The organism is Aureimonas frigidaquae, assembly GCF_001463905.1.
Classification (GTDB): Bacteria; Pseudomonadota; Alphaproteobacteria; order Rhizobiales; family Rhizobiaceae; genus Aureimonas; species Aureimonas frigidaquae.
The window spans coordinates 1-112,036 of the sequence record NZ_BBWR01000006.1 but is presented as its reverse complement, the minus strand read 5'-3'; the positions used below and the strand labels follow the sequence as shown (position 1 = coordinate 112,036).

General features: G+C 67.5%; 111 protein-coding genes and 2 pseudogenes (1 of these 113 cut by a window edge). 29 read left to right on the top strand and 84 right to left on the bottom strand.

Annotated elements, in window-relative coordinates; all coding sequences use genetic code 11:
* Positions 1-301, bottom strand: partial view of a D-alanyl-D-alanine carboxypeptidase family protein gene (locus tag AUL30_RS07025; RefSeq protein WP_244490730.1) — the 5' portion only. It extends 878 nt beyond the left edge of the window; 301 of the gene's 1,179 nt are visible here — the first part of the coding sequence; the start codon lies at positions 299-301; its stop codon lies off the left edge, out of view.
* A 202-nt stretch (positions 302-503) separates the two neighbouring features.
* On the opposite strand from AUL30_RS07025, the gene AUL30_RS07020 reads away from it, so the two are divergent.
* Entirely contained in the window at positions 504-773 is a 270-nt protein-coding gene (locus tag AUL30_RS07020; RefSeq protein WP_062227155.1) for a hypothetical protein, read from the top strand.
* Between the two features lie 75 nt (positions 774-848).
* On the opposite strand, the gene glgB is transcribed toward AUL30_RS07020, so the two are convergent.
* From glgB to uraH, 13 genes are all read right to left on the bottom strand, one after another.
* A complete protein-coding gene (glgB, locus tag AUL30_RS07015; protein ID WP_157069970.1) occupies positions 849-3,077 on the bottom strand; it encodes a 1,4-alpha-glucan branching protein GlgB in 2,229 nt (742 codons plus the stop codon).
* A complete protein-coding gene (gene treS / locus AUL30_RS07010; RefSeq protein WP_062227154.1) occupies positions 3,078-6,401 on the bottom strand; it encodes a maltose alpha-D-glucosyltransferase in 3,324 nt (1,107 codons plus the stop codon).
* Between the two features lie 63 nt (positions 6,402-6,464).
* Entirely contained in the window at positions 6,465-8,498 is a 2,034-nt protein-coding gene (locus AUL30_RS07005; RefSeq protein ID WP_083507728.1) for an alpha-1,4-glucan--maltose-1-phosphate maltosyltransferase, read from the bottom strand.
* A 113-nt stretch (positions 8,499-8,611) separates the two neighbouring features.
* Positions 8,612-9,988, bottom strand: coding sequence for a guanine deaminase (gene guaD / locus AUL30_RS07000; protein ID WP_062227153.1), 1,377 nt, complete (start codon positions 9,986-9,988; stop codon positions 8,612-8,614).
* Complete coding sequence (locus AUL30_RS06995; protein WP_062227212.1) at positions 9,985-11,238, bottom strand: urate hydroxylase PuuD; 1,254 nt, start codon at positions 11,236-11,238, stop codon at positions 9,985-9,987. Before AUL30_RS06995 ends, guaD begins: the two co-directional genes overlap by 4 nt.
* 179 nt (positions 11,239-11,417) lie before the next feature.
* Positions 11,418-12,470, bottom strand: a complete 1,053-nt coding sequence (locus AUL30_RS06990) for a BMP family ABC transporter substrate-binding protein (protein WP_062227211.1) — start codon at positions 12,468-12,470, stop codon at positions 11,418-11,420.
* A gap of 58 nt (positions 12,471-12,528) precedes the next feature.
* Positions 12,529-13,455, bottom strand: a complete 927-nt coding sequence (locus AUL30_RS06985; protein WP_062227152.1) for an ABC transporter permease — start codon at positions 13,453-13,455, stop codon at positions 12,529-12,531.
* Positions 13,452-14,558: an ABC transporter permease gene (locus AUL30_RS06980; protein WP_157069969.1), complete on the bottom strand. Its 1,107-nt coding sequence runs from the start codon at positions 14,556-14,558 to the stop codon at positions 13,452-13,454. Before AUL30_RS06980 ends, AUL30_RS06985 begins: the two co-directional genes overlap by 4 nt.
* Positions 14,548-16,098: an ABC transporter ATP-binding protein gene (locus AUL30_RS06975; protein WP_062227151.1), complete on the bottom strand. Its 1,551-nt coding sequence runs from the start codon at positions 16,096-16,098 to the stop codon at positions 14,548-14,550. Before AUL30_RS06975 ends, AUL30_RS06980 begins: the two co-directional genes overlap by 11 nt.
* Positions 16,099-16,147: 49 nt before the next feature.
* Complete coding sequence (gene xdhC, locus AUL30_RS06970; RefSeq protein ID WP_306302731.1) at positions 16,148-16,999, bottom strand: xanthine dehydrogenase accessory protein XdhC; 852 nt, start codon at positions 16,997-16,999, stop codon at positions 16,148-16,150.
* On the bottom strand, positions 16,996-19,392 hold the full coding sequence (gene xdhB, locus AUL30_RS06965) for a xanthine dehydrogenase molybdopterin binding subunit (protein WP_157069967.1): 2,397 nt from the start codon (positions 19,390-19,392) through the stop codon (positions 16,996-16,998). Before xdhB ends, xdhC begins: the two co-directional genes overlap by 4 nt.
* Positions 19,392-20,831, bottom strand: a complete 1,440-nt coding sequence (gene xdhA / locus AUL30_RS06960) for a xanthine dehydrogenase small subunit (RefSeq protein WP_062227149.1) — start codon at positions 20,829-20,831, stop codon at positions 19,392-19,394. The genes xdhB and xdhA overlap by 1 nt, the downstream gene beginning before the upstream one ends.
* A gap of 3 nt (positions 20,832-20,834) precedes the next feature.
* Entirely contained in the window at positions 20,835-21,206 is a 372-nt protein-coding gene (uraH, locus tag AUL30_RS06955; protein ID WP_062227148.1) for a hydroxyisourate hydrolase, read from the bottom strand.
* Positions 21,207-21,323: 117 nt separating this feature from the next.
* On the opposite strand from uraH, the gene puuE reads away from it, so the two are divergent.
* The gene (gene puuE, locus AUL30_RS06950) at positions 21,324-22,751 is read left to right on the top strand and encodes an allantoinase PuuE (RefSeq protein WP_062227147.1); all 1,428 of its coding nucleotides are present in this window, start codon (positions 21,324-21,326) and stop codon (positions 22,749-22,751) included.
* Positions 22,752-22,755: 4 nt separating this feature from the next.
* Here the strand turns inward: puuE and ureG are convergent, their stop codons facing one another.
* The 5 genes from ureG to ureC are packed head-to-tail and all read right to left on the bottom strand — an operon-like array spanning position 22,756 to position 26,628.
* On the bottom strand, positions 22,756-23,373 hold the full coding sequence (gene ureG, locus AUL30_RS06945) for an urease accessory protein UreG (protein WP_192843030.1): 618 nt from the start codon (positions 23,371-23,373) through the stop codon (positions 22,756-22,758).
* Positions 23,374-23,405: 32 nt separating this feature from the next.
* Positions 23,406-24,062: an urease accessory protein UreF gene (locus tag AUL30_RS06940; RefSeq protein WP_062227145.1), complete on the bottom strand. Its 657-nt coding sequence runs from the start codon at positions 24,060-24,062 to the stop codon at positions 23,406-23,408.
* Positions 24,055-24,504, bottom strand: a complete 450-nt coding sequence (locus AUL30_RS06935; RefSeq protein WP_062227144.1) for an urease accessory protein UreE — start codon at positions 24,502-24,504, stop codon at positions 24,055-24,057. Before AUL30_RS06935 ends, AUL30_RS06940 begins: the two co-directional genes overlap by 8 nt.
* A gap of 7 nt (positions 24,505-24,511) precedes the next feature.
* On the bottom strand, positions 24,512-24,862 hold the full coding sequence (locus tag AUL30_RS06930) for an MliC family protein (protein ID WP_062227143.1): 351 nt from the start codon (positions 24,860-24,862) through the stop codon (positions 24,512-24,514).
* Between the two features lie 53 nt (positions 24,863-24,915).
* Positions 24,916-26,628 carry an urease subunit alpha gene (ureC, locus tag AUL30_RS06925; RefSeq protein ID WP_062227142.1) on the bottom strand — a complete coding sequence of 571 codons (1,713 nt, stop codon included), beginning with the start codon at positions 26,626-26,628 and terminating at the stop codon, positions 24,916-24,918.
* A gap of 119 nt (positions 26,629-26,747) precedes the next feature.
* On the opposite strand from ureC, the gene AUL30_RS06920 reads away from it, so the two are divergent.
* The gene (locus tag AUL30_RS06920) at positions 26,748-27,173 is read left to right on the top strand and encodes a hypothetical protein (protein WP_062227141.1); all 426 of its coding nucleotides are present in this window, start codon (positions 26,748-26,750) and stop codon (positions 27,171-27,173) included.
* A 127-nt stretch (positions 27,174-27,300) separates the two neighbouring features.
* Positions 27,301-27,750 (top strand): hypothetical protein, encoded by a 450-nt coding sequence (locus AUL30_RS06915; RefSeq protein ID WP_062227140.1) that lies wholly within the window; start codon positions 27,301-27,303, stop codon positions 27,748-27,750.
* Positions 27,751-27,754: 4 nt separating this feature from the next.
* Here AUL30_RS06915 and AUL30_RS06910 read toward each other — a convergent pair whose 3' ends face one another.
* Positions 27,755-28,069 carry an urease subunit beta gene (locus tag AUL30_RS06910; protein WP_062227139.1) on the bottom strand — a complete coding sequence of 105 codons (315 nt, stop codon included), beginning with the start codon at positions 28,067-28,069 and terminating at the stop codon, positions 27,755-27,757.
* 167 nt (positions 28,070-28,236) lie between these two features.
* Between AUL30_RS06910 and AUL30_RS06905 the strand changes: the two genes are divergently transcribed.
* Entirely contained in the window at positions 28,237-28,431 is a 195-nt protein-coding gene (locus AUL30_RS06905) for a hypothetical protein (RefSeq protein ID WP_062227138.1), read from the top strand.
* An 8-nt stretch (positions 28,432-28,439) separates the two neighbouring features.
* On the opposite strand, the gene AUL30_RS06900 is transcribed toward AUL30_RS06905, so the two are convergent.
* The 7 genes from AUL30_RS06900 to AUL30_RS06870 form a co-directional block, all read right to left on the bottom strand.
* Complete coding sequence (locus AUL30_RS06900; protein ID WP_062227137.1) at positions 28,440-28,742, bottom strand: urease subunit gamma; 303 nt, start codon at positions 28,740-28,742, stop codon at positions 28,440-28,442.
* 28 nt (positions 28,743-28,770) lie between these two features.
* Entirely contained in the window at positions 28,771-29,562 is a 792-nt protein-coding gene (locus AUL30_RS06895; RefSeq protein ID WP_202814480.1) for an urease accessory protein UreD, read from the bottom strand.
* A 48-nt stretch (positions 29,563-29,610) separates the two neighbouring features.
* Positions 29,611-30,429 (bottom strand): formylmethanofuran dehydrogenase subunit C, encoded by an 819-nt coding sequence (locus AUL30_RS06890; protein ID WP_062227135.1) that lies wholly within the window; start codon positions 30,427-30,429, stop codon positions 29,611-29,613.
* Positions 30,426-31,334, bottom strand: a complete 909-nt coding sequence (fhcD, locus tag AUL30_RS06885; RefSeq protein WP_062227134.1) for a formylmethanofuran--tetrahydromethanopterin N-formyltransferase — start codon at positions 31,332-31,334, stop codon at positions 30,426-30,428. The genes AUL30_RS06890 and fhcD overlap by 4 nt, the downstream gene beginning before the upstream one ends.
* Entirely contained in the window at positions 31,331-32,950 is a 1,620-nt protein-coding gene (locus tag AUL30_RS06880; protein WP_062227133.1) for a formylmethanofuran dehydrogenase subunit A, read from the bottom strand. Before AUL30_RS06880 ends, fhcD begins: the two co-directional genes overlap by 4 nt.
* A complete protein-coding gene (locus AUL30_RS06875; RefSeq protein WP_062227132.1) occupies positions 32,947-34,035 on the bottom strand; it encodes a molybdopterin-binding domain-containing protein in 1,089 nt (362 codons plus the stop codon). Before AUL30_RS06875 ends, AUL30_RS06880 begins: the two co-directional genes overlap by 4 nt.
* 107 nt (positions 34,036-34,142) lie before the next feature.
* Entirely contained in the window at positions 34,143-34,517 is a 375-nt protein-coding gene (locus AUL30_RS06870; RefSeq protein ID WP_062227131.1) for a 4a-hydroxytetrahydrobiopterin dehydratase, read from the bottom strand.
* A gap of 73 nt (positions 34,518-34,590) precedes the next feature.
* On the opposite strand from AUL30_RS06870, the gene AUL30_RS06865 reads away from it, so the two are divergent.
* The 7 genes from AUL30_RS06865 to fae all read left to right on the top strand — a co-directional run bounded on the left by AUL30_RS06865 (position 34,591) and on the right by fae (position 41,130).
* Positions 34,591-35,571 carry a beta-ribofuranosylaminobenzene 5'-phosphate synthase family protein gene (locus AUL30_RS06865; RefSeq protein ID WP_244490729.1) on the top strand — a complete coding sequence of 327 codons (981 nt, stop codon included), beginning with the start codon at positions 34,591-34,593 and terminating at the stop codon, positions 35,569-35,571.
* Between the two features lie 44 nt (positions 35,572-35,615).
* Positions 35,616-36,509 carry an NAD(P)-dependent methylenetetrahydromethanopterin dehydrogenase gene (locus AUL30_RS06860; protein ID WP_062227130.1) on the top strand — a complete coding sequence of 298 codons (894 nt, stop codon included), beginning with the start codon at positions 35,616-35,618 and terminating at the stop codon, positions 36,507-36,509.
* Between the two features lie 5 nt (positions 36,510-36,514).
* The gene (locus tag AUL30_RS06855) at positions 36,515-37,660 is read left to right on the top strand and encodes an ATP-grasp domain-containing protein (protein ID WP_083507725.1); all 1,146 of its coding nucleotides are present in this window, start codon (positions 36,515-36,517) and stop codon (positions 37,658-37,660) included.
* Complete coding sequence (gene mch / locus AUL30_RS06850) at positions 37,657-38,625, top strand: methenyltetrahydromethanopterin cyclohydrolase (RefSeq protein WP_062227128.1); 969 nt, start codon at positions 37,657-37,659, stop codon at positions 38,623-38,625. Before AUL30_RS06855 ends, mch begins: the two co-directional genes overlap by 4 nt.
* Positions 38,626-38,631: 6 nt before the next feature.
* Positions 38,632-39,528, top strand: a complete 897-nt coding sequence (locus AUL30_RS06845) for an ATP-grasp domain-containing protein (protein ID WP_062227127.1) — start codon at positions 38,632-38,634, stop codon at positions 39,526-39,528.
* 4 nt (positions 39,529-39,532) lie between these two features.
* On the top strand, positions 39,533-40,390 hold the full coding sequence (locus tag AUL30_RS06840; protein WP_062227207.1) for a triphosphoribosyl-dephospho-CoA synthase: 858 nt from the start codon (positions 39,533-39,535) through the stop codon (positions 40,388-40,390).
* Between the two features lie 230 nt (positions 40,391-40,620).
* Entirely contained in the window at positions 40,621-41,130 is a 510-nt protein-coding gene (fae, locus tag AUL30_RS06835) for a formaldehyde-activating enzyme (RefSeq protein WP_062227126.1), read from the top strand.
* 136 nt (positions 41,131-41,266) lie between these two features.
* Here fae and AUL30_RS06830 read toward each other — a convergent pair whose 3' ends face one another.
* The 9 genes from AUL30_RS06830 to AUL30_RS06790 form a co-directional block, all read right to left on the bottom strand.
* The gene (locus AUL30_RS06830) at positions 41,267-42,703 is read right to left on the bottom strand and encodes an MFS transporter (RefSeq protein ID WP_062227125.1); all 1,437 of its coding nucleotides are present in this window, start codon (positions 42,701-42,703) and stop codon (positions 41,267-41,269) included.
* A gap of 22 nt (positions 42,704-42,725) precedes the next feature.
* A complete protein-coding gene (locus AUL30_RS06825) occupies positions 42,726-43,757 on the bottom strand; it encodes an aliphatic sulfonate ABC transporter substrate-binding protein (protein ID WP_062227124.1) in 1,032 nt (343 codons plus the stop codon).
* Positions 43,758-43,800: 43 nt separating this feature from the next.
* The gene (locus tag AUL30_RS06820) at positions 43,801-44,655 is read right to left on the bottom strand and encodes an ABC transporter permease (RefSeq protein WP_083507724.1); all 855 of its coding nucleotides are present in this window, start codon (positions 44,653-44,655) and stop codon (positions 43,801-43,803) included.
* Between the two features lie 10 nt (positions 44,656-44,665).
* Positions 44,666-45,502, bottom strand: coding sequence for an ABC transporter ATP-binding protein (locus AUL30_RS06815; protein ID WP_062227123.1), 837 nt, complete (start codon positions 45,500-45,502; stop codon positions 44,666-44,668).
* Between the two features lie 23 nt (positions 45,503-45,525).
* Positions 45,526-45,855, bottom strand: a complete 330-nt coding sequence (locus AUL30_RS06810) for a 4Fe-4S dicluster domain-containing protein (protein ID WP_062227122.1) — start codon at positions 45,853-45,855, stop codon at positions 45,526-45,528.
* On the bottom strand, positions 45,852-47,525 hold the full coding sequence (locus AUL30_RS06805; RefSeq protein WP_083507743.1) for an FAD-binding protein: 1,674 nt from the start codon (positions 47,523-47,525) through the stop codon (positions 45,852-45,854). The genes AUL30_RS06810 and AUL30_RS06805 overlap by 4 nt, the downstream gene beginning before the upstream one ends.
* 11 nt (positions 47,526-47,536) lie before the next feature.
* On the bottom strand, positions 47,537-48,124 hold the full coding sequence (locus tag AUL30_RS06800; protein ID WP_062227121.1) for a thioredoxin family protein: 588 nt from the start codon (positions 48,122-48,124) through the stop codon (positions 47,537-47,539).
* Between the two features lie 160 nt (positions 48,125-48,284).
* A complete protein-coding gene (locus AUL30_RS06795; RefSeq protein ID WP_062227120.1) occupies positions 48,285-49,034 on the bottom strand; it encodes a hypothetical protein in 750 nt (249 codons plus the stop codon).
* Between the two features lie 306 nt (positions 49,035-49,340).
* The gene (locus tag AUL30_RS06790; protein WP_062227119.1) at positions 49,341-50,000 is read right to left on the bottom strand and encodes a HisA/HisF-related TIM barrel protein; all 660 of its coding nucleotides are present in this window, start codon (positions 49,998-50,000) and stop codon (positions 49,341-49,343) included.
* Between the two features lie 63 nt (positions 50,001-50,063).
* Between AUL30_RS06790 and AUL30_RS06785 the strand changes: the two genes are divergently transcribed.
* The gene (locus AUL30_RS06785; RefSeq protein WP_062227118.1) at positions 50,064-51,092 is read left to right on the top strand and encodes a hydantoinase/oxoprolinase family protein; all 1,029 of its coding nucleotides are present in this window, start codon (positions 50,064-50,066) and stop codon (positions 51,090-51,092) included.
* Here AUL30_RS06785 and AUL30_RS06780 read toward each other — a convergent pair.
* The 4 genes from AUL30_RS06780 to AUL30_RS06765 form a co-directional block, all read right to left on the bottom strand.
* Positions 51,077-51,643 (bottom strand): DUF447 domain-containing protein, encoded by a 567-nt coding sequence (locus AUL30_RS06780; RefSeq protein WP_062227117.1) that lies wholly within the window; start codon positions 51,641-51,643, stop codon positions 51,077-51,079. The genes AUL30_RS06785 and AUL30_RS06780 overlap by 16 nt on opposite strands.
* Positions 51,640-53,127 carry a DUF6513 domain-containing protein gene (locus tag AUL30_RS06775; RefSeq protein WP_062227116.1) on the bottom strand — a complete coding sequence of 496 codons (1,488 nt, stop codon included), beginning with the start codon at positions 53,125-53,127 and terminating at the stop codon, positions 51,640-51,642. The genes AUL30_RS06780 and AUL30_RS06775 overlap by 4 nt, the downstream gene beginning before the upstream one ends.
* Positions 53,128-53,129: 2 nt before the next feature.
* On the bottom strand, positions 53,130-53,783 hold the full coding sequence (locus AUL30_RS06770) for an amino acid kinase family protein (protein ID WP_244490728.1): 654 nt from the start codon (positions 53,781-53,783) through the stop codon (positions 53,130-53,132).
* Between the two features lie 144 nt (positions 53,784-53,927).
* Positions 53,928-54,998 (bottom strand): (5-formylfuran-3-yl)methyl phosphate synthase, encoded by a 1,071-nt coding sequence (locus tag AUL30_RS06765; RefSeq protein WP_062227205.1) that lies wholly within the window; start codon positions 54,996-54,998, stop codon positions 53,928-53,930.
* A 151-nt stretch (positions 54,999-55,149) separates the two neighbouring features.
* Here AUL30_RS06765 and AUL30_RS06760 point away from each other — a divergent pair, with 151 nt between their 5' ends.
* The 8 genes from AUL30_RS06760 to AUL30_RS06725 all read left to right on the top strand — a co-directional run bounded on the left by AUL30_RS06760 (position 55,150) and on the right by AUL30_RS06725 (position 62,583).
* Positions 55,150-56,355, top strand: a complete 1,206-nt coding sequence (locus AUL30_RS06760; protein ID WP_062227114.1) for an ABC transporter substrate-binding protein — start codon at positions 55,150-55,152, stop codon at positions 56,353-56,355.
* A gap of 43 nt (positions 56,356-56,398) precedes the next feature.
* Entirely contained in the window at positions 56,399-57,784 is a 1,386-nt protein-coding gene (locus tag AUL30_RS06755) for a sensor histidine kinase (RefSeq protein WP_157069964.1), read from the top strand.
* Positions 57,781-58,407: a response regulator transcription factor gene (locus AUL30_RS06750; protein ID WP_062227112.1), complete on the top strand. Its 627-nt coding sequence runs from the start codon at positions 57,781-57,783 to the stop codon at positions 58,405-58,407. The genes AUL30_RS06755 and AUL30_RS06750 overlap by 4 nt, the downstream gene beginning before the upstream one ends.
* A gap of 133 nt (positions 58,408-58,540) precedes the next feature.
* The gene (locus AUL30_RS06745) at positions 58,541-59,515 is read left to right on the top strand and encodes a PQQ-dependent catabolism-associated beta-propeller protein (RefSeq protein WP_062227111.1); all 975 of its coding nucleotides are present in this window, start codon (positions 58,541-58,543) and stop codon (positions 59,513-59,515) included.
* Positions 59,516-59,545: 30 nt separating this feature from the next.
* Positions 59,546-60,163, top strand: a complete 618-nt coding sequence (locus AUL30_RS06740) for a cupredoxin domain-containing protein (RefSeq protein WP_062227110.1) — start codon at positions 59,546-59,548, stop codon at positions 60,161-60,163.
* 23 nt (positions 60,164-60,186) lie between these two features.
* Entirely contained in the window at positions 60,187-60,951 is a 765-nt protein-coding gene (locus tag AUL30_RS06735) for an ABC transporter ATP-binding protein (RefSeq protein WP_062227109.1), read from the top strand.
* A complete protein-coding gene (locus AUL30_RS06730) occupies positions 60,948-61,817 on the top strand; it encodes an ABC transporter permease (protein ID WP_083507723.1) in 870 nt (289 codons plus the stop codon). Before AUL30_RS06735 ends, AUL30_RS06730 begins: the two co-directional genes overlap by 4 nt.
* A gap of 13 nt (positions 61,818-61,830) precedes the next feature.
* Entirely contained in the window at positions 61,831-62,583 is a 753-nt protein-coding gene (locus tag AUL30_RS06725) for a hypothetical protein (protein WP_062227108.1), read from the top strand.
* Here the strand turns inward: AUL30_RS06725 and AUL30_RS06720 are convergent.
* Complete coding sequence (locus AUL30_RS06720) at positions 62,571-62,936, bottom strand: winged helix-turn-helix transcriptional regulator (RefSeq protein ID WP_062227107.1); 366 nt, start codon at positions 62,934-62,936, stop codon at positions 62,571-62,573. The two genes, AUL30_RS06725 and AUL30_RS06720, sit on opposite strands and share 13 nt — an antisense overlap.
* A gap of 127 nt (positions 62,937-63,063) precedes the next feature.
* Here AUL30_RS06720 and AUL30_RS06715 point away from each other — a divergent pair.
* A pseudogene (locus AUL30_RS06715) lies at positions 63,064-63,693 on the top strand (NAD(P)-dependent oxidoreductase); the annotation flags it as partial.
* On the opposite strand, the gene AUL30_RS06710 reads toward AUL30_RS06715, so the two are convergent.
* The 4 genes from AUL30_RS06710 to AUL30_RS06695 all read right to left on the bottom strand — a co-directional run bounded on the left by AUL30_RS06710 (position 63,687) and on the right by AUL30_RS06695 (position 67,649).
* Complete coding sequence (locus AUL30_RS06710) at positions 63,687-64,244, bottom strand: PQQ-dependent catabolism-associated CXXCW motif protein (RefSeq protein WP_062227106.1); 558 nt, start codon at positions 64,242-64,244, stop codon at positions 63,687-63,689. The pseudogene AUL30_RS06715 and the gene AUL30_RS06710 sit on opposite strands and share 7 nt — an antisense overlap.
* A 4-nt stretch (positions 64,245-64,248) precedes the next feature.
* A complete protein-coding gene (locus tag AUL30_RS06705) occupies positions 64,249-65,097 on the bottom strand; it encodes a substrate-binding domain-containing protein (RefSeq protein ID WP_062227105.1) in 849 nt (282 codons plus the stop codon).
* Positions 65,082-65,717: a c-type cytochrome, methanol metabolism-related gene (locus tag AUL30_RS06700; protein WP_083507741.1), complete on the bottom strand. Its 636-nt coding sequence runs from the start codon at positions 65,715-65,717 to the stop codon at positions 65,082-65,084. Before AUL30_RS06700 ends, AUL30_RS06705 begins: the two co-directional genes overlap by 16 nt.
* 87 nt (positions 65,718-65,804) lie before the next feature.
* On the bottom strand, positions 65,805-67,649 hold the full coding sequence (locus AUL30_RS06695; protein ID WP_062227201.1) for a methanol/ethanol family PQQ-dependent dehydrogenase: 1,845 nt from the start codon (positions 67,647-67,649) through the stop codon (positions 65,805-65,807).
* Positions 67,650-68,257: 608 nt separating this feature from the next.
* Here AUL30_RS06695 and AUL30_RS06690 point away from each other — a divergent pair.
* Positions 68,258-69,172 carry a quinoprotein relay system zinc metallohydrolase 2 gene (locus tag AUL30_RS06690; protein WP_062227104.1) on the top strand — a complete coding sequence of 305 codons (915 nt, stop codon included), beginning with the start codon at positions 68,258-68,260 and terminating at the stop codon, positions 69,170-69,172.
* Between the two features lie 66 nt (positions 69,173-69,238).
* Positions 69,239-70,030 carry a quinoprotein dehydrogenase-associated SoxYZ-like carrier gene (locus tag AUL30_RS06685; protein ID WP_062227103.1) on the top strand — a complete coding sequence of 264 codons (792 nt, stop codon included), beginning with the start codon at positions 69,239-69,241 and terminating at the stop codon, positions 70,028-70,030.
* A 13-nt stretch (positions 70,031-70,043) separates the two neighbouring features.
* Here the strand turns inward: AUL30_RS06685 and AUL30_RS06680 are convergent, their stop codons facing one another.
* The 13 genes from AUL30_RS06680 to ftsE all read right to left on the bottom strand — a co-directional run bounded on the left by AUL30_RS06680 (position 70,044) and on the right by ftsE (position 80,669).
* A complete protein-coding gene (locus AUL30_RS06680) occupies positions 70,044-70,394 on the bottom strand; it encodes a hypothetical protein (RefSeq protein WP_062227102.1) in 351 nt (116 codons plus the stop codon).
* Positions 70,391-71,374, bottom strand: a complete 984-nt coding sequence (locus AUL30_RS06675; RefSeq protein ID WP_062227101.1) for a YVTN family beta-propeller repeat protein — start codon at positions 71,372-71,374, stop codon at positions 70,391-70,393. Before AUL30_RS06675 ends, AUL30_RS06680 begins: the two co-directional genes overlap by 4 nt.
* A 3-nt stretch (positions 71,375-71,377) precedes the next feature.
* Positions 71,378-71,914, bottom strand: coding sequence for an SRPBCC family protein (locus AUL30_RS06670; RefSeq protein ID WP_244490727.1), 537 nt, complete (start codon positions 71,912-71,914; stop codon positions 71,378-71,380).
* Positions 71,915-72,050: 136 nt separating this feature from the next.
* Complete coding sequence (locus tag AUL30_RS06665) at positions 72,051-72,293, bottom strand: Lrp/AsnC ligand binding domain-containing protein (RefSeq protein ID WP_062227099.1); 243 nt, start codon at positions 72,291-72,293, stop codon at positions 72,051-72,053.
* A 42-nt stretch (positions 72,294-72,335) separates the two neighbouring features.
* Positions 72,336-73,157, bottom strand: coding sequence for a ferredoxin--NADP reductase (locus tag AUL30_RS06660; protein WP_062227098.1), 822 nt, complete (start codon positions 73,155-73,157; stop codon positions 72,336-72,338).
* Between the two features lie 114 nt (positions 73,158-73,271).
* The gene (pncB, locus tag AUL30_RS06655; RefSeq protein ID WP_062227097.1) at positions 73,272-74,576 is read right to left on the bottom strand and encodes a nicotinate phosphoribosyltransferase; all 1,305 of its coding nucleotides are present in this window, start codon (positions 74,574-74,576) and stop codon (positions 73,272-73,274) included.
* A 79-nt stretch (positions 74,577-74,655) separates the two neighbouring features.
* A complete protein-coding gene (locus AUL30_RS06650; RefSeq protein WP_062227096.1) occupies positions 74,656-75,507 on the bottom strand; it encodes a sulfite exporter TauE/SafE family protein in 852 nt (283 codons plus the stop codon).
* 70 nt (positions 75,508-75,577) lie between these two features.
* Complete coding sequence (locus AUL30_RS06645; RefSeq protein ID WP_062227095.1) at positions 75,578-76,330, bottom strand: sulfite exporter TauE/SafE family protein; 753 nt, start codon at positions 76,328-76,330, stop codon at positions 75,578-75,580.
* A gap of 110 nt (positions 76,331-76,440) precedes the next feature.
* The gene (locus AUL30_RS06640) at positions 76,441-77,238 is read right to left on the bottom strand and encodes a SapC family protein (RefSeq protein ID WP_062227094.1); all 798 of its coding nucleotides are present in this window, start codon (positions 77,236-77,238) and stop codon (positions 76,441-76,443) included.
* A 107-nt stretch (positions 77,239-77,345) separates the two neighbouring features.
* On the bottom strand, positions 77,346-78,146 hold the full coding sequence (locus tag AUL30_RS06635; protein ID WP_062227093.1) for a lysophospholipid acyltransferase family protein: 801 nt from the start codon (positions 78,144-78,146) through the stop codon (positions 77,346-77,348).
* 107 nt (positions 78,147-78,253) lie between these two features.
* Positions 78,254-78,937, bottom strand: coding sequence for a YdcF family protein (locus AUL30_RS06630; protein ID WP_062227092.1), 684 nt, complete (start codon positions 78,935-78,937; stop codon positions 78,254-78,256).
* A 78-nt stretch (positions 78,938-79,015) separates the two neighbouring features.
* The gene (locus AUL30_RS06625; protein ID WP_083507721.1) at positions 79,016-80,017 is read right to left on the bottom strand and encodes a cell division protein FtsX; all 1,002 of its coding nucleotides are present in this window, start codon (positions 80,015-80,017) and stop codon (positions 79,016-79,018) included.
* The gene (gene ftsE, locus AUL30_RS06620) at positions 80,010-80,669 is read right to left on the bottom strand and encodes a cell division ATP-binding protein FtsE (protein WP_062227091.1); all 660 of its coding nucleotides are present in this window, start codon (positions 80,667-80,669) and stop codon (positions 80,010-80,012) included. Before ftsE ends, AUL30_RS06625 begins: the two co-directional genes overlap by 8 nt.
* Positions 80,670-80,814: 145 nt before the next feature.
* Between ftsE and AUL30_RS06615 the strand changes: the two genes are divergently transcribed.
* The 4 genes from AUL30_RS06615 to AUL30_RS06600 all read left to right on the top strand — a co-directional run bounded on the left by AUL30_RS06615 (position 80,815) and on the right by AUL30_RS06600 (position 82,639).
* Positions 80,815-81,024: a hypothetical protein gene (locus AUL30_RS06615; RefSeq protein WP_062227090.1), complete on the top strand. Its 210-nt coding sequence runs from the start codon at positions 80,815-80,817 to the stop codon at positions 81,022-81,024.
* A 111-nt stretch (positions 81,025-81,135) separates the two neighbouring features.
* Positions 81,136-81,672 (top strand): hypoxanthine phosphoribosyltransferase, encoded by a 537-nt coding sequence (hpt, locus tag AUL30_RS06610; protein WP_062227199.1) that lies wholly within the window; start codon positions 81,136-81,138, stop codon positions 81,670-81,672.
* 9 nt (positions 81,673-81,681) lie between these two features.
* The gene (locus AUL30_RS06605) at positions 81,682-82,059 is read left to right on the top strand and encodes an energy transducer TonB (RefSeq protein ID WP_062227089.1); all 378 of its coding nucleotides are present in this window, start codon (positions 81,682-81,684) and stop codon (positions 82,057-82,059) included.
* Positions 82,060-82,231: 172 nt separating this feature from the next.
* Positions 82,232-82,639, top strand: coding sequence for a response regulator (locus AUL30_RS06600; protein ID WP_062227088.1), 408 nt, complete (start codon positions 82,232-82,234; stop codon positions 82,637-82,639).
* A gap of 13 nt (positions 82,640-82,652) precedes the next feature.
* Here AUL30_RS06600 and AUL30_RS06595 read toward each other — a convergent pair whose 3' ends face one another.
* The 4 genes from AUL30_RS06595 to argH form a co-directional block, all read right to left on the bottom strand.
* Positions 82,653-85,241: a TIGR02302 family protein gene (locus tag AUL30_RS06595; RefSeq protein WP_062227087.1), complete on the bottom strand. Its 2,589-nt coding sequence runs from the start codon at positions 85,239-85,241 to the stop codon at positions 82,653-82,655.
* Between the two features lie 146 nt (positions 85,242-85,387).
* Positions 85,388-86,653 carry a diaminopimelate decarboxylase gene (gene lysA / locus AUL30_RS06590; RefSeq protein ID WP_062227086.1) on the bottom strand — a complete coding sequence of 422 codons (1,266 nt, stop codon included), beginning with the start codon at positions 86,651-86,653 and terminating at the stop codon, positions 85,388-85,390.
* 10 nt (positions 86,654-86,663) lie between these two features.
* Positions 86,664-86,918: a hypothetical protein gene (locus AUL30_RS06585; RefSeq protein ID WP_157069959.1), complete on the bottom strand. Its 255-nt coding sequence runs from the start codon at positions 86,916-86,918 to the stop codon at positions 86,664-86,666.
* 38 nt (positions 86,919-86,956) lie between these two features.
* Positions 86,957-88,357, bottom strand: a complete 1,401-nt coding sequence (gene argH / locus AUL30_RS06580; RefSeq protein WP_062227084.1) for an argininosuccinate lyase — start codon at positions 88,355-88,357, stop codon at positions 86,957-86,959.
* A 41-nt stretch (positions 88,358-88,398) separates the two neighbouring features.
* Here argH and tlpA point away from each other — a divergent pair, with 41 nt between their 5' ends.
* Positions 88,399-89,076 (top strand): thiol:disulfide interchange protein TlpA, encoded by a 678-nt coding sequence (tlpA, locus tag AUL30_RS06575; protein ID WP_062227083.1) that lies wholly within the window; start codon positions 88,399-88,401, stop codon positions 89,074-89,076.
* Positions 89,077-89,155: 79 nt separating this feature from the next.
* Here the strand turns inward: tlpA and pnp are convergent, their stop codons facing one another.
* From pnp to AUL30_RS06470, 22 genes and pseudogenes are all read right to left on the bottom strand, one after another.
* Positions 89,156-91,291, bottom strand: a complete 2,136-nt coding sequence (pnp, locus tag AUL30_RS06570) for a polyribonucleotide nucleotidyltransferase (protein WP_062227082.1) — start codon at positions 91,289-91,291, stop codon at positions 89,156-89,158.
* A 191-nt stretch (positions 91,292-91,482) separates the two neighbouring features.
* On the bottom strand, positions 91,483-91,752 hold the full coding sequence (gene rpsO, locus AUL30_RS06565; protein WP_062227081.1) for a 30S ribosomal protein S15: 270 nt from the start codon (positions 91,750-91,752) through the stop codon (positions 91,483-91,485).
* A gap of 166 nt (positions 91,753-91,918) precedes the next feature.
* A complete protein-coding gene (gene truB, locus AUL30_RS06560; RefSeq protein ID WP_062227080.1) occupies positions 91,919-92,899 on the bottom strand; it encodes a tRNA pseudouridine(55) synthase TruB in 981 nt (326 codons plus the stop codon).
* The gene (gene rbfA / locus AUL30_RS06555; RefSeq protein WP_062227079.1) at positions 92,899-93,351 is read right to left on the bottom strand and encodes a 30S ribosome-binding factor RbfA; all 453 of its coding nucleotides are present in this window, start codon (positions 93,349-93,351) and stop codon (positions 92,899-92,901) included. The genes truB and rbfA overlap by 1 nt, the downstream gene beginning before the upstream one ends.
* 293 nt (positions 93,352-93,644) lie before the next feature.
* The gene (infB, locus tag AUL30_RS06550; protein ID WP_407638270.1) at positions 93,645-95,978 is read right to left on the bottom strand and encodes a translation initiation factor IF-2; all 2,334 of its coding nucleotides are present in this window, start codon (positions 95,976-95,978) and stop codon (positions 93,645-93,647) included.
* A gap of 657 nt (positions 95,979-96,635) precedes the next feature.
* Positions 96,636-96,803: pseudogene (locus AUL30_RS20230) on the bottom strand (translation initiation factor IF-2 associated domain-containing protein); the annotation flags it as partial.
* Positions 96,804-97,544, bottom strand: coding sequence for an RNA-binding protein (locus AUL30_RS06545; protein WP_062227077.1), 741 nt, complete (start codon positions 97,542-97,544; stop codon positions 96,804-96,806).
* Positions 97,545-97,612: 68 nt separating this feature from the next.
* Entirely contained in the window at positions 97,613-99,199 is a 1,587-nt protein-coding gene (nusA, locus tag AUL30_RS06540; RefSeq protein WP_062227076.1) for a transcription termination factor NusA, read from the bottom strand.
* Positions 99,200-99,341: 142 nt separating this feature from the next.
* A complete protein-coding gene (gene rimP / locus AUL30_RS06535) occupies positions 99,342-100,019 on the bottom strand; it encodes a ribosome maturation factor RimP (protein WP_083507738.1) in 678 nt (225 codons plus the stop codon).
* 173 nt (positions 100,020-100,192) lie between these two features.
* Positions 100,193-100,906, bottom strand: a complete 714-nt coding sequence (trmB, locus tag AUL30_RS06530; protein ID WP_062227075.1) for a tRNA (guanine(46)-N(7))-methyltransferase TrmB — start codon at positions 100,904-100,906, stop codon at positions 100,193-100,195.
* On the bottom strand, positions 100,906-102,123 hold the full coding sequence (metK, locus tag AUL30_RS06525) for a methionine adenosyltransferase (protein WP_062227074.1): 1,218 nt from the start codon (positions 102,121-102,123) through the stop codon (positions 100,906-100,908). Before metK ends, trmB begins: the two co-directional genes overlap by 1 nt.
* A 195-nt stretch (positions 102,124-102,318) precedes the next feature.
* Positions 102,319-102,789: a helix-turn-helix domain-containing protein gene (locus AUL30_RS06520; RefSeq protein ID WP_192843026.1), complete on the bottom strand. Its 471-nt coding sequence runs from the start codon at positions 102,787-102,789 to the stop codon at positions 102,319-102,321.
* Between the two features lie 127 nt (positions 102,790-102,916).
* Positions 102,917-104,488: an apolipoprotein N-acyltransferase gene (gene lnt / locus AUL30_RS06515; protein ID WP_062227072.1), complete on the bottom strand. Its 1,572-nt coding sequence runs from the start codon at positions 104,486-104,488 to the stop codon at positions 102,917-102,919.
* On the bottom strand, positions 104,485-105,516 hold the full coding sequence (locus AUL30_RS06510) for a CBS domain-containing protein (RefSeq protein ID WP_083507720.1): 1,032 nt from the start codon (positions 105,514-105,516) through the stop codon (positions 104,485-104,487). The genes lnt and AUL30_RS06510 overlap by 4 nt, the downstream gene beginning before the upstream one ends.
* 27 nt (positions 105,517-105,543) lie before the next feature.
* Entirely contained in the window at positions 105,544-106,089 is a 546-nt protein-coding gene (gene ybeY, locus AUL30_RS06505) for an rRNA maturation RNase YbeY (RefSeq protein ID WP_083507719.1), read from the bottom strand.
* Entirely contained in the window at positions 106,086-107,129 is a 1,044-nt protein-coding gene (locus AUL30_RS06500) for a PhoH family protein (RefSeq protein WP_062227071.1), read from the bottom strand. The genes ybeY and AUL30_RS06500 overlap by 4 nt, the downstream gene beginning before the upstream one ends.
* A complete protein-coding gene (gene miaB, locus AUL30_RS06495) occupies positions 107,126-108,550 on the bottom strand; it encodes a tRNA (N6-isopentenyl adenosine(37)-C2)-methylthiotransferase MiaB (protein WP_062227070.1) in 1,425 nt (474 codons plus the stop codon). Before miaB ends, AUL30_RS06500 begins: the two co-directional genes overlap by 4 nt.
* Before the next feature lie 139 nt (positions 108,551-108,689).
* On the bottom strand, positions 108,690-109,478 hold the full coding sequence (locus tag AUL30_RS06490) for a lysophospholipid acyltransferase family protein (RefSeq protein WP_062227069.1): 789 nt from the start codon (positions 109,476-109,478) through the stop codon (positions 108,690-108,692).
* A gap of 7 nt (positions 109,479-109,485) precedes the next feature.
* Entirely contained in the window at positions 109,486-110,013 is a 528-nt protein-coding gene (locus tag AUL30_RS06485; RefSeq protein ID WP_083507718.1) for a GNAT family N-acetyltransferase, read from the bottom strand.
* 51 nt (positions 110,014-110,064) lie between these two features.
* Positions 110,065-110,799: a tRNA (adenosine(37)-N6)-threonylcarbamoyltransferase complex dimerization subunit type 1 TsaB gene (tsaB, locus tag AUL30_RS06480; protein ID WP_062227068.1), complete on the bottom strand. Its 735-nt coding sequence runs from the start codon at positions 110,797-110,799 to the stop codon at positions 110,065-110,067.
* A gap of 35 nt (positions 110,800-110,834) precedes the next feature.
* Positions 110,835-111,419, bottom strand: coding sequence for a NifU family protein (locus AUL30_RS06475; protein WP_062227067.1), 585 nt, complete (start codon positions 111,417-111,419; stop codon positions 110,835-110,837).
* A gap of 73 nt (positions 111,420-111,492) precedes the next feature.
* A complete protein-coding gene (locus tag AUL30_RS06470; RefSeq protein WP_062227066.1) occupies positions 111,493-111,984 on the bottom strand; it encodes a universal stress protein in 492 nt (163 codons plus the stop codon).
* Positions 111,985-112,036: the final 52 nt, after the last annotated feature.

The following is a 112,036-nucleotide window of genomic DNA, read 5'->3' as shown; positions in this document are numbered from 1 at the left end:
CGGCTGGATAGCCCATCTTGCCCGGCGCCTGCGCCGCCGCCAGCCGCGACACGACCACCGGCGTGTCCAGCGAGGCACGCCCTGCGGCGATGTCGCGCAGGGCCAGGTAGGCCGTCATGAGCTTGGTCGTCGAGGCCGGGTACCAGCGCTGGCTGGCATTGTCCTGCGACAGAACCTTGCCCGTCGCCACGTCGACGCTGATCGATGGACCGGCCGCCACGTCGGCCGGCGCCAGCCCGAGAACCAGAAAGACGGCCAAGCCAGCCGTGGGGGCCCTGAGGCCGAAGAATGGCATCCTCATCCCAATCCCTTCCATCGGGAGATCGCGCATCCGCCCGCGGGCGATCCCCGGCAGCGCCGGAAGGGGATCGAGGCGGTCATGCACTCGCGGTACCACCTTGCCTGAGGCTTGTCGACCATCCGTCGGTTTTCCCCGCCCCTGTCATAGACATCTCATCCTCCCGGCTTACATTCGCCGGGCATCAGGTGGGGAAGTTTCGAGAATGTCGTATATGCATGCACGCGCGGTCGATCCGGAGCTCCGGAACCTGATCACGGAAGCCCTGGATGCCGGCCTTTTGAAGCCGCAATCGGAAGATGCGAGGATCGCCACCGTCGTTGCGGAGAAGGGTCAGCGCCAGCTGACCGCGCAGGAGCGCTCCGTCTGGGAGGGCCGGGTGCTGCCCATCCTCTCCAAGCCCATCGCCCAGCAGATCGCCATCGGCGCCATTCAGCGGCGCGCAGGCCGCCTGGGGCCCAGCTGGCGGGGCTGATCGCCCGTCGCCAGGGCGGAAAGTTTGCTTGACGACAAGGGGCCCGGCAGTGCGACTGCCGGGCCCCTGTCTCATTTATCGGGTCTCGTCCGGCACGAAGACCATGGTCGCCAGGGGCGGTATGGACAGTTCGAGCGAGAAGGGCCGCCCGTTCGTACCGATATCCTTGGCCGTGCGGCCGCCCAGATTGCCGACATTGGATCCGCCATACAGATCCGCATCCGTGTTCAACGCCTCGCGCCAGTGGCCGCCGCGCGGCACGCCGACGCGGTAGGCGTGATGCACATTGGGCGTGAAGTTGCAGACGACGAGAACCGGCCCGCCATGCTTGTCCTTGCGCAGGAAGGTCAGGATGCTCTGGTCCGCATTCGAGGTGTCGACCCATTCGAACCCGTCCGGATCGCAATCGAGCTCGTAGAGTGCCGGCACCGAGCGGTAGAGATGGTTGAGGTCCCGCACCAGGCGCTGCACACCCTCATGTTCGCGATACTGGAGGAGATGCCAGTCGAGCGACTGGTCGTGGTTCCATTCCGCGCTCTGCGCAAACTCGCCGCCCATGAAGATCAGCTTCTTGCCGGGATGCGTCCACATGAAGCCGAAATAGGCCCGCAGATTGGCGAAGCGCTGCCACTGGTCCCCCGGCATCTTGCCCAGGAGCGAGCCCTTGCCATAGACAACCTCGTCGTGGCTGAGCGGCAGGATGAAGTTTTCCGAATAGGCATAGACCATGCCGAAGGTCATCAGGTGCTGGTGGTAGCACCGATGGATCGGGTCCTTCTCCATGTAGTCCAGCGTGTCGTGCATCCACCCCATGTTCCACTTGAAGTGAAAGCCGAGGCCGCCGGCATAGGTGGGGCGCGAAACATCCGGGAAGGCGGTCGATTCCTCCGCATGGGTGGACGCCGCGGGGTAGCTCTCGCCCACCCGCTCGTTGGTTTCCTTCAGGAAGGCGATGGCTTCGAGGTTCTCGCGGCCGCCGTGGATGTTGGGCTCCCACTCGCCGTGATTGCGCGAATAGTCGAGGTACAGCATGGAGGCCACGGCATCGACGCGCAGGGCATCGACGTGGAAGCGGTCCAGCCAGTAGAGCCCGTTGGCGACGAGGAAGTTCTTCACCTCCGTCCGCCCGTAATCGTAGATGAGCGTGTTCCAGTCCTTGTGGAAGCCGCGCCGCGGGTCCGGATGCTCGTAGAGCGCCGTCCCGTCGAACCGGCCGAGCCCGTGGACATCGGTCGGGAAATGGCCGGGCACCCAATCCAGGATGACGCCGATGCCCGCATTGTGGAGCGCATCGACCAGCCGGGCAAAGCCGGCCGGGTCGCCGTGGCGCGCCGTCGGTGCAAAAAGCCCGATCGGCTGATAGCCCCAGGACCCATAGAACGGATGCTCGGATACGGGCAGAAACTCGACATGGGTAAAGCCCATGTCACGCACATAGGGGACCAGCTCCCCCGCCAGGTCGTCATAGCTCAGGAAACTGTCGCCGTCGCCCCGACGCCAGCTCCCCAAATGCACCTCATAGACGGACACCGGCTTGTCGCGAGCCTGCCAGTCGTTGCCCTGCATGCGGAATGCATCATCGGTCCAATCATGCGCGACGAGGCCGGAGACGACCGACGCCGTAGAAGGCGCTGATTCCTGAAGGAACCCGACCGGATCGGCCTTGAGCGGCAGGACTTCGCCATGCGGGCCGACGAGTTCGTATTTGTAGACCTCTCCCGGCCCGATGCCGGGCACGAACATCTCGAAAATGCCGGTTTCGTGCCGGCGGCGCATGACATGCCGGCGCCCGTCCCAGGCATTGAAATTGCCGACGACCGAGACGCGCCGGGCATTGGGCGCCCAGACGGCTAAGCGCGTACCCTCGACCCCATCCATGACATCCGGATGGGCGCCGAGCTTCTCGTACAGGCGGTAATGCCGCCCCTCGGCCAGGAGGTAGGCGTCGAAATCGGTTAGGATGGGCCCGAACCGATAGGGGTCTTCTTCCTCCCAGGTGACGGAACCATGGCTGAACCGCAAGCGGTAACGCTCCAGCGTTCCCGGAACGAGGCCCGTGAACAGCCCGTCCGACCCTTGCGCCTCCAACTCGATGGTCGCATCGCCGGAGACGGCCGCCGCGGTCTGCGCGCCCGGGCGGAACACACGCAGCACCTTGTGGCTCCCGCCTCCGTGCAGCCCGAGCACCGAAAAGAGATCGCCGTGATGACCATGAGTGATCGCCGATGCGGCGCCCTCGTCGAGGCGGTGTTCGGGGCCAGGCTGCCCGGCCGCGCCCATCGCCTTGTTTTCACCGATGCCCATTCAGATGACCTGTCTTTGCTTGAGAAGAGAAACGATGCCCCGCAAGGGGATGGGCAGCCATGCGGGACGCGAGGCCAACTCGTATCCCAATTCGTAGAATGCCTTCTGGAGAAGGAAGAGGTCCAGCAGCTTACGGTTCCCACCATCATCCAGATCGATGCCGCTGGCCTGCGACCAGGCGGCCAGGAAGGACGCGCTGACCTGGTCACGCCAGGTTTCCGCCGTTTCGCGGATACGGTCCATGGTGGCCTCGTCTGCCGGGCCTGTCCGGTCCCGCGCCGCGAAGGCCGCGTAATCGTAGGAGCGCAGCATGCCGGCCACGTCGCGCAAGGGCGATGACTTGGCGCGGCGCTCTTCGAGCGGGCGGCCTGGTTCCCCTTCGAAGTCCAGGATGACCACGTCATTGCGCGCCACCAGAACCTGGCCGAGGTGGAAATCGCCGTGGATGCGCGTGAGATCGCCACTGACGGCCTCGGTGCCGAAATCGGCGAACCAGCGGCGGACCGCCTCGCGCCCCTCGATCAAGGCTGCGGCATCTTCCTCCACCCCGTCGAGCCCGTTGGCCGACCGGTGCGCCGCCAGGAGATCGAGCACGCGTTCGGCTTCGGCACCGGCACGGTGCGCGGCTTCGCTTACCCAGGCCGTGGTTATGGGCTCGGGATCGAAGGCGGGATCGCCGGTCCGGGTCGCCAGTGCAGCGTGCATTTCACCGGTGCGCCGACCGATCGCCTCGCCCGGGTCGAACTGCAGCGCGAACATGGTATCGGCGGCCTCGTCCTGCGCATCGGCGGCCTGCGCTTCGCCATAGGCCGTATCGCGCAGGTGCCGTGCCAGGGTCTCGGTCACGCGGCTCCAGGCATCGCCCTGGTTTTCCACGCGCTCGAACAAGGCGGCGATGGCGGCGCGCGTACCGTCCGGCCGCTCCACCTCGGCACTCGCCAGAAGCGCCGGAGCCGCCGTGAAGCCCGTCTTTTCGGTCAGGAAGCGCGTCACCTCCAGCTCCGGCTGGATGCCGTCGCGCAGCAGGCGATAGAGTTTCAGGATCGCCGCCGTGCCCATCGAGACGGAGGAGTTGGATTGCTCCCCGGTCAAGGGGACGACATCGCCCGCCTCCACGGCCGCCGCCGCAGCCAGTTCATCGGGACGGGCCGCGCTCACATCCACATGCACGGTCCAGTCGCCGAACTGCAGGTCCCTGGCGCCGGCCAGCGCGCGTGTCAGGTCCACGCAGAAGGACGCGTCACGCGCGGCGTCGACGACCGAGCCCATCTGCGCGCCCTGTCGAATCCGGGCCAGCGTATAGGGCAGATTGGCGCCGTCATGGCCCATGTTCCCCTCGCCCCAGCGGGCAGCCAAAGGCAGGAAATAGGCCTCTTCCTTCCCCTCGCGCGTGGTGACACGCGCTTCCGCCAGAAGGTGGCGGCGGTTGTGCGGGTCCGGCTGGCCCATCATCTCGAAGCGCACGCTCCTCGGCATATCCGTCTTGCCGGCATACCAGCGCTGGCGGCTGATAAAGGCCGGCAGGACGGACTCGATCTCGCGGCGGTTGCGCCCGGGAATGGTGTCCTTCAACTCGCCCGTGATGACGAGCGTCGAGAATTCCGGCAGGGGCTGGGCGTCGACACTGGCCCGGATGCCATCCTGCGTCCCCAGCGCGAACCAGAAGAAGCCGTAGCTCGGCAGCGACAGGATATAGGGCGCCTCGGTGATCGGCGGAAAGGCGGACAGGCCGAGCATCTCCACCGGCACCGACCCGGCATAGGCCGACAGATCGAGCTGCACCGCCTGGGCCTGGCTCGACAGATTGGCGACGCAAAGGATCCGGTCATCGCCCGACTGGCGGATATAGGCCAGGATCTTGCGGTTGGACGGATACAGGAATTCGATCCCGCCGCGGCCGAAAGCTTCCCGCGTGGCGCGCACCTGGATGAGCCGGCGCATCCAGGACAGCATGCTGGCCGGATTGGCCGACTGGGCTTCCACATTGACGGCCTGGAAGCCGTAGACGGGGTCCTGGATCAGCGGCAGATACAGCCGCTGCGGATCGGCGCGGCTGAAGCCGCCATTGCGGTCGGCCGACCATTGCATCGGCGTGCGCACGCCGTCCCGGTCGCCCAGATAATAGTTGTCGCCCATGCCGATCTCGTCGCCGTAATAGACGGTGGGCGTGCCCGGCATGGACATGAGCAGCGCGTTCAGAAGCTCGACCTTGCGGCGGTCATTGCCCATCAGGGGCGCCAGGCGCCGCCGGATGCCCAGATTGATGCGGGCGCGCTTGTCGGATGCGTAGGTGGACCAGAGGTAATCGCGCTCTTCTTCCGTGACCATTTCGAGCGTCAGCTCGTCGTGATTGCGCAGGAAGATAGCCCACTGGCAGTTTTCCGGAATATCGGGCGTCTGCCGGAGGATATCGGTGATGGGGTGCCGGTCCTCCTGCGCCAGCGCCATGTACATGCGCGGCATCAGCGGGAAGTGGAACGCCATGTGGCATTCGTCGCCATCGCCGAAATAGGGGCGCGTGTCCTCCGGCCACTGGTTGGCTTCGGCCAGGAGCATGCGATCGGGGTAATGGGCATCGAGATCGGCCCGGATCTTCTTCAGGACGACGTGGGTTTCCGGCAGGTTCTCGTTGTTGGTTCCTTCGCGCTCCACCAGGTAGGGGATCGCGTCCAGCCGCAGCCCGTCGACACCCTTGTCGAGCCAGAAGCGCATGACGGACAGGACTTCCTCCAGCACCTTCGGATTGTCGAAGTTGAGGTCCGGCTGGTGGGAATAGAAGCGGTGCCAGAAGTACTGGCCCGCCACCGGATCGTAGGTCCAGTTCGAGCTTTCCGTATCCAGGAAGATGATGCGCGTCAGGTCGTAGCCCTTGTCATCATCGGCCCAGACGTAGAAGTCACGCTCCGGGCTGCCCTTGGGCGCATTGCGCGCAGCCTGGAACCAGGGGTGCTGGTCGCTGGTATGGTTGATCACCAGTTCGGTGATCACCCGCAGGCCGCGCTTGTGCGCCTCTTCCACCAGGAGTTCGAAATCCTCCATCGTGCCGTAGCTCGGATGGACGGAATGGTAGTCGGCGATGTCGTAGCCGTCGTCACGCAGCGGCGAGGGATAGAATGGCAGGAGCCAGAGGCAGGTGACGCCGAGTTCCTTGATGTAGTCCAGCTTGGACATCAGGCCGGCGAAATCGCCGATCCCGTCGCCGTTGGAATCCATGAAGGTCTTGACGTGCAACTGGTAGATGATCGCATCCTTGTACCAGTCATTGGCTTCCGGGTTCGGCGCAGCGCTCTCCACCGCCGGCAGGACCGATACATGCTCGTTCATCTTGAATTCCCCGATGCGTGTTCACGTAGGCGGATAAGGACTGGGCAGGCAGGCGAGTTCCGATCAGACGGAAATACGCAGCGCGTAATAGGGGCGCTCCGCGGGCGATATCCACCAGTGCTGGACCTTCCCCTGCCAGACGAACTGGCGGCCGTCCCACAGGTCCTCGACCTTCACCGAGCCGTTGTCCGGCAGGCCGAACTCCCATAGCGGGACTTCGAAATGGCCGCCCTGCGGATTGACCGGGTCCAGGCTCACCATGAAGATGAGGAAGGAGGACAGGTCGGCGCTGCGCTTGCCGAAATACAGGACGTTGTCGTTCCAGAAATTATAGAAGACGAGGTTGCGGAAATCCCGCATCGCCGGCTCCGTGTTGCGGATCCGGTTGAAGAAGGCGATGTCCTCGCGGATATTTCCGGGCGCCTTCCAGTCGAAGGCGCGGATCTCGTATTTTTCGGAGTTCAGATATTCTTCCTTGCCCGGCACCGGCTCGGCTTCGCACAGTTCGAAGCCCGAATAGACGCCGTAATTGCCGGCCAGGGCCGCCGCGAGCGCCAGCCGGATGCGGAAGCCGGGCCGCCCGCTCGTCTGCAAGTAGACGGGATTGATATCGGGCGTGTTTACGAAGAAATTCGGCCGCATGTACTGCGCGCAGTCATCCTGCGTCAGCTCGGTCAGATAGGTTTCGAGTTCCCACTTCTCGTTGCGCCAGGTGAAGTAGGAATAGGATTGGTTATAGCCGACCTTGGCCAGGCGCTTCATCAGCTTGGGCCGCGTAAAGGCTTCCGCCAGGAAGATGATCCCCGGATCGACGGCGCGCGTCTCGGCGATCAGCCATTCCCAGAAGGGGAAGGGCTTGGTATGCGGATTGTCGACGCGGAAGATCCGCACGCCCTTGTCGAGCCAGAACAGGACCGTATCGCGCAGCTCGTACCAAAGGCTCGGTATGGCCCCTTCCCGGTAGAAGTCCACATTGACGATGTCCTGGTACTTCTTGGGCGGGTTCTCGGCATATTTGATCGTACCGTCGGGCCGCCAGTCGAACCAGTCGGGGTGCTCGCGGATCCAGGGGTGGTCGGGCGAGCACTGGATGGCGAAGTCGAGGGCGATCTCCAGCCCGTGCTCCCTGGCCGCTGCCAGCAGCCGCGCGAAATCGTCGAAGCTTCCCAGTTCCGGGTGGATGGCACGGTGTCCGCCCTCGGGCGAGCCGATCGCATAGGGCGATCCAGGCTCACCGGGCTGCGCCGTCAGCGCGTTGTTGCGGCCCTTGCGATTGGTCAGCCCGATCGGGTGAATGGGCGGGAAGTAGAGGACGTCGAACCCCATCTCCTGGATGTCCGGCAGCCGCGCCACGACATCGTCGAAGGTGCCGTGCCGCGTGGAATCGCCGCTCTGCGAGCGCGGCATCAGCTCGTACCAGGCCGAAAATCCGGCGCGCTCGCGGTCGACCCAGACGGGAATCTCGATCTCGTAGGTCGACAGTTCGTCGCGCGGGCCGGTCCGCTCCAGAAGGCTCACCGCCTCTGCGTCTTCCAGGAGCGCGTAGCGCGCATCCAGCCCGGCGGACGGCAGGGCGTCGAAGCGCGCCATCAGGGCCTTCAGCGCCGCGGCATCCTGCGCGGTGCCGCGCCGGCCGGCCACCGCGCGGTCCAGAAGCGCGCGACCCTCCAGAAGTTCCAGCGTGATATCCTGCCCGGCATCGCGCTTCTTGCGCGTGTCGCGCGCCCAGGTGCCGAAGGCGTCGCGCCAGCCGATGACGGTGTAGCGCCACGGGCCGGGTTGGTCGAAGGCGATGGTCGCCGCCCAACGGTCGTTCTCCACGAAGGTCAGCGGCGTTTCGCGCCACTCGGCCTCTCCCGCCGGGCGAAAGAGGATCGCCGCGCCGATCGTTTCATGCCCGTCGCAGAAGACGTCCGCCTCCACATGGATGGGCTCGCCCTCCAGCCGCTTGAGGGCGAAGCGGCCCGCATCGACGGCCGGCGTGACATCCTCGATGGCAACACGGTTGCGTGCCAGGCTGCGCAGACCATCGGTCGCGGGTGGCATTTCCTCCCGCTTCAGGCTGCGCGGCTTTTTGGCTGGCGCTTTGGCATCCATGCGTTCGATTCCTTCCGCAACGACGCCGCCCTTCGACGGGCGACTGCATTATGAGTAGGAATCGACCTCCGGAAGTCCAGTTCCGCAGCTGCGAAAAAGAACGTGCCCGCCCCCTATTGCTGTGCGGCATCCTGCCCCGGCGGCGGCGGCGGCACACCGCCGTCCTGACGGCGCGGCAGGGCGCCCCGCTCGCGCATGTAGAGCGCCCGGCCCGCCACATAGGTGGAGACGACGGCGCGGTCGTCGCCCATCATCATCAGGGCGAAGAGCTCGTCGGCAAGGCTGTCCGCGCGCTCCATGCGCCGGCGCATGGCCGGCGTGGCGCGGCTGTCCAGAACGACGAGGTCCGCCTCCAGCCCCGGGGCGATGCGGCCGATCCTGTCGTCCAGCGCCATGGCCTGCGCATTGCCGGCCGTCATCCAGAAAAAGGCCTCGGCCGCATTCATGCGCTCGCCGCGCAGGGCCAGGACCTTGTAGCCTTCGGCCGCCGTCACCAGCATGGAATAGGATGTGCCGCCGCCGATATCGGTGGCGATGGCGGTGTGGATGCCGGCCGCCTGCAACCCGCTCCGGTCGAACAGGCCGGAACCCAGGAACAGGTTCGATGTCGGGCAGAAGACCGCAGTTCCGCCAAGCTGTGCCAAGGCGTCCCGCTCCCGCGGCTCCAGATGGATGCAGTGCCCGAACAGCGCCCCGCGCCGGACCAGGCCATAGGTTTCGTAGACGTCGAGATAGTCCCGCGCCGAGGGGAACAGCTCCTTCACGAAAGCGATTTCCGCGAGGTTCTCCGACAGATGCGTCTGGATGGGCAGGTCGGGATAGGCGCTTGCCAAAGCGCCGGCAACTTCGAGCTGCTGCGGCGTGGAAGTCGGCGCGAAACGCGGGGTGATGGCGCAGGACAGCCGCCCGAGCCCATGGAAGCGCTGGATCAGCGCCAGCGTTTCGTCATAGGCGCGCTCGGGCGTGTCGGTCAGCGATGCCGGCGCATTGCGATCCATCATGACCTTGCCGGCCGTCAGCCGCATGCCGCGCCGCGCCGCTTCCGAAAACAGGCTTTCGGCCGATTGCGGATGGGAGGTGCAATAGGCTGCCGCGCATGTCGTCCCGTTGGCCAGGAGCGTGTCCAGAAGGAAATGCGAGGCCGCGTCGCAGACGGCAGGGTCCGCGTAGCGGCTTTCCTCCGGGAAGGTGTAGCGGGTCAGCCATTCCAGGAGTTCGGTGCCGTAGGAGCCGATCACCTGGGTCTGCGGCATGTGGAGATGCGGGTCGATGAAGCCCGCCATGATGAGATGCGGCCGGTGGTCCGTCAGGGGGATTCGCGGATCGAGCCCGGCCATGAGCGCCTGCGCGTCGCCGACGGCATCGATCAGGCCGTCGCGCACCACGACGATACCGTCCTCGTGATACTGAAGGGCGCCGGCATCGGCGCCGAAGGTGACGATGCGGCCGCGCAGCGCCGCCGACCCGCCGTCGGGCAGCTTGATCGTCATGGCTTGTAGCTCCCGCTTCCGGACTCGATCCAGCGGGCCAGCGCAACGCGCTCGGCGGGCTCCAGCCCCGTCACGTTGCCCGGCGGCATGGCGTGGCTGCGCACGGATTGCCGGTCGATCAGCCGGGCATTGACGATGATGTCGTCTGCCGTTTCCAGATAGACGAGTTTGGGCGCATGGTTCAGCCCCGGCCAGAGCGGCGCGCGCGCATGGCACATGGAGCAGCGGGACTGGATGATGGCTTCCGCTTTCTCGAAATAGCGGGAGGTCCCGAGCGCCCGGGCGGGATCGCCCAGGAGGCGCGCATCCTGCGACGCCTCTGCCGCCTGCGCCTCGGCGCGCCAGCCGGGCGCGCCCGACAGTGTGATGATGATGGCGAAGATCAGCGCTGCCAGGCCCCAGCACCACCAGAGCTTGCGGTGCGTGCGGTGCATCGTGTTGAAGAAGTGCCGGATCACCGCGCCCATCAGCAGCACCAGCCCTGCGATCGCCCAGTTGTACTGCGTGGCGAAGGCGAGCGGATAATGGTTGGACAGCATCAGGAAGATGACCGGCAGGGTCAGGTAGTTGTTGTGGAGCGACCGCTGCTTGGCCGCCTTGCCCAGCGCCGGATCCGGCGTGCGCCCTGCCTTCAGGTCGGCAACGACGATCTTCTGGTTGGGAATGATCAGGAAGAAGACATTGGCCGTCATGATGGTGGCGATCAAGGCGCCGGTGTGCAGCATCGCCCCACGCCCGGAAAAGAGCTGGGAGAAGACGAAGCTCGCCGCCACCACATAGACGAAGAGCACAGCGAGCAGCGCCGTATCGTTCTTGCGCAGGGGCGACTTGCAGATGCCGTCATAGACGAGCCAGCCGAGTGCCAGCCCCGCCATGCCGATGAGGCTGGCGCCCCAGACGGGCAGGTCGGCGCGCGTCGCATCGATGAGATAGAGGTCCGCCCCGACATAATAGACAAGGAACAGGAGCGCGAAGCCGGACAGCCAGGTGGCGTAGCTCTCCCATTTGAACCAGGTCAGGTCGTCCGGCATGTGCGCGGGGGCGACCATGTATTTCTGGATATGGTAGAAGCCGCCGCCATGCACCTGCCAGGCCTCTCCGCCGACGCCGGCGGGCGGCGCTCCGTGCGGCTGGCGCAGGCCAAGGTCCAGCGCGATGAAATAGAAGGATGAGCCGATCCAGGCGATGGCGGTGACGACGTGCAGCCAGCGCACCCCGAAGGAGAGCCATTCGGCGAAATAGGTCCACATAAGGTTGCCTCGGCGCACCGCCCCCTTGTCGCGCTGCGCCATGGTGTTCTTGCAGACATGCCCTTTACGCGGGGACCCGGAGGTCCCCCGATGCCGGCCGCCGTTCAGGAGACGGCGGGGGCGGCAGGCGGCAGCGGCGCCGGACGCTCACGCGCCCGGCGCCGGAACGGGTAGATCGGTTAGTTGCGCACGCCCTCGACGTACCAGTCCATCTTGAGAAGGTCGGCATCGGGGATGACTTCGCCCGCGGCCACCTTGTCGGCGCCGGCCTGGTCCTTGATCGGGCCGGTGAAGACGTTGTAGGTCCCCGCCACCGTATCATCCACGATCTTCTGCGCGGCGGCCTTCACATCGGCGGGCATGCGGTCGTTGAAGGGCGACATGGTCACCTCCCCCTCCTTCATGCCGAGCCACACGTCCTGCGTTTCCCAGGTGTCGTTGAGGACGGCCTCGACCCGCTGCACGTAGTAGGGGCCCCAATTGTCGACGATGGCGGTCATGTGGGCATTCGGCGCGAAGCTCTGCATGTCCCAGGCCTGGCCGAAGGCGATGGCGCCGCGCTTCTCGGCTTCCTGCAGCGGCCCGGGCGAGTCCGTGTGCTGCGTGATGACATCGGCGCCCTGGTCGAGCAGCGCACTGGCTGCCTGGGCTTCCTTGGCCGGATCGTACCAGGAATTGACCCAGACGACCTGCGTCTCGAAGTTCGGGTTCACCTTGCGCGCCGCCTGGGTGAAGGCGTTGATGCCCATCACCACTTCCGGGATCGGGAAGGAGGCGACGTAGCCGGCCTTGCCCGTCTTGGACATCATGCCGGCAATGGTGCCGAGCACGGCGCGGCCTTCGTAGAACTTGGCATTATAGGCGGCCATGTTCGGCGCGGTCTGGTAGCCGGTCGCATGTTCGAACTTCACGTCCGGGAACTGCTTGGCCACTTTGAGCGTCGGGTTCATGAAGCCGAAGGATGTGGCGAAGATGATGTCGTTGCCATCCTGCGCGAGCTGGCGCAGGACGCGCTCGGCATCCGGCCCTTCGGCGACATTCTCGACGAAGGTCGTCTCGACCTTGTCGCCGAGCTTCTCCTCCAGATACTTGCGGCCCTGGTCGTGGGCGAAGGAATAGCCGAAATCACCGACGGGGCCGACATAAACGAAGGCCGCCTTGACCGGGCCATCGTGCTGGGCGGCGGCGGGGCCGACGGCCGCCACCGAGATCAGGGCAGCGGCGCCGATCATCAGGCGACGGCGTGTGGTGGAGAACATGGGCGGGGCTCCTTTAGCGATTGGGCATGGTTCAGGCGGTGGGACGGAACGGCTTGCCAAGGCAGGCCGGAGCGGCATTCTTGGCGCTCGCCTTGCGCGCCGAGATGAGGGCCAGGACCAGGATGGTCGCCAGATAGGGAAGGCTCGTCAGGAATTCGGGCGCCAGGCCGGACCAGCCGGCCGCCTTGGCCTGGAGCTCCAGAGTGATGACCGCGCCGAACAGATAGGCGCCCACCAGAAGCCGGCCGGGCCGCCATGAGGCGAAGACGACCAGCGCGATGGCGATCCAGCCCCGGCCGGAGGTCAGCCGCTCCGCCCACATGGGCGTCAGGACGAGCGAGAAATAGGATCCGCCGAGCCCGGCCATGGCGCCGCCAAACAGGACGGCGAGATAGCGGATCTTCAGGACGGGATAGCCGATCGAATGGGCCGAACTGTCGGATTCACCCACCGCGCGCAGGACGAGCCCTGCCCTCGAGTGCCGCAGGAACCACCAGACGCCCAGCGTGATGAGGAGCGAGGCGTAGACGAGTGGCGAATAGCCGAACAGCACGCGCCAGATCGGATCGGCGGACAAGGCGTCCGGAAAGATGCTGCCGAGTGTCGGCGTGGTCATGCCGACATAGTTGGCGCCGACCAGGGCCGAGACGCCCGTGCCGAAGATGGTCAGCGCCAGGCCTGTCGCCACCTGGTTGGCGGCGAGCGTCAGCGTGAGGAAGCCGAAGATCAGCGCGCTCGCAGCCGCCGCACCCATGGCCGCAATGGCGCCCAGCGCCGGCACCCCCGTCGTGACAGAGACAATGAAGGCGGTGACGGCGCCGATGAGCATCATGCCTTCGACGCCGAGATTGAGGACGCCGGCCTTCTCCACCACCAGTTCACCCAGCGCGGCCAGGAGGATCGGCGTTGCGGCGGCCACCACGGCCACGACGATGGCGACGATGAATTCGGGCGTCATCCGTCCGCTCCCTGCCGTAGCCTACGGCCCCGGCCGGCGCCCTTGGGCGCGGCGAAGGTCAGCCGGTAGCGAATGAAGATATCGGAGGCCAGCAGGAAGAAGAGCAGCATGGCCTGGAACACGCCGACGCCGGCCGCCGGAAGGCCGATCCCCGTCTGCGCGCTTTCCCCGCCCACATAGGTCAGCGCCAGGACGAGCGCCGCGGCGACGATGCCGAGCGGGTGAAGGCGGCCGAGAAAGGCCACGATGATGGCCGTGAAGCCGTAGCCCGTCGGAAAGGACGGGACCATCTGGCCGAACGGGCCGGAGGCTTCCAGCACGCCGGCAAGGCCCGCGAGCCCGCCGCCCGCCAGAAGGCCGATCCAGACGATACGCCCCTGGCTGAAGCCGCCATAGCGCGCCGCATCCGGGGCAAGGCCCGCCACGCGGACCTCGAAGCCCGCCACGGTCCGGGCCATCACGAACCAGACCGTCAGCGCGACCGCCAGCGCCAGCGGAATGCCCAGATGGATCAGCGTGCCCGACAGGACCGTCGGCAGCGTCTGGTCCGACGTGAACATGGCCGTCTGCGGGAAGTTGAAGCCCATCGGGTCCTTCCACGGACCGCGCATCAAGTAATAGAGGAGCTGGATCGCCGCGTAGTTCAGCATCAGGCTGGACAGGATCTCGCTGACCCCGAGCCGCACCTTCAGAAGCGCGGGAATGGCGGCATAGAGCGCGCCGCCGGCAATGCCGGCCAGGATCATCGCAGGAAGGATCCAGGCGCCCTGCATGTCCATCGTCGCCAGGGCGACGCCGGTTCCGGCAAGGCCGCCGAGCACGTACTGACCTTCCGCCCCGATGTTCCAGACATTGGCGCGAAAGCCGATGGACAGGCCCACGGCAATCAGCGCCAGGGGCGCCGCCTTTACCAGTATGTCCTGCCAGCGATAGGGGTTGAAGAGCGGCGTGACGAAGATTTCGCGCACGGCGCCGATCCCGTCATAGCCGAGCAGCGTGAACAGGAACGCTCCCGCCGCCAGCGTGGCGGCGACGGCGATGACGGGGGACAGAAAGAGAAGCGGCCGGGACGGCTGCAGGCGCGGCTTGAACTCAAGCGCCATGGACAGCGGCCTCCGTCCCATGGGCTTCACCCGCGCCATCGCCATGGACCCCGCCCATCAGCATGCCGATTTCCTCCACGGTGATATCCCCGACGGGACGCGGTTCCGACAGGCGGCCGAGATTGATCACGGCGATGCGGTCGGAAATCTCCAGGAGCTCGTCCAGATCCTGGCTGATGACGATGACCGAGGCGCCCCGCGCCGCAAGATCGACCATGGCCTGGCGGATGAAGGAGGCCGCCCCGGCATCCACCCCCCAGGTCGGCTGCGACACGACGAGCACGGCCGGCTCCTGCATGATTTCGCGGCCCATGATGAACTTCTGCAGATTGCCGCCCGACAGGCTGCCGGCGGCCGCCGCCGGCCCCGTCGCCCGGACCGAAAAGGCCCGGATCACCTCTGCGGCATAGGCGGCCGCCGCCCCGGTGCGCAGAATGCCGCGCGCGGTCAGGCCGCGCCGCCGACGCGCCGACAGAATGGCGTTTTCGGCAAGGCTCATGGCCGGCACGGCGGCATGGCCGTTGCGCTCTTCCGGCACGCTCACAAGGCCGACCGAGCGGCGCGCCGACACGCCGAGCGGCGCAAGATCCGCGCCATCGAGCGCGATGCGGCCGGACAGGCCGTCCCGCCGCTCGCCGGACAAGGCGGAGACGAGTTCGTTCTGCCCGTTGCCGGCCACGCCGGCAATGCCGAGGATCTCGCCCGAGCGGACGGAGAAGCCGATGGACTTCAGCGTCGTGCCGAAGGGCGGATCGCCCGGCAGGGACAGGCCGTCGACATGCAGGCGCACCGCGCCCTGGCCGTCGAACGGGCGGGTCTCCACATCGCGCAGGCTGGCGCCGATCATCATCTCGGCCATGCTGCGGGCCGTTTCCCGGCGGGGATCGGTCGTCGCCACGACGGCCCCGCCGCGCAGCACGGTCGCGCTGTCGCAGAGGGTTCGGATCTCGTCCAGCTTGTGCGAAATATAGAGGATCGAGCAGCCCTCGGCGCGCAGCTTGCGCAAGGTGGCGAAGAGAACCTCGATTTCCTGCGGGGTCAGGACCGATGTCGGCTCGTCCATGATCAGGATGCGCGGATTGCCGAGAAGGGCACGCACGATCTCGATCCTTTGCCGCTCGCCCACCGACAGGGTGTGGACGTGGCGGTGCGGATCGAGCGTCAGGCCGTAGCTGTCCATCACCGCTTCGATCCGGCTTTCCAGCTCGCGGCGCGGTGGTGGCTCGTCCATGCCGAGCGCGATGTTTTCCAGCACGGTCATGGCCTCGAACAGGCAGAAATGCTGGAACACCATGCCGATGCCGAGCGCCCGCGCCTCCCGAGGGGAGCCGATCGTGACGGCGTTCCCGTCGATCTCGATGGTGCCTTCGTCGGCCTTCTGGACGCCGTAGATGATCTTGACCAGGGTCGACTTGCCGGCCCCGTTCTCTCCCAGAAGAGCGTGGATGCGGCCTGGCTCCACCGCAAATGACACATCGGCATTGGCGATGACGCCGGGGTAGCGTTTCGTCACATGCTTGAGTTCGAGCCTTGGCGGCATGGGACTCCCGTCAACGATTCTGCGGTACGGCCGGTGGCCGTCCGGGAAGTTATGCACCTGCCATGGGCATGTGCAAAGCCTGTGCATCGGTTTTTCCACCCCCGGACCCGAGGATGTGAATGCAGAGTTCGGCCGCCACCATGGCGGCGATAACCGCCGGTCGCTTGTCGTGCACCGCAGTGCCACCGATCGGCATATGCAAACGGCTTGCAGCCCCGGCGAGACCCTCGTCGGCAAGGTGCCGGTGGAAGCGCTCCCGCTTCGTCGCCGAGCCGATCATGCCCACATAAGGGCTGTCCGTTCGCCGCAGCGCCGCCGCGCCGATCAAAAAATCCAGGGCATGGTCATGCGTGACGATGACGAAGGCCGTGCCGCGCTGCGCAGCAGTGACCTCGGCCTCCGGCAGCGCAGCCACCACGCGCTCGACGCCGGCCGGCAGGGCCGCCACCAGATGCGGCCGCGTGTCGACGACCCGCACGCGGAACGGCAGGGGCGCGAGCGCCGCAGCGAGCGCCTGCCCCGTATGGCCCGCACCGAAGACGAGGACACAGGGTGCGGCGGCCGCGGCCTCCACCTCGGACGCCGCAACGGTTTCGGCCAGTGCCGCGTGCGCGCGCTCCAGGGAGAGTTCCACCCGTCCGCCGCAGCATTGGCCGATCGAGGGTCCGAGCGGAATATCGAGCCGTCCGGAGGAAGCGCCATCGTGCAGCATGCGCCGCGCCTCCAGGATGGCTTCCATCTCCAGCGCGCCGCCGCCGATCGTCCCCTCCGCGCCATCGGCCGACACGAGCATCATGGCGCCCACCTCGCGCGGGGTGGAGCCGTGCACCGCGGCAACCCGGACGAGGATCGCCTGCGTCCCGGCGTTCAGGCAGGCCGTCAGGACCTGTGACATCCTCATGCGCGGCTCCGGACGGCGTCGACCGCCCGCAGGATGCGCTCGGGTGTTGCCGGCGCGTCGAGATCGGGGAAGACGCGGCCATCGCCGGCGGCCAGGACCGCATCGGCCAGCGCGGACAGGACCGACAGCGCCAGCATGAAGGGCGGCTCGCCGACGGCCTTGGACCGGTGGATCGTGTTCTCGCGGTTTTCACCCTTGGACCAGAGGTTCACCGTCATGCGGTCCGGCCGGTCGTTGGCGGTGGGGATCTTGTAGGTGGATGGCGCATGGGTGCGCAGCCGCCCCTTGGCATCCCACCACAGCTCTTCCGTCGTCAGCCAGCCCATGCCCTGGATGAAGCCGCCCTCGATCTGCCCGAGGTCGAGGGCCGGGTTCAGCGAGCGGCCGACATCGTGCAGGATATCCACCGCCAGGACGCGGTTCTCCCCCGTCAGCGTATCGATCACCACCTCCGACACCGCCGCGCCGTAGGCGAAATAATAGAAGGGCCGGCCGCTGGCGGTTTCACGGTCGTAATGAATATCGGGCGTGGCGTAGAAGCCCGTGGCGGACAGGGGGATGCGCGCCAGATACGCCTCTCCCACCAGATCCTCGAAGCTGACGCTCTGCGTGCCGATCCGCACCTGGCCGCCGGCAAAGACCACGGCCTCCGGGGCCACGGCATAGCGTGATGCGGCGAACCCGGTCAGGCGGTCGCGGATCGTGCGCGCCGCCGCCTGCGCGGCCATGCCGTTGAGGTCCGAGCCCGACGAGGCCGCCGTGGCGGATGTGTTGGGCACCTTGCCCGTCGTCGTGGCGGTGATGCGCACCCGCTCCAGATCGATCTGGAAGGTCTCGGCGACGATCTGCGCCACCTTGGTGTGCAGGCCTTGGCCCATCTCCGTCCCGCCGTGATTGAGCTGGATGGAGCCGTCCTTGTACAGGTGCACCAGCGCGCCGGCCTGGTTCAAGTGCGTGGTGGTGAAGGAGATGCCGAACTTGACCGGCGTCAGCGCCAGTCCCTTCTTCAGGACGGTGTTCGAACGGTTGAAGGCGCGGACGGCCTCCCGCCGCGCGCGATAGCCGGACGTCGCCTCCAGTTCCTCGACAATTTCGCCGATGACGCTGTCGGTCACCGGCATGTGGTAGGGCGTCGGCAGGGCGGCATCGGCCGGATAGAAATTGGCCTTGCGCACATCGAGCGGGTCGATGCCGAGGCGGTGGGCGATCCGGTCCAGGGCGCGCTCGATGGCGATCATGCCCTGCGGGCCGCCGAAACCCCGGAAGGCGGTGTTGGAGGCGGTGTGTGTCTTCAGCCGGCGCGAATGAATGTGCGCTGCCGGCAGGTGGTAGGCGTTGTCGGCGTGGAACATGGCCCGGTCGGCAATGGCGCCGGACAGATCGCGGCTGTAGCCGCAGCGTACGAAATGCTCGAAGCGCGCGGCCAGGAGCCGGCCATCGCCGTCATGGCCGATATCGTAGAAGCTGCGCATCTCGTGGCGCTTGCCGGTCATCTCCATGTCGTCGTCGCGGTCGGCCCGGCACTTGACCGGCCGCCGCGTCGCCACGGCGGCCAGGGCCGCCAGGCTGGCGAAGAGGGCCGGCTGGCTTTCCTTGCCGCCGAAACCGCCGCCCATGCGCCGGACCTCCACCGTCACCGCATGGTCGGCGACGCCCAGGGCCTTGGCCACATTGTGCTGGACCTCACTCGGGTGCTGCGTGGACGAATGGACGAGCACGTCGCCATTGTCGGCCGGGATCGCATAGGCGATCTGCCCTTCGAGGTAGAAATGGTCCTGGCCGCCCGTCTCGACACGTCCGGACACGCGCATGGGGGCCGCCGCCAGGGCGGCGTCGGCATTGCCCAGGCGCATTTCGTGGAAGGGAAGCAGATCCTCGCCCACCGTCTGCGCCAGCGCCAGCGCCTCATCGATCGTGTTGGCGGCGGGCAGGTCCTCATAGGTGATGTCGGCCAGCATGGCGGCCGCACGCGCCGCGCCGGGCGTCTCAGCCACCACGGCAAAGACCGGCTGGCCGACGAAGGATACGATGTCCTCGGACAGGATGGGGTCGTCGCCGAAGACCGGCGAATAATCGTTCTTGCCGGGGATATCGGCTGCCGTCAGCACCAGCGCCACGCCCGCATGCGCGCGGACGCGCGTCAGGTCCATCGCGGTGATGCGCGCATGGGCGCGGCTCGACATGGCGATATAGAGGTGCAGCGTTCCCGGCAGTTCCGGCAGGTCGTCGATATAGGCCGCACGGCCGCTGACATGCAGAACACCGCTGTCGTGCGGAACGGCAGCCCCGACCCCGCCGCGCAGCCGGTGCGGGGCACCGGCCGGCAGTTCGTTCAGATCGGCCAGTGGGACCGTGCCGGCTTCGCCCCGGTCCTGGATGCGCGTTTCGTCCATCAGGCGACCTCCCCGATGGTGGCCGGCATGCCGGAAAGCTCCAGGCGGAAGCGTTCGATCAGGTTGCCGGCGACGGTCAGGCGGTACTGTGCGCTGGCCCGCATGTCGGTCAGCGGCGTGAAATCCTGCGACAGCGCGGCCTGAGCGGCGGCGACAGTCGTCGCGTCGAAGGGGCGGCCGATCAGCGCGGCCTCGGCGGCGCGGGCGCGCGCCGGGGTGCCGGCCATGCCGCCATAGGCGAGCCGCGCCTCCGTCACCGTTCCATCGCCGGCCAGCCGCAGGCGGAAGGCCGCAAGCACGGCCGATATGTCGGAATCGCTGCGCTTGGAGACCTTGTAGCAGCCGAAGCGCTCGTCGGAGGAGAGTTCCGGCACCTCGACGGCGGCCACGAACTCACCCGCCGCGCGGTCCTGCCGCCCATAGGCCAGGAAGAAATCCTCCAGGGGAAGGCTGCGGGCATCGTCGCCGCGCCGCAGATGCAACCGCGCGTCGAGCGCGATCAGGGCTGGCGGCAGGTCGCCGATGGGCGAGCCGTTGGCGATGTTGCCGCCGACCGTTCCGGCATTGCGCACCTGTGCCCCGGCAAAACGGCGCATCATGGCGCCGAGCGAAGGATGAATCCGCGCCAGGGCCTCCAGCGCCGCCCGGTGCGTCACCGCCGCCCCGAAATAGAACCGGCCGCCCGCTTCCTCGACCATCGATAGGTCGGCCACGCGTGACACGTCGATGAGGACGGGCAGATCGCGATGCTGCTTGGTCACCCACAGGCCGACATCCGTGGCCCCGGCCACCAGCACCGCGTCGGGATGGCTGGCATAGAGATCGGCGAGGTCGTCCACATTGTCCGGCGAAAACCAGACGGCATCGCCGTGCCGGTACTCGAAGGTGCCGCCCCCCCGCAGCGCGGACAGTTGCGCGGCCTGCGCCCTGTCGGCCTCCGCCGTATCGGGGAGCGGCAGGGCGCCGAGCGCCACGCCGGCATCGACGATGGGGCCGTAGCCGGTGCAGCGGCAGAGATTGCCGGAGATCGTATCCTTGACGGACTGGCGGTCGGTAAGCGCCCCGTTCAGCCAGCCGGAATAGAGCTGCATGACGAAGCCGGGCGTACAGAAGCCGCATTGGCTGGCATGGCGCTCCACCATGGCGGCCTGGAGCGGATGCAGCCCGTCCCGCCCCAGATGCTCCACCGTCTCGACCGCGCGGCCATGCAGCGCCGGCACGAAAAGGATGCACGCATTCATGGCGCGCCGCGTCAGGCCGCCCTGCCCGTCGGGCTCGCTCACCAGGACGGTGCAGGCACCGCAATCGCCTTCGGCGCAGCCCTCCTTGGTGCCGGTCAGGCGCGCACCATAGCGCAGGAAGGACAGGGCCGTCGTGGTGGGGGCAATTCCCTCCGCCGATGTTTCCACGCCGTTCAGGAGAAAGCGAACCGGCGCCATGGCTCAGCTCCCCCGATAGGTCGAGTAGCCATAGGGCGACAGGAGCAGCGGCACATGGTAGTGGCGCGCCTCCGCCATGCCGAAGCGCACCGGCACCGCGTCCAGGAAGCGGGGTTGCCCGCCCGGCAGGCCGAGAGCGTCGAAATAATCGCCGGCCTGAAAGACGAGTTCGTAAGAGCCCGGCGCGAAAGCGTCGCCGTCCAGGAGCGCGCCATCCACACGGCCATCCGCATTGGTGACGACACTGGCGAGAAGCTCCCGCCCGCCATCGGTCAGGCGATACAGGGTGATGGTCAGCCCCGCTGCGGGAATGCCACGCGCCGTATCGAGCACGTGCGTCGTCAGCCGGCCGGAGCCGGCGCCTGCGTCAGCCATGAATGCCTATCCGATTGTTCTTGACCATTCGGTCAATCACTCTGCACCCTGCCACAGCCACTCGTCCAGAGAAGATTACAACCGCTCCAGATTGTCCGCAGCACGAAGGCTTCCAGCATGACAAACGCACGATACCCCCGCGACATGCGCGGCTATGGCCGCACGACGCCCGACCCACGCTGGCCCGGCGGGGCCAGCCTCTGCGTGCAGTTCGTCATCAATTACGAAGAGGGCGGAGAGAACGCCATCCTGCATGGCGATAAGGCGTCCGAGGCCTTCCTGTCGGAAATCGTCGGCGCCCAGCCCTGGCCCGGCCAGCGGCACATGAACATGGAATCCATCTATGAATATGGCGCGCGGGCCGGCTTCTGGCGGCTCTGGCGCATGTTCACCGAACGCGAAATGACCGCCACCGTCTACGGGGTCGCCACGGCGCTCGAACGCGCGCCCGAACAGGTCGCCGCCATGCAGGAGGCAGGCTGGGAGATCGCATCGCACGGGCTGAAGTGGATCGACTACCGCGACCATGCGCTGGAGGACGAGCGCGAAGACATGGAGGAAGCCATCGCGCTGCACACCGCCGTCACCGGTGCGCGGCCGCGCGGCTGGTATACGGGCCGGTCCTCCGTCCACACGATCGAACTGACGGCCGAACAGGGGCTCGACTATTCCTCCGACGTCTATGCCGACGATCTGCCCTACTGGCAGGACACGCGCTCGGGCCCGCTCCTGATGATCCCCTATACGCTCGATTCGAACGATATGCGCTTTGCGACGCCGCAGGGCTTCAATGCTGGTGACCAGTTCTTTTCCTACCTGAAGGACTCCTTCGACACGCTGCGCGCCGAGGGCCTTGCCGGCGCGCCGAAGATGCTGAGCATCGGCCTGCATTGCCGGCTGATCGGCCGGCCGGGCCGTGCCGCGGCGCTGGCCCGCTTCCTGGATTATGTGCGCCAGCACGACGATGTCTGGGTGGCGCGGCGCATCGACATTGCCGATCACTGGCGGCGCAACTTCCCCTACCGCCCCGGCCTGCGGCCGAGCCGGCTCGAGCGCCCCGTCTTCCTGTCGATCTTCGGCGGGGTCTTCGAGCATTCGCCCTTCGTGGCCGAGCGGGCCTATGACCGCGGGCTGCACGATGTCCACGATACGGCCGCAGGCCTGTCCGCCGCCATGAACACCGCCTTTCGCCGGGCGAGCGACGATGAGCGCCTGTCCGTCCTGATGGCGCATCCCGACCTTGCCGGCCGCCTGGCGCTGGCCGGGGACCTGACCGCCGATTCGGCGAGCGAACAGGCCTCGGCCGGGCTCGATCGCTTGAGCCCGGACGAGCTCGCCCGATTTACGGAGCTCAACGAGCGCTACCGTGCACGCTTCGGCATTCCCTTCATCATCGCGGTGCGCGGCAAGGACCGCCACGCCATCCTGGCGGCGTTCGAAAAGCGGCTCGGCCATGACCGGGAGACGGAGATCGCCACCGCCTGCGCAGAGGTGGAGAAGATCGCCCGGCTGCGCATCGAGGCCCTGATGTCGGCGGGCCAATAGAGCGTCAGGCGGCGCGCAATCCGCCGGATTCGACCAGGAAGTCGAGAATATCCCGGACGCCGGTCCCGCGCGACAGATCGGCAAAGACGGTCGGGCGGCCGGCCCGGCCGGCGGCCGCGTCGCGTTCCATGCGCGCCAGATCGGCGCCGACATGGGGCGCCAGGTCCGTCTTGTTGATCACCAGAAGGTCGGAGCGGGTGATGGCCGGGCCGCCTTTCCTGGGAATATCGTCGCCCTGGCAGACCGAGATGACATAGATCGACAAGTCGACGAGGTCGGGCGAGAAGGTGGCGGCCAGATTGTCGCCGCCCGATTCCACCAGCACCAGTTCCAGGTCCGGGTGGCGTTCGGTCAGCGTGCGGATGGCGGCCAGGTTGATGGACGCATCCTCGCGGATGGCCGTATGGGGGCAGCCGCCCGTTTCCACCCCAACGATGCGGTCCGCCGACAGCGCCTGGCGCCGCACCAGGGCCTCGGCATCCTCCACCGTGTAAATATCGTTGGTCACCACGGCGATGGAATGCGTCTGGCGCAGCGCCTGGCACAGGCGCTCGCACAGCGTCGTCTTGCCCGAGCCGACCGGCCCGCCAATGCCGATACGCAAGGGGCCATTGGTCGGCACGGGACGGGATGAACTGATGGTTTGGGCAAGGGTCATGAGCGGAACAGCCGTGGCGAGAGGGTTTCGTGACGCATGGCGCAGATATCGGACAGGATCGCCGCCGATCCCAGATCGGCAAGCGTCGCAAGACTTGCCCGTTGGGCGGTGTCGTCGATCTCCGGCTCGAGCGCGGCCAGGATGCGCACCATATCGCCCTGCCCCAGCGGCACCAGGCGGACGGCGGCGCTCATCAGGCTCGACGCGAAGGCATGGGCATAGGCGACAAGGGCCGGCTCCAGCGCCACGCCGCAACGCGCCGCCACATGGCCCACCGCCACCGGATAGGCCAGCTGCGCATGGCCCGTATCCGCCCATGGGCGCACGGCTTCCAGAAAGGCCGTGCCGAGGGCGAGGCTCTCCTGCCGCCGCTCCGAAGCGGCGCCGAGCGCCAGCGCGAGATCCGACAGATCCTCCACCGCGACGGCGCCGTCGCAGCGCCACCCTTGCGCAAAGAGGAGGAGATCGTTCCAGCCGCTGCCATGCGCCAGCAGGAAGCCGGCCCAGTCGCGCATGGTTTCGGCATCCCGGATGCGGCCGTCGGCGATGGCCGATTCCACCCCATGCGACCAGGCGAAGGCGCCGACGGGAAAGGCGGGGGAAAGCCATGTCAGGAGGCGCAGCAGCGACGCGCCGCCGACCGTGTCAGTCATGGCTGTGGCCGTGCTGCGCGTAGGCGCCGGCCGCCGGATCGAAGGCGTCCTCGATCTCCTCCACGCTGCCGCCCAAGCCCTTGACCATATCGGCGATCACATGATCGCGCCGGATCAGGATCCGGTCCGCCTCGATGGCGGCGGGCAGGTGCCGGTTGCCCAGATGCCAGGCCAGCGTCAAGAGATGGCGCGCATCGTGCCCGCGCACGGCATAGAGCGCTTCCGGCTTGGCCCGAACTTCGATCAACCGGCCATCGGCCAGGACGATGGCGTCCCCCGCCCGTAGGAGGCGGGCCTGCGACAGGTTGAGCAGGAAGGCGATCCCGCCATCGCTGACCATCGCCATGCGGCGCCGGTGGCGCTGGCTTTCGTCGAGCGTGATGCAATCGGCGAACGGGCCCGGGGATGCCTCCCGCAGGATGACGGATTCTGCTTCGATCACGCGCGCATCAGGCCTTCTTTTCCTGGCAGGTCACGGGTTTGGCACCCTCCCCCGCCGTCTCGTCGGTGAATGTCACCGCGTTCTGCGCGTCCCACCAGATATACTGGCGCGCCGCGTACCGGGCGCCGGATCCCGACAGGACATTGACGAAGACGAGCGTCTCGCCCTCGATCTCGATCAGGGCCAGGCTGTTGGACTGCCCCACGTTGATGTATTCGGCGGTGCGTTCCGCGCCATCGCTGCAACTGTAGGTCACGCTCTGCCGCTCCACGCTTCCCGGAAGGTCGAGTTCCAGCGTGTCGGCCAGCGCAGCGCCGGCCAGACCGACGATGGAAGCGGTGACGATCATACGCAGCATGGCTGTGCCTCACGATGGCAGGGTTCGGAACCCAAGGTTAAACCGCAAAACCATCAATAGAGGAAGTATCGCTGCGCCATGGGCACCACATCCGCCGGCGGGCAGGTCAGGAGCTCGCCATCGGCCCGGACCTCGTAACTTTCCGGGTCGACCTCGATCTGCGGGCAGGCATCGTTGAGTTTCATGGATGCCTTGGAGATGCCTCCGCGCGTATTGTGGACCGGCAGGAACAGGCGCTCACAGCCCAGGCGCTCGCGCAGCCCGTCGTCCAGCGCCGCCTGCGATACGAAATGCACCGCGCTGGCGCCGACCGCCTTGCCGAAGGCGCCGAACATGGGGCGGTAATGGACCGGCTGCGGCGTCGGGATGGAGGCGTTCGGATCCCCCATCGGCGCGGCGACGATGGTGCCGCCGAGCAGCACCATGTCCGGCTTGACGCCGAAGAAGGCCGGGTTCCACAGGACGAGGTCGGCGCGCTTGCCCACCTCGACAGATCCAATCTCCCGCGAGAGGCCCTGCGCGATGGCAGGGTTGATCGTATATTTGGCGACATAGCGCCGGGCGCGGAAATTGTCGTTGTCGCCTGCCTCTTCCGCCAACCGGCCGCGCTGGCGCTTCATCTTGTCGGCCGTCTGCCAGGTCCGGATGACGACCTCACCCACGCGGCCCATGGCCTGGCTGTCGGAGGCGATGATGGAGAAGGCGCCCAGATCGTGGAGGATATCCTCGGCGGCGATCGTCTCCTTGCGGATGCGGCTTTCCGCGAACGCGATGTCCTCGGGGATGGATGGGTCCAGGTGGTGGCACACCATCAGCATGTCGAGGTGCTCTTCCAGCGTGTTGCGCGTATAGGGGCGCGTCGGATTGGTGGAACCCGGCAGCACGTTGGGCAGGCCGCAGACACGGATGATGTCGGGCGCATGGCCGCCACCGGCACCCTCCGTATGGAAAGCGTGGATGGTCCGCCCCTTGAAGGCGCCGACGGTCTGTTCCACGAAGCCGCTTTCGTTCAGCGTGTCGGTGTGGATCATCACCTGGACATCGAAGGCATCGGCAACCCCGAGGCAGCAGTCGATCGCGGCCGGGGTCGTGCCCCAGTCCTCATGGAGTTTCAGCGCGCCGGCGCCGCCGCGCACCATCTCTTCCAGGGCGGCGGGGCGCGAGGCATTGCCCTTGCCGGCCAGGACGAAGTTCATCGGAAAGGCATCGAGCGCCTGCAGCATGCGGGCCATGTGCCAGGGGCCCGGCGTGCAGGTGGTGGCCAGCGTGCCGTGGGCGGGGCCGGTGCCGCCGCCGATCATGCAGGTCACGCCCGAATAGAGCGCCTCCTCGATCTGCTGCGGGGCGATGAAATGGATGTGGCTGTCCACCCCGCCCGCCGTCAGGATGCGGCCTTCGCCGGCAATGGCCTCAGTGCCGGGGCCGACGATGATGGTCACCCCATCCTGCGTATCGGGGTTGCCCGCCTTGCCGATGCCGACGATACGCCCGTCCAGAAGGCCGATATCGGCCTTGTAGATGCCCGTATGGTCGAGCACGAGCGCATTGGTGATGACCGTATCGACAGCGCCTTCTGCGCGTGAGGCCTGGCTTTGACCCATGCCGTCGCGGATCACTTTTCCGCCGCCGAACTTCACCTCCTCGCCATAGATGGTATGGTCGGCCTCCACCTCGATGATGAGCTCGGTATCGGCGAGCCGCACTTTGTCTCCGACCGTCGGGCCATACATGGACGCATAGGTGGACCGATCGATCGTTGCGGGCATGTCGCTCTCCAAAGGGTCGGCGGACGGCGGCGAATCCCAGCCACCGCCCGGTTGTGCCTCAGTTTTAAGCGGAAGCGGCAAGTGTACGCAATCCGCGCAATTCAAGGAAAGGAAAGGCCATGCGCCTCCTGGCCATGCTGACGGTCCTGGCGGCCGCCGCTGCCGCACCATTGCCCGCCGCCGCCCAGCCCTACGAGCCCGGCCCGATCGGCGGCGTGCCCTCGGCCGGCGTCAATCCGCGCATTGGCGGCGTGCCGCGTGTGCCGCGCCGCGTGGATATACCGGCGGCCCGCGTCTACGGCGATACGGTGGAAGAGCGTGCCTATGGCCGGCAGTACGATGATTCCTACCTGCGACCGAAAATCGTCGCGCCGCATGCGGCGCCCTCCATCGAACTGCGGGCGACGGAAGGCCGGTCGGACCTGAACACGATCAACTCCGGGGCCTTTTCCCGCTCCGATCCCGGGACGCTCAGCGGCAGCGGCGTCACCCGGCCACATTTGCGCTCGCGGCAGATCCCCGGCCGCGCCCGGATCGTCGACTGATCGTCTGGAGGCCAGGAGGCGAGAATCCGCTATCCTTGATTGCGGTGCGCGCTATCATAGGGCGAATATCTTCTGTCGGTGCGGACGCTCTCGATCCACCGCCGGCCGGCAACCCGAAAGGTGCGACGTGACGATCAAGATTCTGACACCCCTTCTCCTGGCCGTCCTTCTGGCCGGGCCGGCTGCGGCGCAGGGCATTGGCGGCGGCTCGGGCGGCGGCGGCGGCATCGGCGGCGGCGGTTCCGGTGGTTCCGGACCCAGCCTCGGCGGCGCCGGCGTATCGATCGATTCGAGCTCCGGCGGCGTCGGCGCCGGGCCCGATCCCGCCGCGAGCGCGGGATCGTCCAGCATCGATTCGATCAATGTGGACGATGCCGCCCGCACCGGAGATTTCGGCGCGGCCACGACGCTCGGCGGATCGATGGGCACCGGCTCGGACGATTTCCAGTCGGCGGCGGGCTCCGGTCCGGCGGAGCTCTACAACATTCCGCGGCCGCGCGTCGGCGTCCAGCTCGAACAGATCCGCTCCGCGCTGTCGGCGCAGCCCAGCGCGACCGTCAAGCCCGACGGTTCCTGACGGGTCAGGGGCGCTTCAGCGCCCCCATCACCGCTCCGTTGAAGCCGTAGACGGTGCGCGTGCCGCCCAGCGGCACCAGCGTCACCTCGCGGCCCTGCCCCGGCTCGAAGCGCACGGCCGTGCCCGCGGCGATATCCAGGCGCATGCCGTAGGCAGCCTCCCGGTCGAAGGCGAGCGCCGGGTTCGTCTCGGCAAAATGGTAGTGCGATCCGACCTGAACCGGCCGGTCGCCGCGGTTGTCGACACGCAGCGTCACCGTGGGCCGGCCGCTGTTCAGCTCGATCTCGCCGGGCTGAACGATCACTTCGCCTGGAATCATCAGAAGGGTCCGTCCTGTCGATGGAATGGAGGACAGGATGCGTCGGGGCGCGCCGCCTGTCAAAGCCTGGGCGCCCACCGTCACGCAACCAAAGCCTTCATCGTTTGTTAACCCCGCCATACGGGAGCCGGGCCGGCAGGGCGCGCGTCCCATCGGGAAACAGGGCCATGAAAGCAGCCATCGCCATATTGGGGGGACTTGCCCTCATCGCCACCACCACGGGCGCCGCGGGGCTCGGGGATGCCGAATCGGCGCGCATCGTGACGATCGGCGAGCGCACCGGGCCCGCCTTCTACAGCGCCATCGAAGGGCGCTATCTTTTCCTCGAAGACCCCACGCCGGACATGGCGCAGCTTCCTTAAGCGCAGCGTCAGCGGATCGGCTCGTGGACGGTGACGAGCTTGGTGCCGTCCGGGAAGGTCGCCTCCACCTGAATGTCGTGGATCATCTCGGCAATACCGTCCATGACCTGCGCGCGCGATATGACGGTGGCCCCGGCCTCCATCAGCTCCGCCACGCTGCGGCCGTCCCGCGCCCCTTCGACCACGAAATCGGTGATCAGCGCGATCGCTTCGGGATGGTTGAGCTTCACGCCGCGCTCCAGACGGCGGCGGGCCACCATGGCCGCCATGGAGATCAGAAGCTTGTCCTTTTCACGGGGGGTCAGGTTCATGCGGGCAACCTCGGTTCGAATCGACGTTTCAGAGCGACCATAGGCGGGGGAGCGGCCTCTTCGCCAGTGCCTGCAGCAGCGGCGGCAGCATCGCGCGCAGCGCAAAACCGTCCTCGGCCAGGATCCGCACCACCAGAAGCCCCTCGATCAGGCTCGCCCCGGCACTGTCCGGCAGGGTTGCGCGCAGCCGTGCCAGATGCGCCGGCCCGTCGGGACCCTGCACCAGAATGCTGGCCATGGCACGGGCGCCATCCAGCGCAGCGGCCCGCGCCCCGATCCGATCCACCGCGCCGGACAGGACAAGGTCGTCCGCATAGACGAGCCGCCCGTCCCGCCGCAGGCGCCACCGGTCGGCAAGGTGCCCGCTGCGGACCGTCTCGCCCATGGCCGTCCGCCCCAGGACGATGCTTTCGCAGGCAAGGAAGCGGCTATCGGCGGCAAGATCGACGGTGAAGCTGCGCTCCAGCCCGGCCGCATCGTAGAGGATCGTCTCCTGCGGCAGCCAGGACAGGCTGGCCCCTTGTGCGACCTGCAGCCGGTTGTCGACGCGCGCAGAGCCGCCATGCGCGCGGTAGACGCGTTCGGCAGCCTGCGTGGTCACGGTCAGCTCGGCGCCAGCCTCCACATCGACCTCAATCGTGACGGCATCGCCCCCCGCCATGCCGCCCGCCGTGTTGACGAAGACGGCCTGCGCATCCGCCAGCCGCGGGAAGCGCAGCTTGGCCGACCCTTCCTGAAACAGATGGGCGATGCGGCTGCGGCCGCCATCCTGGCGCATCGTCAGGCGAACGGCGCCCCGCGCCCGCTGAAGCTGCGTCATCGCATCCATCGCTTCACGTCCCCGGCTATCCCGCCAAGGCTTATGGCATCATCGCGCCAGCGGCACCAGAACTTCACCGAGGCCGAGGCTCGCCATATCGCCGAGGAACCGGCGCATGCGCCGCGGCAGAGGCGGCACGCCGGGAACCAGCCGTTCCATGAGCGCCAGGAAGGTGAATTCGCAGGCGCCATTGTCCACGAAGCTGGCCGGCAGGCCTTCTTCCGATCCGGCGGGCAGGAGGATCGTCCCGCGCCGCATGAGCTGGCCGAGGCCGGGCCCGTGCCGGCCCAGCACGATCAGGCTGCCGGCGATCATCCGCGCGCCAGCCTGCGGGCCGGCGTTCCCGCCTATGCGGATCGTGCCGCGCCGCATCCGGTCACCGGCCCGCTCCGCCGCATCGCCGTCGACGAGGATTTCGCCGCCGCGCATGCCGATCATCTCACCCGCCAGCGGGCCGCCCAGGAAGGCTCCGGCATGGCCGGCAATGGCGATGCGCCCGCCGCTCATGCATGAGCCGGCATGCGGCCCGGCATTGCCGGCAATCGTCAGGACGCCGTTCTGCATGGCGCGGCCGGCCCGGTGCCCAACATGGCCCTCGACCCGTATTTCGCCGCCATCCAGCCCTTCGCCGATGCCGTCGAAGCGATCCGATCCTTCCGCGATGACAAGGCAACCGGCGTCGCCCGGCCGGATGGCGAAGACGTCTGCGACGACGAGCCCCCGCCCCTCTGGTTCCTGCCCCGCCGACGACAGCGGCAGGCTTGCGATCTCGCGCTCGGACAGGCCCGCCAGCACTGTCGGACGCAGGGCCGACAGATCGAGCCGGCCGTCAAATCCCGGCCGCGGGGTCAGGACGAGCGCGCTCACAGGACAAGCTCCATCAGGTGGAAGTGGTGCGGGCCGAGCTTGCCGCCGTAGTTCCCGGCCGAAACGCGGATCGCCCCTCGCTCGGGCCCGAGCGCGATGATGGCCTCAAGTCCCGCGCGCATGGCATCGGCGACGATGCCGGCGGTGAGCCCGTCGATCACGATTTCCAGGACCGAGCCGACATCGGGTGTCAGCTGCGTCTGGACGGCGCCCTTGAGCGTCGGGCAATAGGCATCGTTGGTGGAGGCCATGAGGCCCTTGTACTTGCCGCCGATCTTGGAGCCGGACCGCACGATGCCCCCTGGAAAGGGCATGATGCAGCCCTCCACGGCGGCGATGGCGTCGCGCGCGGCCTCTGCCGCGGCAAGGGCGCGCTCGGCGTCGTGCGCCAGGATCAGAAGGTTGCCGCCGCCCACGGCCTCCTTGGTCAGGCCGGTCGTATCCTCGCAGAGGAACTCGCCCTCCATCACCGGCATGCGCCAGAAGCGCCGCGTGCCGATGCGCTTGGAAACCTGCCAGCCATCTGCAAAATAGCGGATCGCATCGCCGAGCGGCAGGCGCACCTCCCCGTCCAGCCCGGCATAACAGGCCGAGGACGGGCTCGTCAGGATGCATTGGCCGAGCCGGGTGACGAGCTGCTTCTGCAGCCCCTTCGTATCCATGGCGAAGATCAGGATGCGCACGCCCGGCCGCCCGTCCGGCGTCTCGTCCGGACCGAGCAGGCGGTCGATCGCGCTTTCGCAGCCGCAGGCGATGACCGAGGTCGCAAAGCCGGTGAAGGAGCGGGCAGCCTCCAGCACCCAGCGTTCGGAGGCGGCCGTCACGACGATGCCGGTTCCGCGCATCGGAAAGGCCTCGGCAAAGGTCGCCTCGATGGCGACGCCGTTCAGAATGCGTTCGCTCATCGGACGACCTCCAGGACGTCCCCACCCAGCGCACCGTCCGACACCTCGAAATAGCGCAACGGCAGGCCATAGCGCTGATCATAGAAGCGTTCCAGCCGCCGGAGCATGGCCGGATCGCGCGGCGTCTCGAGCCGCAGCGTGCGCCCGCGCGGGGTTGCCACAACCTGCCCGTCCCGCACCACCGGCAGCCCGTCCTTCAGGACAAGCCGTGCCTGCGCGAACATGGCGGCCCGGTCGTCTTGCGGACGGTACACTGCGATATCGGCCCGCGCCCCGGCGCGCAGATGCCCGCGATCGCGAAGGCCAAGCAGGCGCGCCGGCGCGGCGCGCGTCATGATGGCGACCTCTTCCAGCGTGTATTCCCGCGTCATGTCCTTCAACGCCGTCCGCGCCCGCACCCCCTTGGGCAGGCGTTCCAGCCATTGGCACCGCAGGTCGTGGCTCATCAGAAGGGCGAAGAGGTCCGGATAGGCGGTGAAGGGCGCGCCGTTCGGATGATCGGTGGTGAAGAAGCAGCGCCACGGATCCTCGATCATGAGGAACAGTTCCAGCCCGATGGCCCATTGCATGGCATTGTAGAAATCGGCCGCGCGATAATGCATCGGGACCGCGCCGCCGCCATTGGCATCCCCGTCCAGGATGACGGACTTGCGGGGCCGGGCGAGGTCGCGGCCGGCGAACTGGCGCAACTCGTCCGACGAGATGGTGACCGTCTGGCCGAACATGACCTGGCCGATATCCACGCTGAGCTCGGGGCGCGCATTGACGATCTCGGCCAGTTGCCGCGCTGCCGAGGAAAAGCCCCGGCGCCCATCCGTGCCATAGCCGTAGAACTGGATGTGGGCCAAGTGCATCGGCAGGCCTTCGGCCGCTTCCATCGTGGCAGCTGCTGCCGCGGCGCCGTCGCCCGGCATGCCGAGATTGTTGCAGTGGACATGCAGCGGATGGGCGATGCCGAGCCGGTCGACGCTGCCCTGCAGCGCTTTGACGATCTGCCGCGAGGTGACGCCGTAATCGGGCACGACATCGTCGAGCCCGAAGCGGCGCATGTTGGATTTGAAGGCGGCGGAGCCGCCGGCATTGATGCATTTGACGCCGAGCGCCCCGGCGGCGGAAACCTGCCAGGCCAGGTAATCGTCCAGCTCGGCCGCGCTCGCGCCGTCGCGCAGCAACGACATAAGGAAATCGTCATTGCCAAGGACCACCAGCCCGGCGCGGTCGATGATGGGGATATCCGCCATTTCCAGATGGGCGTGCAGGGACGAGGACGGGCCCATGGCCGGCTCCACGACCAGCGTGAAGCCCATCTGCGCATAGAGCGTTCCGGTCTGCCAGGTGGTCCAGCCGAGCGTGGCCAGGGGCGTCTGCGCGGGGCGCGGCTGGTGCGCCCGGTGATATTCCGGCAGGAGCAGCCGCGCCGTGTTGACGAGGCCGCCGGCAATATGGGCGTGGATGTCGATGGCGCCCGCCATCACGATGCAGCCCGTGCAGTCGATCCGCTCGATCGGCCCTTCCGCCGCATCGACGATACGTCCATCCGCCACCAGGATATCGCCCGTCCGCTCGCCCCCGGACAGGGGATCGACGATCCGGCCTCCGACGAGCGCGAGCGTCATGCCGCAGCCCTTTGCCGGAGCTGACGCACCGCGTCGGATATTTGCATCAGGATGCCGGGGGCCGGCACCTCGGCCACCGCGAAGCGCCCCGGCTCGGCCGGCACGAAGCTGCCGATGGCCGGGCCGTAATCCACTGCGTCCGGCGGCGCGCCACCGCCGATGACGATCCCCGCCATGCCGGGCTGCGGCGCGGGATCGATGACGATATCGCAGCCGGGGTGGCTGACCTCCGGTTGCGTGTGGACCGACAGCGCCGCATCGCATTCCCCCGCCGCCAGAAGGCGGCTCGCATCGTAGAGGATGGGGTCATGCGCCCACCCACTGCCGCTGGCGCGAACCCGCAGCGGGAAGCCGGTGACGAAGTTGGATAGCATGGCAGCGCCATAGCCCGTCGGGTCGGCATGGGTGGGCATTGCGGTGTAGCGCGTGTGGAGGTTCAGCCGGTCGACCAGTTCGGCCGCCATACGGTGCCCGAGCGTATCCGTCGCCCGGACGGACCAGGCGATGCAACCGAACCCCGCGCCCTCCAGGAACTCCACAAGCGCGGCCATCTGCGCCTTGGGAAAGGGTCCCTCGCGGTGCGGGCGGCCGGCCAGCGCGCATGCCACAAGGCCGAGCACCTCCGTCAGCCGCTCCTGCGGGCAGGCATAGGGCGTGATGGCGATGCCGGCCGGCCAGTCCGACGCGTTGGCCGGCGGGCCGATCCAGGCGATGGCACGCGGCTGCCCTGCGCCGGGGCCGAGATCGGGCTCCGGCACGAGCACCATGTCGAGAAGGCCCGGCCAGGCGGAAAGGGCGTCGGCGCCCACCAGGAGCAGCCGGTCGGCGCGCCGCCGCACTTCCGCCGGCAGGCCCATGACCAGGCCGCCCTCGCGCAGAGCTTCGATGATGGGAAAGAAGGCGGCGGACTGCGCATGGTCGATGACGGCGCCGCAACGTTGCGCCAGTGTGTGTGCGGCGCGGATCGTGGCCATATCGGCGCAAAGCCCGGTGACGAGCGGCATCCGAGCCGCGGCAAGACGGCCCGCAGCGGCCCCGATCGCCTCCGTCAGCTCAACCGCGACTCCATCGATATATGCTGCCAACCGCCACTTCGCTTTCTCTCGCCCACACCCGAATGTGTAAGCGAGACCCCCGGCGAATTGAAGCGGTTTCCATGCTGCAGCGCGGCCGAGGCCCGGCCGATGCTGCGCTAGCGCTCGTATTTGATATAGGCGAAGCGGCTGTCGTCCGGCGTGCCGGTGAGGGCCCCGCCCTCGCGGCCGGGCTGCCATGTGACCACCTCCTCGATCTTGCGGGCGAGTGCAAAATCCTTGTCGGTGATCCCCTTGGCGGAATGCGTCTTCAACCGCACCTCCACGAAGGCATAGGAGGCGGTCAGGTCGGGATGGTGGAAGGCGGCTTCGGCAAGGTGCCCTACCGTGTTGATGACCATCAGCGTGCCCTTCCAGGAATGGGTCCTGTAGGTGCGGCGGATCCAGCCATCTTCCAGCCGCCACTGCGGCAGGTCCTTTTGCAGCGTGTCCCGGATACGGTCGTCGTCATACGTGCTTTCCGCGGCGGCCATGGCTCAACCTCCCCTTTTCGCCTTGCATGTTTTGACTCATAATGCGGGCGGGCACGCGTTGGCAGGGGGATTCGTGAAAACGGACGTCGTCCGCGTCTTGGCTCCGGCGCGCCTGCATCTTGGCTTTCTGGACATGAACGGCAGCCTCGGCCGCCGCTTCGGCGGCATCGGGCTCGGCATCAGTGCGCCGCAGACGCGCCTGACGCTGCGCCATGCCGCCGGCGCCGAACACCGGATTTCAGGCCCGGAATCCGAGCGTGCCGGCCGCCATCTGGCAGCCATGGCGCAGCATCTGAATGTGCCGGGCGCCGTCCGCATGAGCGTGGACAGCGCCATTCCCCCCCATGCGGGCCTTGGCTCGGGAACGCAGCTCGCCCTGGCGGTGGCCGCAGGCCTGCGCCACCTGCATGGCCTGCCGCTCGATCCGGAAGGGGATGCCGCGCGGCTCGGACGGGGCCTGCGCTCGGGGCTCGGCGCCGGGCTGTTCCGACGCGGCGGCCTGATGGTGGATGGCGGCAAGGGGGATGGCTCCACGACGCCGCCGCCGATCGTCTCCAGCCTGGTCTTTCCGAAGGACTGGCGGGTCATCCTCGTCCTGGACAGGCTGGATCACGGGCTGCATGGCGCTGCCGAACTGGATGCGTTCCACGCGCTGCCACCCTTTCCGGACGCCGACGCGGCGCAGATCTGCCGCCTGACGCTCATGCAGCTCCTGCCCGGGGCGGCAGAGGGCGACTTTGCCGCCTTCTGCCACGCGCAACGCTGGATACAAAGGCTGGTCGGCGCGCATTTCGCGCCCGCCCAGGGCGGTATCTTCACCAGCCGCCGCGTGGGAGACGCCATCCGGCGGCTGGAGGCGCTGGGCGCCGGAGGCAGCGGCCAGAGTTCCTGGGGGCCCACCGGCTTTGCCTTTGCGGCCGATCCGGATGCGGCCCTTCACATGTGCCGGCGGCTGGAGGAAGAGGGCCTGCCCGACGGGCTGGAAGTGCGGTGCGTCGCGGCCCGCAGCTCGGGCGCGAGCGTGGAGACGGTCCAGGATATGGCGCAGGCGTGAACGCCGCCGCCGCTCTCGGACCTGCTTAAGGGAGAAACGATGCGATGAGCCAGAAGACCATCCTGCACATGCTGACGCCGCACAAACATGTCAGCCCCTTCGACGTGAACATGGCGGCCGATGCCGGCTTCGACGTGATCGTGCCCTATGACGCAGTCACGCTGGGCGAGGTCTCCGACCTCGTGCAGGATGCCATCTTCTCGCGGCCACCCAAATGGGGCGCGTCGACCGGCATCTTCATCGGCGGGAACGATGCGGTGCTGGCGCTCGACATGGTCGATGCGGCCCGCAAGGCGCTGGTGCCGCCCTTCGGCGTGCACATCTTCGCCGATCCGTCGGGCTCCTTCACGACGGGCGCCGCCATGGTCGCCCTGGTCGAACGCCAGTTGCGGGCCACCGGCCGCACCCTTCAGGACACGCCCATCGCCATCTTCGGGGCGACGGGCGTGGTGGCCTATTGTGCCGCGGTCATCGCCGCGCTCGAAGGCGCGCGCGTGACGCTGGTCGGCCATGACGGCCCCGAGCGGGTCGGCCGCCGCTCGGCGGAGATGCAGGCGCGCTTCGACGTGAGCGTCGAGGCGGCGGACGGAGCCACGCCGGCCGGCACGGCGCGTGTCCTTGCCGATACGCAGGTCGTCCTGTCCGCCGCACGTGCGGGCTTGCGCGTCCTGACGCGCGAGGCTCTGGCCACCGCGCCGTCCCTGCTGGTGGCGGCGGATGTCAATGCGGTGCCACCGAGCGGCATCGAAGGCGTCGATGCCGGCGCCGACGGCGTGCCGATCGACGGAATGAAAGCCGTTGGTGTGGGCGCGCTGGCGATCGGCAACGTCAAGTACCGGACACAGGCCGGCCTGTTCCGCCGGATGCTGTCGAGCGACACGCCGCTCGTCCTGGACTTCCGCGACGCCTTTGCCTTCGCGCGCGGCCTGGTCGCCTGAGCGTCATGGCATCGCCAGCCCCCCGCCCGGCCTTGCTCGTCGCCGCCTTCTCGGCCCGGCAGATCGCCCGGTCGGCGGCCGCGGCGGGCTTCGACGTCCTGGCGGTCGACTTCTTCAACGACAGCGACCTTGCCCGCCACTGCGTGGCGAGCCGGCTGTTGACGGGCCCCTATCCCGACGGCTTCTCCGGCGCGGCGCTCCTGGACCTTCTGTCGGAACTGGCAGAGGGGCGCCAGCCGGTCGGCTTCGTCTATGGCGCGGGCTTCGAGGACCGGCCGCAGCTCATCGCGGCGATCGGCGAGCGCTGGCCCATCCTGGGCAACGATGCCGCGACGGTCCGGCGGCTGAAGGATCCGATGCGCTTTGCCGCCGATTGCGCCGCGGCAGGCGTGGCGCACCCGCAGACGCGCCGCCACCGGCCGGGGCAGCCGGACGGCTGGCTCGCCAAACGCATCGGCGGCGCCGGCGGAAGCCATGTCGTGGCGGCCGACCGGGCCGACGTGCAGGACGATGGCCTCTATTTCCAGCAGCATGTGCCAGGGGAGCGGGTCTCGCTCGGCTTCATCGGCCAGCGCAGCCGCATCGACAGCCTTGGCCTGACGCGCCAGTGGACGCGCCCCGTCGCAGCCTCTCCCTTTCGCTATGGCGGCGCGGTCGGCCCCCTGTCCCTGCCGCGGCTCGAGGCGGAGCTGGCGGATGCCGTCACGCGGCTGGCGCGGCGTGTTCCGCTCATCGGCATCGGCAGCGCCGACTTCGTCCTGGCGGAGGAAGGCGTCGTCCTCCTCGAAATCAATCCCCGTCCGGGCGCCACGCTCGATGTCCACGACCTGCCGGGCGATCCGCTCCTGCAGCGGCACCTGGCGGCGGCCGGCCTGCCCCTCCGCGTGCCGGACGGACCGCCGCGCCGCCCGGCCCTGCGGGCCAGCGGGCTGGCCTGGGCAAACCTGCCTTTGGCAGTGCCCGATCCCTTCGCATGGCCGCCCTATGCCGCGGACCTGCCACGGGCCGGCGCGCGGATCGCGGCGGGCGAGCCCGTCTGCACCATCACCGTCACCGACTGTGCCGATGGATCCACCGAGGCCATGGTGTGCGCCTGTTTCGACGCACGGGAAGCCGCTATCATCGCCTCTCTCGAAAGGACCGCCGCATGACGACATCGCATATTTCCGTCAATCGCGGCGCCGCGCCGCTGATCGACAGGCTGGTGGAACGGGCCGATGCCCTGCGGATCGGCGTTGCCCACGGCAGCGCCGGCGAGCGGCTGATCGATTGCGGGGCCCGTATAGAGGGTAGTCTGGAAGCCGGGCGCCTCCTGTCGGAGATTTGCCTCGCAGGTCTCGGCTCGGTGCAGATCGGCGCATCGAGCGGTCTGGCCCGCTACCCCTTCGGCGTGGAGGTGCGGACCTCGCAGCCGGTCCTTGCCTGTCTGGCGAGCCAGTATGCGGGCTGGCAATTGTCGCATGGCGAGGGTTCGGACGCCTATTTCGCCATGGGCTCGGGCCCGGCGCGGGCCCTGGCCGGGCGCGAAGCCATCTTCGAGGACATTTCCTATCACGACGAAGGCGAAGCCGCCGCGCTGGTGCTCGAAACGGGAAGCCCGCCGCCCCCCGCGCTGATCCGGCGCATCGGCGCGGAGTGCGGCGTGGAGCCCGGCAACCTCACCGTTCTCTATGCGCCCACGCAAAGCCTTGCCGGAACGGTGCAGATCGTCGCCAGGGTCGTGGAGGTGGCGCTGCACAAGGCCCATGAGATGGGCTTCGAGCTGACCGATATCGTGGAAGGGATCGGCACCGCGCCGCTTCCCGCGCCGCATCCCGATTTCATCACCGCCATGGGCCGTACGAACGACGCCGTCATCTATGGCGGCCGCGTGCTCCTGCATGTACGGGGCAGCGCGGCTGCCGCCGCCGAGCTGGCCGCGAACCTGCCCAGCAGCACCTGCAAGGATTACGGCCGGCCTTTCGCCGAAATCTTCCGCGCCTACAAGGGCGATTTCTACCAGATCGATCCCACCCTCTTTTCGCCGGCCGAAGTCTGCGTCGTGGCGCTGGAAACCGGCGCGGTGTTTCGCGGTGGCGGCATCGATCCGACGCTCATCGACGCGTCCTTCGGCTGAACGCGCATGCGCATTGCCATCGTGTCCGCCGCGGCCGACCGCCATGCCCGCCAGCTTGCCGCCGCCTTCGGGCAGCGCAACGTGGATACGGTGGCGATGCGCCTGTCCGATATCCTTTTCGACACAGGCGCGCGCCACGGCCTGATCCTGCCGCAGTTCGGCGAGGAGCTTCCCGACGCCGTCTGCCTGCGCACCATGGACGGCGGCACCTTCGAGGGCGTCACCCGGCGGCTCGCCGTGCTGCATGCGCTGCGGGCGATGGGCGTCCTTGTGTCCAATGACGCGCGCGCCGTGGAAATCTGCACGGACAAGTCCGCCACGAGCTTCCGCCTGGCCGCCGCCGGCATTCCAACGCCGCGCAGCCATGCCGTCGAAACGCGACATGCCGCGGCCGCCATTCTGCGGGCCGCGCCCTGCCCCCTGGTACTCAAGCCGCTCTTCGGCGCGCAGGGCAAGGGCATTCGCCTGATCCGGCACGTCGAGGACCTGCCGGAGGCGGAGGATGTCGGCGGCGTCTACTACCTGCAGGAACTGGTCGACACCCGCCGCGACGGGGCCTGGCAGGATTACCGGCTCATGGTCTCGCGCGGGCGGGTCGTGGCGGCCATGATGCGCCGGTCCGCCAGCTCCTTCATCACCAATATCAAGCAGGGCGCCGCCGCCCTTCCCACGGGCCGGGACGCGGTGCTGGAGCAACTCGCCGTGGCGGCGGCGCAGGCAGTCGGGGCGGATTTCTGCGGCATCGACCTGATCCGCGCGGCAGACGGGACGCCCTTTGTGATCGAGGTCAACTCCATGCCGGCCTGGACCGGGCTGGAAGAGGCGACCGGGCTGGACATCGCCGCCATCCGTGCCGGTGACCTCCTGGCGCAGCTCGATCGGCCGATCCGCCGGGCCGGGTGAGCACATGGCCGGACCCGACCTGGCGGAACTTTACCGACGCGCCTGCCTGGCGGAGCTCAGTGCCGTCAAGCCGGGCAATGTCCACCATCACGCACCCGGTCACGGCATGGCGGCGGAGGATTTCGTAATTAGCGCCCGGCTGACCGCGCCCATCGTTACCGCGCGCGGGGTGCCGGCCGGCCGCCGTATTCTCGACGCGGTGGCGGCGACGCGCCGGGCCGTCGGGCAGAACACCAATCTCGGCATCCTCCTCCTGACGGTGCCGCTGGCGCTGGCGGCGGAGGATATGTCCGGCGGCCTGCAGGCGGCGCTGGCGCGGACCCTCGATGCCCTGACGATGCAGGATGCGCGCGACACCTTCGCTGCCATCGCGCTGGCCGAGCCCGGTGGACTGGGAGAGGCCGGGACGGCGGATGTGCGCAATGCACCGGCGATCGGGCTGGTGGAAGCCATGCGGCTTGCGGCGGACCGGGACCGTATCGCGGCCCAATATGCCACCGCCTACCGCGATGTCTTCGCCATCGGCGTCGAGCAGGCGTACGGGCCCTCCCTGCCGGCGGCGGCCGAGCGGATCTACCTGACCTTCGCGACAAGGTTTGCGGACAGTCATGTGGCGCGCAAGTTCGGGGCACCGGCCGCGCACGCCGTGATGCAGCGTTTCGTCCGCCTGACGGCCGACCTGCCGGCGGATGCGAAAGAGCGCCACCATGCTCTTCTGGCCTTCGATGCCGAGCTGAAGGCGCAAGGCATCAACCCCGGAACCACGGCGGATCTGACGGTCGCCGCGCTGTTTGCTGCGCTGATCCAGGAAAAACATCGCGGCATCCGCGATTCCGCGCGTCGGCCGCACAGTAAGGATTGACTGGCACCGCGCCCGGGGTCAGTCTCGCTGCAACTGCCTGGCTAACCGGTCCCCCGCGGGACGTTGAGAACAAGGGCAGTGAGGGCCGGGCCGGAGGAGGGTCGGGTTTGCGGGGGAATTTCGTCATGTCCGATGGGACACACTTTCCGCGACCGCATTCAAAGCTCAACCGGTGGTTCCGGCGCGAGGCCGGACGGGCTGTATCCGCACAATAGGGAGATGAACGGATCATGGCGAAGATCAACAAGGTTCTGGTCGGCGAGTCGCTGGTCGGAGAGGGCAACGAGGTCGCGCATATCGACCTCATCATGGGGCCGCGCGGCTCGGCGGCCGAATCCGCCTTCTGCAACGCGCTGGTCAACAACAAGGACGGGTTCACGAGCCTTCTGGCGGTGATCGCGCCGAACCTGGCGACCAAGCCCAATACGGTGATGTTCAATAAGGTCACCATCAAGGGCGCCAAGCAGGCGGTGCAGATGTTCGGCCCGGCCCAGACCGCCGTCGCACGGGCGGTCGCCGATGCGGTCGAGCAGGGCATCATCCCGGCCGACGAGGCCGACGACATCTTCATCTGCGTCGGCGTCTTCATCCACTGGGAAGCCGAGGACGACGCCAAGATCCGTGATTACAACTACCGCGCCACGCTGGAATCCATCGAGCGGGCGGTCAACGGCAAGCCGACGGCGGCCGAAGTGGTCGCGCAGAAGGGATCGGCGCACCATCCCTTTGCCGGTGCCTAGACACGAGACCATCCCGAGGACGACAAACCGGCGATGAAAGCAGGCCTTCTTCGGCGATTGGCAGGCATATTCGGTTTCCAGTAAGCACGATCAAGACGGGCGGGCGCCGCAAGGCCCCGCCCGTCTTGCTGACCGCTCATGGGCGCGATGGCGCCGGGGGTGGCTGCAGCAGGGCGGCGGCCGCATCCGCCGGCAGGGCGCGGAAGCGCAGGGCCGTGGCAGCGGCGATCAGCGCCATGACGCAGAAGGCCACGCGATAGGGCAGAAGCCGCCCCGCCTCGTCCACTCCGGCCAGCCCCGCCAGATCCACCATGCGTATGACGAGCGCCGACACGGCGATGGCGACGAGCTGTGCCCCCTGCTGCGACATGGCGCTCAGCGTCGTGGCCGGGCCACGCGCCGCACCGTCCACATCCGCGAAGGCGATGGTGTTGAGCGCGGTGAACTGCATCGAGCGCACCAGCCCCGCCGCGAAGAGGATGAGCGTCAAGGCGAGGGGCGGCGTGCGGCTGTCGACCAGCGCGATGGCGAGAAGGCTTGCCGAGGCCATGAGCCCCGTCGCGATCAGGAGACGGCGGAAGCCGATCCGCGCCAGTGTCCAGCTTGTCGCCGGCTTCATGGCGAGGTTCCCCAGGAAATAGGCCATGACGAAGGAGCCGGCGGCCAGCGGATCGAGGCCCAGGCCGACCTGCAGGATCAGCGGCAGAAGAAACGGCGTGGCGTTGATGGCCATGCGCGCGAACGTGCCCGCCCCGAGCGACGACAGGGCGAAGGTCGGAATGGATGTGACGGCAAGATCGATGAGCGGATGGCGGGCGCGCCGCAGGTGGCGAATGCTCAGCCACGCGGCCAGGCCACCGGCCGCCAGGAGCGCCAGGCCACAGACGGGCCTTGCCTGCGCCACCTGCTCCAGGCCGATCAGCAGGAGCGACAGGGCCGCTGCCGACAGGAGGAACCCGACCATGTCGAAGGGGCGCCGCGCGCGCGTTCCGCGATCCCGGATGAAGGCCAGCGACAGGACGAGGCCCAGCGCCCCAAGCGGAAGGTTGATGAGGAAGTTCCACTGCCAGCCGGCATGGAGGGTTATCCAGCCGCCGAGGATGGGCCCGGCAATGGGAGCGATCAGCGCCGGCCAGGTGATCAGCGCAATGGCCTGGAGGAGCCGGTGCCTGGGTGTATTGGCAAGCACGATCTGCCGCCCGACCGGCGTCATGAGCGCACCGCCGATCCCTTGAACCATGCGGGCCGCAGCGAAGGCGGGCAAACTTTCCGCCAGCGCGCAGGCGGCGGACGCCAGGCTGAACAGGGCGATGGCGGCCAGGAAGACCCGCCGTGCCCCGTAGCGTTCCGCCAGCCATCCGGCAGGCGGGATGCCGATGGCCATAGCCAGGAGATAGGCCGTAAAGCCGATGTTCAGATCGACGACCGATGTGCCGAAATGTGCCGCCATGGCGGGCAGCGAGGTGGCGATGACGGTGGCATCCAGCATCTGCATGAAGAAGGCGACCGCAACAATGCCCGCAACGAGGCGGGGCCGCGCCGGCGGCGCGGCCCCTTCGCTTTCGAATGTCATGGGAGGCTGGCTTCGAAAGCGGTCAGTTGGTGGCGGCCAGGGACTGGCGCGCCGCACGCTCGAAACGGGTGTCCACCCATCTATCGTAATCGACCGAGCCCTTCAGCAGCCCCGCCTTCGCCATGAAGGCTTCCTCGCCCTTCAGGGCCGCGATGGCTTCGGGCGTGATCTCGGGATCCTGGTAGAACCTGCCGTCCGCATAGGTGGCGCGGGCCGCCTGGGGGCTGTTGCCGGTTTCCTTGACGAAGATGTCGATCGTCTCGTCGCGATGGGCATCCGCCCAGCGCGCGGCCGCGATATCCACCGCCAGGATGCGCTCGACGATCTTCGGGTAGCGCCGGGCGAAATCGCCGTTCACGCTGATCAGATGCGGGACGGCCCATTCCGGGCGGCCGGATACGCCCGCATCGAAGAGGACCCGCGCCTGCCCCGCTTCGACCAGCTTGGTGGCCGATCCGGTGCTTTCGACGATGGCATCGATATCGCCCCGCACCAGCGCGGGGCCGGAATTCTCGATGCCGATATTGAGGCTCTCCACCGCGTCCAGCGAGACGCCCTCCGCCTCCAGCGCCTTGGCGAAGGTGGAATGCCGCACCGTGCCGGACAGGTAGGCCACGCGCTTGCCCTTCAGATCGGCAAGGGTCTTGATGTCGGAATCCGGCCGCACGAGGACGAGCGTCTCGTTGGACGGGACCCAGCTCGACAGGCCGATGAGCTTGACGTCCGCCCCGCTTGCGCCCAGCCGGAGCGAGGGGTTGTTGCCGATATAGGTCAGATCGATCGCGCCGGAGCCGAGCGCCACCGACGCGGCCGAGCCGCCGTCGAAGGTGGTGAGCTCGACCGGGATGCCATCGGCCGCAAACTCCTTCTCCAGGAGCTTCTGGTTGCGGAACAGGATGAACTTCAGATGCCCCGGCGCGGTCGAGCCGATGCGAATGACCTCGGGCTTCTCTTCCTGGGCAAGGGACGGGGTGCCGATGACGGCGGCGCCGAGGACGATAACGGCGGCTGTCAAACGGGCGAAGTCGCGGCGGGACAGGCGGTTGCGGAGCATGGGCAGGACCTTTCGTGTTCTGTTGGAAGAGGATCGGGGGGCGTCAGGCGGGCATGTCGCCATCGGCGCTGCGCCAGCGCGTGGCGCGGGCCTCCATGGCGACGAGGGCGTAGTTCAGCGCCAGGCCGACCGCCGTCAGCGTCAGGATGCCGGCATACATGCGGTCGGTTTCCAGCATCAGCGATGAATGCTGGATCAGGAAGCCGATGCCGGACTGGGCGGCCAGCATCTCGGCGGCGATGACGGAGAAGAGCGACGTCTTCACGCCGAGCCGCGCTCCGGCGACGATGGAGGGAACGGCGGAGGGAAGGATCACTTTGACGAAGAGGTCCCAGTCCGACGTTCCCATCGAGCGGGCCGCCTTCAGAAGCAGCGGATCGACGGATTTGACGCCGACGATCGTATTGATGAGCAGGAAGAAGAAGGCCGCATAGAAGGTGATGGCGATCTTGGACGCCTCGCCGATCCCCAGGACCAGGATGAAAACGGGCATCAGCGCGAATTGCGAGGTGTTGCGCAATGTCTGGACCAGAAGATCGCTCATGCGCTCGAAGGGCGGATAGCGGCCCATCAGAAGGCCGAGCGGAACCGCACTCGCAACGGCCAGGAGAAAGCCCAGCGCCGCGCGCTGCAGGCTGATGCCGATATGTTCGGCGATGGTCCCGCTGGCCAGCATCTCGCCCAGGGCCGCAAGAACGCGGCTTAGCGGCGGAAAGAAGAGCGCGTTGATCCAACCGGCACGCGGCGCGATTTCCCACAGAAGGGCAAGGGCGAGCAGCGCCGGCAGGCCGATGCCAAGGCGCAGGAGCCGCCGCCGAAGCCGGACCGTGCTTCCCGAGGCCTGCGCAGTTGGCCCCACGGTGCGGCCCTGCGGGAGTTTGGCGGAAACATAGGTCATGGGTCTCTCCTCAATGGGCGTAGGCGGAGGCCAGGGACCAGTCGCCCTGCGCCTTGCGCACCTCGTCCCGCAGCGCTTCCCACACGCGGGCGCGATAGGCGTTGAAGTCCGGCGTGTTGCGCAGATCGTTCGGGCGCGGGCGCGGCAGATCGACCGGGATGATCTCCTTCACGCTGGCCGGACGGGCCGTCATCACGACGATCCGGTCGGCCAGGAAGATCGCCTCGTCGATCGAATGGGTGACGAAGACGACCGTGGTTCCGATCGTTTCCCAGATGCGCAGCAGTTCCGATTGCAGGATGTCACGCGTCTGGGCGTCGAGCGCGGCGAAGGGCTCGTCCATCAGGAGCACTTCCGGATCGCCCGACAGGGCGCGGGCGATGGCGACGCGCTGCTGCATCCCGCCCGACAGCTGCGAGGGGAACCGGTCCTCGAAGCCGCGCAGCCCGAACAGGTCCAGGAAGTAGCGCGCCTTTTCGCGACGCTCGCGGGCGGGAACGTTGCGCACCTCGAGCGCATATTCGACGTTGCCGAGCGCGGTGCGCCAGGGAAAGAGCGCATATTGCTGGAAGACGTAAGCCGTCTTCGGGTGCGGCCGGGTCACGGTCTGGCCGTCGATCTCGGTGGTGCCGGAGGTGGGTTCCGTCAGCCCGGCAATTACGTCCAGAAGCACGGATTTGCCGCTGCCGGACGGCCCGACGAGCGTGACGAACTCACCCCGCCGAACAGTCAGGTCCACCCCGGACAGGACCGGCACGCGGTCGGTCCGGCGGCCATCGGACAGGACGCTCTGTCCGGCCTTCAGCTGGAAGGTCTTGCGAAGGTGGCGGACGGCGATCCGTTCCATGATGCGGGTCCTTCAGGCTTTGGTCAGCCCTGCGCGCTGCGCAGGCGGTGGGTCGGGTCGTCACGCGTGCCGTCGGCGCGTCCGCGCCGCCAGCCCAATGCACGGGCATAGCTTCCGAACAGCCCCGCCGCCTCGATGGCCGCGGCGTCCACCGCGACCGGGCCATGGGCGTGCTCGGCCACGTAGAGGGCGTCGGTGGGGCAGTAGATTTCGCACAGGAAGCAGGTCTGGCAGGCATCCTGCCGCGCGATGACGGGCAGGCCCGTCTCGTCGCGGTCGAAGACGAAGGCGGGGCAGACGCGCTCGCAGATGTCGCAGCGGATACAGCGCTCTTCGGAGACGAGCTCGATCATGAGGCGATCCCTTCCAGCCGGTCGGACGGCTCGGCGGCGTCGAAGGCCGCAACGACGTGCCCCTGCCCCGACACGACGATGCGCCGCTGCAGCGCTTCGTCCTCCTGCGGAAAGTCCGCCCGGCGGTGCGCGCCCCGCGTTTCGGTGCGCAATTGCGCCGCCGCCAGGACACAGCGTGCCGCATGGGTGACGGCCACCGTCTCCCGCGCGATGAGCCTGTCGGCCGGTGCGGGGGCAAGATGCCGGGCAAGTTCCTCCCAGACGCCGGCCGTGACGGCTTCGCCCTCGGCCAGCGTTTGCGCCGAGCGCCGGTAATTGCGCTCCAGAGGGACGATCTGGCCCCGCACCCGGGCGACGCAGGCGGCAAGATCCACCGGCTGCGCAGGCCCCTTCGGGCGCAGGCCGGCCTGGCCGAGCGGCGAAAGCCGGCCCTGCGCCGGGCGGCGCCGCGCCGCGCCGACGGCAGCTCCCCGGCCGGCCCACCAGCCGCTCGCCATGGCCCAGGACGCGTTGACCGCGCCGCCACCGGACACGCCGCCGGTGACATTCTCGCGCGAGGCGGCATCGCCCGCAGCAAAGAGGCCGGGCACGCCGACCGAACAGTCGGAGGTGGTCAGGCGTATGCCGCCCGTTCCACGAATGGTGCCCTCGTACTTCATCTCCACGGGGAAGAGATCGCGGAACGGGTCGATCTGCATGCGTTCATAGGGCACGAAGCAATTGGGCTGGCCCCGGCGCAGCGCCTCTGCAATCTGCGGCTCCGCAAGGTCGAGCCGCGCCAGAACGGGGCCTTCGATCAGCGCCTCCACGATGGTCCGCTCGGCGCTGCCGATCCCGTTGGTCACCCTCGTGCCATCCCGGTCCAGGAGCGGCGCGCCGTCCGCGCGGTAGAAGCTCGCCCAGCGGAAGGGCAGGCCCTTGTTGAGGGAAGAGCCGCGCGGCGCCAGCGTGTACTTGCCGCTGAACTCCATGCCGGACAGGGCCGCCCCGGCTTCCGATGCGAAGAGATAGCCATCCCCCGTCAGCCCGGTGCCGCCGAGGATACGCTCGAAGAAGGCGCAGCCGCCCGTGGCCAGGACGGTGCCGCCGGCCTCCACCCGGAAGGCCGCGCCGGTCCGGCGGTTAAAGCCCGCCGCGCCGGCAACGGCCGCGCCGTCGGCCAGAAGCTCCAGCACAGGGTGATGATCCAGCATCTGCACGCCGGCAGCCTTCACCCGGGCGCGCATGAAGCGCATGTAGTCCGGCCCGCGCAGATTGGCGACATAGAGATTGCCGCCATCATCGCTCGGGAACGGGTAGCCCCATTCCACCAGCCGCGACAGGTTCTCGAAGCACTGGTCGACGCAGCGCAGCATCCACCGCCGGTCGCCAAGGCCGGCCGTGCGCTTCCAACGGGCATCGACGGCAGGGCCGCGCCCGTCCCCCGGCGGGACGCACCATGTACCCGTGTTGGACGGGGCGGTAGCGCCGCTGGTGCCGAAATAGCCCTTGTCGGCCAGTATGACTTTGGCGCCCGTCTCTGCCGCGGACAGCGCCGCCCAGGCGGCCGCCGGCCCTCCCCCGACCACGAGAACGTCGCAGGCGAACGCTGCCTCATCGCCGCCGGCGTCACGCCGGGGCGCGGGGGCGGGCCGGCGCGGTCGTCCCTTCGTCTGGTCGATGGTCGGCATGGAGCTGTCCTTCAGGCGGCGTCGGACACGGAGGCCGGCGTGGACCCCGGCGCCCATTTGATGTTGCAGCCGATGGAGGGGCGCTGCTCCCCCGGCACCGGCCGGAGACTCAGCACCGCATCCGCCGCGGCGCGCAAATCCGCGCCCGTGACGGGGCGGTCGCTGCCCGGCCGGGCATCGTCGAACTGGCCGTGATAGGCCAGGCGCCGATCCTTGTCGTACAGGAAGAACTCCGGCGTGCAGGCAGCATTGAACGCCCGCGCGACCTCCTGCGTCGTGTCCTTCACATAGGCGAAGGCGTAACCCTGTTCCCGGCTTTCCGCGGCCACCCGCTCGAGCGATTCCTCGGGATGGGCGACCGGATCGTTGGCGTTGATTGCCAGGACGGCCAGGCCCTTTTGCGCATAGTCGCGCGCGAAGGCGGCGAACTCCTCCCGGATCAGAAGAACGAAGGGACAGCGGTTCGAAATGAAGGCGACCAGAAGCGCCGGCGTGCCGTCATAATCGGCCAGCCGGACGGTGCGTCCGTCCGGTGCCGACAGGACGAAGTCGGGCGCCGGGCTGCCGAGGGCGATCGCGCTGGATTCGGTTTTGGGCATGCGGATCCTCCAATCTGAGACACCCGCAATTAGTCTACAAAATCCATGTATTAAAAAGGCAATTTATTCCGTTGGCGCCCGAGGGTTGAGCCGTTCGTGCTCTTTTGCATATGTCGGCCAGAAGGCACCCCTCTGGTTCGGCCACCGGCCCTCGCCCGGATCATACTCCCGGGCGTGCATGTCCCGCGGCAGTTCCCACCTCCGCCATGCCTATCCGAACGGGGCAGCACGCCCAGATCGCGGGGAACGTCGCAGTGTCCCGCGCGAGCTGCGCAGTGTCCTTGCAAAACCAGCCAAGAACCTCAAGCGTGCGTTCGTAGTGAGCTTCGACAGGACCACGGACGATGTTCTTGTGATGCGCAACATTGTTTCGGAACGTGCGAACGAAATCGACCCCGGCATGCAGTCGATCGACGGTCATGGATCGAGGCATCGACGCGCTCATCGTATGAAACTGCGCCAGCCATAGGTCGGAGTGAAAAGACTTCGTGAAAAGCTTCACCCAAAAGCCGAAAGTGAGGTCACTCGTGATTTGATCCGCAACACTGTGGGACTGCTTCAAGGCCTCGGCCCTGGTGACCAACACGCGGAGTTCGGCAGCAAGTGGCGTCTTTCCCAGCCGACGCTCCAGCGTCAAGCTTTGGTACCAGCCTTTGCCATACCTGGATCTCAAACGGCGGACTGCGAAATTCCTGATTGCGACTTCCGTCTGATGCAACGTGGGAAGCAATGCACCAGCCACCGCCGTATTCCACGCATACAGCCGGATTGCCAGCCGTATGTCGCCGTTTGCCTGTTGCATATACCAGGACAACCGTGGAGGGGAAATCGTAGCGCCAACCCGCTGGCACACGGCATCGGCCATATGCACCCGGTCTTGAATCCTGGCATCGCAGGCCATATAAGTCATGCATGCGCTGTGGGAATTAGTCCCTGCCCGGCTTTCGCCGGTTACACCCCCCGCAGACACCGAAGCAAGGGTCGGGCCTCCGGGTGCCGGCCCTTCTTGTTTCCGATCATTCTCCACGTCGAATTCCACCTCATGTCGCAGGATAGGATAACGCTGCGGAGCCTTCCGGCCGTCTCAGCCTTCGGGTTTGCAATGGCCGTCGGCCGCTGCATACGTCCGGTGAGACCGGCAGCGCTCCCGGACCATTGCAATCTCGTTTGGCTGATAGCACGTCGGTGACGGCCCCGTAGCTGCCTGCGACGCGCTTCAAGGCCCACGCAGACGCCCGGCATGCAGTGCGCTGGCGACGAGGGCGCCGTGGCATCCTGCCTCGTGCAGGGCGGCGAGGTCCTCCCGGTTGCGCACGCCGCCGGCCGCGAAGACGCGCCTGCCGCCGGCCCGCCGGACGATATCGGCGATGCGTGCCATGTCGGGCCCCGCATCGGAGCCGACGGCGGCCAGCGTCATGACGATGATGTCGAAGGGCCAGGTATCGGCATGGTTCAGGAGTTCGGCGGGCCCGCGAAAACACGCGCCGGCAAAGTCGAGAGACAGGATGCTGTCCGGGGGCCAGGCGGAGGGGACGGACTGAAGGCTTTCCGACCCGAAGACCGGCCGCAGGCCCGGCGGCAGGGACCGGGCGGCGGCCGGATCGGCGAAGCCGCCATCCACCCAGAGCTGCACAGCCGGCACTCCATCGCGGATCGCCGTCAGTGCGCCGATCTGCAGCGGCTTGCCCTCTATGGCGTCGAGATCGGCCACATAGAGGGTTCCTGCGTCGGCTTCGCGCAGCAATGCCCGCGCCAGGCCGGCAGCGTCTTCGGCGCTGCCGAGGGGTGAAGCGATCGGGCGGTAGCTGTCGCGCCGTCCGCCCCTGCCATGCACGACGACGCCCCCCATCAGGTCCAGGACCGGTAGAATCTGCATGCAGGGCCTTTCGAATGCGGTGTATGAGGGTGGATCATCTCTACAGAAAGCGGCGTGGCGGCAATGGCAAGACGTTTGGGCTGGGATGTCGGCGGAGCGCATCTGAAGGCGGCGCTGTTCGATGGCGGCCGGATCGTCGGGGTGTGGCAGCAGCCCTCCCCCCTGTGGCAGGGGCTGGGCCATCTCGATACGGCACTGGACGCGATCCTGGCCCTGGCGGGCGACGTGCCCGAGCATCGCCTGACCATGACGGGCGAGCTGGCGGATATTTTCGACAGCCGCGCCGATGGCGTTGCCCGCTTGGCCGCCCGGCTGGCGGAGCGGCTGGGCCCGACTTTGCGCATCTATGCCGGGCCGGCCGGCTTCGTCGGTGCGGAGGCGGCGGCGCGGCACTTTGCCATGGTGGGGTCGGCCAACTGGCATGCCAGCGCCGCATTGGCGGCGCAGGCTCTGCCCGAAGCGGTGCTTGTCGACATGGGATCGACGACGACCGACATCGTCCCCGTTGGGGGCGGGCAGGTCCGCAACCATGGCTACACGGACAGCGAGCGCATGGCCGCCGGCGAACTTGTCTATCAGGGTTTCACGCGCACGAGCCTGATGGCTGTGGCGAACCGCGTCCCGTTTGATGGGCGGACCGTTCCCCTGATGGCGGAACACTTCGCGACCATGGCCGACGCGCAGCGCCTTGCCGGGCAGTTGGACGAGGGCGACGACCAGATGCCCACGGCGGACGGGCGCGGCAAGACACCGGCGGCCTCACGCGCGCGCCTTGCGCGCATGCTCGGCCTGGATGCGCAGGATGCCGACGATGCGCAATGGCGCGGCGTGGCGCAGGCCTTCGTCGAGGCGCAGTTGCGCCACCTGCACGATGCCGCGCTGCAGGTCCTGTCCCGCCAGCCGGTCGGGCCGGATGCGCCCCTGGTGCTGGCCGGGATCGGCCGGCCGCTGCTGGCCCGCCTGGCCGACCGGCTGGGCCGCGGCATTGTCGATTTCGGCGATCTGACGGAAGTCCCCTCCCCGCTGCGCGCGGCGGCCAGCCGCGCAGCGCCGGCTGTCGCGCTGGCCGCGCTGGATCAGCCCCCGGCGTGATCGGCCACCCGTGCCATCAGCCAGTCCCAGGCCAGGCGCTCGCGCGGGCCGGCCGTCTTGTCCACCGCAATGGAGAGATAGGCGATCTCGGCCGCGATCTTGTCGGGCGGCAGCATGTGCAGGCGGCTGACCAGGATGGCGAGTTCGAGCACCGCCGCCCTGGCGCGGTTCATACCCTCGAAGGGCGCATGCTGGCCGGATGCGGCGACACGGCAGTGGAAGCGCGGACGGATCTCGTCATCCTCCAGCGCGTCGACCACGAGCACGTCATGCGCAAGCGCGCCCGCTAGCCGCGGGACGGGGTATCCGCCGACGGGCAGGAGCGGCCAGTCGCGCCGGCCGGTGAGGCAGCCGGCGAAGATCAGAACATCATCGGTATAGTTGGCGACGGCAATGCCCGTCTGCCGCAGATTGGTGAGCGTCGTCGACGGGTGGAAGGGGGCAATGGTCCAGCCCGCGCCAGCCTCCTCGCCGCGGGCGATGATGCCGAGCGGCGCGATGTGCGGATCGCCTGTCGCGCAGACCGTCGTCAGAATGCATTCGCGTATCACGCGCCGTCTCCGTCGGGGCTGGCCGCGTCATCTTCGGTCCCGGCGGGGTCGGGCGGCCCGGCCTTTCCGGCCTTCAGTGTGTGGCCGGCCTTCAGCGTGTGGCCGGCCTCGGCCAGCCGTGTCCGGTCCTCGTGCACGGCTGGCGTAGCGACGCCGAAGACGAGCGGTTCGTCCTGCGCGAAGCGCTTGCCAAGCCGCCAGGCGATCTCCGCGCGCTGAAGCTCCGCGCCGAGGTAAAAGGCATGGGCCGGATCCTGCCCCACATCGATCTGCGGGTAGAAGGCGAAGGCGTCCTGCCGCACAATGTGCTGCCCGCGCGTGTAAAGATGAATGCCGTCCTCGGCCGTTTCGATCCGGTAATTGCGGTCCCGCACGGCCGCCGCCTGCTGCGCGATCTCGCCGGGGCTCGATGCGAAAGGCCGCATGTCGTGAAGCTGCGACAGGCCTGAGGCGTAGCCGCGCGGCAGGGCGTTGTCACGCCGGGCCGCATACATGACGCGCCGCGCAAGATCGTGCTCCTCTACCGTGCGGCGCGTATGCGGGCTCACATGCACGGTCAGGAGGTTGCGGATGGAAAGCTCCGAGGCCACGCCCAGAAGGATCGCGGTGATGCCGGAGGTGTCCGCCTCGGTCAGTTCGGTCAGATTGCCGGTCCCCATCATCATCTCGACCTGCGGCATGGCCTCGCGCAGCGCGTGGTAGCGGGCGAGCGAGGCCGACAGGCCGAAATGGATGGGGTCGAGGACCGGATCGGCAATGACGGCCAGGCCGCGCTGCTCGGCGAGCGTCACGGCCCGCACCAGCGAGGCGAGGTCACGCGGCTCGGCCGGCACCAGGATTGGCACCGCATTGCCGGCATCGGCAATGTCCAGCGTCCGCTCAGTCAGGCTGAGCAGGAAATCGGCGCCCGCGCGGTTGGCCCGGGTAAGCTCGTCACGGTCCGCGCTGTCGACGCTCACGGCATGGCCGGCCGACTTCAGGGCGGTGATCGACTGTTCCAGATGGGGAAAGGGCGTGTCGGGAAGGCAGCCGAGATCGATGACGTCCGCTCCGGCGGCAGACAGGTGGGCCGCCCGCGCCAGCAGGGCGTCGATACTGAGGGCCGAAGCGTCGACGATCTCGGCGAAGATGCGCATGTCGTGGCGGGACAGATCGCTCATCCGCCGATCCCGGCCCAGGAACTGCGGCAGATCGGCCACCTCGTCCGGTCCGCGCAGAAAGGGTACGCCGAAATGGGCGGACAGGCGGGCGAGATCGGCGCGGCAGCGCCCCGGAACGATGATGCGGTCAACGCCCGAGGGCGGGGGCAGCCGGCGCAGGATGATGTCGCCGGTCATCAGCGCGGCGACCTTGACGCCGATATCGTGAATCGAAAAGGCGAAGTCCGTTCGGCCAAGCCCCGCCAGGACGCTTTCCAGACGCGGCAGGGCCAGATGGCCGGTCAGGAAGAGGATATGCTCGCCGGCGAAGGGGCTGGCCCCCATGCTCACTCCGCCGCTTCGATCGCCATGCCGCCGTGAAGACGCGATCCGCGCGCGATGGCACGCCCCGGCACGGCGCCCGCCGCCAGCCGCTTGCCGGCCATCGACAGGTCCGCCGGGCCGGCGACATGGACCGCGGTTTCCGGGTGCAGCAGCTTGACGAAGGATTCATCCACCACGCCGGCGGCCGAAATGGCCTCGAGCGTCGAGCCTTCCGGCATGTCGAGCTGCTTGATCAGGCACAGCGAGCAGCCGGAGAACTGGCCGGCCAGCCACGCGGCCAGACTGTCGGAGGTCACGCTCCAGTTGCGCGGGATCTCACCGGCGCGGAGCGCCAGCTTGGCTGGCATCCAGACGGGAATATTGCCGGCCTCGATTTCCCGCAGGATGGCCTCCCGCGTGGCGACGGCGACGAGCCGCTCCCCAAGGCTGACCAGCGCCCGCCCGAACTGCTCCATGGCCAGGATGGCCATGTGATGGGCCGCGTCGTTGTCGAAGCCGATCACCGGCTGAAAGCGCCGCACCACGGCCGCGAAGGGGCCGCCGCCGGGAACGAGGACGAGCGGCCGGCTCGATTTCTCAATATTGCCAACCCACACTTTCAGGTCGGGCGAGGAAATCGAGCTGCCGCCCACTTTGACGATGAGCAGGTCCTTCAATTCATCGGCTCCTTCAGACATTTCGCATGATGCGGCGCCGGCCTTCCGGGCGGTGACCGCGGCGGTGCGACAGGGCGCACCCACCTGATATTCGCCACTCTTTCGCCTTTTTCCGGGTGAGGGCAAGGTGCCGGGGGCATCAATTCAATGCTGCACCGCAGCATGCCCAGTTCGCCCGCGGCGGATTTCCACTCCGGCGGCGGCTGGGCCGAGGTCCAGCTTTTCCACCCGAACGACCACATCCACCACGCGCGTCTCGCGCAGGAGCCGGGCCGCCAGTTCCTCAGCCAGGGTTTCGACGAGAACCGTATGTCCCCGTGCCACGACCGACCGCACTGCATCCATCATAATGTCGTAGGACAGGACGGCGGCCATATCCTCCGGGACATGGCCCGGCGGCAGAATCCCGGCATCGATGGAGAAGCTGACCCGCTGGCGCCGCCCGCGTTCGAACCCGTAGGCGCCGATCTCCATCTCCTGCACGAAATCGCGGATATAGACGCGGTCGAGCGGCTTGCCGTCCGCCGCCTGGGACACGGCCGCCGGCTGTATCAGCGCGGCGATCCGGGAAACGCGCTCCGGCACGAGCCGCGCATCGCGGCCGCCATCGGTCAGCGCGCCGCGAAAGCCGAGATAGTCGGGCCTCGCGCCAAGAAGCCGCGGCACGTCGGGCGCCTCCAGGGCGCCGGCCAGCCCGCTCATCAGGCCGCGCTGCCGGGCCTGTTCCACGAAATCCTCCAGCGCCACCGGCGACAGGTGGTCGAGGAGCCGCCGCCCGTCCTTGCGCCGCGTATCCAGCATGACGCCCCGGAACCCGGAGGCTGCCAGGAGATCGAGGAACGCAGGATCGGGCGCGTGGTCCTCGGCGAACAGGACGGCGATCCGCGCGACAGACGCCGCATCGCGGGCCAGGGCATCGCAGACGCGCTGCCAGGCCCCTTCATCGGCGGGAAAGAAGCCGATCTTGACGTAATCGGCATCCCGGCGCGCCAGAACCGCGGGGAGGATATGATCAGGCTCCATCGGCAGGTCGCCCGTCACCGCCGATACGGGGGCCCTGCCCCCCACAGCCTCCCGCACCGCCTGCAGCACCTGCGGGGACGCCGCCCCCAGCGCGCCGGATACCGGGTCCTTGACGTCGATCATGTCGGCACCGCCTTCGAGCGCGCCGACGGCCTCCGCCGCGTCCCGAACGCTCGCCAGAAATTTCGTCACGACGGCCTGATCCTTCTGCCCGGGTGCCCGGCCCATTGCTACAGGCGGCCGGGCAAGCTGCGCAAGCCGTGCGCGGACGGGAAAAAATCACCTTGTCGAAGCGGCTGGTTTGCATGTTCCCTTGCCCCTCCCGCACCCGGAGGAACAGCCCATGGCCAGCGCGCTGTCGAAAGCCTTCATGGCCCTTGCGCTTACGGCTCTTGCCGGCAGCGCCTCTGCCCAGCAGACGGCGCCCGAGCCGGCGGTCATCCGCATCGGCCTGTTGCGCAGCTACGAGCCAGTGCTGGCGCTGTCGGCGCTCGACATCCCGCCGGAGACGATCGGCGTTGCCGGGGCCGAACTCGCCATCGCAGACAACAACACGACCGGGCAGTTCATGGGCCAAACCTTCGAGCTGACCGTATCGACGCAGGCGCCGGGCGACGATATCGGCCCGGCCATGCAGGCGCTGCTCGATGCCGGGGTCCACTTCGTCGTCACCGACCTGTCGGCCGAGGATACGCTGAAGGTCGCGGATCTGGCCGGCGGCGGCGCGACCATCCTGAATGCCGGCGCGACCGACGACAGCCTGCGGGAGGAGAATTGCCGCCCGAACCTTCTGCACACCGCGCCGAGCCGCTCCATGCTGACCGACGCGCTGGCGCAGTATCTGATGTGGAAACAGTGGCGCAACTGGGTACTGGTGTCCGGTGAGCACCCGAACGACAAGCTCTTCGCCCAGGCCCTTCGGGACTCGGCCCTCAAGTTCGGCGGCGAGATCCTCGAAGAACGCGTCTTCGAAGACAAGGGCGGCGCGCGGGCGACCGATTCCGGGCAGGCGCAGGTCCAACGGCAGATCCCCGTCTTCATGCAGGGCCTGCCGGACCACGATGTCGTGCTGGTGGCCGACGAGAGCGAGGTTTTTGGAAGCTACATTCCCTGGCGGACATGGCTGCCCCGGCCGGTGGCCGGGACGGCGGGCCTCGTGGCCGCCTCGTGGCACCCGGCCAGCGAACAATGGGGCGGCGCGCAGATCCAGAACCGGTTCGAAAAGATGGCCGGCCGGCGTATGCTGCCCAAGGACATGCAGGTTTGGACGGCGATCCGCATCATCGGCGAGGCCGCCTCGCGGACGGCATCGGCCGAACCGGGCGCGATCCTGTCCTTCATCAAGGGACCGGACTTTTCCATCGCGGCCTTCAAGGGGCAGAGGCTGACCTTCCGGGATTGGAACTGGCAGTTGCGCCAGCCCATCCTGCTCGGCGAAGGGCGGTCTGTCGTCTCGGCCTCCCCACAGGAGGGGTTCCTGCACCAGAACAGCGAGCTCGACACGCTGGGCGTCGACCGTCCGGAAACACGGTGCCACGGCGCACCGTGACAATCAGCCGTCGAGGGTTCACTCTGGCCTCTCACAAAGGAGCGTGCCGTACCCCGACCGGGCGCGGCACGATCGGGGGGACGCCGGCGTGTCGCTGCAGGCCAGACTGATTGCCGCCATACTCTGCGCGCTCATCGCCATACTGGCGCTGGGCGGCGCGGCCACGGTCCTGCACGTGCGCGAGCGGATCGAGACGGAAATGCGCTCGGCCCATATCGTGGCGGAGCATCGCATCGCGCGGCAGATCGCCGAGCTGCCGGCCGCGCTGGATCCGCAGGAGAAATTCCGCGCGTTGATCCGCACCTTCGACAGCGACCGCCATGCCCGGCTGGCGCTTCTGGGCGGCGATGGACGCACCGTCCAGGCATCGCATCTGAACCAGCCGCGGGACCCTGCGCCGGCCTGGTTCGCGCAACTCTTCGCACCACCGGCGCAGGTGAGCGTGGTGCCGCTTGCGCTGTCCGGCCCCGTTTCCGCCCTGGAACTGACGATCGATCCGACCAGCCACACGCGCGATGTCTGGACCGATCTTGGCCTCGGGCTCACCATCCTGGCCCTGTTCGTCTGCCTGTCGCTGCTTCTCGTCTACGCCATTGCGCGCAGCGCACTGGGCCCGCTTACGGCGGTCCGGGCCAGCCTGCACGACATCGGCGCCGGGCGTTACGACACGCAGATCGCCCCCTCCGGCCCACCGGAGATCCAGGCGCTGGCCGCCAGCTGCAACGACATGGCCGCGCGCCTGAGCGCCATGGCGGCGGAGAACCGGCGGCTCGGCGCCCTTATCGATCGCATGCAGGAAGAGGAACGCGCCGAGCTTGCGCGCGACCTGCATGACGAGGTGGGGCCCTTCCTCTTTGCGATCGACGTGGACGCCGCCGGCATCGAGGCGGCGAGCGGCGGGGAGATTGCCGAGCGGGCCGGGGCCATCCGCAAGGCGACCGCCCATGCCCGCCAGGCAGTGCGCCGCATCCTCGCCAATCTGCGGCCGGGGCTCCTGCCCGGGCTCGGCCTGCGGGAGACGCTCGAGCAACTCTGCCGCGAATTCGCCGCACGCCGCCCCGAAATCTCCTTCGAGCTGGAGATCGACGCCGATACATTCGGGGAAGAGTCGGATGCCACGCTCCTGCTCGTCATCCGCGAAGCCATGCTGAACGCGCTGCGCCATGGCCATCCGCGCCGGATCGCACTGGCCGTATCGGCGGAGGCCGGTGCGGTGCGGTTCCGCGTCGGGGATGATGGCGGCGGCCCTGTCGGTGAGCGCCGGCAAGGCTACGGAATTTCCGGCATGATCGAGCGCGTGGAGGCTGCCGGCGGCACGATCGCCATTGCCGCGACGGCGCAGCCGGCGGGGCTCGTCGTTTCGGGCGCGCTGCCGCTGGCGGCGGCCCGTGCAATGCCGGGGCCAGGACGGGAGGCGCAGGCCGCATGAAGGTTCTGATCATCGACGATCATATGGTGGTGCGTGACGGGGTGCGGCGGCTGATCGCGCCGCTCGAACCCCAGGCCATTGCGGAGGCGGAAACGCCGCGCGATGCGCTGGATGCGTTTCGGCGCCTGCGGCCGGACATCGTGATCCTGGATATCAACCTGCGCGGCGGGAGCGGGCTGGAAGTGCTCCGGCGGCTGCATGCCAACGATGCCTCGGCCCGCGTGGTTGTCTTCTCCATGTATTCCGACCTCGTCTATGCGACGTCGGCCCAGCGCGAAGGCGCGCTCGGCTACGTGTCCAAGAGCGCGCCCTCGGACGAACTTCTGACCGCCATCCGCAAGGCGCTGCGCGGCGAGCCCTATGTGGACAGCGTCACGGCATCCCTGCAGGAAAGCGCCGCCGTGAACCTGGCGGCGCGCCTGTCGACCCGCGAATTGGAGATCCTCCACATGATGGGGGAGGGCCAGAGCCTGACCGATATCGCGGCCGGGCTGGGCGTCGCCTACAAGACCATCGCCAACACCTCGACGCGCATCAAGGAGAAGCTCGGCCTGGAACGCACCTCGGACCTGATCCGCTTTGCCGTGGAGACGAGGGGCGGCCGGCTGCTGGGCGGAGTCTGACCCCTTGATAAGGGGAACTATTCCCATGGGTGGCCGGCGGGTCTGTCCCTAAGCTTGCAGACAAGGCGCATCGGGGCCGCATCCTTCCCTTCGACGGAACGGGCCGCCGACCGGCCGCGCCAGGGGAGGAGCGATGAGGAAGACCCTTCTTGCCGCACTGGCCACCGCGCTGACGCTTGGCGCCAGCCCGGCCTTCGCCTACCGCATCTATGTCTCGAACGAGCGCGGCAACGACGTGACCGTGCTCGACTCCGCCGATTTCGAGGTGATCGAGACGATCAAGGTCGGCCAGCGGCCACGCGGCATCGTCGTATCGCCGGACGGCGCGCGGCTTTACGTCTGCGCGAGCGACGACGATACGATCGAGGTCATCGACACCCGCACGCACGAGATCATCGGCACGCTGCCGTCGGGCCCCGATCCGGAGCTGATGGTCGTCTCGCCCGATGGCACGCGCATGTATGTGGCCAACGAGGACGACAATCTCGTCACGGTGATCGACCTGACCACCGGCAGCCGCGTCGTGGAGATCCCCGTCGGTGTGGAGCCCGAGGGCATGGGTGTCTCGCCCGATGGCAAGATCATCGTCAACACGTCCGAAACCACCAATATGGCCCACTTCATCGACCGAGACAGCGAGCAGATCGTGGCCAACGTGCTGGTGGATTCCCGGCCCCGCTTCGCCGAGTTCAAAGCCGACAATTCCGAGGTCTGGGTCTCGGCCGAGATCGGCGGCACCGTCAGCGTGATCGACGCCGCCACGCGGGAGATCAAGCACAAGATCAGCTTCGAAATTCCCGGCATCAGTCCCGAGCTGATCCAGCCGGTCGGCGTGCGGCTGACGGCGGACGGCTCGAAAGCCTATGTCGCGCTTGGGCCTGCCAACCGTGTGGCCGTCGTGAACGCCACCACCTACGAGGTGGAGGACTACCTGCTCGTCGGACAGCGCGTTTGGCAGCTCGCCTTTTCGCCGGACGGAGCGCATCTCTTTTCCACGAACGGAATCTCGAACGATATTTCGATCATCGATACGGCCCGCGACGAAGTGATCAAGTCGGTGCAGGTCGGGGAGCAACCGTGGGGCGTCGCCGTCGCCGCGCCGGACTGACACGACATGCTGGGAGGCTAAGCTCGGACTATGAGATTACAGGGACGTTTGCTCACCATCGCCATGCTCGCCTGCATGCCGCCGCTGACCGCCTTCGCGCAGGACACGGGTGGGGCGGCGCAGACGCAGGCCGCACCCGACGACGACGATGATGATGATGACGACGATGGCGGCGAGCCCGCCGCCGCCGCACCCGCCACGGCTCCGGCCGCGACGGGGGGCAATGCCGGCAACGCGCAGATGCCGGCCAGCGCGATGTCGGCGGAAGCCTTGGGGCTGCCGCCCCTGTCGCGCTCCAGCCAGGACGTGCCGGAACTTATCCTCGGCAGCGCCGACGGCGATTTCACGGTGAACGAGAAAGACTTCGTGATGCGCGTCGGCCAGGCCTATCGCTGGCGCATCAGCTCGGAGGGCAACCTCGAATACAAGTTGCGGGCCCCCGACTTCTTCCGCAATGTGTGGTTCAACCAGATCGTCATCAGCGATCTGGAGGTCCACATGGCAGGCCCGCCCGCCTGGCTGGAATACGATGCCAAGGGCACGATCCAGATCCAGTTCAACACGGTGCGGCCCGGTAATTTCGAATGGTGGGTCGAGGGACTGGACGGCAGCCAGGGCATGAAGGGAACCATCACGGTGGTGCCTTAAGGGCCTCTGGTCCGCGGGAGGCGATGATGGGGCCAGCGCCTGCGCTGGACATTGACGGCGTCGGCCACCGATACGGGCCACGGCGCGCGCTGGACGACGTGTCCTTCATCGTCCCGCGGGGCAGCTTCACGGCGCTTCTCGGCCCGAACGGCGCCGGCAAGAGCACGCTCTTCTCCCTCGTCACGCGGCTGTTCCATCCGCGCCAGGGAACGATCCGCATCCTTGGCCATGATGTGGCGCGGGCGCCGGGCCGGGCCCTTTCCGGGCTCGGCGTCGTCTTCCAGGGGCGCACGCTGGATCTCGACCTGTCGATCCGCCAGAACCTGCGATACCATGCGGCCCTGCACGGCCTGTCCGACCGGGATGCCGCAAGACGGGCCGAAGAGATCCTGGCCGGCTCGCAACTGGCCGAGCGCATGGGCGACAAGGCCCGGACCCTGTCCGGCGGCCAGCTCCGGCGGGTGGAAATCGTGCGGGCCTTCATGCACCGGCCGCGCCTGATCCTCCTGGACGAGCCGACGGTCGGCCTCGACATCGCCTCCCGCGCGGAGATCATCTCGACCGTCCGGCGCCTCGTGCGTGAGGAAGGGGTCAGCGTCCTGTGGGCGACCCATCTGATCGACGAGATCGAGGAGACCGACCGCGTCGTCGTCCTGCATCGCGGGCAGGTCCGTGCAGAGGGCCATATCCGCGACGTGGTCGAAGCCGAGGACGCATACACGCTGGGTGAAGCCTATGCCCGGCTGACGGCGACGTCCGGCCTGCCGGCCGAGGACGCCGCCGAATGACGCCGCACATTCCCGATGTGACTGAGACGGCGGCGGTAGAGCGGAGCGGGCTGCGCCCCATCCATTACTGGCGCTGCTTCTGCGGCATCGTCCTGCGCGAGGCGCTGCGCTTCCTGCACCAGCGCGAACGCTTCGTCTCCGCCCTGGTGCGGCCGCTCCTCTGGCTCTTCATCTTCGCGGCCGGCTTCCGGCAGGTGCTGGGCGTGTCGATCATCCCGCCCTACAAGACCTATGTCCTCTACGAGGTCTTCATCACGCCCGGCCTTGTGGGGATGATCCTCCTGTTCAACGGGATGCAGTCGTCCCTGTCCATGGTCTACGACCGTGAGACGGGCTCCATGAAGACCCTCCTCGTCAGCCCCATGCCCCGCTGGTTCCTGCTTGTGTCCAAGCTGACCGCCGGCGTGCTCGTCGCCGTTCTGCAGGCCTATGTCTTCCTGGCCATCGCCTGGTTCTGGCGCGTGCGGCCGCCGGAATTCGGCTACCTTGCCGCCCTGCCGGCCATCGTCCTGGCGGGGCTCATGCTGGGTGCGCTCGGCATGCTCCTGTCGTCGCTGATCCGCCAGCTCGAAAACTTCGCCGGCGTGATGAACTTCGTCATCTTCCCGATGTATTTCGCCTCGTCCGCGCTCTATCCGCTGTGGCGTGTGCGGGAATCCTCGCCGCTCCTGTACCACATCTGCCAGTTCAACCCCTTCACCCACGCCGTGGAGCTGATCCGCTTCGCGCTGTACGGCCAGTTCAACGCGCCGGCCTTCCTGATCGTCGCCGCCTGCACGGCTGGCTTCCTTGGCCTGGCGATCCTGGCCTACGATCCGATGCGCGGCATGATCGCACGCAAGGGCGAAGCCCGTCCGGCCCCGTGAGAGGACATCCGACATGCGTTGTTTCCGCCCTGCTGCCCTCCTGTCCGCTGTCTGCGTTGGCGTTGCCACGGCCACCCTGGCGCAGGCTCCGGCCCCGCGTGCCATTCCGGACGGTTTCGTCCTGCCCGGACCGCCGCCCACGGGCACGGCACCTGCGGCCAAACCACCGGCAAGCCCGCCATCCAACCCGGCCCTGGCCGCGCCCGAGCAGCATGGCAGCGGCGACTGGCCCTGCATGCAGCGGCGCGTCGATCGGATGGACGCCGCCCAGATCTGGCCCGGCCTGCCCGAAACGGGGGAAACGGCGGGCGCCGATGCGGGGTCCCATCAGCTCGTGCGGGACATCACCCAGCGGCGCGTGCCCCTGGCGGAGGCGCAGGAGCGGCTGCGAACCTATCTCGACACCGTTCCGCGCGCGGCGCGTGCGGAACGGGCAGCGGCCCTGTTCCAGGACCTTCTGCGTGTGCTGAACCACGAACGGGCCGATGTCATCAACGGCATCTCGCGCTATGCGGGCAAGCAGAAGGCGCTGGCCCGGCAGATCCGGGCAGAGACGGCCCGCTTCGACACGCTGATGCGCCAGGCGACGCCCGATCCGCAGGAGGTGGCGCAGGAGCAGGAAGCGCTCCTGTGGCAGACGCGCCTGTTCGACGAACGGCGGCAATCGCTCACCTATGTCTGCGAAGTCCCCGTCCTGATCGAGCAGCGCATGTTCGCGCTCGGCCGGGTCCTGCGCGATGCGGCGGGCGCCGTTCAGGCGCCGTAGCGGCCGCGTGCATCGAGGATCGCGGGGTGATGCCTGTCGGCCCAGGCAACGAGCGCACGCATGGGCTCCATGAAGGAACGGCCGAGCGGCGTCAGCGCATAATCCACGCGCGGGGGCACTTGCGGAAAGACGGTGCGGGTGACGTAGCCGTCTTCCTCCAGCCGGCGCAGGGTGCGCGACAGCATCTGCCGCGAGATATCGCCGATCTGCCGCATCAACTCGTTGAAGCGGCGAGGCCCATCCTCGAGCGACAGGAGGATCAGGAAACTCCACTGGTCGCCGATCCGGTCGAGAACCCCGCGAACAGGGCAGACCGCCGTCAAATCCGTATCGTGTCCCAGTGCACTGTCCATTGCCGAACGCCCTCCTGGCGACGCCATGAGTCACATCGCGCTGACCAGGTGCCAGCCGTGTGACGTCTTGCGGGCGTAATAGGACATGGCTAGCTAGGTCTGCAAGTAAGACCAAGTCGCAAAAGAAGACCAGAAGGAGTTTATGATGGCCAAGGTTGCCTTGATCGGCGCATCCGGCAATGCCGGAACGCGCATCCTGAAGGAACTGTCCGATCGTGGGCACAGCGTCACGGCGATCGCCCGCAATCCCGACCGCATTGCCGCCTTGCCGCAGGTGGTGGCCAGGGCCGGCGATCTCTACGACGTTGAAACTCTGGCGCGGCTTCTGGAAGGGCATGATGCGGTGATTAGCGCCGTGCATTTTTCGGCCAGCGATCCGCAGGCGCTTCTGTCGGCGGTGCGGGCGTCGGGCGTGAAGCGCTACCTTGTCGTGGGCGGCGCGGGCAGCCTGGAGGTGGCGCCGGGGCAGCGCCTGATCGATCAGCCCGATTTTCCAGGTGCCTACAAGGCAGAAGCGCAGGCCGGCGCCGCGTTCCTGGACCTTTTGCGCGGCGCGGACGACCTCGAATGGACCTTCCTGTCGCCCTCCGCCATGTTCGTGCCGGGCGAGCGCACCGGCAGCTTCCGGCTCGGCCGTGACGAACTCCTGACCCATGCGGGCGGATCCAGCATCTCGTTCGAAGATTACGCCATTGCGCTGGTCGACGAGATCGAGCGGCCGGCGCATATCCGCCAGCGTTTCACCGTCGGCTACTGAGTGTCCGCCGGCGCAAGGTGCAGGGGCTCGTGCCGCTCCAGCGGCAGCCCGTCCTCTGCCCAGCCGTCCGTTCCGTCCGGGTACCAGGCGACGGACCCATAGCCGAGCGCCAGGGCCCGGCGGGCGGCGTTCCAGCTCATCCAGCAATCGCGCTGGCAGTAGAAGACGAGCGGGTGCTGCCGGTCGCCCTTGGTCAGCCTTGCCAGCGCCTGGCGGAAATAGGCTTCCGTCTCCGGCGCGAGATCCCCGTAGCCCGTATCCACCAGCCAGGCGGAGCCCGGGATCGCATCCCGGCGCGCCGGATGCCAGAGCGTACCCTGCGGCAGGTTGGCAGGCTTCGGCGCCCGGGGCAGGACATCTATGAAGATGGCCGCTTCGTCACGCCACAGGGCGGTCGCATCCTCCGTAGACAGGACCGTGGCGCCCGACAGGGTGGCCGGCGTCGGCGCCCGATAGTCCGAGCGACGGTAATCCTCCGGCTCGCTCACCTGCGCACGGGCGGCGAAGACGAGCGACAGGACCGTCAGAAGGGTGGATGCGGAGCGTCGCATCGGGTCAGCCGCCTTCCGGTGTGGCGATGGGCTGGTTGTGCTCGTCCAGCAGGGGAATGCCATAGGACAGGAGGATCTTGTCGATGGCGTCCTGGTTCTGCGCGATGACGCGGTTCAAGGTGCGCTTCCATTCCTGGTCGGACGGCCGGACGCCCATGGTGATGCGGAACACTGTGGCAGGTCCGCGCGGCTCCTTCAGAAGCGGCACGACGGCGTAGCCATCGCCCGATTTGCGCGCATAGTAGCCGGCGAGCGGCCCCCACAACACGGCCGCGTCGATCGTGCCGTTTTCCAGGTCGGCCATCATGTCGACGGCCGAGTTGTCGATCCGCGTATCGACCATGAGCTGGTAGCCCTTGGCCTTGTCCATCAGCCCGGCCCGCGCAAGAAAGGTTGCCGGCGGCGTGCCGGCCACGACGCCGATCCGCTTGTCCTTGAGCCGCGCGTCTTCCAGCGTGTCCACCCCGTCCAGTCCCTTGCCGGTCGGATAGACCAGCGAATAGGCCGTCCGGTAATAGGCATTGGTGTTCTGAACCAGCTCGTCCCCTTGCGGATAGGACAGGATGACATCGCATCGATGCATGCCGAGGGTCATCCGCACGAAGCCGGTGGCCTGCGGAAAATAGGTATAGCTGACCGATTTGCGCCCGAGCTTCTGCGCCAGGAAGGTGGCGAGTTCGTTCTCGAAGCCCTCGCCCGCCTCGTTGCTGTAGGGCAAGGAGTTGGGATCGGCGCAGACGCGCAGCACGTCGGGATCGACCAGTTCGATGGCGCCGCCGAAATCCCGGTCCTGTGCCAGGGCGACCGTGACGGGCGCCATCAGCGCGGCCAGAAGGATCAGAAGCCGAGGCATTCGTTTTCCGCCGTACGTGCCTCTTCGTTGATGGGCGGCCGCTTGGGCTCGCCCTTGGCCACGACGCCGTCGGCCCGTGCGCGCAGATAGACGTAGATGGCGTCCAGATAGCACATCACGTTCTTGTCTTCGCCCCAGGCGGGCATGACCGAATTGCCGCTGGAGTTCCAGACATTCTGCTGGCCGCCCACGACGATGCCGGTGAATGCGTAGTAATCGATGCGCTTGAGGGAATCGAGAAGGTTGGGGGCGAAGGACGAGCCCTGGCCATCCGGCCCGTGGCACTGCATGCAGTTGGCCGTGTATTTCTTGTAGCCGCGCCAGGTGTAGAAATCGACCGTCCCGTCATCGGAGAAATGCCAGGTCGGAACATCGGCCGTATCGACCCATTTTCCGGCGTCTCCCTCGCTCGCCTCCGTGCCGTTGGCCGTCGTGTCGGCGGAGGGATGGGCGGACAGTTTGGGCGCTCCTGCCGCGCCGGCATCGGCTGGAGCGCTTCCCGCGGCCGGATCGCTGGGCGATGGCGCCGCAGGCGGGGTCGTCGTGGTGCCGCCCTGGGCATAGGCCAGGCTGGTGGTGATCAGGAAGGCACCGGCAAGCGCCGCAATCGTTCTGGTCATCGGCATTACCCTATGCATCACGCTACGATACGGAAGGAGCCGGGCCCACCACACGCGGTGATGGGCCCGGCTTGTGTCTCCAAGGGATCAGTTGGCCGTGCTGCCCTCGGTCGCCGAGGATGCGGTCTGGTCGGGCACGGTAAAGACCGTGAGCTGCCCGCCGAGCGCCGTATAGCGCGACAGGGAGGCATAGCCGCCCACGGCGCCGAGGCCGTCATTGGAGTCGGTCAGGCCCGCCGCCAGGCCGATGCCGGCCCAGCCGCCGATGCCCGACAGGATGGCGATGTATTGCTGACCGTCCCGCTCATAGGTCGTGACGTTGCCGATGATGCCCGAAGGGGTCTTGAAGGAGTAGAGCTCCTTGCCCGTATCGGCATCCACCGCCTTCAGGTAGCCTTCGAGCGTGCCGTAGAAGACGACGCCGCCGGCTGTCGCCAGCGCCCCGGACCAGACCGAGAACTTCTCGGGGATGGTCCACTTGATCTCGCCCGTGCCGGCATCCCAGGCGATGAAGTTGCCCATGCCGCCATGGCTGTTGGGCGCCGGATACATGGACAGCGTGGCGCCGACATAGGGCTGGCCCGCCGTATAGGCCACGCGGAACGGTTCGTAATCCATGCAGACATGGTTGGTCGGCACGTAGAAGAGGCCGGTATCGGGCGAGTAGGAGGCCGGTTGCTGATCCTTGGTGCCGAGCGCGGCCGGGCAGATGCCGGTCGTGTTCACGTCCTCGCCGTTGGCGGCGGTGGAATATTGCTCCACGACCTGCGGACGCCCGTACTGGTCGGAATTCTTGTCCATCACCACTTCCGTGGCCCAGTTGACGACGGGGTCGTACTTCTTGGCCACGAGGAGTTCGCCGGTCTCCCGGTCGAGCGTATAGGCAAAGCCGTTGCGGTCGAAGTGGACGAGCGCCTTGCGCTGCTGGCCGCCGACATCGATATCGGCGAGGATCATTTCGTTGACGCCGTCGAAGTCCCATTCGTCATGCGGGGTCATCTGATAGACCCATTTGGCCATGCCGGTATCGGCATCCCGCGCGAAGATGGTCATGGACCATTTATTGTCGCCCGGCCGCTGCGAGGGGTTCCAGGTCGAGGGATTGCCTGAGCCGTAATAGACGAGGTTCGTCTCCGGATCGTAGGAGAACCAACCCCAGGTCGTTCCGCCGCCGATCTTCCACTGCTCGCCTTCCCAGGTCTTCAGGGAGGAATCCTTGCCGACCGGCTTGCCGAGCTCCGTCGTCTTTTCCGGATCGAAGAGCATTTCCGCGTCCGGACCGGTGGAATAGGCGCGCCAGGCTTGCGAGCCGTCCTTCAGATTGTAGGCGGTGAGCGATCCGCGTACGCCGAACTCGCCGCCCGAAATGCCGATATAGACCTTGTCCCTGACGATGAGCGGAGCGGCCGTGCCCGTCTCGCCCTTGGAAGCATCGCCGTTCTTCACGGACCAGACCTGCTCGCCGCTTTCCGCATTGAGCGCTACGACCGACGTATCGGCCTGGTGCAGGATGATCAGGGCCGGGCGGTCGCCTTCGGCCGGCGCATAGGCGACGCCGCGATTGACCGTGTCGCAGCACATGACGGGAATGACGTTCGCATCCTGGCGCGGCTCGTATTTCCACTTGATGGCGCCGTCTTCCGCAAGGTCCAGCGCATAGACGATGTTGGGGAACGGCGTATGCACATACATCGTATCGCCGATGACGAGCGGCCCGCCCTCATGGCCACGCAGAACGCCGGTCGAGAAGGACCAGGCGACCTGCATATCGCCCACATTGTCCTTGTTGATGTTCTTGATCGGCGAGTAGCGCTGGTTGGCGTAGTCGCCCGATTGCATGACCCAGTTCTTGGGATCCTTCCCAAGCTCGGCCAGCGCATCGTTCGCCAGGGCCCCGCCGTTCGTAAGAAGCAGGATAGGGGCGAGCAGCATCGTCGAGGCGGCGGCCGCCTTCGTCATGGATTTCAGCACGGTTTCCTCCCAAGGCGAGCGTCAGCAAACCGGCGCGGCGACAAGCCGCACAGATCAACGCCACTGTTTATGGGGACGGTTTCCGGCAGCGTGTCACGACCGCCGTTAGGGGTCCTGGTGGGCACCGTTGATGTTCGCCCTACCGAGGCCTTCGAGATCTGTCGACGCTCCCAACATCGACAGCCTTGAAGCCGGAAACCAAGGGAGAAGCTAGGACGGCAGGTCTGGATATGCAAGTATAAAACCGAACTCAATATTGTGCACTGCATTAATACATGATTTTGCGTCGCATATATCAGTTCAATTTCCTGGCTAATCAAGTGGAACCGATCCACAACAAAGTTCAGGAACGGCCGAAAGCCAGTTTAAAATTGGATAATGTGCCGCAGGGAGGAATTTCAGAATTGTATTTATTAAGATACTCTCTAGGGAAGGCGGTCATCTTCGGGGCAAGGTTCATGCAACAGGGCCGCAAGCACGCTCTGGTTCTCATGCGCAACTCGGCCGTGTGCCCCGCTTCTGTTTGGAACGGTTATCGGTTTACGATAGGGAAAACTTCCCGACGTGCGGTGCTGCAAGGGCTCGGCGCCCTTGCTCTCTTGCTGGCCGGCCCCGCACGAGCGGCGCAGGACAGCCTCGCCTTCCGTCAGGTCGCGCCCGGCACCTATGTTCATGTCGGCCATGTTGCAGTGCCAGATGCGCATTTGGGCGGAGATACGTCCAATATCGGCTTCGTGGTCGGGTCCAGGAGTGTGGCCGTGATTGATTCGGGCGGCGCACCGCGCATGGGCCGAATGATCGTGGAGGCGGTCCGCGCCGTCACCGACAAGCCCATCGCCTACCTGATCCTGACCCATATGCACCCGGACCACAGCGCGGGCGCGCAGAGCCTTCGGGAGGCAGGCGCGCAGATCGTCGCGCATGGCCGCTACGATGCCGCGATCGCCGCGCGCAGCACTTTCTACGCCGAACTGGAAACGCGGCGGCAGGGCGGCGCGCCGTCGGACTTCGTGTTCTTCGCGGCGGACATCGCCGTCAGCGACACGCTGACGCTCGATCTCGGTGGGCGACGGCTCCTTCTGAAGGCCTGGCCGACCGCCCATACAGACAATGATCTGACCGTGCTGGACGAGGCAGCCTCCCTCCTTTTGGCGGGAGACCTTCTGTTCAGCCGCCATGTTCCGACGCTCGATGGCAGCCTGCGGGGCTGGCTGGCCCTCCTGCCCGAACTTGCCAGGATTCCGGCGCGCCAGGTCGTGCCCGGACACGGACCGGCGCCCCTTCCCTGGCCGGACGCGCTTGCCGACGAACGGCGCTACCTGGAACGACTGGCTGCCGACATCCGCGCCGCCATCGCGGCCGGACGCGGCCTGTCCACCGTGCAGGACACGGCGGCCGAAAGCGAGCGCGGGCGCTGGGAGCTCTTCGATCACTATCGCGGGCAGAACGCCACGGCGGCCTACACGGAACTGGAATGGGAATGACCCCTTCCCAAAGGCGCCGTCCGGCATCACATTGCCCCTGGGCACCGTTCTCTCGGAGGAACGGTCATGAACTGCCTTCACGCCACGGCACGGATTGCCGTACTTACCATCGGAATCGCCGCATCGCCCCTGGCCCGCGCTGAGGAGCCGGCCGGAAGCTGGCCGGAGCTGCGCGACACGCTCTATGGAAGCAAGCCCATCGCCGAGAGTGACGGCGTCGTGGCGCTCGACGCGCCGCCGCGCGCGCCCGACCCTGCCACTGTACCGGTGACTCTGCACCTCGACCCGGCGCGCGACATCCGCAGGCTGACGCTCATCGTGGACGAAAACCCCGCGCCCGTGGCCGCCACCTTCGAGATCGGAGACGGCGCCCGGATCGAATCCATCGAAACGCGGATCCGCGTCAACGCCTACAGCAATGTGCGCATCGTCGCCGAGACGGCCGATGGGCAGTTGCACCAGGCGGTGCGTTACGTAAAGGCCTCAGGCGGCTGCGCCGCGCCGGCGGCGCGCGATCCGGCAGAGTCGGCCCGAACCTTGGGCGAAATGCGCCTGCGCAGACTGATCGACGCGGCCGACGGACCTTCCCGCGAGGCGCAGCTCATGATCCGCCATCCGAACAATTCCGGGCTGCAGCGCGACCAGATCACGCATCTCTACATACCCGCCCACTTCGTCTCGGACCTGCGCATCCTCCTGGATGGGAAGCCGTTCCTGTCCATGAGCGGCGGCATCAGCATCTCGGAAGATCCGAACTTCCGTTTCCGCTACGCGGGCGCCGACGGAACCTTCACCGTCACCGCGGACGATACGGATGGCCGGACTTTCGCGCGCAGCTTCACGCCGGGGGCAAGCTGACCCGCGCGGCGGATCAGAAGCAGCGGATCTCGGCCTCCGCCTGCGCGCGGCGCAGATCGGCAATGGCGGCCTTGGCGGGGGCGGAGGTGCGGAAGATGACACCCTTCTCTCCCGTCACCTGCCCCATGGACAGGTAGGTGCTGGCTTCGACATAGCGGGCATAGGGCACGACGGACGCCACCACGTCGAAGGAGCAGGCGCATTGCCGCAGCGCCGCCTGGGTTTGCCCGTTGCTCTGCATGCAGGCAAAGACATAATCGGCGATGGCCTCTGTCGGATAATCGTTGACCACCGCAGCCGAGGGGCCCGCCCCCAGCATGGCGCACAAGGCGGCTCCGGCGATGATGCGGCGTCGATCGATCATGGTTTCCTCCCATCCTCCGGCAGGTGCGCGACGAAGGCGCCGAAGGCGCGCGGCCCGTCGCCCACCGTCACATCCGCCTCGACCGCCAGCGTTTCGACATCGATCTTCATGACGCTGTTGTCGAACCAGTTCGCCACGAAGACATGGCCTTTGTCGGCCGAAACGGCCAGGCCTTCCGGATATTCCCCGACGCCGATTTCAGCCAGCCGCTCCAGGCTTGCGGCGTCCAGCACGCTGACCGTGCCGCCATGCTGGTCGGACACGAAAAGCCGGCCCCCGGCCGCCACGACGGCATAGGGCCTGTCGCCCACGGCGGCCCGGCCGCGCACCGTACGGTCCGCAACACGGATCACCGTCACGTCGTTGGAGGCGACATTGGCCACGTAAAGCTCCGATCCGTCATCGGAAAAGCTCAGGCCGAACGGGCGCTGACCCACGGCGATCACGCCCAGGCGCTCCAGTGATGCCGTGTCGAACAGGGAGACGCTGTCGGAATCCCTGTCGGCCGTCACCACCAGCGCCCCGTCCGGCGAAACGGCGACGCCGGAGGGCGAAAGACCTGTCTTCAGGCGATGGGTCACGGCCATTGCGTCCGGGTCTACCACGGAAAGCGTATGCGCATACCAGTCCGCGACATAGACCGGCGTGCCGGACGGATGCACGGCGATCCCGAGCGGGCCGCCGCCGAGCTTGATGCGTCCGGAGACCGCATGCGACCCGGTGTCGATGACCGTCAACTCGCCCGATTCGGGGCTGGTGACATAGGCGCGCCGGCCGTCGGGCGGCACCGCCACGCCGGCCGGACGGCCGCCGATCGGTATGCGCTCCAACTCCCGCATGATGCTAAAGTCCACCACCGACAGATCGTCCGAGGACTGGTTTGTCACGAAGCCGATATCCCCTGCGCTTGCAGACGGAGGGGCGAGCGCGGCTGTGACGAACAGCGCCCCGGCGACAGCCTCGAGCGCCATGGCGCGCATTGGTCAGGATCCGGATGCCAGATGCGCGGCGAGACCCTCGACCACCTTTTCCTGCATGGCCGCAACGGCTGCGTTGGCAGCGGCGTCGTTCTGGTCGGCCGGTGGATCGTTGTTGGGATAGGCGCGGTAATAGGCGCTGCGGATCTCGATTTCCGCGCGCTTGCCGCCATCCAGCGGTTTGACCGTCAGGAACTCGCTATAGTTCGTCACGGGCAGGAGCTTGACGTCGATCTGCGGCATCTGGAGCTGGTAGCTCATCTTGGCCGCATCGTATTTGTACAGTTCCTGGACCAGGGTGCCGCCGTCCTTCAGCGTGACCGTGCGGACCGTGCCGACCGCATTGCCGGGCTGCGCCTCGACCTTGGCGACGAGCGGGTTCCAGGACAGATCGTCGAAATTGCCGACCTTCTGCCAGACCGCCTCGGGCGTCATGTCGACCGCGATTTTCGTGGCGTGCTTCTGCCGGGACGGGCCATGGGCCAGCGCCACGCCGGGCAGCAGGAAGAGTGCCAGAAGGATGATTGTCAGGCGTCGTGTCACGACGTCCTCCCCTCGCATGTGCTGGTGCCCTGCAAGGAAAGGTATGCGCTGCAGCGGCGATGGGGAAGCAGCCTAGGGGCTTGGACGCGAAGAATGGGAAAAATTCCCGGCCCTGTCCCCGGCCATTCAGCCAGGTTTACCGGAAGGCCTTGAAGGCCACGGTCGTGAAGGTATCGGCAACCCCCTCGACCGTCTGCAACCGTTCGGTCACGAAGTGGCCGGTATCGCGGTCCGGCTCCAGATAGAACTTGGCGATCAGGTCGAACTGGCCGGAGGTCGAATAGACTTCCGACAGTTCCTCCACCGTTTCCACCAGCGCTTCCGCCACGCGGTAGGCATGGCCCGGAGTACACTTGAACTGGACGAAAATGGCGCGCATGGCCTGGCCTTTCCTTGCATCCGCCGGAGCGGCAACGAGCCCTCAGTCGACGAAGGCACGCTCCACCACGTAGGTCGCCGGCTTGTTGTTGGCGCCCTCTTCCAGCCCGGCCGCTTCCAGGAGCGCGGCGGTTTCCTTGAGCATCGCCATGGAGCCGCAGATCATCGCCCGATCGACCGCCGGGTCGAGCGGCGGCAGGCCGAGCGTCGAGAACAGGCTGCCATTCTCGATCATGGTGGTGATACGCTCGCCGCGCGGCGTGCCTTCCCGCGTGGCGGCGCCGAGGTAACGCAGCTTCTGGCCCACGATCTCCGACAGGATCTCGTCGGAGGCGATGGCATCGACCAGGTCCCGGCCATATTGCAGCTCGGCGAGTTCCCGGGTCGTGTGCGTCAGGATCACCTCGTCGAACATCTCGTAGGTGTCCGGATCACGGATGATGCCGGCGAAGGGCGCGATGCCGGTTCCGGTGGAGAAGAGATAGAGCCGCTTGCCCGGCACCAGCGCATCGAGCACCAGCGTGCCGGTGGGCTTCTTGCGCATCAGCACCGTATCGCCCGGCTGGATCTTCTGCAGATGCTCGGTGAGCGGGCCACCGGGCACCTTGATGGAGAAGAATTCCAGCTCCTCGTCCCAGGCGGGGCTGGCGATGGAATAGGCCCGGAAGACGGGCTTCTCCGCATTGGGCAGCCCGATCATCGCGAATTCACCGGTGCGGAAGCGGAACGAGGCCGGCCGCGTCATGCGGAACTTGAAGAGGCTGTCCGTATAATGCTTTACCTCCGTCACCGTCTCGGCGAAGACGTTGGCGGGGATGGGGAAAGCGGGCGTCGCCTCGGCTTCCGGCTTCACGATGGCATTCATGGATCTCGGCCTCGATGTGCTTGCCGCCCAACAGGAGCGGACCCTTATGCGTTCTCTTCAGCGGAATATGGGGTTCATGCCGCAGATTTGGCGCGAATGCGAGGAAGATTTTTCTTAAACCTCGACCTTCCGCGCAAAGGCATCTTGCGTCCCGAAGACCCGGCGGTACCGGGCGATCTCCTCCGGCAGTCCCGTCGCTTTGGCCGGGTTGTCCGACAGTTTGACGGCTGGCCGGCCGTCCGCCTCGCGCACTTTGCAGACGAGCGAGATGGGTTTGAGCCCGTTGGTCGGCTCGGGCGCCACGCCACGGAAATCGTTGGTCAGATTGGTGCCCCAGCCGAAACTCATTCGCACCCGCCCATGGAAGTGGCGGTAGGTTTCCTCGATCGTGTCGATATCGAGCCCGTCGGAAAAGACGAGCAGCCGCTCGCGCGGGTCCACGCCGTGCTTCTTCCACCAGCGCATGATGGTCTCTCCCCCGTCGATGGGCGGGGCGGAGTCGGGCCGGAAGCCGGTCCAGTCCGCCAGCCAGGCCGGCGCGCCATCCAGAAAGGACTGCGTGCCGAACGTGTCCGGCAGGGCGACGAGGAGGTTGCCGTCGTACCAGTCCTGCCATTCGCGCATCATGCGATAAGGCGCTTCGCGCAGCGCATCGTCGTTCAGGGACAGGGCCGCGGCCACCATGGGAAGCTCATGGGCATTGGTGCCGATGGCCTCGAGGTCGGTTTCCATGGCCAAAAGCACGTTGCTGGAGCCGGAGAAACGGCCGCCGAGCTTTTCCTTCAGCGCCTCCACGCACCAGCGCTGCCACAGGAAGGAGTGCCGCCGCCGCGTCCCGAAATCCGAGATGCGGATATCGGGCAGTTGCGCCAGCCGCTCGACCTTCTCCCACATCTTGGTCTTGGCCCGGGCATACAGGACATCGAGTTCGAACCGCTTGAAACCACGCATCGCCGCGCGGGACCGCAATTCGTTGATGATGGCGAGCGCGGGAATCTCCCACATCATCGTATGGGTCCACGGCCCGTGGAACTGCAGCACATATTGCCCGTCCCGCCGTGTCAGATCGTAGGGCGGCAGCTCGAAATGGCTGAGCCATTCCAGGAAGTCGGGGCGGAAGATCTGGCGCTTGCCGTAGAAGCTGTTACCGGCCAGCCAGATCATCTCGCGCTTTGAAAAGCGGATCGTGCGCGCATGGTCGAGCTGCGCACGCAGCTCCGTCTCGTCGATCTCGTCGGCGATGCGCACGCTGGTCGTGCGGTTGATCAGCTCGAAGGTGACCTGCGTGTCGCGGTACCGGCCCCAGATGAGCTGGAGCATGAGCAGCTTGTAGAAATCCGTATCGAGAAGGCTCCGGATGATCGGATCCAGCTTGAACGTGTGGTTCCACACCCGCGTTGCGATATCGATCGCGACCATGAGTTCACCCCGCTGGCCGCAGCACGGCCTTTTCGAACCGCCATGGCCTTAGCCCATCACGCGCTGCAGGGCAAAGCCGTCAATGGACGAGCGATACGGTAAAGCGCAGGCAGATCAGCACCAGGAACACGCCGAAGGCCCGTTCCAGCCGCTTCTTGTCGAGCTTGTGCGCCAGCGCCGCGCCCATCGGCGCCGTGATCACGCTGGTGATCGAGAAGAGGACGAAGCCGACCAGCGAGACATAGCCGAGTGCAAGCGGCGGTTGCAGCGCCGCGACGGACGGGTACTGCGCCGCCACGTGCCAGCCGGCGATGATGTAGCCGATCGTCCCGGGGATGGAGATGATCACGCCGAGACCCGACGATGTGGCCACGGCCTGGTGGATCGGCCGGCTGTAGAAGGTCATGAAGAGCGACGAAAGCTGCCCGCCGCCAATGCCCATGAGCGAGGACAGGATGCCGATCACCCCGCCATAGGTGAGCATCAACGGGCGGCCCGGCATGTCCAGCCCGAGCCGCCAGCTGTCGCGGGCGAAGAGAAGCTTGATCGCGGAGAAGCCGGCGACCACGATGAAGACCGCCTTGAACAGATCGGCCGGGGCATAGCGCGCGATGACGCTGCCGGCCACGACCCCCAGCACCACCGGCACGGCCCAGACCTTCAGGATCGACATATCCACCGCGCCGCGGTGCCGATGCGCCTGGAAGGAACGGATCGACGTCGGAATGATAATGGCGAGCGAGGTGCCGATGCACAGGGGCATCCGCGCATCTTCCGGCACGCCGAGGATGCGGAACAGCTCATACAGGATCGGCACGGCCACCGCGCCGCCGCCCACGCCGAAGACACCGGCCAGAAGGCCCGTCACGGCGCCGCCTGCCAGAAGCGCGATGGCAAGCCAGATTGCCTCCCCCGTTGCGATGTCCAGCATGCCGTCCCCTCCCCAGTTGCACTCTACATACGGGCCGTCCGCACGGCGCCACAAGCCTTGTTTCAGCCCGTCAGCCCATCAGCCCGTCGAGCACCAGCTTGCACGACACCAGAAACAGCGCCACCTGGACGAACAGGTAGAAGCCGCGTTCCGGCAGGATCCGCACCAGCCACCAGCCGAGCACGGTGCCGATCAAGGCCGGCGGCAACAGCCAGAGGGAGAAAGCCGCATTGGCGGCGGTCAGCTCCCCCAGCGCCACATAGGGCACGAGCTTCATGGCGTTGACGACGGCGAAGACGATGGTGGTCGTGCCGGCGAAGACCGTCTTTTCCAGCCGTTGCGGCAGGACATAGACCTGGAAGGGCGGCGCGCCGGAATGCGATACGAAACTCGTAAATCCGGTGATCGCACCCCAGACGATGCCGCGTGGAACATCGGCCGGGCGCGGCGGCAGCACCCGTTTGCGCTTCAGGAACATGTCCAGCGTGAAGGCAAGGCCGATCAGGCCGATCAGCAGCGTGACCAGCCGGGGCGAAGCCAGGTGCGCCGTCGCCCAGCCGACGCCGATGCCCAGCGCCGCCGCGGGGATGAGGATGGCGAGGTTCCGTCTGGAATAGCGGTGGCGGTACAGATACACGCCGACCATGTCGCTCGCCACGTAGATGGGAGCGAGCAGCGCCGTGGCATGCAAGGGCGGCATGACCAGCGCCAGGATCGGCACGCCCAGCATGCCGATCATCGACAGGCCACCTTTGGACAGGCCGACGGCGAAGGCCGCCAGGCCGGCGGCCAGGATGAAGGCGGTGCTGATGTCGACTGGCATGGCGACTGTCCGGATTCGTCGGCCGCAAAGGCAGGCCGCCGGTCCGCTCTACAGGAAGTGCCCGACAAACTGAATGGCGTTCCGCCGGCCGTTCGACGGCAGGCTGCCGATCAGGCGGCGACCCGCGCCGACGCGCCGGCCCGGTCCCGCGTGCAGAGCTGCGACAGAGCGGGCCAGTTGTGGCGGCTGACAGCGGCCATGACGATGGGCTCCAGCCAACCCAGCCGCGCGAACTCCGCCAGGAGCGTTGTCGAGAGCGCGCGGAACGCGTCTTCGGAAATCATGAGGAAGGACTGGCGCAGCGCCGTCGCCTCTGCCACCGGCAAGGGCGCCTCGCACGGGGTGAGGATGCCGGCCTCCAGAAGGGCGCGGGCAAGCGTCACGGCCTCTTCGTCCCGGCGGGCGGCGATTTGCGCCCGGGCGATCACCGCACGTGTGTAGCGTGACGGCGCGCCGTCGGCCTCGAAGATCGGCTCGACACCGTGCTCGACGGCGCTGGACATGGTGACGACCCGGCCGCTGGCAAAATCGGCGCAGAGCTGCCAGCCGGAATTGGCGTCCTCGATCGCGGCGAGCGGATAGCGGTGGAGGCAGCCGGGGACGTAATGGTCCCGCCGCCAACCGCCGAGCGCATCGACGAAGCCGTTGCTGCCGCCCGGTAGGCCGAGCATGGCGATGGGCCTGGGGGCCGGTCCGGCGGTGAAGAGGATCGGGTAGCTGCGCATGGCCTGGCCGAACTCGTCCAGGCCGAGCGGCGCGTGAGTGAGCCCGGCCGCATAGCGCAGATTGGTGCTGCGGCGAACGCCCAGCGCGCCATGGCGGGCCGTGCTCAGAAGCCGCGGCTCGGCGAAGAAGGCGGGAACGGCCGCCAATGCGCTGGCAGTACCGAAATCGTTGCTGTGGATCATCGCGCCCTCCATCGAGAACCACCGACCCGCCGCCGGCAATCACACGGATATCATATACATGTCATACTATGTCAGATGCTCTTTTATGCGCGAAATCGTTCCGGTTTTCAAGCACCCACCTTCTCGCTCGCCGGACGATCCTGATACAGTCGGCTTGCCAGAAGCTTGCTCACCGGAAGATCGGGCTGTTCGGCATAGGCCTGCCGGATCAGATCGAGCGTCCGGGCCTCGATCTCGTCGGTCAGGCGCGCCAGGAAGGCGGGTTTGTCGAGGCCCGGCGCGATCGGGTCCAGGAACTCGGCCCGGATGGTGCCGGGCCGGCGGTAAAAGGCCTGCCGCGGCCAGAACAGGCCCGAATTGAGCGCCACGGGCACGACGGGAACCTCCAGCGCCTCATAGAGATAATGGATCCCGGGCCGGTAGTTCGGGTCTGCGCCCGGCGCGCTGCGCGTGCCTTCCGGAAAGATGACGATCTGCCGGCCCTCCCGCATGGCGGCCTGCGCCGCCGCCAGCATGCCCGCCAGCGCGCCGCCCCGCCGCGAGCGGTCCACGGGGATCATGCCCATGCGCCGGCAATAGGCACCGAACAAGGGGATGGCGATGAGTTCCTTCTTGAGGATGAAGGTGGGCCGGTCGAGCTCCGGCAGGAGGGCGAAGGTTTCCCAGAAGGACTGGTGCTTGGCCGCGATGATGGCGCCGCCCTTCGGCAGGCGCTCCCGTCCGCTGATCCGTGACCGGGTGCCGGCCACATGGTGCAGCAGCCACATGGAGGAGCGAGCCCAGTTCTTGACGATGCGCCAGCACCGCGCCTCGGACGCCAGGAAGAAGATCGGCGAGAAGACGATGAGTTGCCCGATGAGATTGGCGTAGAACAGGCATTGGAAAGCGAACGAGCGCAATGCGATCATGACAGGTCCCGGTGCGGCCAGCCGGGCGCCGCTGTGGCGCCCTTGCGTGCCAGACGGCTTCTAGCGCATTTTGCCGGCCGTGCGACAGACGCCATGCGTGCCAAGACTCAGCCCACGGATGGCGTCGACAGGCGCCGGCCGAGTGTTTCCACGATGTCGAAGCCGGTATGGATTCGCGCCCGGGCGGCCAGCACCTTCAGATATTCCTGGGCCAGCAACCGCAGGCCGAGCGGGGTCGGCAGCCCGTCCGGCCGCCACAATTTGCGAGGCGAGACGGGATAGGGCACCACGGCCGGCGCACCCTCCACATTGGCAAGCTCGGTCAGCGCGCGTGGAATATGGTAATCGCTGGTCACGAGCGCGATGCGCCGCATGTCGTGCTGGTGCGCCCAGGCGACGGTCATGCGGGCGTTGCCGATCGTATCGAGGGCGGCATAATCCAGATCGACGCAGCAGTCGAACAGGGCAGGATCGCCGCCGCTGACCCGCGCCAGCGCCGCCGGCGTCGTGCCCGGATTGACGCCGCTGATCAGCAGCCGCTGGATGCGCGTCTCCTTCAGAAGCCGCATCGCCTGGCTCAGGCGCAACTCGCCGCCCGTCAGGACGACGATCCCGTCCACATCCTCGATGGAAGCGGGGGCGCGCAGACCGGCGACATCATTGGCAAAGCGCAGGAAACCGCCCAGGAAATAGGCCGTCAGCGCCAGAAGCACCAGGACGACGATCGGCGCGGCGCGCCGTACGAAGCCGGTGCGCGTGCCCCGCCCTGCCCGCTTCTGTCCTGCACTCATGGGCCTGCTCGCAAACAACCTTTCAGCCTTCTCTATGGCCGGGGAACACTGCCCCAGGCTTGTGGCCCCCGACCATGATCATGCGTCGAGGGGCGACAATATGTCCATGTCGCGCAATTGCGATGTGACCGTGAAGCGCGAGGTGAGCGCCGTCAGAGCGGCCGCACCGCCGGCCAGGAGCACGATGGCCCCATAGCCCCCCGCACCCAGGGTGAAGGTTCCGAACAGCGCCCGCAACTGATCGGCATCCGCGGCGGCCGAGCCGGGGCTCGCATACCACCTTGCCACCGCGAAGATGACGAGCGCCAATCCGCCGCCGGCAAGCCCGCCGATCAGGCCGAGCCTCAAAAAGTGGCGTTCGAACTGGCCGGCGATAAAGCGCCGGTCGGCGCCGACGAAGTGCAGCACCTCGATGATGTGGCGGTTGCCGGCCATGGCGCCGCGGGTGGCGAAGACGACCGTCAGGATGGATGCCGTCACCACCAGCGCCAGGATGGCGAGGCCGCCGATCACCGTGGCATCGGCCATCACCACCAGCCGGGATGCCCAGGCCCGGTGATCGTCCAGCGTCGCCTGCGGCACGGCACGCTCCACGGCCTCGCGCAGGGCGGCGAAATCGGGTGGCGCGTCCGGGTCGATCTCGAGCGCGATCATGCGGGGCATGGGCAGGGCCGCCACATCGACATTGCCGAGCCATGGCTCCAGCATGGCGGCAGCCTCCTGCTCGCCGACGGGCACCGCCGCGACGACCCCCGTCGTGGACAGGGCCAGGAGCTGCAACTCCCCGATCACTGCCTGCATGTCCAGCCCGGGCTCGGGCGTGATCTGGATCGTCGCTTCCCGCGCAATATCCTGCCGCCAGCCATGGGCCGTATCGGCCACCATCAGGACACCGCCCAGCGTCAGGCTGGCCAGAAAGGTCATGATGCCGATGACGGCCATCAGGGCGCGGCTCGTCACGTTGCCGGCCGGCACGATGGGGGCGGGCCCGCCACGCTGCCAGAGCCGGGCCGGCAGGCGCGCAAGCTCTGCGCGCAGCTGCGGCAGAAGGGCCGTCAGGTGTTGCAGCCGTTCAGTCATAGATGGCCATCCGTCCATCGGCCAGGACCATGCGGCGCGCCGGCATCTGCTCCATCAGCGTCATGTCGTGGGTCGCGATGACGATGGATGTCCCGAGCTTGTGCATTTCCTGGAACAGGCGCAGCAGGCGGCGCGCCAGGGACGGATCGACATTGCCCGTCGGCTCGTCGGCAAGGAGGATGTCCGGCTGGTCGATCAGCGCCCTGGCAATGGCGGCGCGCTGCTTCTCGCCGCCGGATAGGACGAGCGGCGGCGCGTCCATCCGGTCGCCCAGCCCGACCCAGCGCAAAAGATCGACGACATCCTGCCGGTAGCTCGCCTCGTCGCGGCCGCGAACGCGCAGCGGCAAGGCCACGTTCTCATAGGTGGTCAGGTGGTCGAGCAGGCGAAAATCCTGGAAGACGATGCCGATGCGGCGCCGTATGGCCGGCAATTCGTCGCGCGACAGGGTCGCCGCATCGCGGTCCATGATGGTGACCATGCCGCGCGTCGGCCGCAGCGCCAGGAACAGCATGCGCAGGAGGCTCGTCTTGCCCGCGCCCGACGGGCCGCACAGGAACTGGAACGAGCGCGGTTCGATCCGGAAGCTGAGATCACGAAGGACCTCTGGCCCCATGTCGTAACGCAAGCCGACATTTTCGAACCGGATCAAGCCTGATCTCCCCCGTCCCGGCCGGCGGCGACGGCACGGTCTGTTTCAGTGCGGCCATTCTCGCGCGCAATTCCTTTACGTTTCTTTAACCACGCTGCGTCAACCTTTTGGCAAGGTTTGTCACCACGCCAGGGGGAGGTGTCGCATGGCCTCTGCACAGGAACGTCTGTCCCGCCCGCATGTCAGCGCACGGGTGATCGACGCGCAGAGCTGGATCGTGCGGGACGGCGCTTCCGCCACGCTGCGACACGGGCCCGCGCCACGCGCGACGACCGGCGGATGGGTCCGCCAACTCGCCCACAGGCTCGTTCAGGCGCTCCATGCCGCCGAGCGGCAAGGCCGCGGCCGCGCCTGAATCCGGGCGGCCTCGCGCGCAACGCCGCGGGCACCGCCGTTGCATTGCGCTGGCATTCGCGCATCTCGCACTGTAGTCAGACGGGTGACGACTCCATGACACGAGCGAATGATGATCGAAGTCCGCGGCAAGCACATCGAGACCCTGTACTCGGAGGATGAGATCGCGGCCGCTGTCGAGCGGATCGCGCGCGCGGTGGCCGTCACCGCCGAGCCCTCGCTTCTCGTCGTCTCCGTCCTGAAAGGCAGCTTCGTGTTCGCTGCCGATCTGATCCGGGCCCTGCATCGTGCGGGCGTCGCACCGGAGGTCGAGTTCATCACCCTGTCCAGCTATGGCGCCGGAACCGTCGGCGGAGAGGTGCGGATCCTGCGCGATATCGACAGCAATGTCGCGGACCGGCAGGTGCTCCTGGTGGACGACATCCTGGAATCGGGCCGCACCCTCAAATATGCGCGCGATCTGATGCTCGAGCGCGGCGCGCGCCGGGCGGAGATCGCCGTCCTTCTGGACAAGCGCATGCGCCGCAAGGCCGAGATCGAGGCGGATCATGTCGGATTCGACTGTCCCGATCACTTCGTCGTCGGCTATGGCATGGACGTCGCCCACGCCTTCCGTGAATTGCCCTTCGTGGGCAGGGTCCTTGCGTAGCGTAAACTGATGCGTTTTTCTTTCGCTGTCGCCTTTATCCTCCTTGCCGGGCTCTGTGTCCCGGCCGCCGCCGGCGAGCGGGTCTGCCGCTCCCCGCAACCCGTCGAAACCATTGCCGCCGTCTTCGACGCCATCCGCGCCTGCTGGCAGCCGCCCGCCGGGGATCGGGACCACGATGCCACGGTCAATTTTTCGCTCCGGCTCAACGGAACGATCATCGGCACGCCCCGGCTCGTTCACCGCGACCCCACGGACCGCTCGCCCGAGGCGCTGGCCTTCGACCGGTCGATCCTCGAGGCGATGGAGCGTGCCGCACCGCTGCCCCTCTCCGATAGTCTCGGGGGTGCGATCGCCGGCCGACTATTCGCCTATCGGCTTACGGACTGACGGCAAACTCCCGTTTTTGTCGGCGATGGTTGTATTTGAGCAACGGCTGAAAGTTCTGCGAAAGATTTTTCCGGCAAAGTGAATGGAACGGACCACCCGGTCCGCGCGTCTATTCAAGGCGATGAACATCCATGCCGAACAAGGGGATGGGTCAACACCAGCCGGAGCAGCCATGGCAAGGGTCCTGATCGCGGAAGACGAAGCCGGCATTCGCCTGTTGGTCGCGCGCGCCCTGCGTATGGAAGGCCACGATGTCGTCGCGGTCGAGGACGGGGAAGAAGCGCTGGAGGTGATCGCCGCAGAGGACGGTGCCTTCGATGCCATCCTGTCCGATATTCGCATGCCGGCGCTCACCGGCATCGAACTCGCCCATGCGGTCAAGGCGGTCTATCCCGATCTGCCGATCCTTTTGATGACCGGTTACGCAGAACAGAAGGAAGCCGCCGAGTCGCTCGTGCGGCTGATCCACGGCGTCGTCGAGAAGCCCTTCACCCTTGCCGATATCCGCCGCGCCATCGGCGATGTCCTGGCCTCGTACCCGCCGCGCGTAATTGCGGACGGTCTGCGCCAGGCCGGTTGATCCGCCACGCGGGTCAGCGCGTGGGCAGAAGCCTTTCCAGATATTCCCGCTCCAGTTCCGGCGACAGACGGTTGCCCAGCCTGTTGCGGATCTCGTCCAGGATGCGCCGCGCGCGCTGGATGTCGATTTCTTCCGGAATGCCGATATCGTTGCCGAAATCCGGCCCTTGCGTCTGGCGCGGGCGGCCGAGCGGGTCCTGGCCGTCATCGCGCCCCTGACGCGCCATGCCCTGGCCCATGCCCTGGCCGGGCTGTCCCGGCTGCCCCGGCTGATTGCCCTGGCCCGGCTGGCCCTGCATGGCTTCCTGCATCTGGCGCATCATGTCCTGCGCGCCCTCGCGCAGGGCTTGCAAGGCCTCTCCCTGCCGGTCCACCGCCTCGCCATCGCTGCCGCGACCGAGGGCACCCTCGGCCTCACCCATCGCCTCTCCGGCACGGCCCATGCCTTCGCCCGGCTCGAGCCCCTGCTCGCGCATGGCCTCGGCCAGGGCCTGCAGGCGCTCCTGCAACGCTCCTTGCTGGCGCTGGAGCTCCTCGAGCCGTTCGCGCAACTCGCTGGCGGAGGGGGGCTCGCCGCCTTCACCCGTCTGCGGCATCTGCGGCATGCCCTCCATGCCCTCTTCCATCTGCCGGCGCATCTGCTGCCGGCCGAGATCGAAGGTCTCGTCCATGAGCTGCTGCTGGCGCTGGAGAAGTTCGCCCATCTCGTTCATCTGCTGCTGCATCGGGCTGTCGCCCGGCTGCTGGCCCTGGCCCGGCTGGGCCATCTGCAGATTGTTCATCATGTCCTGCAATTCCGACAGGAGCTGCTGGGCGGCATCGCGTGAGCCGGACCGGGCCAGATCCTCGATCCGGTCCATCATGCGCTGCAGGTCCCGGGGGCTGATCTCCTGCGCATTTCCCAGATCGCTGAGGTTTTGGGGCGGCTGGCCCTCCATCGCCTCCGCCATGGCCTGCATGAAGGCATTCATGGCATCGCGCAGTTCCTGCATCAGGGCGGCGATCTCTTCGTCGGAGGCGCCATCGCGCAGCGCGTCCGACAGGCGCTCCTGCGCATCGCGCAGCCGGCGCTCGGCAAAGGACAGATCGCCATCCTCTATGCCAAGGGCGATCTCCCACAGGAAGTCCACCGCCGAGCGCAGATCATCGTCGTTGCGCGCGGTGGCGATGCGCTCGCGCACGGCGCGCAGCGCCAGATAATCCCCCACCCGCGGAATGAAGCTGTCCCCATGCAGGGTCACGGCGTCGAGAAGCTCCACGACGCGCCGCGCCGCATGGGCGTCGAGCGCCAGGATCCGCCGCTGTTCCACCACGGCCAGCGCCAGCGGGTTGGAGAAGGGGCGCTGCGGCAGGATCATTTCCTGCGGGGCGGAATGGCCCACCTGGCCGGCATCGTCCCGTGCCGTCAGCGTCACATGCACCGGCGTACCGGCATAGGGGCTGTCGGCCAGGTTGATGGTCGTGCGGCCCTTGGCGATCCCCTTGGTCCGGCGCGGCATGGCAAGGTTGATCTCTGGCGCCTCGATCAGCGGGCGGGCGCCCTGCGCAGGCTCCCTGGGCAGGATCAAAGCGCGGCCCTGCGGCGCGCCGTAATCGTCCTCCACCGTGAAGCCGATGTCCATCGCGCCGTTGCGGGCAAGGCGCGGCTCCCCGTCGAAGGCGATGACGGGCGGATGGTCCGGCGTGACCGCGAAGGACCAGTCGCCGAGGGTGCGCAGGCGCGTTTCAAGCCGCGCCGTCCCCGAACGGGTCAGCTCCAGATCGAACTCGGCCGGCGCATCGGCTGCTGCCGGGGGAACGCTGCCATCGGCCGCCGCCTCCGCGCCCGCCGGCGGCACGAGCTCCGCCGCATCCTGTCCGGCAGAGAAGCTGAAATGCACGCCCGCCCCGTCCGAGACACGGACCGACAGGACGCTGCCGGCCGGAACCTCGACCTCTCCGGCCTCGTCAGGGGTCAGGAACAGCGGCGCGCGGCCCGTATAGCCCGGCGGCGTTACCCAGGCATCGATGCGCGCAGCCGCCAGGAGAGTTCCCGGTACCGGGGCGAGCGCATCTGCGATGCGGCCCCCGGACGGCCCGTAGGAATAGGCAAAGGCGGTGACGACGCCGAGTGCCATGAGCGCACGCAGGCCGTAGGGGTCGATCCGCTCCGTGCGCGTGTTCGGCGCGCCGCCGGTCAGCCCAGTCAGGCGCTCGGCCATGCGCCGCTGGTGGATGCGCCACAGCGCCTGGGCGACGGGGTCCGACCCGACGGCCGAGTCTTCCTGCGCGCGCAGGGGTTGATGTGAAAGCCGGCTCGCCGCCTCGACCCTTTGGGTGACGTCGGAGCGCGACGGCAGGCGCAGGCCCCGGTGCACCCAGACGAGGCCGAGGGCGGCCAGGACCAGGAGGCCGAGAGCCCCGATGCGCAGCCACGGCGCCATCAGCGCGAAGATGCCGCCCCAGGCCAGGATGAGAAACAATGCGAGGACGCACGACAAGCCGAGGATGAGCGGCCAAAAACGCTCGACCGCCAGGGCGAAGCCGGCGGCGATCCGGGCGGATCGATGCCCTCCCGTGAAGCGGGACGTGCCGGGCGCCTGTGATCGGTCGTGGACGTCCATGCCGCTCGCTTCTGCCGTTGAAAACCGCGGCGATCTGCCGAGGCAGCATACCGGTGCTCAGAAGCTTAACAGTTTTTGCGGCAAAGGCGAGGCGGGCGGGCGGCGCTGCGACGGCGCCCGCTTCACGATTTCGCGTCGCGGCCCGGCTAGAGCCAGGGCGGAATCCGGTCGAGGCCGATCAACTCGTCGATCGTCTGTCGCGGCCGGACCGGGAAGAACTGATCATCTTTGACCAGCACCTCGGCGATGAGCGGCCGGGAATTGTAGGTGCCGGACTGGACCGCCCCATAGGCGCCGGCCGTCGCCACATAGACGAGATCGCCTGCGGCCAGCGGCGGCGAGGCCCTGTCCCGCGCGAAATAGTCGCCGCTTTCGCAGACCGGTCCGACGAAGTCGACGACGGTGTCCTGCGCCGCGACGGCGGGGGCGATGACGGGGGCGACATCGTGCCAGGCTTCGTAGAGGGTCGGCCGGATGAGATCGTTCATCGCGGCATCCAGGACCACGAAGGTGCGGCCATTCTCGTTCTTCACATGAATGACGCGGGCAACGAGAATGCCCGAATTGGCGGCAATCAGCCGGCCCGGCTCGAAGATGACCCGAGCGTCCAGCGCGCGCACATGCCGCTTGACGATCTCGGCATATTCGGCGGGCACCGGGGGCGGCTCGTTGTCGCGGCGGTAGGGCACGCCGAGCCCTCCCCCCACATCGACATGGCGGATATCGTGGCCGCGCGTGCGCAGGCGCCGGACGAGGTCGGCCATGCGCCCGAAGGCCAGATCGAAGGGCTCCAGATCGGTGATCTGGCTGCCGATATGCATGTCGATGCCCGACACGAGAATGCCCGGCAGGCTCGCCGCCAGGTCGTAAATCGCCTCGGCGCGGTCGAAGGCGATGCCGAACTTGTCGGCCTTCTTACCGGTCGAGATCTTGGCATGGGTGCGCGCATCGACATCGGGATTGATGCGGAAGGAAATATGCGCCACACGGCCCAGTGCCTGCGCCCGCCGGGAAATGGCGTAGAGTTCGGGCTCCGATTCCACGTTGAAGCAGAAGATGCCCGCTTCCAGCCCGGCGTCGATCTCTGCGTCCGTCTTGCCGACGCCGGAAAACATGATCTTTTCCGCCGGGATGCCGGCGTCCAGGGCGCGGCGCAGCTCGCCGCCGGAGACGACGTCCGCCCCCGCGCCCAGCCGGGCGAGGGTTTTGAGCACGGCCTGGTTCGAATTGGCCTTCATGGCGTAGCAGACGACGGCGTCGATATCGCTGAACGCCTCGGCGAAGACCCGGTAATGGCGTGTGAGCGTGGCCGTCGAGTAGCAGTAGAAGGGCGTGCCGATGCGATCCGCGATGTCGCGGATATCGACGTCCTCGGCGTGCAGGACGCCGTCCTTGTAGTCGAAATGGTTCATGTGCGTTCGATCAGTTCAGGAGCCCGTCCAGGATGAAGGGGCGCTTTTCGGCATTGGGGTTGCGCGTCACTTCCTGCGGCACGACGGAGACATCGCTGGACCGGTTGGTGATTTCCGGTCCGCGCGCCAGGCCGCCTGCGTCGGGCCGCACCACATAGGGCGGCGCGGGCTGGCCTTCGGCCGACGGGGGGACGGGCAGGCTTTTGCGCCCGCATCCCGCAAGCCCCACCAGCAGCGCCAGGCTGAGAACCGTTATCATCCGCATCGATACACTCCCCTTGCGCATCGCAATTCGACCGGCCGTCACGCGCCTGCCGCCAGTTGGTCGCGCCACCAGCGCACCGCCTGCCGCACATTGTCCGGCGCAGTGCCGCCGAAGCTGGTCCGGCTGGCGACCGAAGCGTCCACGGACAGGACGCCATAGACCGCCGCGTCGAGCCGCGGATCGATCTCCCGCAGCGCGTCCAGCGGCAGATCCTCGAGCGCGACCTTACGCGATTCCGCAAGCGCCACCACCCGTCCCGTGACGTGATGCGCCTCGCGGAAGGGCAGCCCGGCTTCGCGCACCAGGAAATCGGCGAGGTCCGTGGCGGTGGAGAAGCCGGCGCCCGCCGCGGCGCGCATGGTCGCGGCGTTGACGGCAAGGTCCCGGACCATGCCCGTCATGGCCGACAAGGCCAGCGAAAGGGAATCGACGGCGTCGAAGACCTGCTCCTTGTCCTCCTGCATGTCCTTCGAATAGGACAGGGGCAGTCCCTTCATGATGGTCAGGAGCGACACGAGCGAGCCGTTGATGCGGCCCGTCTTGGCGCGGACCAGCTCGGCAGCATCCGGGTTCTTCTTCTGCGGCATGATGGACGAGCCGGTCGAGAAGGCGTCCGACAGGCGCACGAAGTCAAATTGCGGCGTCGACCAGATGACGATTTCCTCGGCCAGCCGTGACAGATGCATGGAGGCGATGGCCGCCACGGACAGGAACTCGATGGCGAAGTCACGGTCGGAGACCGAATCCAGCGAGTTGCGCGTCGGCCCGCGAAAGCCGAGCGCCTCAGCCGTCATGTGGCGATCGATCGGAAAGCCGGTGCCCGCAAGCGCGGCGGCGCCGAGCGGGGACTCGTCCATGCGCACCAGCGCGTCCCGCACGCGGGACCTGTCCCGCGCCGCCATCTCGACATAGGCGAGGCAATGGTGCCCGAAAGTGACCGGCTGGGCGGCCTGGAGGTGGGTGAAGCCCGGCATCACCGTGGCGGCGTGCTCTTCCGCCCGGTCGATCAGCGCCTCCATGAAGGCGCTCAGGCCGCGTTCCAGATCCTGCAGGGCGCGCTTGACGTAGAGACGGAAATCCACGGCGACCTGGTCGTTGCGCGAGCGTGCGGTATGGAGGCGGCCGGCCGCCGGGCCGATCAGCTCGGCCAGGCGCGCCTCGACATTCATGTGGATGTCTTCGAGCGCGCGCGAGAAGGTGAAGCGCCCGCTCTCGATCTCGTCAAGAATGCGCGCGAGTCCATCACGGATGGATGACGCGTCCTCGGCCGAAATGATGCCCTTTTCGGCCAGCATGGCGGCATGGGCCATCGACCCCGCAATATCCTCGCGGTAAAGCCTCTTGTCGAAATCGATGGAGGCGTTGATGGCCTCCATGATGGCGTCCGGTCCCTGTGCGAACCGGCCGCCCCACATTTCGTTGCCGGGCTTCCTGGTCATTCTGGTCTCCTGGCTCCCCATGCCCTGAAGGTTCGATCATCATGCAGACACCGCAACGACCCGACGAGACCAGGCCCTCCGGCAGATCATCGGCGCTTCGCTTCGTGACCCTGGCGCTGGTGGGGGGAATTGCGGCGGGTGCCCTTGGCGTATACGTGATGGAGAGCCGATCTGGCAACGAAGTTGCTGGCCAATGCCCGTCGAACGACGCCCTGAAAGCGCGCATCGACGCGGCCGCGACCGGTGAGGTCGCCGCCATGGTCGCCATGGACACGCCCTTCGACCTGTCGCAGCTCGCCTTCAAGACCGGCGACGGCCAGCCCATGCGTTTCGCCGACCTGTCCGGCAAGACGCTTCTCGTCAATCTGTGGGCGACATGGTGCGTCCCCTGCCGGGTGGAAATGCCCGAACTCGACCGCCTCCAGGCCGAGGCGGGGGGCGATGATTTCGCCGTCGTGCCGATCAGCCTCGACCTGAACGATTTCGACAAGCCCCGCGCCTTCTATGACGAGGTGGGGCTGACCCACCTGCCCCATTACCAGGACGAAACGCTGAAGCTCTTCAACGATCTGAAAGGAAGCGGCATCGCCTTCGGCATGCCGGTGACCATGCTGGTCGATAGGCAGGGTTGCGCGCGCGCCGTCATGAACGGCCCGGCCGAATGGGCGAGCGCCGATGCGCGCCGGCTCATCGACGCCTTCATGCAGCCAACCGGCTGACGCGCAGCGGCCCCAACGAAAAATGGCCGGGTCTCCCCGGCCATTTCCATGTCTGAAGCGTTGCGCCAGGACGCGTCGATCAGGCGGCGTCTTCGGAAGAGCCGTCCTTCTTGACTTCCTGGCCGGTCGCCTGGTCGACGACCTTCATGGACAGGCGGACCTTGCCGCGCTCGTCGAAGCCCATCAGCTTGACCCACACCTTGTCGCCTTCCTTGACGACATCGGTGGTCTTGGCGACACGGTCGCCGGCCAGCTGGCTGATATGGACGAGGCCATCGCGCGAACCGAAGAAGTTCACGAAGGCGCCGAACTCGACCGTCTTGACGACCGTACCCTCGTAGACTTCACCCACTTCCGGCTCAGCGACGATGGAGTGGATCCACTTGCGGGCAGCCTCGATCTCCTTGCCGGAGGCGGAGGCGATCTTCACCGTGCCGTCATCTTCGATGTTGATCTTGGCGCCGGTCTTCTCGACGATCTCGCGGATCACCTTGCCGCCGGAGCCGATCACGTCGCGGATCTTGTCGGTGGGGATGTTCATCACCTCGATGCGCGGCGCGAATTCGCCGAGCTCGGAACGGCTCTGCGAGATCGCCTTCGACATCTCGTCGAGGATGTGGATGCGGCCGCCGCGGGCCTGTTCGAGGGCGATCTTCATGATCTCCTCGGTGATGCCCTGGATCTTGATATCCATCTGCAGCGAGGTGATGCCCGTGTCCGTGCCGGCCACCTTGAAGTCCATGTCGCCCAGGTGATCCTCGTCGCCGAGAATGTCGGACAGGACGGCGAAGCGATCGCCTTCCTTGATCAGGCCCATGGCGATGCCCGCCACCGGACGCGCCAGCGGCACGCCCGCATCCATCAGCGCGAGCGACGTGCCGCACACCGTGGCCATCGAGGACGAACCGTTGGACTCGGTCACTTCGGAGACGACGCGCAGCGTGTAGGGGAAGGCTTCCTTCTCGGGCAGCATCGGATGGACCGCGCGCCAGGCGAGCTTGCCATGGCCGATTTCGCGGCGCCCGGGCGAACCCATGCGGCCGGTCTCGCCCACGGAATAGGGCGGGAAGTTGTAGTGAAGAAGGAAGGTTTCCTTATAGGTGCCGGTCAGGGAGTCGATGAACTGCTCATCTTCGCCGGTGCCGAGCGTCGCCACGACCAGGGCCTGCGTCTCACCGCGCGTGAACAGGGCGGAACCGTGCGTGCGGGGCAGGATGCCGGCCTCGGCCACGATCGGGCGCACCGTCGACAGATCGCGTCCATCGATGCGGGACTTGGTGTCCAGGATGTTCCAGCGGACGATCTTGGCCTGCAGCTCCTTGAAGACGCCGCCGATCTCTTCCTTGGTGTGCGCGGGCTCCGCGCCTTCCGGCAGGAAGTGCTTGAGCACCTTGTCCTTGGCAGCGTCGACCGCCTTGTAGCGGGCCTGCTTGTCGGTGATCTTGTAGGCGTCGCGCAGCTCGGCCTCGACCAGCTTCAGCATCTCGCCCTCGAGGGCGGAATGATCGGCCGGGGCGTGGTCGCGCGGTTCCTTGGCGGCATGCTCGGCCAGGCGGATGATCGCGTCAATCACCGGCTGGAAGGCACGGTGGCCGAACATGACGGCGCCGAGCATCGTGTCTTCGTCGAGTTCCTGGGCCTCGGACTCAACCATCAGGACGGCATCGCCCGTTCCCGCGACGACGAGGTCGAGGGTCGATTCCACCATCTCGTCGACATGCGGGTTCAGCTTGAAGTCGCCGCCGATATAGCCGACGCGCGCCGCGCCGATCGGGCCCATGAAGGGCACGCCCGACAGGGTCAGCGCCGCCGAGGTGGCGATCATCGCCAGAATGTCCGGATCGTTCTCGAGGTCATGCTGCAGCACGGTCACGACGACCTGCGTGTCGTTCTTGTAGCCGTCCGCGAAGAGCGGACGGATCGGCCGGTCGATCAGGCGGGAGACGAGCGTCTCCTTTTCGGACGGGCGTCCCTCGCGCTTGAAATAGCCGCCCGGGATGCGGCCGGCCGCGAAGGTCTTTTCCTGGTAGTTGACGGTCAGCGGGAAGAAGTCCACGCCGACCTTCGGGGCCTTGGCCGATACGACGGTGGCGAGCACGACGGTTTCGCCGTAGGTCGCCATCACGGCGCCGTCCGCCTGGCGGGCGACCTTGCCCGTCTCGAGCGTCAGGGGGCGGCCGCCCCATTCGATTTCCACCTTGTGGGTATTGAACATCGTCACATCATCTCTTGCTGGCGCGCCGCGCCCCGGCTGGGGCGCATGGCGGGTTGTTCGGTATAAACGCGCATGGGCAAGACGGCGGGAGGCTTCGGCGCGGCGGAAGCATCCGGCAATCCTGCCCCATGGCGTTCAGGGGCAGATGCAAGAAGGGCGGGTTCCACCCGGGAACCCGCCGCTCCCATTCGTCAGCGACGCAGGCCGAGGCGCGAGATCAGCGCCTGGTAGCGCTCTTCTTCGCGGCTCTTCAGGTAGTCGAGAAGGCGACGACGCTGCGAGACCATCTTGAGAAGGCCGCGCCGCGAGTGGTTGTCCTTCTTGTGGCCCTTGAAGTGCTCGGTCAGGTTGGCGATGCGCTCGGAAAGCAGGGCAACCTGCACTTCCGGCGAACCAGTATCGCCTTCCTTGGTCGCGTATTCCTTCAGGAGCTCGGACTTGCGCTCAGGCGTAATCGACATCGTCTTTCCTTTCGATTTCGGAGAGATGGGTCACCCGGTGCCGGGATGTCGTCCAGCGCGGGTCGGGAATATGCGGCCGGCCGTCAATAGCGGACCGCGCGCCGCATATATTGCATTTTGCGCCGGAACGCCAGCCCGGAGCGGGTGGCGCCCGGCGTGCCAAGGCTCAGCGCCCGCCGAAGACGCGCCGTGGATGGAAGGATCCCTGCTCGATCGAGCCGATGGCGAGGAGCCGGCCCTGCCCGATCGCGAAGGCTTCCTCGCAGAAGGCCGGCGCGTCGCGCCCCCGCAGAAGGACCGGATTGCCGGACAGGACCCGCGCGGACTGGTCGTCGCTCAAATTGACCTCGTACAGGTCTCCCAGCGCCGCGGCGGCATCGAGGAGATAGTCGTCGAGTGCGTCGAAACGGACCACCCGGGGGCGGGCGCCGGCCTCGGTCGCGTCCGGATCCACCTCTTCGCGCCCTTCGTCGGCAGCCGCTTCGAGCTCCTCGAACGTGATCATGTCCTCTTCCGGGAAGGAGCCGACCGACAGGCGGCGCAGTTCGATGATGTGGCCGAAGCAGCCGAGATCACGCCCCATGTCGCGCGCGAGCGAGCGCACATAGGTGCCCTTGCCGCAGGTCGCCTCGAAGACGGTGGTGCGCTCGTCGGGCGTCGCCACGATGTCGAGCCGGTGGACCGTCACACTGCGCGCCGCGATGTCCACCGCCTCGCCCCCGCGTGCCAGGTCGTAGGCGCGCTCGCCATCGATCTTGATGGCCGAATATTGCGGCGGCACCTGGCTGATCTCGCCCCGGTAGCGCGTCATCACTTCGGCCAGCGCCGCGGCGCTCGGCACCAGGTCCGAACTGCGCGTCACCGGGCCTTCGGTATCGTCGGTCGTGGTTTCCGCACCCCAGCGGATGGTGAAGCGGTAAATCTTCTCACCGTCCATCACATAGGGAACGGTCTTGGTCGCATCGCCGAGCGCGATGGGCAGCATGCCGGATGCCAGAGGATCCAGCGTACCGGCATGGCCGGCCTTCTGCGCGAAATAGAGCCGCTTGACGCGGGCGACGGCGTCCGTCGACCCCATGCCCTTCGGCTTGTCGAGGATCAGCCAGCCCGAGATGGGGCGGCCCTTCGGCTTGCCACGGCGCGCCATCAGCGGGTCTCCCCGCTCGTGCCGTCCGCGGGGCCCTCGCCATCCGCCTCGTCATCCTCGGGCGCAAGGTCCCGCGCCACTTCGGGCGAGCGCAGCAACGCATCGATCCGGGCGTAATTGTCGAAGCTTTCATCGCCCCGGAAGCGGATTTCCGGCATGTACTTCATCTGCCGCAGCGCCGGCGAGAGCCGCCCGCGCAGGAACTTCCGGTTGCGGTTCAGCGCCTCGACGAAGGGGTCGACGTCGCCCTGCCCGAGCACCGTGACATAGGCGGTTCCCAGCTTCAGGTCCGGAGTCATCCGGACCTCGGTCACGGAAATGACGGCGCGCTCCAGGATGGGATCCTGGATTTCGCCGCGCTGAAGGATTTCCGTGAGCGCGTGGCGGACCTTCTCGCCGACGCTGAGCTGGCGCTGCGAAGGCGCCTTGGAGGGATTGGGGGTGCGGACCATCTCTTACTTTTCAGCCTGCAAGTCATACACATGTGCGGCAACGCCGCCCCTTCGAGGGAGCGATCGGCCGCGCGGAACACTCAAATCGTCAGCCCGGTCGCGCGCCCTCCAAGAGGGCTGGCGCAAAGCGGGAGAAGGGGTGCGGTTCGACCGCGGGAAGACACCGTCGGCCCGGCTCGGACGGGGCGTCGGCACTTATGCAAACAGCCTTCGGCGCACACGATACGGGCGCAAACGGCAGTGAGCGCAAACGCCATGGGGCCGCCCTGTCGGGCAGCCCCATGCCTCTCGGGTCAGAGCGAGCGTGCCACGTGTTCGACGCGGAAGCACTCGATCGTATCGCCCTGGCGGATATCGTCGTAGCGCTCGAAGGCCATGCCGCATTCCTGGCCGCCCGGCACTTCGGACACTTCGTCCTTGAAGCGCTTGAGCGTGGAGAGCTTGCCCTCGTGAATGACGACGCCGTCGCGGATCAGGCGCACACCCGCGCCGCGCTCGACCTTGCCTTCGGTAACGCGGCAACCCGCGACCTTGCCGACCTTGGTGATGTGGAAGACCTCGAGGATCTCCGCATTGCCGAGGAAGGTCTCGCGACGCTCCGGCGACAGGAGGCCGGACATGGCCTGCTTCACGTCATCCACCAGGTCGTAGATGATGTTGTAGTAGCGGATCTCGATGCCTTCGCGCTCGGCCGCCTGACGGGCTTGCGCATTGGCACGCACGTTGAAGCCGATGATCGCCGCGTTGGAGGCGGCGGCCAGCGCCACATCCGACTCGGTGATGGCGCCGGCGCCCGAATGGACGATCCGGGCGGCAACCTCGTCGGTGCCGAGCTTGTCCAGGGACACGCCGATCGCCTCGACCGAGCCCTGCACGTCGCCCTTGATCAGGAGCGGGAACTCCTTGAGGCCCGTGGACTGGAGCTGGCTCATCATCTGCTCGAGCGAGCCGCGCTGCCCGGCCGACTTGGCGACGGCCTTCTCACGCGCCAGGCGCTGGCGGTACTCGGCGATCTCGCGGGCCTTGGCCTCGCTCTGGACGACGGCGAAGCGATCGCCGGCACCAGGCGTGCCCTGCATGCCCAGGACCTCGACCGGCATGGACGGGCCGGCTTCCTTGAGCTGGCGGCCCATATCGTCCACCAGCGCACGGACCTTGCCCCACTCGTTGCCGGCGACGATGATGTCGCCCGTCTTGAGCGTGCCGGCCTGGACCAGCACGGTCGCGACCGGACCGCGCCCGCGGTCGAGCTGAGCTTCGATGACCACGCCCTCGGCCGTCCGCTCCGGATCGGCCTTCAGTTCGAGGATTTCGGACTGCAGGAGCACCGCGTCGAGCAGCTTGTCCAGATTGGTGCCGGCCTTGGCCGAAACCTCGACGTCGAGAACCTCGCCGCCCATCGATTCCACGAAGACCTCGTGCTGCAGGAGGCCCGTGCGGACCTTCTGCGCATCGGCGCCCGGCTTGTCGATCTTGTTGATCGCCACGATGATCGGCACGCCGGCAGCCTTGGCATGGCTGATCGACTCGATCGTCTGCGGCATGACACTGTCATCGGCCGCCACGACCAGGATCGCGATGTCGGTCGCCTGGGCGCCGCGGGCACGCATGGCCGAGAAGGCCTCGTGGCCCGGCGTGTCGATGAAGGTGATCTTCTGGCCCGCATGATCGACCTGGTAGGCGCCGATATGCTGGGTGATGCCACCGGCCTCGCCCGAGACGACGCTCGTCTTGCGGATGGCGTCGAGCAGCGAGGTCTTGCCGTGATCGACATGGCCCATGATCGTGACGACGGGCGGGCGGGACTGCAACTTCTCCGGGTTGTCGGCGACGTTGAAGAAGCCCTGCTCGACGTCCGATTCCGCCACGCGGCGCACCGTATGGCCGAATTCGCCGGCGATGAGCTCGGCCAGATCGGCGTCGATGACGTCGCCCGGCTTGAGCATCTGACCCTGCTGCATCAGGAACTTGATGACATCCACGGCTCGCTCCGACATGCGGTTGGCGAGTTCCTGGATGGTGATCGTCTCGGGAATAATCACTTCTCTCGAAATCTTCTCTCGCGTCTGCGCCTGCTGCGAGCGCTTGAACTTCTCCTGCCGGCGGCGCATCGACGACAGGGAGCGGCCGCGCGAATCCTCGTCCGACAGGGCACGATCCAGGTTGACGCGGCCGGGGCGGCGATCGTCGCCGACACGCGCACGGGCCGGCTTGGCGGGCTCGGCGGTGGCGCCGCGACGGCGCACGCCGGCCTTGTTGGCGGCCTCTTCCTCGTCGGCCGTGCGGCGGCTTCCGCGTGACAGGTCGCTGCGGCCGGCCGGGCGCAGGCCCAGGCCGTCGTCGACCGGCGGCGGGCCGGGAATGATCGGCTCGGCCACGGCCGCGCCCGTCCGCTTCTGGGGCCGCGCCTGGGCACGGCGGGCGGCGTCTTCCTCGGCCTTGCGGCGGGCTGCGGCTTCCAGCTCGACACGGGCGGCCTCTTCGGCCTGCCGGCGCTCGCTTTCTTCCATCTCGGCCCGGCGGCGCCCGTCCTCGGCGACGCGGCGCGCCTCCTGCTCCTGGAACAGGCGACGGTCCTCGACCTCACGCTGGCGCGCCAGTTCGAGCGCCCGCTTGCGGGCGTCCATTTCCTTGGAGGACAGGTCCGACAGGACGGCGCCACGCGGCTGGCGCGCGCCGGGGGCCGAGGCGTTGTTGCCACGGCCAGCATCCCGGCCACCGGGGCCGCTGCGCCCTGGTGCACCCGGACGGCCGTTATTGGCTGTGTTGTTGCGCTGGCCGGCCGGGCCGGCAGCGCCCGGACGGTGCTGCGGGGCCCCCTGGCCATGGCGCTGCTGCGGCGCGGGGCCGCGGGCCGGCGCTGCCGGTGCCGCGCTCTGCGGGGCGGCCGGACGCGGCGCCGCAGGTGCGGGTGTCGCCGTCGGGGCGACGGTTGCCGTCGGCGCGGCCGATACGGCCGGTGCGGGTGCTGCAGGCGTCAGGACGGGAGTCTCCGGTGCTACTTCTACGGGTTGGGGTGCCGGGGCAGCGGCAGCCGCAGCGGCTTCGGCAGCACGGGCCGCATCAGCCTGCGCCTTTTCGTCGCTCAGGCGCTGTTCTTCGCGGCGCAAGGCTTCCTGGGCTTGCGCCTGGGCAGCAGCCTGAACCTCGGCCTGGCGCTGGGCTTCCTCGGCGCTGGCGCGGTCACGCGCATCCTGCTCCGCCTGGGCGTTGGCCAGGGCTTGCGCCTGGGCCGGCGTCAGGCTGCGCGCGGCGCCGGCGGCGTCGCCCGGCCGCACGTCCTCCGGCTTAGAGAATTTGCGCTTCTTGGTTTCGACGACGACATTCTTCGTACGGCCATGCGAGAAATTCTGCCGCACGGTGGCCTGCTGGACCCCGCCTGGCTTGATGGACAGAGTCTTCTTGCTGTTGACGCTCAGCGTCTTGTCGTCGCCGGATTTCGTGTCGCTCATTTACGCTTCCGCTTCCTGCGCGGGGGTCGTCCCACGCCTATCGTCCGTGCCGCAAGGATTGCTGGAATGCCCTGCATGTTCATCTGGCCCGCAAGCCCCCGATGCATGGTCACGCATCGGCAGGTCCGAGCCGCTGGGGTCTTCACCCCGAAATTTCGCAAGCGCCCTCAGCCGCTTCACGCAAGCTGCACCCGCATCACCGGCGAGAACGGCAGCATGTATCACATGAACCCCACCCAGTGCCAAACCCAATTCGTCCGAGGTGAACGAACGGAAGATCGGCACACGGGATTCGTCCCGTCCGAGCGCAGCGGCCGTCGCGGCGCCCGACAGCTTGCGCAAGCCGTCGGCGGCGCCATCGCTGGCGTGCAGCGCGGCGAGCGCCCGGCCGGATCGCAAGGCCGCCTCCACTTTGGCGGAGCCGGTCACGAGCTGGCCCGCCTTGCGGGCAAGGCCCAGCGCGCCGAGCACCGAACGGGCCATCTGCCCGTCCACCTGGGCCGGCAGGTCCGGCCCGGCGATGACGTCGCGCTTGAAGGCGCGGCGGAAGAGGTTCTTGCGAACCGCCTCCTCGATCGCCGTGCGCCGCGCTTCGACATGCGCGCCGCGCCCCGGCAGGCGGCGGCGCAAATCGGCCACCACCGCACCGTCCGGCCCGGTCACGAAGCGGATCAGCTCCTCCGGCGGCAATTCGGCCCGCGAGAGGATGCACATGCGATCGTTCAACTGTGCCTCCGTCATCTCACCTGCCCCTTATTGTCCGGTCGTACCATCCGCGCATTCGGTCCGCGCCCTTCCGGGCGGGCGTGTCAGGCTTCCGCCTCCTCGCTTTCGTCAGCCGCCAGGTCCTCTTCGCTCACCCAGCCCGCCTTGATGCGAGCCTGCATGATCATGGCCTCGGCATCCACGCGGCTGACCTCGAAAGCCGACAGCGCCCCGGTGAAACGCTTGGTCTCGCCGTCCTTGCGCTCGGTCCAGCCGACCAGGTCGTCCGCCGCGCAACCCGCGAAATCCTCGAGCGTCTTGACGTCGTCTTCGCCGAGGGCCACCAGCATCGGCGTGGTCAGGCCCTCGATCTCCCGCAGCTCGTCCGAGACGCCGAGCTCCCGGCGCCGCGCATCCAGCTCGGCCTCCCGCTGGTCGAGATATTCGCGGGCGCGGTTCTGGATCTCGCCGGCGGTGTCGTCATCGAAGCCCTCGATCGACGAGACTTCGTCCAGATCAACATACGCCACTTCCTCGACAGAGGAAAACCCTTCGGACGCCAAAAGCTGGCCGACCATCTCGTCCACGTTCAGCGCCTCCATGAAGAGGGCGGAGCGTTCGACGAATTCCTTCTGGCGGCGCTCGGATTCTTCCTGCTCGGTCAGGATGTCGATATCCCAGCCGGTCAGCTGCGACGCCAGGCGGACATTCTGGCCGCGACGGCCGATCGCCAGAGACAATTGGTCATCGGGAACGACGACTTCAATGCGCTCGGCGTCCTCATCGAGCACCACCTTGGCGACTTCCGCCGGCTGCAGGGCATTGACGAGGAAGGATGCGGCATCCGGCGACCAGGGGATGATGTCGATCTTTTCGCCCTGCAACTCGCCCACCACGGCCTGCACGCGCGAGCCGCGCATGCCGACGCAGGCGCCGACCGGGTCGATCGAGGAATCGCGCGAGACGACGGCGATCTTGGCGCGCGAGCCCGGATCACGGGCAACGGACTTGATCTCGATGATGCCGTCGTAGATTTCCGGCACTTCCATGGTGAAAAGCTTGGCCATGAACTGCGGATGCGTGCGCGACAGGAAGATCTGCGGCCCGCGCTGCTCGCGCCGCACGTCGTAGACATAGGCCCGGACGCGGTCGCCATAGTTGAAGATTTCCCGGGGGATCTGCTCGTCGCGGCGGATGATGCCTTCGCCCTTGCCCAGATCCACGATCACATTGCCGTATTCGACGCGCTTCACGGTCCCGTTGACGATCTCGCCCACGCGGTCCTTGAATTCGTCGAACTGCTTGTCGCGCTCGGCCTCACGAACCTTCTGGACGATGACCTGCTTGGCCGATTGCGCCGCGATGCGGCCGAATTCCATCGGGGGGAGCTGCTCGGCGATGAAGTCGCCCGGCTCGGCGTCCGGGTTCTTGTCGCGCGCCAGGTCCAGATAGATCTGGGTCGCCGGATCCTCGACGTCCTCGACGACCTCCAGGAGCCGCTGCAGCTTGATTTCGCCGGTGCGCGAATTGATGTCGACCCGGATGTTCGTCTCCTGGCCGTAGCGGGCACGGGCCGCCTTCTGGATGGCGTCGGCCATGGCCGCGATCACGATCTCCCGATCGATCGACTTTTCCCGCGCCACGGCATCCGCGATCTGCAGAAGCTCGAGCCTGTTCGCACTGACTGCCATGTGTGTCTTCTCCTGTTCGCGGACGGAGCCTCCAGCCCCACGACCGCGCCGCATCCTCGCGGCCATCGAGGCGCGGGCATAGCCGCGCCGGCCGTCGTCTTTCAAAATAACCCCGTCCGCACCGGACGGGCATCGGGCCGCCTCAGGCGGCCGCATCTCCGTCGTCCGCGCCGTCCTGCGCATCGGGGCCGGCACGGCCCTTGCGGGCCATCTTATCGGCCTTCAACGACGCTTCGATGAGGTCGTCCGTCAGGATCAGCCGGGCCTCGCCGATGGCATCGAAGGGGATCTCCACCGTCGCATCCTCGCCATAGGCCGGCTGGTCGCGATCGATCCGGATGCCATCGGCCATCACCTCGACGACACGGCCCCGGAAGCGCTTGCGCGCGCCGATCAGCCGGCTGGTTTCCAGCTTCATGAGATGGCCGGCCCAGCTTTCGAAATCGGAGCGCCGCACCAGCGGCCGATCGATGCCCGGCGACGAGACTTCGAGATGATAGGCCTTGTCCAGCGGATCCTCGACATCGAGAACGGGCGAGATGGCGCGGCTGACGGCCTCGCAATCCTCGACCGCCATGGTGCCGTCCGGGCGCTCGGCCATGATCTGCAGGGTTGCGCCGTTCATGCCCGAATAGCGCACGCGCACGAGCCTGTATCCGAGCTGGCCGATCACGGGTTCGACGATGTCGGCCACCCGTGCCTCCAAACCCTCTTCCCTGATGATGCGCGTGTCTTCGCTCACGAAGTCTCCGGTCGTCTGCGCCGGCCGGGACCCTGCCCGGCGGCTGATCGTGCGCTGGCCCGAAAGCCCTGGCGCCATGAACTGCGAGCCTGTGCTCATTAACAAAAAAGAGCGGGACCGGAAGGACCCACTCTCACGAACACATCGCAGAGAATTTGAGGCCGGTATACGCGTTCCCGGCGCTCAGTTCAAGCCCAAGGGGCGCGTCTTGGGGCCCATCGGCGGCAGGCCACAGGCCGATCAGAGGCCGATCAGGACCCGACCGCGCCATCGACGCGCCGGAATGTCAGATAGGCAGGGCGCCGCCCTTCCGCCATGGCCTTGGCTTCGTAACGCGTACCCGGCCATGCGTCATAGGGCGTATGCCAGTCGGCCGCCCGCCGCGCCGGCCACGCGAAGGCGGGGTGCGCGTCGATATGCGCCAGCGTCCAGTTGACATAGGTATCGATGTCCGACGCGAAGCGGAACAGGCCGCCGGGCTTCAGGACGCGCGCGAAGCGATCCATGTTGCGCACATTCACGAAGCGGCGCTTGAAGTGCCGCTTCTTCGGCCAGGGATCGGGGTAGAAGAGATCGATTCCCGCCAGGCTGGCATCGGGCAACCAATCCAGGACACGCGTCGCATCGTCCCCGTAGAGGAGGAGATTGTCGAGCGGCGCCTGTTCCAGCCCCGCCAGCATCTTGGCCATACCGTTGACGAAGGGCTCGACGCCGATGAAACCGGTGCCGGGGTGGCGTGTCGCCTCGTGGCGCAGGTGCTCGCCGCCGCCGAAGCCGATCTCCAGCCGGACCTGATCGACCGGCACGGGAAACAGCGATGCCAGGGACGCCGGCGGCGGCGCCTGCAACGGCAGGGCGCGCTGCGGAAGCCGTTCGGCCAACAGCATCGCCTGCCAGTCGCTTAAGGTCTTGCCCTTGTGGCGGCCGAAGAAGTTCTCCCGCGACCGCTTCGGATGGTCCGACACTACGCCGTGACGGCGGCGACGGCAGCCTTGAGCCGCGGCGCCAGATCCGTCTTCTCCCAGGAGAAGGAACCGTCACGGCCGGCCTTGCGGCCGAAATGGCCGTAGGCGCTGGTGCGGGCGTAGATCGGACGGGCAAGCTGCAGATGCTCGCGAATGCCGCGCGGGGTCAGCGACATGACCTGCCGGATCGCCTTTTCCAGGACGTCCTCGCCCACCTTTCCGGTGCCGTGCAGATCGACATAGATCGATACGGGCTCGGCGACGCCGATGGCATAGGAAAGCTGAATGGTGCAGCGCTCGGCCAGCTTGGCCGCCACGACATTCTTGGCCAGGTAGCGCGCGGCATAGGCGGCCGAGCGGTCCACCTTGGTCGGATCCTTGCCGGAAAAGGCGCCGCCGCCATGCGGCGCGGCGCCGCCATAGGTATCCACGATGATCTTGCGGCCGGTCAGGCCGGCGTCGCCGTCCGGGCCGCCGATCACGAATTTGCCCGTCGGATTGACGTGCCACACGCAATCCTCCGCGATCGGAAGCTCCGCCGTCGCTTCGCGGACCAGCGGCTCGACGATCCGCCGGACATCCTCGGAGGTGAGCGACTCGTCGAAATGCTGCGTGGACAGGACGATGGAGGAAATTTCACTCGGCTTGCCGTCGCGGTAGCGCACGGTCACCTGAGTCTTGGCATCGGGACCGAGCTTGCCGGCATCCCCCTCGCCCGCCTTGCGGGCCTGGGCCAGCCGCTCCAGAATCTTGTGCGAATAGTAGATTGGCGCCGGCATCAGCTCCGACGTCTCGCGGCAGGCATAGCCGAACATGATTCCCTGGTCGCCGGCGCCCTCGCTTGCCTTGTTGCCGGCGTCGACACCCTGCGCGATATCAGCCGACTGGGCGTGCAGGAGCACGTCGATCTTGACCTTCTTCCAGTGGAAGCCGTCCTGCTCGTAGCCGATGTTGCGGATGGCGCGACGGGCGGCCGAGCGGACCTTGGAGCGGATCTGCTTCTCGTCCAGGGAGCAGCGGACCTCTCCTGCGATGATGACCCGGTTGGTCGTCGCGAGCGTTTCACAGGCGACCCGGACGGAGCCCGGGTCCATGTCCATCTTGCGGGCTTCGCGGAAGAACAGATCAACGATCTCGTCCGAGATACGGTCGCAGATTTTGTCCGGATGACCTTCCGACACGCTTTCGGAGGTGAAGAGATACTCGCTGCGCTGCATGAATGCCAAACCTTGCCGATGCCGTTCCCGACCAGCCCCGATTGGCTGGAAGCGGCCGACTGGAAACCGACCCCAAACTTGAAGCGTGCTCCGGCCTTCTTGCTAGAAGTACCGGAGCCCGTTGGGGGTTTGGCGACCAGAATGTCTGGCGTCAAGAAGAAAACACCCGCGGCCGATTGAATGGCCGTTCAGGCGCTATTGGCGAAAGTTGCGCTTCTGCTTGCGATCGGCACTGGCCAGCGTATCGGCGAGGTCGAGGAGCATGCGCCGGACATTCGGATCGCCCACATCGCGGAAACGGTCCAGGAGACGCGCTTCGTCGGCCGACAGGGTTTCCGATCCGATCCAGCCGGCGCCCTCACCTTCCTGCATTCCGTCCGGCGTGGGTGCAACGGCCGGCACGCCCTCGAAGAAGCGCATCAGCGGAACTTCGAGCACGCGGGCGATGTCGCACAGACGGCCGACGGTGATGCGGTTGGTCGCGTTCTCGTATTTCTGGACCTGCTGGAAGGTGATGCCAAGGCGGTCACCGAGCCATTCGCGGCTGACCCTAGCACGCATTCGGATGGCCTGGATCTGACGTCCGACGATGATATCGGCCTCGTCCGGCTTCTTCTTGTTGACGCGCTGCTCTGTCAGAGACGCTGCTTGTGCCTGCACACTCATTCCCGCCGACCCTTCTTCCGTCCCGGAATGTTTCACCATTACAATATCAATCCTACATATAAATGCTTTTCTTTATAGGAATTTCTATCGCTCAATTTTCTACAACCGTCAATGGCGTGCTCGGCAATTATCGACGAATGAACATTAGGGCGGCCCCAAGGGCTCCGAGAATGATGGCCAGGGGCCAGTTTCCGAAGCGCGCGAAGGGCGTCGGCGCCGTGGCCGGCGGCAGGTGAGCCTCAACGATTCCCCGTGCCCCGAGGGGCAGGGCCGCCACCGGCCGGCCCGCCGCATCGTTGACGGTCGAGATGCCGGTATTGGCGGCGCGCACCAGCGGCAGGCCCACCGCCACGGCGCTCAGCGCGGCATGGCGCAGATGCTGGTGCGGACCGGGTGTGTTGCCGTACCAGGCATCGTTGGTCACGTTGACGATGAGGTCCATATCCGGCGTCCGGACGATTTCGTCCGGAAAGATCGCCTCGTAGCAGATGAGCGGCAGGAAGACGGGCCAGTCTTCGCCCGGGCCACCAGGTTGACCGGCGCGCCGTGCATCCGCCGCACTGAAACCGCCCGGCATCTGCGTGAGCTGTGTAATGCCCAGCCGTTCGAGCCACGCCTGGAACGGCAGATACTCGCCGAAGGGGACGAGATGCAGCTTGTCGAACCGGTCTTCGATCCGCCCGTCCGGCCCGATGGCGAGGATCGCGTTGAAATAGGCGGGCTCGCCGGTCCCACGTTCCTCGATCCGCGCCGCGCCGGCCAGGAGCATGTCGTCTGGCCCGAGCCGCTGCGCGACGGCCGCCACGACGGGCGATTCGTCGGAGATCAGGTAGGGAAAGCTGGATTCCGGCCACAGGACCAGCCGGCGCTCGCCGGCGACCGCTCCCTGCGCCGTCATGTCGGACAGGAGATCCAGGATACGCCGTGCTTCCGACGGGTCCCACTTCTGGCTCTGGTCGATGGCGGGCTGCACGATGCTGATCCGCACCGCGCCCGGTGGCGCAGCCTGCGGCACGGTCGCAAGCCGGACGGCGCCATAGCCCAGATGCACCGCCGCCAGGAGCCCCGCCAGCGCCAGGACCGGGACGCGCCGGTCCGTCGCCGTCAGGAACAAAGCTGGCACGCAGAAGAGCACGACGCCCAGGAATGTCAGACCGTGCAGGCCCCAGAGCGCTGCCGACTGCATCAGAAGGGGCGTCGGCGCGGCCAGCATGCCGAGCGCGTTCCAGGTAAAGCCGGTGAAGAGCCAGGCGCGCAGCCATTCGGCAAGGGTAAAGGCCAGCGCCAGAATCAGGATGCGTTCGGCACCCTGCGACCAGGCCCGCCGCGCCAGGAGGAACGCCGCGCCATAATACACGGCCAGGACCGCCGGCAGGCCGAAGACGGCCAGTGGCAGCGCCCACCAGAAGGTCGCGGCGTCAACGAGAATCGCCGCCCCGAGCCACCACAGCCCGCCGACGAAATAGCCGAAGCCGAAGCACCAGCCGGTCCGGAACGCTGCACGCCCCCCCTCGCCGCGCCGGACCATCCCGTCCAGCATGAGAACGAGGACCGGAAACGCCAGGAAGCCGACGATGGCGAGATCGTAGGGCGCAAGCCCGAATGTCAGGAGAAACCCGCTCGCCGCGGCGATCAGGGCGCGTCGCCAACCGACGGCCGCGCCCGGATTCCAGCGATGAACGGCCTTTCGCAGGCTCAAGCCTGGGCCGCGAGCGGTCCCCGCTCCGGCTCGGCCTGCCGATGGATGCGCAGGCGGCGCACACGGCGCGAATCGGCCTCGAGAATTTCGAGCCGATAGCCGCCGATCACCTCGATGACCGCCCCTTCCGGCGGGATGTCGCCATATTCCAGGACGGCGAGCCCACCGATCGTGTCGGCTTCGTCGGCATAGGGCGCAACGTCGAAGTCCGGCCCCAGCCGGTCCCGCACATCGTAGAGGCCGGCGCGCGCATCCACCAGGAAACCGCCACCGTCTTCCGCCTCGATCAGGCGTTCCTCGTCGTCATGCTCGTCCTCGATGTCGCCGACGACGATCTCCAGGAGATCTTCCATCGAAACCAGGCCATCGGTGCCGCCATATTCATCGATGACGAGGGCAATCTGGATATGCGCCGATTTCATGCGCGTCAAAAGTTCGAGCGCCGGCATGGAGGGCGGAACGAACAGGACCTTGCGGATCAGCCCCAGCTCCGACAGCGGACGCTCGAGCGGAACGGCGGACAGGTCCAGCCGGTCGGCACTTTCACCCAGCGCGCACTCGGTCACATGGTCGATGACGTCGCGGATGTGGACCATGCCGCGCGGATCGTCCAGGCCTTCGCCATAGACGGGGAGCCGCGAATGGCCGCTCTGACGGAAGCGCAGCAGCAGGTCGTTCAGCGTGGCGCCGATCTCCACCGCCTCGATCTCGGAGCGGGGCACCATCGCATCCTCGACCCGCACCTCGTGCAGCCCCAGAATATTGTTGAGCATGGCCTGCTCTTCGCCGGTAAAGCCGGAGCTTTCCTCCGCCTCCGACAGCGCTTCCACGATCTTCTCGCGGAGCGGCAAGGGCACTTTCGGCCTCAGCAGAGAAAAGAATTGCTCGAAGATGCCCGGTTCCGACGATCTGCGCTCGTCGGGGCGCGGACTTCGGTCCTCGTTGCTCGCACTGTCGCCATAGGCGGCATCCGATGCCGCCTCATGCGCGCCGCCGGCAGTATCGCTGCCGTTCGGGTTCCTGGTCATTCCCTTATCCATGGTGTGTTCGACATGTCATGATGCCGGGTCCGCGCCGGCAAGAGCTTCAGAATCGGCGTATGGATCGGCAATTGCAAGGGTTGAAAGAATAGCGACCTCAAGCCGTTCCATTCTTTCGGCTGCCAGTGCCTCCTCGTGATCGTGCCCGAGAAGATGCAGCATCCCATGCACGAGAAGATGACGGAAGTGGTCCGTCAGCCTCTTGCCGTCGGCAATTGCTTCCCGTTCCAGGGTTTCCCGCGCCAGGACGAGATCGCCCAGCATGGGCGGCGGGCTGTCGCCCGGTGCGATCTGGACCAGCGGGAAGGACAGGATGTTGGTCGGTTTGTCCTTGGCCCGCCACGAAGCGTTCAGCGCGCGAACGGCCGCGTCGCCACTCAGCGTCACGCCGAGCTCGCCCGCATAGGCCGCGTCCAGTCCGGCACCGCGCGCCGCCGCGCCGATGGCCGCGCCGATCTGGTCGGCAGCGTCGGGCAGGAGGCGAAGCCATTCCGCGTCCTCGACGGTGAGGAGGATGTCGAGCCCGGGCGGATAGGCCGCGGGAAAGGCCGTCTCACTCATTGAGCCTGGCCGTCGGCGCCGGTCAGGCGCGCGCTCACATCGGCCTCATAGGCCTCGACGATGGCCTGGACGAGGCGGTGCCGCACGACATCCTTGGCCTCGAAGCGCACGGTGACGATGCCGCCCACGCCGTCCAGCACGCGCAGCGCCTCCACCAGGCCGGACTTCTGGCCGGGCGGCAGGTCGATCTGCGACGGATCGCCCGTCACCACCATGCGGGCATTCTCGCCCAGGCGGGTCAGGAACATCTTCATCTGCATGGTCGTGGTGTTCTGCGCCTCGTCCAGGATGACGGCGGCGTTGGCCAGGGTGCGCCCGCGCATGAAGGCCAGCGGCGCCACCTCGATGGCGCCGGCGGCCAAAGCCCGCTCCACTTTCTCGGCGGGCATCATGTCATAGAGCGCATCGTAGAGCGGGCGCAGATAGGGGTCGACCTTTTCCTTCATGTCGCCGGGCAGGAAGCCGAGCCGCTCGCCGGCCTCCACCGCCGGCCGCGACAGGATGATCCGCTCGACTTGCCCCCGCTCCAGAAGCTGCGCCGCATAGGCCACGGCAAGGTAGGTCTTGCCGGTGCCCGCCGGCCCGACGCCGAAGACGAGCTCGGCGCGCTCCATGGCGCGGATATAGGCATCCTGCGTCGGCGTGCGGGCATGGATGGTCTTGCGGCGGGTTCCGATCTGCGCCAGCGCCATGCGGCCCTTCTTTTCCAGGGTCGGCAGAACGAGCTGGTCATCCTGGGCGACCGCCATGCGGATGGCGCCCTCCACGTCGGACACCTGGATGTCGTTGCCGGACTGCAGGCGCTCATACAGAAGATCGAGGGCGCGGCGGGCCTGCTCGCATGCGGTGGGATCCCCCCGCAGTTCGAGCTGGTTGCCACGGGCCCGCGCATCAACGCCGAGCTTCTGCTCGATCAGGGCGACGTTCTCGTCGAACTTTCCGAACAGGGCCGCCGCCAGCCTGTTGTCGTCGAAGGTCAGCACGATATGGGCCATGTCCGATGCACCGGAAGCGGGTGACACGCCGCGCGCTGTTTTCATGCGATCTTCCTCAAATGGGGTTCGATCATCGGGGCATCCAGCGCTTCGGCGCCTTCCGCCATCAGGGAATTGGGCAGCGAGCGCGCGATCCGCACCCGGACGATATCGCCCACCTGCCCGGCTGCCGCCGGCACCACGACCGGCAGGAGGAAGGGCGAACGCCCCACCATCTGCCCGGCATGGCGCCCCGGCTTCTCGATCAGGACATCCGTATCACGGCCGGCAAAGCTCGTCTGGAAGGCGAGCTGCTGCTGCCGCAAAAGCGCCTGCAGCCGCTCGAGCCGCTCGGACTTGACGTCCTCCGGCACGTGATCGTCCAGCGCAGCGCCCGGCGTTCCGGGGCGCGGCGAATATTTGAAGGAATAGGCCTGCGCATAGCCCACCTGCCGGACGAGCGCGAGCGTATCCTCGAAGTCGGCCTCGGACTCGCCCGGGAAGCCGACGATGAAGTCTCCGGACAGGGCCAGATCCGGCCGCGCGCCGCGGATCCGATCGACCAGCCGGAGATAGTCCTCTGCCCGGTGCCGCCGGTTCATGGCCTTGAGGATGCGATCGGAGCCCGACTGCACCGGCAGGTGCAGATAGGGCATAAGCGCCGGCAGGTCCCGGTGCGCGGCGATCAGCGCGTCGTCCATGTCACGCGGGTGAGAGGTGGTGTAGCGCAGCCGCGCAATGCCCGGTATCGAGGCCAGCGCCTCCAGGAGCCCGGCCAGGCCGATCGGCCGCCCGGCGGCGTCCTCGCCGCTCCAGGCATTCACGTTCTGGCCGAGCAGCGTCAGCTCGCGCACACCGGCCGCGGCCAGCCGCTGCGCTTCCTCCAGGATCGGGCCGCGCGGCCGCGACACTTCCGCGCCGCGCGTATAGGGAACGACGCAGAAGGTGCAGAACTTGTCGCAGCCTTCCTGGACGGTCAGGAAGGCCGTCACGCCGCGCGCAGCGATCTGCCGCCGATCCTGGCGGGGCAGGTGATCGAACTTGTCTTCGACCGCGTAATCCGTATCCACGACCTTGTCGCCCCGGCTCACGCGGGCCAGCGCTTCCGGCAGGCGGTGATAGGTCTGCGGCCCGACGACGAGGTCCACCACCGGTGCGCGGGCGATGATCTCGGCGCCCTCGGCCTGCGCCACGCAGCCGGTGACGCCCACCTGCATGGTCTGGCCGCGCGCCTCGCGCTCGGATTTAAGCACGCGAATGCGCCCGAGCTCGGAATAGATCTTCTCGGCGGCCTTTTCGCGGATATGGCAGGTGTTGATCAGGACGAGGTCGGCCTCGTCCATCTGATCGGTCGGCTCGAAGCCGTCCTGCGCCAGGGCATCGCCCATGCGCTGGCTGTCATACACGTTCATCTGACAGCCATAGGTCTTGATGAAGACCTTGCGGCTGTTGCGCCCGGATGTCACGTCTTTCACTGTATCTGTCATTGATCCTTCCGGGACGCCGGCGATGCGGCCTCTGTAAGCAATATCGGACGGCGCGGGCCGGGGCGCAAGCGCCCACATGCGCGCAGCGGCCGGCCAGGGGCTTTCTCCACCGCGCCGTCGAGCGCGCGGGGCACTGCCGTCAACGCCCGTACAAGGCCGCTTCGAGCATCGCCCGCACCGCGCGCTCGCAGGTACGGGCCACCGCCTTGCGGTCGGACGCTGCGGTGAAGGCGATGGGCTGGCCGAAGCTGATCTCCACATCGATCGCCCCTTCGCGCACGAAGCGCAGAAGATGCGGCATCAGCGCGACATCGCCCGGCCAGGCCGCGAGGGGCCGTCCGTGGAAACCGAGCGGCAGGCCATGCGCCTGCGTATAGGCCACGGCCACGGGCTGGATCAAGACCGTGTCCTGTCCGCTGGCCGCCAGGGCCGCCTGCGCCGCGCCGAAGAGGGCAGTCTTGAAGGGCAGGACGCGGTTGCCGTCCGATGTCGTCCCCTCGGCAAAGAGGACCATCGCGTCGCCATCGGCCAGGCGGGCCGCGATGGTGTCGGCCTGCTGCCCCGTCTGCGAACGCGCCCGCCGCGCCACGAAGACGGTCCGCTGAAGCCTGGCCAGTGTGGCGAAGACGGGCCACTCGCCCACCTCCGACTTGGCGATGAAGCTCAAGGGCATGACCGAGCCGAGGGCCATGATATCGGCCCAGGACTGATGGTTGGCGGCGATCAGCAGCGGCCGGCCGGATGCGGGCGCGCCCCGCACCCGCACCCGCAAGCCGCACAGGCGCACCGCGATGCGGTGCCACAGATGCGGCAGACGGCGGGCCACCGGCCAGTTGCGCCGGATCGCCACATGCTGCATCGGCATGAGAATCAGCGTCATCAGGCCGAGGACCGACACCAGAAGGCACAGGCGCAGGCGGAAGATCATCCGCCGTTCAGCCCCGCAGGCTGCGCTTCAACACCAGCGCGCTGGTGCGCTGTCCGTCCGGCCCGGGGTAATAGGCCGGCCGACGGCCGACCTCTTCGAAGCGCAGCTTGCGGTAGAGCGCCAGAGCCGGCTGGTTCGTCTCGTCCACCTCGAGGAACAGTGCGAGCGCGCGTTCGGCATGCAGATGTTCGAGGACCCGGTCCATCAGGAGGCGGCCGATACCGCGGTTGCGGGCATGGCGGCTCACGGCGACGGTCAGGATTTCCGCCTCGTCCACCGTCAGGCGCGCCAGGACCAGCCCGTCGGGAAGCGGATGGCCGGGGCGCCGCGCGACGAAGCCGAAGGTGCCGGCCTGCGACAGGAGCGAGGTGAACTCGTCCTCGTCCCAGGCATGGGCAAAGGATTCGGCGTGGATGGAAGCGGCGGCGCGCAGATCCGCCTCGTCACCGAGCGGCGTGGCCACATAGCCCCGCCCCTGCCCGGAAAGCCCTTCCAGGAAGGCCAGCGACCAGTTCCAGGGGAGATACCAGTACATCGTCACGACTCCCGGCCAACGCGGCACGTGCCCCTTGCAATAGGACGAGTTTCAGGCGGATGGAAGGCTCGTCCGCACGATGCCGGGCACCGGCGTCTGCGGTTTGGCATCCGCCCCCCGCAGATAGAGCGGCGATACGGGGGGGCCGGGCTCGCGCATCGCCGCGATCGCGCCGATGGCGGAGAGCTGCGGCAGGCCTTCCGGGTCCTGCTCGGCAATGTGGAGGCCGTTCAGGAAGGGCCGGACCAGGGCCGCCCCCGTCCCCACCAGCTGGACGATGTCGTGACCGGCCAGAAGCTGCGAATCGGCCAGTTGTTCCGGCGGCAAGGCCTGCGGTGCGCCGACCGCGTGGCCTTGCGCATCGTAGAGCGCCAGAAAGACTTCGCCGCGCCGCGCATCCTGCACGGCGAGCACGGCCCCGCCCTGGCGCAGCCAGGGAAAGGCGAGTGCTTCCAGGACATTCACGCCGACGAGTGGCAGATCGAGCGCCAGCGCCAGCCCGCGCGCCGCCGCAACGCCCACACGAACACCCGTGAAGGAGCCGGGGCCGACCGTCACCGCGATCCGGCGCAGATCCGCATAGGCAAGCCCCGCGCCGGCCAGCGCCGCGTCCACCTGCCGCATCAGGATTTCGGAATGGCCCTTGCCGACGATCTCGTCTCGGACGGAGACGAGTTCCATGGCATCCATATCGTAGATGGCGGCGGCCGAACGCGCGGCCGCCGTATCGATCAGGAGGCATAGGCCCCTCGGGGATCCTCCCTCCCCGGGCAAGTCGTCGTTCACGCTGGTTCCAGCTCCCCTCCCCCGCGCCGTCCGTGTCAGGCGGCTTCGACCGCTTCCACCGCCTCGACCTCCGGCACGAAATGCCGCAGGAGGTTCTCGATGCCGTTCTTGAGCGTCGCCGTCGAGGACGGGCAACCGGCGCAGGCGCCGCGCATGTTCAGGAAGACGGTCCCGTCGCGGAAGCCGCGGAAGGTGATGTCACCGCCATCCTGTGCCACGGCCGGGCGCACGCGTGTTTCCAGAAGCTCCTTGATCGTGGCGACGAGGCTTTCGTCGCCCGGTTCGAAGAACTCCTCGCCCGAATCGGATGGCTGGCCGGCCGCACCGGCCGCGCCCGGGGCCATCACGGGCTGGCCCGACATGAAGTGTTCCATAATGCCGGCCAGGACGGCGGGCTTGAGATGCTGCCAGGCCGTCTCGTCGCGCGTCACGGTGATGAAGTCGTAGCCGAAGAAGACGCCGCTGACGCCATCGACCGCCATCAGCCGCGCGGCGAGCGGCGAGCGCGCGGCCGCGTCCTCGCTATCCAGGAATTCGGCGGTGCCGCTGTCCAAAACGACACGCCCAGGCAGGAACTTCAGCGTCTGCGGGTTGGGGGTGCTTTCGGTCTGGATGAACATGGGACGTGGATCCTTCGCAAATATCGCCTTGCATGTAGGCGCGGCGCCCTCGCCACGCAACCCGGCCGGCCGCTCAGCTCAGGCTCTCGATATCCTCGTCCGTCAGGCTTCCCGGCACGATCGTGACGGGAATGGCGTATCCCCCCGCCCGGCCCGAGACGGCCGAGACGAGTGGCCCCGGCCCGTCGCTGCTGTCGCCCGTGGCCAGGACCAGGATGGCGATCTCACGATCGGCTTCGATGAGCTTGTGGATTTCCTCTTCCGTCTTGCCTTCGCGCACCACGAGTTCGGGTTCGAGCCCGACCGTGGCGCGCAGATCCTCGGCAATGCGCGACAGGCGCGATTCCGCCTCCGCCGTCGCCTCCGCCCGCATGATCTTTTCCACGCCGATCCAGTGCTGGAACTCGTCCGGCTCGATGACGTAGAGGAAGACCGCCCCGCCGCCACTGGCCTTGGCGCGGCGCGCGGCGTAGGACGCGGCGCGCGTGCATTCGGGAGTCTCGTCGATGACGGCGAGGAACTTGCGTTTGCCGCCCTCGTGGCGGCCGATGCGTTTGGATACCATGTGGCGCAATCTGGCAGGCGGGCGACCCCGCCGCAAGCGGGGTGCGCTACGC

Excerpts from the sequence above, each read along its gene's own strand:
- AUL30_RS06880 (WP_062227133.1), bottom strand. The coding sequence starts at position 32,950 with ATGACGCTCGCGCTCGTCGGAGGCCGGATCGTCGATCCCCTGTCCGGG.
- rbfA (WP_062227079.1), bottom strand. The coding sequence starts at position 93,351 with ATGGTCCGCACCCCCAATCCCTCCAAGGCGCCTTCGCAGCGCCAGCTC.
- metK (WP_062227074.1), bottom strand. The coding sequence starts at position 102,123 with ATGCAGCGCAGCGAGTATCTCTTCACCTCCGAAAGCGTGTCGGAAGGT.
- AUL30_RS06995 (WP_062227212.1), bottom strand. The coding sequence starts at position 11,238 with ATGTGGACCTATTTCGCCGAATGGCTCTCCTTCGGGGTGCGCTGGCTG.
- tlpA (WP_062227083.1), top strand. The coding sequence starts at position 88,399 with ATGCAGACACCGCAACGACCCGACGAGACCAGGCCCTCCGGCAGATCA.
- argH (WP_062227084.1), bottom strand. The coding sequence starts at position 88,357 with ATGACCAGGAAGCCCGGCAACGAAATGTGGGGCGGCCGGTTCGCACAG.
- AUL30_RS06615 (WP_062227090.1), top strand. The coding sequence starts at position 80,815 with ATGGCCTCTGCACAGGAACGTCTGTCCCGCCCGCATGTCAGCGCACGG.
- AUL30_RS06840 (WP_062227207.1), top strand. The coding sequence starts at position 39,533 with ATGGCCGGACCCGACCTGGCGGAACTTTACCGACGCGCCTGCCTGGCG.
- AUL30_RS06810 (WP_062227122.1), bottom strand. The coding sequence starts at position 45,855 with ATGATCGAGCTCGTCTCCGAAGAGCGCTGTATCCGCTGCGACATCTGC.
- AUL30_RS06605 (WP_062227089.1), top strand. The coding sequence starts at position 81,682 with ATGCGTTTTTCTTTCGCTGTCGCCTTTATCCTCCTTGCCGGGCTCTGT.
- AUL30_RS06820 (WP_083507724.1), bottom strand. The coding sequence starts at position 44,655 with ATGACCTATGTTTCCGCCAAACTCCCGCAGGGCCGCACCGTGGGGCCA.
- AUL30_RS06705 (WP_062227105.1), bottom strand. The coding sequence starts at position 65,097 with ATGCCTCGGCTTCTGATCCTTCTGGCCGCGCTGATGGCGCCCGTCACG.
- AUL30_RS06800 (WP_062227121.1), bottom strand. The coding sequence starts at position 48,124 with ATGCCCAAAACCGAATCCAGCGCGATCGCCCTCGGCAGCCCGGCGCCC.
- AUL30_RS06895 (WP_202814480.1), bottom strand. The coding sequence starts at position 29,562 with ATGACGCAGCTTCAGCGGGCGCGGGGCGCCGTTCGCCTGACGATGCGC.
- xdhB (WP_157069967.1), bottom strand. The coding sequence starts at position 19,392 with ATGGACGAAACGCGCATCCAGGACCGGGGCGAAGCCGGCACGGTCCCA.
- AUL30_RS06860 (WP_062227130.1), top strand. The coding sequence starts at position 35,616 with ATGAGCCAGAAGACCATCCTGCACATGCTGACGCCGCACAAACATGTC.
- AUL30_RS06725 (WP_062227108.1), top strand. The coding sequence starts at position 61,831 with ATGCGTTGTTTCCGCCCTGCTGCCCTCCTGTCCGCTGTCTGCGTTGGC.
- xdhC (WP_306302731.1), bottom strand. The coding sequence starts at position 16,999 with ATGAGGATGTCACAGGTCCTGACGGCCTGCCTGAACGCCGGGACGCAG.
- AUL30_RS06940 (WP_062227145.1), bottom strand. The coding sequence starts at position 24,062 with ATGACTGACACGGTCGGCGGCGCGTCGCTGCTGCGCCTCCTGACATGG.
- AUL30_RS07020 (WP_062227155.1), top strand. The coding sequence starts at position 504 with ATGTCGTATATGCATGCACGCGCGGTCGATCCGGAGCTCCGGAACCTG.
- AUL30_RS06470 (WP_062227066.1), bottom strand. The coding sequence starts at position 111,984 with ATGGTATCCAAACGCATCGGCCGCCACGAGGGCGGCAAACGCAAGTTC.
- AUL30_RS06625 (WP_083507721.1), bottom strand. The coding sequence starts at position 80,017 with ATGACTGAACGGCTGCAACACCTGACGGCCCTTCTGCCGCAGCTGCGC.
- AUL30_RS06500 (WP_062227071.1), bottom strand. The coding sequence starts at position 107,129 with ATGAAAACAGCGCGCGGCGTGTCACCCGCTTCCGGTGCATCGGACATG.
- AUL30_RS06990 (WP_062227211.1), bottom strand. The coding sequence starts at position 12,470 with ATGATCGGCGCCGCTGCCCTGATCTCGGTGGCGGCCGTCGGCCCCGCC.
- AUL30_RS06930 (WP_062227143.1), bottom strand. The coding sequence starts at position 24,862 with ATGCTGCGTATGATCGTCACCGCTTCCATCGTCGGTCTGGCCGGCGCT.
- AUL30_RS06675 (WP_062227101.1), bottom strand. The coding sequence starts at position 71,374 with ATGCGCGCCATGGCGCTCGAGGCTGTCGCCGGGGCGCTGTTCGTCACA.
- AUL30_RS06900 (WP_062227137.1), bottom strand. The coding sequence starts at position 28,742 with ATGAACCTGACCCCCCGTGAAAAGGACAAGCTTCTGATCTCCATGGCG.
- AUL30_RS06640 (WP_062227094.1), bottom strand. The coding sequence starts at position 77,238 with ATGATCCACAGCAACGATTTCGGTACTGCCAGCGCATTGGCGGCCGTT.
- AUL30_RS06905 (WP_062227138.1), top strand. The coding sequence starts at position 28,237 with ATGAAAGCAGCCATCGCCATATTGGGGGGACTTGCCCTCATCGCCACC.
- AUL30_RS06855 (WP_083507725.1), top strand. The coding sequence starts at position 36,515 with ATGGCATCGCCAGCCCCCCGCCCGGCCTTGCTCGTCGCCGCCTTCTCG.
- AUL30_RS06870 (WP_062227131.1), bottom strand. The coding sequence starts at position 34,517 with ATGGCCGCCGCGGAAAGCACGTATGACGACGACCGTATCCGGGACACG.
- AUL30_RS06695 (WP_062227201.1), bottom strand. The coding sequence starts at position 67,649 with ATGCTGCTCGCCCCTATCCTGCTTCTTACGAACGGCGGGGCCCTGGCG.
- ybeY (WP_083507719.1), bottom strand. The coding sequence starts at position 106,089 with ATGAGTGAGACGGCCTTTCCCGCGGCCTATCCGCCCGGGCTCGACATC.
- AUL30_RS06520 (WP_192843026.1), bottom strand. The coding sequence starts at position 102,789 with ATGAGTGTGCAGGCACAAGCAGCGTCTCTGACAGAGCAGCGCGTCAAC.
- hpt (WP_062227199.1), top strand. The coding sequence starts at position 81,136 with ATGATCGAAGTCCGCGGCAAGCACATCGAGACCCTGTACTCGGAGGAT.
- AUL30_RS06825 (WP_062227124.1), bottom strand. The coding sequence starts at position 43,757 with ATGCTCCGCAACCGCCTGTCCCGCCGCGACTTCGCCCGTTTGACAGCC.
- AUL30_RS06685 (WP_062227103.1), top strand. The coding sequence starts at position 69,239 with ATGAACTGCCTTCACGCCACGGCACGGATTGCCGTACTTACCATCGGA.
- rpsO (WP_062227081.1), bottom strand. The coding sequence starts at position 91,752 with ATGTCGATTACGCCTGAGCGCAAGTCCGAGCTCCTGAAGGAATACGCG.
- treS (WP_062227154.1), bottom strand. The coding sequence starts at position 6,401 with ATGAACGAGCATGTATCGGTCCTGCCGGCGGTGGAGAGCGCTGCGCCG.
- truB (WP_062227080.1), bottom strand. The coding sequence starts at position 92,899 with ATGGCGCGCCGTGGCAAGCCGAAGGGCCGCCCCATCTCGGGCTGGCTG.
- AUL30_RS06790 (WP_062227119.1), bottom strand. The coding sequence starts at position 50,000 with ATGCAGATTCTACCGGTCCTGGACCTGATGGGGGGCGTCGTCGTGCAT.
- AUL30_RS06650 (WP_062227096.1), bottom strand. The coding sequence starts at position 75,507 with ATGCTGGACATCGCAACGGGGGAGGCAATCTGGCTTGCCATCGCGCTT.
- AUL30_RS06845 (WP_062227127.1), top strand. The coding sequence starts at position 38,632 with ATGCGCATTGCCATCGTGTCCGCCGCGGCCGACCGCCATGCCCGCCAG.
- AUL30_RS06750 (WP_062227112.1), top strand. The coding sequence starts at position 57,781 with ATGAAGGTTCTGATCATCGACGATCATATGGTGGTGCGTGACGGGGTG.
- mch (WP_062227128.1), top strand. The coding sequence starts at position 37,657 with ATGACGACATCGCATATTTCCGTCAATCGCGGCGCCGCGCCGCTGATC.
- AUL30_RS06720 (WP_062227107.1), bottom strand. The coding sequence starts at position 62,936 with ATGGACAGTGCACTGGGACACGATACGGATTTGACGGCGGTCTGCCCT.
- AUL30_RS06700 (WP_083507741.1), bottom strand. The coding sequence starts at position 65,717 with ATGACCAGAACGATTGCGGCGCTTGCCGGTGCCTTCCTGATCACCACC.
- AUL30_RS06595 (WP_062227087.1), bottom strand. The coding sequence starts at position 85,241 with ATGGACGTCCACGACCGATCACAGGCGCCCGGCACGTCCCGCTTCACG.
- puuE (WP_062227147.1), top strand. The coding sequence starts at position 21,324 with ATGACAAACGCACGATACCCCCGCGACATGCGCGGCTATGGCCGCACG.
- miaB (WP_062227070.1), bottom strand. The coding sequence starts at position 108,550 with ATGACAGATACAGTGAAAGACGTGACATCCGGGCGCAACAGCCGCAAG.
- AUL30_RS06735 (WP_062227109.1), top strand. The coding sequence starts at position 60,187 with ATGATGGGGCCAGCGCCTGCGCTGGACATTGACGGCGTCGGCCACCGA.
- AUL30_RS07005 (WP_083507728.1), bottom strand. The coding sequence starts at position 8,498 with ATGGATGCCAAAGCGCCAGCCAAAAAGCCGCGCAGCCTGAAGCGGGAG.
- AUL30_RS06665 (WP_062227099.1), bottom strand. The coding sequence starts at position 72,293 with ATGCGCGCCATTTTCGTCCAGTTCAAGTGTACTCCGGGCCATGCCTAC.
- lysA (WP_062227086.1), bottom strand. The coding sequence starts at position 86,653 with ATGAACCATTTCGACTACAAGGACGGCGTCCTGCACGCCGAGGACGTC.
- AUL30_RS06760 (WP_062227114.1), top strand. The coding sequence starts at position 55,150 with ATGGCCAGCGCGCTGTCGAAAGCCTTCATGGCCCTTGCGCTTACGGCT.
- AUL30_RS06600 (WP_062227088.1), top strand. The coding sequence starts at position 82,232 with ATGGCAAGGGTCCTGATCGCGGAAGACGAAGCCGGCATTCGCCTGTTG.
- AUL30_RS06785 (WP_062227118.1), top strand. The coding sequence starts at position 50,064 with ATGGCAAGACGTTTGGGCTGGGATGTCGGCGGAGCGCATCTGAAGGCG.
- AUL30_RS06660 (WP_062227098.1), bottom strand. The coding sequence starts at position 73,157 with ATGAATGCCATCGTGAAGCCGGAAGCCGAGGCGACGCCCGCTTTCCCC.
- AUL30_RS06710 (WP_062227106.1), bottom strand. The coding sequence starts at position 64,244 with ATGCGACGCTCCGCATCCACCCTTCTGACGGTCCTGTCGCTCGTCTTC.
- AUL30_RS06635 (WP_062227093.1), bottom strand. The coding sequence starts at position 78,146 with ATGATCGCATTGCGCTCGTTCGCTTTCCAATGCCTGTTCTACGCCAAT.
- glgB (WP_157069970.1), bottom strand. The coding sequence starts at position 3,077 with ATGGGCATCGGTGAAAACAAGGCGATGGGCGCGGCCGGGCAGCCTGGC.
- AUL30_RS06680 (WP_062227102.1), bottom strand. The coding sequence starts at position 70,394 with ATGATCGATCGACGCCGCATCATCGCCGGAGCCGCCTTGTGCGCCATG.
- AUL30_RS06475 (WP_062227067.1), bottom strand. The coding sequence starts at position 111,419 with ATGTTCATCCAGACCGAAAGCACCCCCAACCCGCAGACGCTGAAGTTC.
- AUL30_RS06485 (WP_083507718.1), bottom strand. The coding sequence starts at position 110,013 with ATGTACTGGTATCTCCCCTGGAACTGGTCGCTGGCCTTCCTGGAAGGG.
- AUL30_RS06645 (WP_062227095.1), bottom strand. The coding sequence starts at position 76,330 with ATGCCAGTCGACATCAGCACCGCCTTCATCCTGGCCGCCGGCCTGGCG.
- fhcD (WP_062227134.1), bottom strand. The coding sequence starts at position 31,334 with ATGAGCGAACGCATTCTGAACGGCGTCGCCATCGAGGCGACCTTTGCC.
- ureC (WP_062227142.1), bottom strand. The coding sequence starts at position 26,628 with ATGCCCGCAACGATCGATCGGTCCACCTATGCGTCCATGTATGGCCCG.
- AUL30_RS06910 (WP_062227139.1), bottom strand. The coding sequence starts at position 28,069 with ATGATTCCAGGCGAAGTGATCGTTCAGCCCGGCGAGATCGAGCTGAAC.
- fae (WP_062227126.1), top strand. The coding sequence starts at position 40,621 with ATGGCGAAGATCAACAAGGTTCTGGTCGGCGAGTCGCTGGTCGGAGAG.
- AUL30_RS06830 (WP_062227125.1), bottom strand. The coding sequence starts at position 42,703 with ATGACATTCGAAAGCGAAGGGGCCGCGCCGCCGGCGCGGCCCCGCCTC.
- AUL30_RS06920 (WP_062227141.1), top strand. The coding sequence starts at position 26,748 with ATGCGCCTCCTGGCCATGCTGACGGTCCTGGCGGCCGCCGCTGCCGCA.
- xdhA (WP_062227149.1), bottom strand. The coding sequence starts at position 20,831 with ATGGCGCCGGTTCGCTTTCTCCTGAACGGCGTGGAAACATCGGCGGAG.
- rimP (WP_083507738.1), bottom strand. The coding sequence starts at position 100,019 with ATGGCGCCAGGGCTTTCGGGCCAGCGCACGATCAGCCGCCGGGCAGGG.
- pnp (WP_062227082.1), bottom strand. The coding sequence starts at position 91,291 with ATGTTCAATACCCACAAGGTGGAAATCGAATGGGGCGGCCGCCCCCTG.
- AUL30_RS06985 (WP_062227152.1), bottom strand. The coding sequence starts at position 13,455 with ATGACGCCCGAATTCATCGTCGCCATCGTCGTGGCCGTGGTGGCCGCC.
- AUL30_RS06795 (WP_062227120.1), bottom strand. The coding sequence starts at position 49,034 with ATGACTTATATGGCCTGCGATGCCAGGATTCAAGACCGGGTGCATATG.
- AUL30_RS06805 (WP_083507743.1), bottom strand. The coding sequence starts at position 47,525 with ATGCCGACCATCGACCAGACGAAGGGACGACCGCGCCGGCCCGCCCCC.
- AUL30_RS06545 (WP_062227077.1), bottom strand. The coding sequence starts at position 97,544 with ATGACGGAGGCACAGTTGAACGATCGCATGTGCATCCTCTCGCGGGCC.
- AUL30_RS06490 (WP_062227069.1), bottom strand. The coding sequence starts at position 109,478 with ATGATCTTCCGCCTGCGCCTGTGCCTTCTGGTGTCGGTCCTCGGCCTG.
- uraH (WP_062227148.1), bottom strand. The coding sequence starts at position 21,206 with ATGGCTGACGCAGGCGCCGGCTCCGGCCGGCTGACGACGCACGTGCTC.
- AUL30_RS06585 (WP_157069959.1), bottom strand. The coding sequence starts at position 86,918 with ATGCGGATGATAACGGTTCTCAGCCTGGCGCTGCTGGTGGGGCTTGCG.
- AUL30_RS06975 (WP_062227151.1), bottom strand. The coding sequence starts at position 16,098 with ATGCCGCCAAGGCTCGAACTCAAGCATGTGACGAAACGCTACCCCGGC.
- AUL30_RS06730 (WP_083507723.1), top strand. The coding sequence starts at position 60,948 with ATGACGCCGCACATTCCCGATGTGACTGAGACGGCGGCGGTAGAGCGG.
- infB (WP_407638270.1), bottom strand. The coding sequence starts at position 95,978 with ATGGACGCCCGCAAGCGGGCGCTCGAACTGGCGCGCCAGCGTGAGGTC.
- guaD (WP_062227153.1), bottom strand. The coding sequence starts at position 9,988 with ATGACGATCAAGCTGCCCGACGGCGGGTCGGCGGCGCTGCGCGGCCGC.
- AUL30_RS06815 (WP_062227123.1), bottom strand. The coding sequence starts at position 45,502 with ATGGAACGGATCGCCGTCCGCCACCTTCGCAAGACCTTCCAGCTGAAG.
- AUL30_RS06980 (WP_157069969.1), bottom strand. The coding sequence starts at position 14,558 with ATGGCGCTTGAGTTCAAGCCGCGCCTGCAGCCGTCCCGGCCGCTTCTC.
- AUL30_RS06510 (WP_083507720.1), bottom strand. The coding sequence starts at position 105,516 with ATGACCAGGAACCCGAACGGCAGCGATACTGCCGGCGGCGCGCATGAG.
- AUL30_RS06775 (WP_062227116.1), bottom strand. The coding sequence starts at position 53,127 with ATGGGGGCCAGCCCCTTCGCCGGCGAGCATATCCTCTTCCTGACCGGC.
- AUL30_RS06630 (WP_062227092.1), bottom strand. The coding sequence starts at position 78,937 with ATGAGTGCAGGACAGAAGCGGGCAGGGCGGGGCACGCGCACCGGCTTC.
- nusA (WP_062227076.1), bottom strand. The coding sequence starts at position 99,199 with ATGGCAGTCAGTGCGAACAGGCTCGAGCTTCTGCAGATCGCGGATGCC.
- AUL30_RS06740 (WP_062227110.1), top strand. The coding sequence starts at position 59,546 with ATGAGATTACAGGGACGTTTGCTCACCATCGCCATGCTCGCCTGCATG.
- AUL30_RS06745 (WP_062227111.1), top strand. The coding sequence starts at position 58,541 with ATGAGGAAGACCCTTCTTGCCGCACTGGCCACCGCGCTGACGCTTGGC.
- pncB (WP_062227097.1), bottom strand. The coding sequence starts at position 74,576 with ATGGTCGCGATCGATATCGCAACGCGGGTGTGGAACCACACGTTCAAG.